Annotated in this window: 106 protein-coding genes, 1 tRNA gene and 1 riboswitch (2 of these 108 running past the window's edge); of the genes, 59 read left to right on the plus strand and 48 right to left on the minus strand. The window is 55.3% G+C overall.

Annotated features, from left to right (window positions below; all coding sequences use genetic code 11):
- From mdcA to J2Y91_RS04505, 7 genes are all read right to left on the minus strand, one after another.
- Positions 1–571, minus strand: the start of a protein-coding gene (gene mdcA, locus J2Y91_RS04475; RefSeq protein WP_048914625.1) for a malonate decarboxylase subunit alpha. Its footprint begins 1,082 nt before the window's first position; 571 of the gene's 1,653 nt are visible here — the first part of the coding sequence; its start codon is at positions 569–571; the stop codon falls past the left edge of the window.
- A gap of 246 nt (positions 572–817) precedes the next feature.
- Positions 818–2,521, minus strand: a complete 1,704-nt coding sequence (gene olsF, locus J2Y91_RS04480) for a bifunctional ornithine lipid synthase OlsF (protein ID WP_133622734.1) — start codon at positions 2,519–2,521, stop codon at positions 818–820.
- Between the two features lie 177 nt (positions 2,522–2,698).
- Positions 2,699–3,409 carry a proteasome-type protease gene (locus J2Y91_RS04485; protein WP_133625008.1) on the minus strand — a complete coding sequence of 237 codons (711 nt, stop codon included), beginning with the start codon at positions 3,407–3,409 and terminating at the stop codon, positions 2,699–2,701.
- An 18-nt stretch (positions 3,410–3,427) separates the two neighbouring features.
- On the minus strand, positions 3,428–4,228 hold the full coding sequence (locus tag J2Y91_RS04490; protein ID WP_253537409.1) for a transglutaminase family protein: 801 nt from the start codon (positions 4,226–4,228) through the stop codon (positions 3,428–3,430).
- Between the two features lies 1 nt (position 4,229).
- Positions 4,230–5,159 (minus strand): alpha-E domain-containing protein, encoded by a 930-nt coding sequence (locus J2Y91_RS04495; protein ID WP_048914621.1) that lies wholly within the window; start codon positions 5,157–5,159, stop codon positions 4,230–4,232.
- Positions 5,153–6,589, minus strand: coding sequence for a circularly permuted type 2 ATP-grasp protein (locus J2Y91_RS04500; RefSeq protein ID WP_133622732.1), 1,437 nt, complete (start codon positions 6,587–6,589; stop codon positions 5,153–5,155). Before J2Y91_RS04500 ends, J2Y91_RS04495 begins: the two co-directional genes overlap by 7 nt.
- Before the next feature lie 193 nt (positions 6,590–6,782).
- Positions 6,783–7,376, minus strand: a complete 594-nt coding sequence (locus tag J2Y91_RS04505) for a hypothetical protein (protein WP_133622731.1) — start codon at positions 7,374–7,376, stop codon at positions 6,783–6,785.
- Between the two features lie 401 nt (positions 7,377–7,777).
- Here J2Y91_RS04505 and J2Y91_RS04510 point away from each other — a divergent pair, with 401 nt between their 5' ends.
- Together J2Y91_RS04510 and J2Y91_RS04515 are read left to right on the plus strand one after the other, a co-directional pair.
- Positions 7,778–8,671, plus strand: coding sequence for a winged helix-turn-helix domain-containing protein (locus J2Y91_RS04510; RefSeq protein ID WP_133622730.1), 894 nt, complete (start codon positions 7,778–7,780; stop codon positions 8,669–8,671).
- Positions 8,646–9,110 carry a hypothetical protein gene (locus J2Y91_RS04515; protein WP_133622729.1) on the plus strand — a complete coding sequence of 155 codons (465 nt, stop codon included), beginning with the start codon at positions 8,646–8,648 and terminating at the stop codon, positions 9,108–9,110. The genes J2Y91_RS04510 and J2Y91_RS04515 overlap by 26 nt, the downstream gene beginning before the upstream one ends.
- Here J2Y91_RS04515 and J2Y91_RS04520 read toward each other — a convergent pair.
- Positions 9,097–10,089, minus strand: a complete 993-nt coding sequence (locus J2Y91_RS04520; RefSeq protein ID WP_133622728.1) for a lysozyme inhibitor LprI family protein — start codon at positions 10,087–10,089, stop codon at positions 9,097–9,099. The genes J2Y91_RS04515 and J2Y91_RS04520 overlap by 14 nt on opposite strands.
- Before the next feature lie 190 nt (positions 10,090–10,279).
- On the opposite strand from J2Y91_RS04520, the gene J2Y91_RS04525 reads away from it, so the two are divergent.
- The gene (locus J2Y91_RS04525) at positions 10,280–10,762 is read left to right on the plus strand and encodes a YlaC family protein (RefSeq protein WP_048914617.1); all 483 of its coding nucleotides are present in this window, start codon (positions 10,280–10,282) and stop codon (positions 10,760–10,762) included.
- Positions 10,763–10,812: 50 nt separating this feature from the next.
- Here J2Y91_RS04525 and J2Y91_RS04530 read toward each other — a convergent pair whose 3' ends face one another.
- Positions 10,813–12,219 carry an aminotransferase-like domain-containing protein gene (locus J2Y91_RS04530; protein WP_133622727.1) on the minus strand — a complete coding sequence of 469 codons (1,407 nt, stop codon included), beginning with the start codon at positions 12,217–12,219 and terminating at the stop codon, positions 10,813–10,815.
- Between the two features lie 52 nt (positions 12,220–12,271).
- The gene (locus J2Y91_RS04535) at positions 12,272–14,404 is read right to left on the minus strand and encodes a putative bifunctional diguanylate cyclase/phosphodiesterase (protein ID WP_133622726.1); all 2,133 of its coding nucleotides are present in this window, start codon (positions 14,402–14,404) and stop codon (positions 12,272–12,274) included.
- A 553-nt stretch (positions 14,405–14,957) separates the two neighbouring features.
- Here J2Y91_RS04535 and J2Y91_RS04540 point away from each other — a divergent pair.
- Genes J2Y91_RS04540 through J2Y91_RS04560 form a run of 5 tightly spaced genes read left to right on the plus strand, consistent with a single transcriptional unit; the run spans position 14,958 to position 20,216 of the window.
- Positions 14,958–15,524 carry a spore coat protein U domain-containing protein gene (locus J2Y91_RS04540; RefSeq protein ID WP_133622725.1) on the plus strand — a complete coding sequence of 189 codons (567 nt, stop codon included), beginning with the start codon at positions 14,958–14,960 and terminating at the stop codon, positions 15,522–15,524.
- 20 nt (positions 15,525–15,544) lie between these two features.
- Positions 15,545–16,072: a Csu type fimbrial protein gene (locus tag J2Y91_RS04545; RefSeq protein ID WP_133622724.1), complete on the plus strand. Its 528-nt coding sequence runs from the start codon at positions 15,545–15,547 to the stop codon at positions 16,070–16,072.
- Positions 16,073–16,095: 23 nt separating this feature from the next.
- Positions 16,096–16,815: a fimbrial biogenesis chaperone gene (locus tag J2Y91_RS04550; RefSeq protein ID WP_133622723.1), complete on the plus strand. Its 720-nt coding sequence runs from the start codon at positions 16,096–16,098 to the stop codon at positions 16,813–16,815.
- A 3-nt stretch (positions 16,816–16,818) separates the two neighbouring features.
- Complete coding sequence (locus tag J2Y91_RS04555; protein ID WP_133622722.1) at positions 16,819–19,239, plus strand: fimbria/pilus outer membrane usher protein; 2,421 nt, start codon at positions 16,819–16,821, stop codon at positions 19,237–19,239.
- Positions 19,236–20,216: a Csu type fimbrial protein gene (locus J2Y91_RS04560; RefSeq protein ID WP_133622721.1), complete on the plus strand. Its 981-nt coding sequence runs from the start codon at positions 19,236–19,238 to the stop codon at positions 20,214–20,216. Before J2Y91_RS04555 ends, J2Y91_RS04560 begins: the two co-directional genes overlap by 4 nt.
- Here the strand turns inward: J2Y91_RS04560 and J2Y91_RS04565 are convergent.
- Positions 20,213–21,106 (minus strand): SDR family oxidoreductase, encoded by an 894-nt coding sequence (locus J2Y91_RS04565; RefSeq protein ID WP_048914607.1) that lies wholly within the window; start codon positions 21,104–21,106, stop codon positions 20,213–20,215. The genes J2Y91_RS04560 and J2Y91_RS04565 overlap by 4 nt on opposite strands.
- Positions 21,107–21,445: 339 nt before the next feature.
- Here J2Y91_RS04565 and J2Y91_RS04570 point away from each other — a divergent pair, with 339 nt between their 5' ends.
- Positions 21,446–22,762, plus strand: a complete 1,317-nt coding sequence (locus J2Y91_RS04570; protein WP_048914606.1) for an MFS transporter — start codon at positions 21,446–21,448, stop codon at positions 22,760–22,762.
- A gap of 482 nt (positions 22,763–23,244) precedes the next feature.
- Here J2Y91_RS04570 and exbD read toward each other — a convergent pair whose 3' ends face one another.
- Complete coding sequence (gene exbD, locus J2Y91_RS04575; RefSeq protein ID WP_099753685.1) at positions 23,245–23,667, minus strand: TonB system transport protein ExbD; 423 nt, start codon at positions 23,665–23,667, stop codon at positions 23,245–23,247.
- A gap of 5 nt (positions 23,668–23,672) precedes the next feature.
- Complete coding sequence (gene exbB / locus J2Y91_RS04580) at positions 23,673–24,401, minus strand: tol-pal system-associated acyl-CoA thioesterase (protein ID WP_099753684.1); 729 nt, start codon at positions 24,399–24,401, stop codon at positions 23,673–23,675.
- Between the two features lie 248 nt (positions 24,402–24,649).
- Here exbB and metC point away from each other — a divergent pair, with 248 nt between their 5' ends.
- Together metC and J2Y91_RS04590 are read left to right on the plus strand one after the other, a co-directional pair.
- The gene (gene metC / locus J2Y91_RS04585) at positions 24,650–25,867 is read left to right on the plus strand and encodes a cystathionine beta-lyase (protein WP_133622719.1); all 1,218 of its coding nucleotides are present in this window, start codon (positions 24,650–24,652) and stop codon (positions 25,865–25,867) included.
- 217 nt (positions 25,868–26,084) lie between these two features.
- A complete protein-coding gene (locus J2Y91_RS04590; protein ID WP_048914602.1) occupies positions 26,085–26,741 on the plus strand; it encodes a DedA family protein in 657 nt (218 codons plus the stop codon).
- A gap of 15 nt (positions 26,742–26,756) precedes the next feature.
- Here the strand turns inward: J2Y91_RS04590 and J2Y91_RS04595 are convergent, their stop codons facing one another.
- On the minus strand, positions 26,757–27,650 hold the full coding sequence (locus J2Y91_RS04595; RefSeq protein ID WP_048914601.1) for an AraC family transcriptional regulator: 894 nt from the start codon (positions 27,648–27,650) through the stop codon (positions 26,757–26,759).
- Positions 27,651–27,824: 174 nt separating this feature from the next.
- On the opposite strand from J2Y91_RS04595, the gene yqhD reads away from it, so the two are divergent.
- Positions 27,825–28,982 carry an alcohol dehydrogenase gene (gene yqhD / locus J2Y91_RS04600; RefSeq protein ID WP_048914600.1) on the plus strand — a complete coding sequence of 386 codons (1,158 nt, stop codon included), beginning with the start codon at positions 27,825–27,827 and terminating at the stop codon, positions 28,980–28,982.
- Between the two features lie 86 nt (positions 28,983–29,068).
- A complete protein-coding gene (gene dkgA / locus J2Y91_RS04605) occupies positions 29,069–29,893 on the plus strand; it encodes a 2,5-didehydrogluconate reductase DkgA (RefSeq protein ID WP_133622717.1) in 825 nt (274 codons plus the stop codon).
- Between the two features lie 110 nt (positions 29,894–30,003).
- Here dkgA and ftsP read toward each other — a convergent pair whose 3' ends face one another.
- The 3 genes from ftsP to parC form a co-directional block, all read right to left on the minus strand.
- Complete coding sequence (gene ftsP / locus J2Y91_RS04610; RefSeq protein ID WP_048914598.1) at positions 30,004–31,419, minus strand: cell division protein FtsP; 1,416 nt, start codon at positions 31,417–31,419, stop codon at positions 30,004–30,006.
- Positions 31,420–31,558: 139 nt separating this feature from the next.
- Positions 31,559–32,296: a 1-acylglycerol-3-phosphate O-acyltransferase gene (locus J2Y91_RS04615; RefSeq protein WP_048914597.1), complete on the minus strand. Its 738-nt coding sequence runs from the start codon at positions 32,294–32,296 to the stop codon at positions 31,559–31,561.
- A 51-nt stretch (positions 32,297–32,347) separates the two neighbouring features.
- The gene (parC, locus tag J2Y91_RS04620; RefSeq protein ID WP_048914596.1) at positions 32,348–34,624 is read right to left on the minus strand and encodes a DNA topoisomerase IV subunit A; all 2,277 of its coding nucleotides are present in this window, start codon (positions 34,622–34,624) and stop codon (positions 32,348–32,350) included.
- 445 nt (positions 34,625–35,069) lie between these two features.
- On the opposite strand from parC, the gene J2Y91_RS04625 reads away from it, so the two are divergent.
- The 5 genes from J2Y91_RS04625 (at position 35,070) to J2Y91_RS04645 (ending at position 39,590) form a co-directional block, all read left to right on the plus strand.
- Positions 35,070–36,644 carry a BglG family transcription antiterminator gene (locus J2Y91_RS04625; protein ID WP_253539457.1) on the plus strand — a complete coding sequence of 525 codons (1,575 nt, stop codon included), beginning with the start codon at positions 35,070–35,072 and terminating at the stop codon, positions 36,642–36,644.
- A gap of 21 nt (positions 36,645–36,665) precedes the next feature.
- Complete coding sequence (locus tag J2Y91_RS04630) at positions 36,666–37,136, plus strand: PTS sugar transporter subunit IIA (RefSeq protein ID WP_048914594.1); 471 nt, start codon at positions 36,666–36,668, stop codon at positions 37,134–37,136.
- A gap of 18 nt (positions 37,137–37,154) precedes the next feature.
- Positions 37,155–37,469, plus strand: coding sequence for a PTS fructose transporter subunit IIB (locus J2Y91_RS04635; RefSeq protein ID WP_048914593.1), 315 nt, complete (start codon positions 37,155–37,157; stop codon positions 37,467–37,469).
- Between the two features lie 22 nt (positions 37,470–37,491).
- Positions 37,492–38,583 carry a PTS fructose transporter subunit IIC gene (locus tag J2Y91_RS04640; RefSeq protein ID WP_048914592.1) on the plus strand — a complete coding sequence of 364 codons (1,092 nt, stop codon included), beginning with the start codon at positions 37,492–37,494 and terminating at the stop codon, positions 38,581–38,583.
- 143 nt (positions 38,584–38,726) lie between these two features.
- Entirely contained in the window at positions 38,727–39,590 is an 864-nt protein-coding gene (locus tag J2Y91_RS04645; RefSeq protein ID WP_048914591.1) for a ketose-bisphosphate aldolase, read from the plus strand.
- A 43-nt stretch (positions 39,591–39,633) separates the two neighbouring features.
- Here the strand turns inward: J2Y91_RS04645 and J2Y91_RS04650 are convergent, their stop codons facing one another.
- The gene (locus J2Y91_RS04650) at positions 39,634–40,404 is read right to left on the minus strand and encodes a transporter substrate-binding domain-containing protein (protein WP_429240645.1); all 771 of its coding nucleotides are present in this window, start codon (positions 40,402–40,404) and stop codon (positions 39,634–39,636) included.
- 146 nt (positions 40,405–40,550) lie between these two features.
- On the opposite strand from J2Y91_RS04650, the gene J2Y91_RS04655 reads away from it, so the two are divergent.
- A complete protein-coding gene (locus J2Y91_RS04655) occupies positions 40,551–41,132 on the plus strand; it encodes an NAD(P)H-dependent oxidoreductase (RefSeq protein ID WP_187498162.1) in 582 nt (193 codons plus the stop codon).
- A gap of 37 nt (positions 41,133–41,169) precedes the next feature.
- Positions 41,170–41,478, plus strand: a complete 309-nt coding sequence (locus J2Y91_RS04660; RefSeq protein ID WP_048914589.1) for a putative quinol monooxygenase — start codon at positions 41,170–41,172, stop codon at positions 41,476–41,478.
- Positions 41,479–41,531: 53 nt separating this feature from the next.
- Here J2Y91_RS04660 and J2Y91_RS04665 read toward each other — a convergent pair whose 3' ends face one another.
- Entirely contained in the window at positions 41,532–42,434 is a 903-nt protein-coding gene (locus tag J2Y91_RS04665) for a LysR family transcriptional regulator (RefSeq protein ID WP_048914588.1), read from the minus strand.
- Positions 42,435–42,443: 9 nt separating this feature from the next.
- Here J2Y91_RS04665 and J2Y91_RS04670 point away from each other — a divergent pair, with 9 nt between their 5' ends.
- From J2Y91_RS04670 to J2Y91_RS04700, 7 genes are all read left to right on the plus strand, one after another.
- The gene (locus tag J2Y91_RS04670; RefSeq protein WP_187498163.1) at positions 42,444–42,617 is read left to right on the plus strand and encodes a hypothetical protein; all 174 of its coding nucleotides are present in this window, start codon (positions 42,444–42,446) and stop codon (positions 42,615–42,617) included.
- 37 nt (positions 42,618–42,654) lie between these two features.
- Positions 42,655–43,212, plus strand: a complete 558-nt coding sequence (locus tag J2Y91_RS04675; RefSeq protein WP_253537411.1) for a cytochrome b/b6 domain-containing protein — start codon at positions 42,655–42,657, stop codon at positions 43,210–43,212.
- 71 nt (positions 43,213–43,283) lie between these two features.
- A complete protein-coding gene (locus J2Y91_RS04680; protein WP_133622710.1) occupies positions 43,284–43,928 on the plus strand; it encodes a thermostable hemolysin in 645 nt (214 codons plus the stop codon).
- The gene (locus J2Y91_RS04685; protein ID WP_253537414.1) at positions 43,919–45,355 is read left to right on the plus strand and encodes an AMP-binding protein; all 1,437 of its coding nucleotides are present in this window, start codon (positions 43,919–43,921) and stop codon (positions 45,353–45,355) included. The genes J2Y91_RS04680 and J2Y91_RS04685 overlap by 10 nt, the downstream gene beginning before the upstream one ends.
- Positions 45,355–46,020, plus strand: coding sequence for an iron-containing redox enzyme family protein (locus J2Y91_RS04690; protein ID WP_253537418.1), 666 nt, complete (start codon positions 45,355–45,357; stop codon positions 46,018–46,020). The genes J2Y91_RS04685 and J2Y91_RS04690 overlap by 1 nt, the downstream gene beginning before the upstream one ends.
- On the plus strand, positions 46,007–46,813 hold the full coding sequence (locus J2Y91_RS04695) for an SDR family oxidoreductase (RefSeq protein ID WP_253537421.1): 807 nt from the start codon (positions 46,007–46,009) through the stop codon (positions 46,811–46,813). The genes J2Y91_RS04690 and J2Y91_RS04695 overlap by 14 nt, the downstream gene beginning before the upstream one ends.
- Positions 46,810–47,442 (plus strand): tetratricopeptide repeat protein, encoded by a 633-nt coding sequence (locus tag J2Y91_RS04700; protein ID WP_187497689.1) that lies wholly within the window; start codon positions 46,810–46,812, stop codon positions 47,440–47,442. The genes J2Y91_RS04695 and J2Y91_RS04700 overlap by 4 nt, the downstream gene beginning before the upstream one ends.
- A gap of 62 nt (positions 47,443–47,504) precedes the next feature.
- Here J2Y91_RS04700 and parE read toward each other — a convergent pair whose 3' ends face one another.
- Genes parE through nudF form a run of 5 tightly spaced genes read right to left on the minus strand, consistent with a single transcriptional unit; the run spans position 47,505 to position 51,960 of the window.
- Positions 47,505–49,400: a DNA topoisomerase IV subunit B gene (gene parE, locus J2Y91_RS04705; RefSeq protein WP_048914586.1), complete on the minus strand. Its 1,896-nt coding sequence runs from the start codon at positions 49,398–49,400 to the stop codon at positions 47,505–47,507.
- Between the two features lie 54 nt (positions 49,401–49,454).
- Positions 49,455–50,033: an esterase YqiA gene (gene yqiA / locus J2Y91_RS04710; RefSeq protein WP_133622705.1), complete on the minus strand. Its 579-nt coding sequence runs from the start codon at positions 50,031–50,033 to the stop codon at positions 49,455–49,457.
- 3 nt (positions 50,034–50,036) lie between these two features.
- On the minus strand, positions 50,037–50,864 hold the full coding sequence (cpdA, locus tag J2Y91_RS04715) for a 3',5'-cyclic-AMP phosphodiesterase (protein ID WP_048914584.1): 828 nt from the start codon (positions 50,862–50,864) through the stop codon (positions 50,037–50,039).
- A 38-nt stretch (positions 50,865–50,902) separates the two neighbouring features.
- Positions 50,903–51,325 carry a DUF1249 family protein gene (locus J2Y91_RS04720; protein ID WP_048914583.1) on the minus strand — a complete coding sequence of 141 codons (423 nt, stop codon included), beginning with the start codon at positions 51,323–51,325 and terminating at the stop codon, positions 50,903–50,905.
- Positions 51,325–51,960 carry an ADP-ribose diphosphatase gene (gene nudF / locus J2Y91_RS04725; protein WP_048914582.1) on the minus strand — a complete coding sequence of 212 codons (636 nt, stop codon included), beginning with the start codon at positions 51,958–51,960 and terminating at the stop codon, positions 51,325–51,327. Before nudF ends, J2Y91_RS04720 begins: the two co-directional genes overlap by 1 nt.
- A 210-nt stretch (positions 51,961–52,170) precedes the next feature.
- Here nudF and tolC point away from each other — a divergent pair, with 210 nt between their 5' ends.
- The 3 genes from tolC (at position 52,171) to J2Y91_RS04740 (ending at position 55,646) form a co-directional block, all read left to right on the plus strand.
- Positions 52,171–53,634, plus strand: coding sequence for an outer membrane channel protein TolC (tolC, locus tag J2Y91_RS04730; protein ID WP_187497687.1), 1,464 nt, complete (start codon positions 52,171–52,173; stop codon positions 53,632–53,634).
- Positions 53,635–53,813: 179 nt separating this feature from the next.
- A complete protein-coding gene (locus J2Y91_RS04735) occupies positions 53,814–54,479 on the plus strand; it encodes a DUF1190 family protein (RefSeq protein WP_048914580.1) in 666 nt (221 codons plus the stop codon).
- Positions 54,480–54,485: 6 nt separating this feature from the next.
- On the plus strand, positions 54,486–55,646 hold the full coding sequence (locus tag J2Y91_RS04740; protein ID WP_048914579.1) for a glutathionylspermidine synthase family protein: 1,161 nt from the start codon (positions 54,486–54,488) through the stop codon (positions 55,644–55,646).
- Between the two features lie 36 nt (positions 55,647–55,682).
- On the opposite strand, the gene ygiD is transcribed toward J2Y91_RS04740, so the two are convergent.
- The gene (gene ygiD, locus J2Y91_RS04745) at positions 55,683–56,468 is read right to left on the minus strand and encodes a 4,5-DOPA-extradiol-dioxygenase (protein WP_253537424.1); all 786 of its coding nucleotides are present in this window, start codon (positions 56,466–56,468) and stop codon (positions 55,683–55,685) included.
- 159 nt (positions 56,469–56,627) lie between these two features.
- The gene (gene ribB, locus J2Y91_RS04750) at positions 56,628–57,284 is read right to left on the minus strand and encodes a 3,4-dihydroxy-2-butanone-4-phosphate synthase (RefSeq protein WP_048914577.1); all 657 of its coding nucleotides are present in this window, start codon (positions 57,282–57,284) and stop codon (positions 56,628–56,630) included.
- Positions 57,285–57,391: 107 nt separating this feature from the next.
- Positions 57,392–57,541, minus strand: a riboswitch (FMN riboswitch).
- A 161-nt stretch (positions 57,542–57,702) separates the two neighbouring features.
- On the opposite strand from ribB, the gene ubiK reads away from it, so the two are divergent.
- Positions 57,703–58,035 carry a ubiquinone biosynthesis accessory factor UbiK gene (gene ubiK, locus J2Y91_RS04755; protein WP_133622701.1) on the plus strand — a complete coding sequence of 111 codons (333 nt, stop codon included), beginning with the start codon at positions 57,703–57,705 and terminating at the stop codon, positions 58,033–58,035.
- A gap of 39 nt (positions 58,036–58,074) precedes the next feature.
- Here the strand turns inward: ubiK and hldE are convergent, their stop codons facing one another.
- The 3 genes from hldE to J2Y91_RS04770 form a co-directional block, all read right to left on the minus strand.
- On the minus strand, positions 58,075–59,511 hold the full coding sequence (gene hldE, locus J2Y91_RS04760; RefSeq protein ID WP_048914575.1) for a bifunctional D-glycero-beta-D-manno-heptose-7-phosphate kinase/D-glycero-beta-D-manno-heptose 1-phosphate adenylyltransferase HldE: 1,437 nt from the start codon (positions 59,509–59,511) through the stop codon (positions 58,075–58,077).
- 95 nt (positions 59,512–59,606) lie between these two features.
- On the minus strand, positions 59,607–62,420 hold the full coding sequence (gene glnE, locus J2Y91_RS04765; RefSeq protein WP_253537427.1) for a bifunctional [glutamate--ammonia ligase]-adenylyl-L-tyrosine phosphorylase/[glutamate--ammonia-ligase] adenylyltransferase: 2,814 nt from the start codon (positions 62,418–62,420) through the stop codon (positions 59,607–59,609).
- A gap of 36 nt (positions 62,421–62,456) precedes the next feature.
- Positions 62,457–63,761 carry a CYTH domain-containing protein gene (locus tag J2Y91_RS04770; RefSeq protein WP_133622699.1) on the minus strand — a complete coding sequence of 435 codons (1,305 nt, stop codon included), beginning with the start codon at positions 63,759–63,761 and terminating at the stop codon, positions 62,457–62,459.
- A 243-nt stretch (positions 63,762–64,004) separates the two neighbouring features.
- Between J2Y91_RS04770 and J2Y91_RS04775 the strand changes: the two genes are divergently transcribed.
- Together J2Y91_RS04775 and J2Y91_RS04780 are read left to right on the plus strand one after the other, a co-directional pair.
- Positions 64,005–64,625: a TIGR04211 family SH3 domain-containing protein gene (locus J2Y91_RS04775; RefSeq protein ID WP_048914572.1), complete on the plus strand. Its 621-nt coding sequence runs from the start codon at positions 64,005–64,007 to the stop codon at positions 64,623–64,625.
- Between the two features lie 138 nt (positions 64,626–64,763).
- On the plus strand, positions 64,764–65,984 hold the full coding sequence (locus J2Y91_RS04780; protein WP_253537431.1) for a multifunctional CCA addition/repair protein: 1,221 nt from the start codon (positions 64,764–64,766) through the stop codon (positions 65,982–65,984).
- Between the two features lie 73 nt (positions 65,985–66,057).
- Here the strand turns inward: J2Y91_RS04780 and bacA are convergent, their stop codons facing one another.
- Together bacA and folB are read right to left on the minus strand one after the other, a co-directional pair.
- Complete coding sequence (gene bacA, locus J2Y91_RS04785) at positions 66,058–66,879, minus strand: undecaprenyl-diphosphate phosphatase (protein WP_253537435.1); 822 nt, start codon at positions 66,877–66,879, stop codon at positions 66,058–66,060.
- Positions 66,880–67,023: 144 nt separating this feature from the next.
- Positions 67,024–67,383 carry a bifunctional dihydroneopterin aldolase/7,8-dihydroneopterin epimerase gene (folB, locus tag J2Y91_RS04790; RefSeq protein ID WP_048914569.1) on the minus strand — a complete coding sequence of 120 codons (360 nt, stop codon included), beginning with the start codon at positions 67,381–67,383 and terminating at the stop codon, positions 67,024–67,026.
- A gap of 107 nt (positions 67,384–67,490) precedes the next feature.
- Here folB and plsY point away from each other — a divergent pair, with 107 nt between their 5' ends.
- Positions 67,491–68,093, plus strand: coding sequence for a glycerol-3-phosphate 1-O-acyltransferase PlsY (plsY, locus tag J2Y91_RS04795; RefSeq protein WP_048914568.1), 603 nt, complete (start codon positions 67,491–67,493; stop codon positions 68,091–68,093).
- A gap of 135 nt (positions 68,094–68,228) precedes the next feature.
- On the opposite strand, the gene tsaD is transcribed toward plsY, so the two are convergent.
- Positions 68,229–69,242 (minus strand): tRNA (adenosine(37)-N6)-threonylcarbamoyltransferase complex transferase subunit TsaD, encoded by a 1,014-nt coding sequence (tsaD, locus tag J2Y91_RS04800; protein ID WP_187497846.1) that lies wholly within the window; start codon positions 69,240–69,242, stop codon positions 68,229–68,231.
- Between the two features lie 303 nt (positions 69,243–69,545).
- On the opposite strand from tsaD, the gene rpsU reads away from it, so the two are divergent.
- The 3 genes from rpsU to rpoD all read left to right on the plus strand — a co-directional run bounded on the left by rpsU (position 69,546) and on the right by rpoD (position 73,839).
- Positions 69,546–69,761, plus strand: a complete 216-nt coding sequence (gene rpsU, locus J2Y91_RS04805; protein WP_001144069.1) for a 30S ribosomal protein S21 — start codon at positions 69,546–69,548, stop codon at positions 69,759–69,761.
- Between the two features lie 111 nt (positions 69,762–69,872).
- On the plus strand, positions 69,873–71,618 hold the full coding sequence (gene dnaG / locus J2Y91_RS04810; protein ID WP_133622696.1) for a DNA primase: 1,746 nt from the start codon (positions 69,873–69,875) through the stop codon (positions 71,616–71,618).
- Positions 71,619–71,997: 379 nt separating this feature from the next.
- Positions 71,998–73,839 carry an RNA polymerase sigma factor RpoD gene (gene rpoD / locus J2Y91_RS04815; protein ID WP_048914565.1) on the plus strand — a complete coding sequence of 614 codons (1,842 nt, stop codon included), beginning with the start codon at positions 71,998–72,000 and terminating at the stop codon, positions 73,837–73,839.
- Between the two features lie 72 nt (positions 73,840–73,911).
- Here rpoD and mug read toward each other — a convergent pair whose 3' ends face one another.
- From mug to J2Y91_RS04835, 4 genes are all read right to left on the minus strand, one after another.
- Positions 73,912–74,430, minus strand: coding sequence for a G/U mismatch-specific DNA glycosylase (gene mug, locus J2Y91_RS04820; protein ID WP_253537438.1), 519 nt, complete (start codon positions 74,428–74,430; stop codon positions 73,912–73,914).
- Positions 74,431–74,483: 53 nt separating this feature from the next.
- Positions 74,484–75,518 (minus strand): tartrate dehydrogenase, encoded by a 1,035-nt coding sequence (locus tag J2Y91_RS04825; protein WP_253537441.1) that lies wholly within the window; start codon positions 75,516–75,518, stop codon positions 74,484–74,486.
- A gap of 156 nt (positions 75,519–75,674) precedes the next feature.
- The gene (locus J2Y91_RS04830) at positions 75,675–77,219 is read right to left on the minus strand and encodes a methyl-accepting chemotaxis protein (RefSeq protein WP_253537444.1); all 1,545 of its coding nucleotides are present in this window, start codon (positions 77,217–77,219) and stop codon (positions 75,675–75,677) included.
- Between the two features lie 83 nt (positions 77,220–77,302).
- The gene (locus J2Y91_RS04835) at positions 77,303–78,238 is read right to left on the minus strand and encodes a LysR family transcriptional regulator (RefSeq protein WP_253537447.1); all 936 of its coding nucleotides are present in this window, start codon (positions 78,236–78,238) and stop codon (positions 77,303–77,305) included.
- 131 nt (positions 78,239–78,369) lie between these two features.
- Here J2Y91_RS04835 and J2Y91_RS04840 point away from each other — a divergent pair, with 131 nt between their 5' ends.
- Positions 78,370–78,759: a tautomerase family protein gene (locus J2Y91_RS04840; protein ID WP_048914560.1), complete on the plus strand. Its 390-nt coding sequence runs from the start codon at positions 78,370–78,372 to the stop codon at positions 78,757–78,759.
- A gap of 46 nt (positions 78,760–78,805) precedes the next feature.
- On the opposite strand, the gene J2Y91_RS04845 is transcribed toward J2Y91_RS04840, so the two are convergent.
- Positions 78,806–79,960, minus strand: coding sequence for a porin (locus tag J2Y91_RS04845; protein ID WP_253537450.1), 1,155 nt, complete (start codon positions 79,958–79,960; stop codon positions 78,806–78,808).
- Between the two features lie 203 nt (positions 79,961–80,163).
- Positions 80,164–81,306, minus strand: coding sequence for a porin (locus J2Y91_RS04850; RefSeq protein WP_253537453.1), 1,143 nt, complete (start codon positions 81,304–81,306; stop codon positions 80,164–80,166).
- A 599-nt stretch (positions 81,307–81,905) separates the two neighbouring features.
- On the opposite strand from J2Y91_RS04850, the gene opgB reads away from it, so the two are divergent.
- Positions 81,906–84,197 carry a phosphatidylglycerol--membrane-oligosaccharide glycerophosphotransferase gene (gene opgB, locus J2Y91_RS04855; RefSeq protein WP_253537456.1) on the plus strand — a complete coding sequence of 764 codons (2,292 nt, stop codon included), beginning with the start codon at positions 81,906–81,908 and terminating at the stop codon, positions 84,195–84,197.
- Between the two features lie 39 nt (positions 84,198–84,236).
- Here opgB and asnB read toward each other — a convergent pair whose 3' ends face one another.
- Positions 84,237–86,087 carry an asparagine synthase (glutamine-hydrolyzing) gene (asnB, locus tag J2Y91_RS04860; RefSeq protein ID WP_253537459.1) on the minus strand — a complete coding sequence of 617 codons (1,851 nt, stop codon included), beginning with the start codon at positions 86,085–86,087 and terminating at the stop codon, positions 84,237–84,239.
- 322 nt (positions 86,088–86,409) lie between these two features.
- On the opposite strand from asnB, the gene ampH reads away from it, so the two are divergent.
- Complete coding sequence (ampH, locus tag J2Y91_RS04865) at positions 86,410–87,585, plus strand: D-alanyl-D-alanine-carboxypeptidase/endopeptidase AmpH (protein WP_253537462.1); 1,176 nt, start codon at positions 86,410–86,412, stop codon at positions 87,583–87,585.
- Here ampH and J2Y91_RS04870 read toward each other — a convergent pair.
- The gene (locus J2Y91_RS04870) at positions 87,572–87,874 is read right to left on the minus strand and encodes a helix-turn-helix domain-containing protein (protein WP_099754702.1); all 303 of its coding nucleotides are present in this window, start codon (positions 87,872–87,874) and stop codon (positions 87,572–87,574) included. The genes ampH and J2Y91_RS04870 overlap by 14 nt on opposite strands.
- 119 nt (positions 87,875–87,993) lie before the next feature.
- Here J2Y91_RS04870 and J2Y91_RS04875 point away from each other — a divergent pair, with 119 nt between their 5' ends.
- Positions 87,994–88,251, plus strand: a complete 258-nt coding sequence (locus J2Y91_RS04875; RefSeq protein WP_048914552.1) for a helix-turn-helix transcriptional regulator — start codon at positions 87,994–87,996, stop codon at positions 88,249–88,251.
- A gap of 147 nt (positions 88,252–88,398) precedes the next feature.
- On the plus strand, positions 88,399–89,205 hold the full coding sequence (nlpA, locus tag J2Y91_RS04880; protein ID WP_253537465.1) for a lipoprotein NlpA: 807 nt from the start codon (positions 88,399–88,401) through the stop codon (positions 89,203–89,205).
- Positions 89,206–89,253: 48 nt separating this feature from the next.
- Here the strand turns inward: nlpA and J2Y91_RS04885 are convergent, their stop codons facing one another.
- Entirely contained in the window at positions 89,254–89,814 is a 561-nt protein-coding gene (locus J2Y91_RS04885; RefSeq protein WP_099754704.1) for a UPF0149 family protein, read from the minus strand.
- A gap of 173 nt (positions 89,815–89,987) precedes the next feature.
- Here J2Y91_RS04885 and J2Y91_RS04890 point away from each other — a divergent pair, with 173 nt between their 5' ends.
- Both J2Y91_RS04890 and J2Y91_RS04895 read left to right on the plus strand, forming a co-directional pair.
- A complete protein-coding gene (locus J2Y91_RS04890; protein ID WP_253537468.1) occupies positions 89,988–90,983 on the plus strand; it encodes a hypothetical protein in 996 nt (331 codons plus the stop codon).
- A gap of 778 nt (positions 90,984–91,761) precedes the next feature.
- On the plus strand, positions 91,762–92,097 hold the full coding sequence (locus tag J2Y91_RS04895; protein WP_253537486.1) for a SymE family type I addiction module toxin: 336 nt from the start codon (positions 91,762–91,764) through the stop codon (positions 92,095–92,097).
- A 41-nt stretch (positions 92,098–92,138) separates the two neighbouring features.
- On the opposite strand, the gene J2Y91_RS04900 is transcribed toward J2Y91_RS04895, so the two are convergent.
- Complete coding sequence (locus J2Y91_RS04900; protein ID WP_253537490.1) at positions 92,139–92,693, minus strand: hypothetical protein; 555 nt, start codon at positions 92,691–92,693, stop codon at positions 92,139–92,141.
- Positions 92,694–93,218 carry a hypothetical protein gene (locus J2Y91_RS04905; RefSeq protein WP_253537493.1) on the minus strand — a complete coding sequence of 175 codons (525 nt, stop codon included), beginning with the start codon at positions 93,216–93,218 and terminating at the stop codon, positions 92,694–92,696.
- Between the two features lie 188 nt (positions 93,219–93,406).
- On the opposite strand from J2Y91_RS04905, the gene J2Y91_RS04910 reads away from it, so the two are divergent.
- From J2Y91_RS04910 to J2Y91_RS04930, 5 genes are all read left to right on the plus strand, one after another.
- Positions 93,407–94,420: an HNH endonuclease domain-containing protein gene (locus J2Y91_RS04910; RefSeq protein WP_253537496.1), complete on the plus strand. Its 1,014-nt coding sequence runs from the start codon at positions 93,407–93,409 to the stop codon at positions 94,418–94,420.
- Positions 94,420–95,019 (plus strand): class I SAM-dependent methyltransferase, encoded by a 600-nt coding sequence (locus J2Y91_RS04915; protein WP_253537499.1) that lies wholly within the window; start codon positions 94,420–94,422, stop codon positions 95,017–95,019. The genes J2Y91_RS04910 and J2Y91_RS04915 overlap by 1 nt, the downstream gene beginning before the upstream one ends.
- Positions 95,020–95,110: 91 nt before the next feature.
- On the plus strand, positions 95,111–97,048 hold the full coding sequence (locus J2Y91_RS04920; RefSeq protein WP_253537502.1) for a DUF262 domain-containing protein: 1,938 nt from the start codon (positions 95,111–95,113) through the stop codon (positions 97,046–97,048).
- On the plus strand, positions 97,045–98,175 hold the full coding sequence (locus tag J2Y91_RS04925) for a DUF3696 domain-containing protein (RefSeq protein WP_253537504.1): 1,131 nt from the start codon (positions 97,045–97,047) through the stop codon (positions 98,173–98,175). Before J2Y91_RS04920 ends, J2Y91_RS04925 begins: the two co-directional genes overlap by 4 nt.
- Positions 98,172–99,059, plus strand: coding sequence for a hypothetical protein (locus J2Y91_RS04930; RefSeq protein ID WP_253537507.1), 888 nt, complete (start codon positions 98,172–98,174; stop codon positions 99,057–99,059). The genes J2Y91_RS04925 and J2Y91_RS04930 overlap by 4 nt, the downstream gene beginning before the upstream one ends.
- A gap of 48 nt (positions 99,060–99,107) precedes the next feature.
- On the opposite strand, the gene J2Y91_RS04935 is transcribed toward J2Y91_RS04930, so the two are convergent.
- Complete coding sequence (locus J2Y91_RS04935; RefSeq protein ID WP_253537510.1) at positions 99,108–100,181, minus strand: type II restriction enzyme NmeDI-related protein; 1,074 nt, start codon at positions 100,179–100,181, stop codon at positions 99,108–99,110.
- Positions 100,141–101,253 carry a DNA cytosine methyltransferase gene (locus J2Y91_RS04940; RefSeq protein ID WP_253537513.1) on the minus strand — a complete coding sequence of 371 codons (1,113 nt, stop codon included), beginning with the start codon at positions 101,251–101,253 and terminating at the stop codon, positions 100,141–100,143. The genes J2Y91_RS04935 and J2Y91_RS04940 overlap by 41 nt, the downstream gene beginning before the upstream one ends.
- 1,289 nt (positions 101,254–102,542) lie before the next feature.
- Here J2Y91_RS04940 and J2Y91_RS04945 point away from each other — a divergent pair.
- From J2Y91_RS04945 to J2Y91_RS04970, 6 genes are all read left to right on the plus strand, one after another.
- Positions 102,543–103,334: a class I fructose-bisphosphate aldolase gene (locus J2Y91_RS04945; protein WP_253537517.1), complete on the plus strand. Its 792-nt coding sequence runs from the start codon at positions 102,543–102,545 to the stop codon at positions 103,332–103,334.
- Between the two features lie 14 nt (positions 103,335–103,348).
- Positions 103,349–103,900 (plus strand): glycerol-3-phosphate responsive antiterminator, encoded by a 552-nt coding sequence (locus J2Y91_RS04950; protein ID WP_253537521.1) that lies wholly within the window; start codon positions 103,349–103,351, stop codon positions 103,898–103,900.
- 20 nt (positions 103,901–103,920) lie between these two features.
- On the plus strand, positions 103,921–105,459 hold the full coding sequence (locus J2Y91_RS04955) for an FGGY-family carbohydrate kinase (protein WP_253537523.1): 1,539 nt from the start codon (positions 103,921–103,923) through the stop codon (positions 105,457–105,459).
- Between the two features lie 10 nt (positions 105,460–105,469).
- Entirely contained in the window at positions 105,470–106,231 is a 762-nt protein-coding gene (locus J2Y91_RS04960; RefSeq protein WP_253537525.1) for an SDR family NAD(P)-dependent oxidoreductase, read from the plus strand.
- Positions 106,232–106,247: 16 nt separating this feature from the next.
- Positions 106,248–107,249 (plus strand): 2-hydroxyacid dehydrogenase, encoded by a 1,002-nt coding sequence (locus J2Y91_RS04965; RefSeq protein WP_253537527.1) that lies wholly within the window; start codon positions 106,248–106,250, stop codon positions 107,247–107,249.
- 83 nt (positions 107,250–107,332) lie between these two features.
- Complete coding sequence (locus tag J2Y91_RS04970; RefSeq protein WP_253537529.1) at positions 107,333–108,595, plus strand: PTS galactitol transporter subunit IIC; 1,263 nt, start codon at positions 107,333–107,335, stop codon at positions 108,593–108,595.
- Positions 108,596–108,678: 83 nt separating this feature from the next.
- On the opposite strand, the gene J2Y91_RS04975 is transcribed toward J2Y91_RS04970, so the two are convergent.
- On the minus strand, positions 108,679–109,011 hold the full coding sequence (locus J2Y91_RS04975) for a DUF1493 family protein (protein WP_253537531.1): 333 nt from the start codon (positions 109,009–109,011) through the stop codon (positions 108,679–108,681).
- A 211-nt stretch (positions 109,012–109,222) separates the two neighbouring features.
- On the opposite strand from J2Y91_RS04975, the gene J2Y91_RS04980 reads away from it, so the two are divergent.
- Positions 109,223–109,576 carry a DUF1294 domain-containing protein gene (locus tag J2Y91_RS04980; RefSeq protein ID WP_133622672.1) on the plus strand — a complete coding sequence of 118 codons (354 nt, stop codon included), beginning with the start codon at positions 109,223–109,225 and terminating at the stop codon, positions 109,574–109,576.
- Positions 109,577–109,710: 134 nt separating this feature from the next.
- Here J2Y91_RS04980 and J2Y91_RS04985 read toward each other — a convergent pair whose 3' ends face one another.
- Positions 109,711–110,067: a putative T6SS immunity periplasmic lipoprotein gene (locus tag J2Y91_RS04985; protein ID WP_253537533.1), complete on the minus strand. Its 357-nt coding sequence runs from the start codon at positions 110,065–110,067 to the stop codon at positions 109,711–109,713.
- A 144-nt stretch (positions 110,068–110,211) separates the two neighbouring features.
- Between J2Y91_RS04985 and J2Y91_RS04990 the strand changes: the two genes are divergently transcribed.
- Complete coding sequence (locus tag J2Y91_RS04990) at positions 110,212–112,251, plus strand: RNA/DNA-binding domain-containing protein (protein ID WP_253537535.1); 2,040 nt, start codon at positions 110,212–110,214, stop codon at positions 112,249–112,251.
- A 231-nt stretch (positions 112,252–112,482) separates the two neighbouring features.
- On the opposite strand, the gene J2Y91_RS04995 is transcribed toward J2Y91_RS04990, so the two are convergent.
- A tRNA-Leu gene (locus J2Y91_RS04995) sits at positions 112,483–112,567 on the minus strand.
- A 444-nt stretch (positions 112,568–113,011) separates the two neighbouring features.
- On the opposite strand from J2Y91_RS04995, the gene J2Y91_RS05000 reads away from it, so the two are divergent.
- Positions 113,012–113,524, plus strand: a complete 513-nt coding sequence (locus tag J2Y91_RS05000; protein ID WP_253537537.1) for a YjjA family protein — start codon at positions 113,012–113,014, stop codon at positions 113,522–113,524.
- 595 nt (positions 113,525–114,119) lie between these two features.
- Positions 114,120–114,278, plus strand: the 5' end (the start) of a protein-coding gene (locus tag J2Y91_RS05005) for a fimbrial protein (protein ID WP_253537539.1). 399 nt of this gene lie beyond the right edge of the window; only the first 159 of its 558 coding nucleotides appear in the window; it begins with the start codon at positions 114,120–114,122; its stop codon lies beyond the right edge, outside the window.

Consider the following 114,278-nt stretch of genomic DNA (forward strand, 5'->3'; position numbering starts at 1 on the left):
CCAGTTCGTTGACCTGGGCAATCACGATGCCGTCATGGAAGGCGGCGGCCTCGACCAGCGCCGGAGTGTCTTCGGTGCTCGGCCCGGTATACAAATTGCCCTTACGGTCAGCTTTGAATCCGGCGATCAGTGCCACGTTAGGCGCGAGATCGACATACAGCCGCGAGTAGAGTTCGATGTAGGTGTGGATCGCGCCGATCTCTAACAGGCCATCTTCCAGCAGCTGGGAAATGCGCAGGCTTTGCGTGCCGGAGAATGAGAAGTCGAGCTTGCGGGCAATACCTTTTTCAAAGATATCAAGATGTTCGCTGCGGCCCACGCTCGGCATAATCATATGCAGATCATGGATTTTCTGTGGGTTAACCTCGGCCAGTGAGCGGGAGAGAAAATCCGCCTGCTTCTGGTTATTACCCTCCAGCACCACGCGATCGCCGGGCGCGATAAGTTTTTCCAGCATCGGGATAAGATCGTCGGTGGGCAGGACTTTGTGATTCAGCCCGAGGCTGGCGATACGGCGCTGTTTTTCACGGCGGCGCGTATCCCAGACGCGGGGAGAGGGGGTGGATATCATGCGGTAACCTCCTGTGAGCGCACCCATTACGGGGTGCTTCAGTCTGGCTACGAGTCTGCGCCTGCGGAGGCTCTGCAACAATTACGCGCAAAGCCTGACCGTTAACCGATAAGTAACGTTCAAATAAAGATGATTTAATTCAGCAGGATAAGAAATTTGATTTCGGAGGAGTGTCACAGAAATGGGCATATTGCGGGACGGGTTGACCGTAAAAGAGGGTCAACCCCTACACGTTGAACCTTGCTGCTAACCCTGATGCACCGCGATATAGCGCTGGTAGCGGCTCTCTTTTAAGCGGGTGAGGTCCACCAGCACCAGCCCATCAATACAGTGGTTAAAGTCCGGGTCGCTGCCGAAGTCGATAAACTGAACCCCGCCGGTTTCACACAGCTCGGAATACTGCTTATACAGCGGCGGAATGCCAGTGCCGAGGTTGCTCAGCAGGCGCTTCAGGCGTTTGAGATCCTCAACATAATCATCACCGCTGAACTGCGCCAGCACGTCCGGCAATGATGCCGGGTACGGGCGGCGTGAGGTAGCCAGCGGCAGCGCAGGCGCGAAGTAGAGGCGATAGAATGCCACCAGCAGGTCGCGCGCTGCCAGCGGCAGACCGCCGGAAATTGACACCGGGCCAAACAGATAACGGTATTGCGGATATTTCGCCAGGTAAGCACCAATGCCCATCCACAGATAGTCGAGGCCGCGTTTGCCCCAGTAGGCCGGCTGAATAAAGCTGCGCCCCAGCTCGATCCCCTGCATCAGAACGGGGTTCATCTGGTGGTCATAATGAAACAGGCTGTGGCTGTAGATCCCCTCAAAGCCTTTGCGCTCGAACTGCTCGGCGGTCGGGATAAAGCGATAGGCCCCGACGATGTCCAGCGCCTCTGCATCCCACAGGATCAGGTGGTAATAATCGTCGTCGTAATCGTCAAGGTCGCGCCGCGTGCCGCTGCCCTCGCCCACCGCGCGAAAGGCAATTTCCCGCAGCCGCCCCAGCTCGCGCAGGATCGGGACATAATCTTCGCCGTGGCGGCGATAAAGGTAAATCATCTTGCCGTCCGGCAGCTGGCCGAGCACTTCACATCCGGCCAGCGCGCGTTTCAGCACCGCCCGATCTTCCGCACGCGCTATCGCCGCTTCGGTCTGGAACAGGGCAGACTTGCCCTGCGCAATACGGTAGAGATGACGCCGGAAGCGCGCCGCCAGCTCTTTCGCCGGGGTACGGCCATCGTGCCAGCTGGCGAAGGGAATGCGCTTGCCCACCTTGAGCTTTAACCGCGCACCGCGATTGACGAACATCTCGCGTACCAGCAGCAGCATCGACAGCGGCTGGTAAATTTTTGACGTAAGGTAGAAAAGCGCGCTGTTGCGGCCGCTGACGTGGATCGGCACGATCGGTGCGCGGTAGCGGGCGGCGATGCGCAGGAAGCCGTGGCTCCACTGGCTGTCTTTTACCCCCTTGCTGCCGAAGCGCGACACTTCACCCGCCGGGAAGAAGATCAGCACGCCCTGGCTTTCCAGCTGCTCCTGCATCTGTTCGACCTGCTGGCGGCTGGTGCGGTTGCCCATATTGTCCACCAGCACCATCAGGCTGCTGAGGGATGCGAGACAGTTCAGCAGACGGTTAGTGACGATTTTCACATCGCGCCGCACCTGCGACACCGCGTGCAGCAGCGCCAGGCCATCCAGGGTACCGAGCGGATGATTAGCGACGACCACCACCGGCCCATGACTGGGGATTTGCTCCAGGTCGCGCTCGCTCAGCTCGCAGCTGACGTCGAGGTATTCCAGCACCTGCTCCACCATGTCCAGCCCTTTCAGGTGGCGATTTCGCTGATTGAACTGCTGGAACTCTTTTTCACGCAGCAGGCGGCGCAGCAGGCTTTTCTGCCACGATGGCGTCTGATGGCCAGGGCTGAGGTCGTCTAAAACACTTTCAACAGTAAACACAGGCTTATCTCCGGGTGTTTTAGCCGCACACTAACCAGCCCGGATGACGATGATGTGTCAGTGAAATGACAGCTGCAATATTCTGTAAATTTACCGATGGCGCAAAGCAGGGAGGCGGTGGGAGATAACGGTAAAACGGGTTGGCCGATTGTAGGGGCTGGGCATGCCCAGCCCGGATTATTCGTCGAGCTGTAACGGCGGCAGCTGCGAAAAAACGCTGAGCAATCCGCTGCTCCACAGCTGGCGGATCTGAGAAAAATAGGGGTGCTTTTCGGTGATGTGGTACTGCTGCATGCTGCTGAAGCTGTCGGTGGGATAGACCATCACATCCAGCGGCAGGCCGACGGAGATATTACTCGCCAGCGTCGAATCCATCGAAATCAGCGCGCACTGCATCGCCTGGTCCAGCGCGGTGTCATAGCGCAGCACCCGGTCGATAATCGGCTTGCCGTATTTGCTTTCGCCTATCTGGAAATAGGGGGTATCGGTACTGGCTTCAATGAAGTTGCCCTGCGGATAGATCTGGAACAGCCGCGGCTCTTCACCCTTAATCTGCCCGCCGAGCATCAGCGTACCGCCAAACTCCTCGCCGTCACGCTTGATCACCGTACGCAGCGTGTCCCCGACCAGCAGTGCCACATCGTACATATTGGTGCAGCTCATCAGGTTAGGCTGTTTACCATCTTCACAGCCGCGCCGCAGCAGGCTCAGCGCGCTCTGGGTGGTGGCGAGGTTGCCCGCGCTTTGCAGCACCAGCGTGCGCTCGTCATCCTGCTGAAAAACATGGAGCTTACGGAACGAGGAGATATGATCCACGCCCGCGTTGGTCCGGGAGTCGGAAACGAAAATCATCCCTGACGATAAGCGCATTGCCACACAATAGGTCATAGTTTGCCCGATCAAAAATTACTGCTGCGAGAACACCAGTTGTACCGCAGCCACGGCCTGCATATCTTCACTGCCGCCGCCCAGGCGCATGCCGCGCACCGGACAGGCATCAAGATAATCCACACCGACAGCCAGCTTGAGATGCTGCCGGGTGCTGCGGGTATTATTGGTAATATCGAAACTGTGCCAGCTGCCGTCGAGCCACACTTCCACCCATGCATGGGTCGCCACATGTTCCACATTTTCAGTATACAGATAGCCGCTAACATAACGAGCGGGGATGTGCAGACTGCGACAGCAGGCTAAAAATACGTGACTGTGGTCCTGACAAACGCCACTTCCGGCGGCAAAAACTTTGGCGGCGGTATCGGTCACCAGCGTGCTGCCGGGCTGATACGGCATCTTCAGCAGCAGCTCGCCCATCAGGCGTTCGAGGCTGGCGAGCGGCGCTTCTTCACGGTAATAGCGGCGGGCGAAATCGCGGATAGCCATATCAGGCTGCGTCAGCGGCGTGATACGCAGGAACACCAGCGGCGACAGCACGCAGTCCGGATCCGGCGAGCTGTCCTCTTCATCAAGAATATCGACCACGCCGCGCGCGGCGATCTCTATCTCCTGATGCGGGCGGTCAAGCGTCAGTACGTGCATCACATTGCCCCAGGCATCGGTGATGCAGATCGCCTGCTCCGGCAGGAGGAGATCCCACGAGATAATGTGCTGATGGACAGAGTCCTGCGGCGTCAGGCGCAGATACTGCGTGCTCTGGCGCACCAGACTCTGGTAGCTGAAACAGGTTTTATGCTCAATATTCAGCTTCATGTTATTTCGCCTCCAGATAGGTTTGGTGAATGCTGTCGGCAATCGCCGCCAGCTCTGCCAGAAAACGTTGCAGCCAGGCGTGCAGCCCGTCCGTCATCAGAGATTCCCAGCTACTAAAGCGCAGCTGCGCATGCAGCACCGTGAGCAGGTAACGCGGACGATCTTCACCGCTGCTGCCGATCAGATTGAGCTGATTCGCGATCTCTTCGACGCAGGATCGCAGCGATCGCGGGCTCTCTTCGCGCAGGATCAACATCTCATTGACGTTATCCGCCGCCATCTGCTGTTTGTAGATAGTGTGATAAGCCTCGCGCGCCGAGACCGAGCGCAGCAGGGTATCCAGCCGGTAATACTCACGCACCGTGTCGTCATCTTCATCGGTCAGATGCTGGTAGACGTCGAGCAGCCTGGCGGTGCAGTCGGCGCGCTCCAGCAGCGTGCCGAGGCGAATAAAGCTCATCGCATCGCCGCGCATCAGGGTGCCGAACATGGCGCCACGGAACAGGTGTGAGCGCTCTTTCACCCAGTCGAAGAAGGCATCCGCCCCACCGTTGCTAACGCCGTTGCGCCGCAGCTTGCGCAGTTCGATCCAGCTGGAGTTGATGCTCTCCCACACTTCCGATGAGAGGCTGCCGCGCACCGCATGCGCGTTATTCCACGCCGCCTGCCAGCAGTTATAGATGCTGCCGGGATTGCGCTCGTCGAGGGCAAAAAAGTTGAACAGCTCCGGCATCGCCAGCCGATCGTTGACTGACCAGTACAGGTCACTGGTGTTGGTGAGGTTCAGCGGGACGCGCAGCTCATTGTTGTGGCTGCCGCGCACCGGCATCAGGGAGAGCCGATTGGTGACGTCGAGCACCCTGGCAATATTTTCCGCGCGCTCTAAATAGCGCGCCATCCAGTACAGGCCACTGGCCGTGCGGCTTAGCATGCGTCATCCTCCAGAACCCAGGTGTCCTTGGTCCCACCGCCCTGCGAGGAGTTAACCACCAGCGAGCCTTCGTTCAGCGCCACGCGGGTCAGCCCACCGGGCACCAGCCGAATATCGGCGCCGCTGAGGGCAAACGGACGCAGGTCAATATGGCGCGGGGCCAGCCCCTGTTCGACAAAGGTCGGGCAGGTAGAGAGCGCCAGCGTATTCTGTGCAATATAGTTCTGCGGTTTGGCTTTCAGCAGCGCGCGGAACTCCTCCAACTGCTGTTTACTGGCAACGGGGCCGATCAGCATACCGTAGCCGCCGGCACCGTGGACCTCTTTCACCACCAGCTGCTCAAGGTTTGCCAGCACCCACGACAGATCCTCCGGGCGGCGGCATTGCCAGGTCGGCACATTGTTGAGGATCGGATCTTCGTTAAGGTAGTAGCGGATCATCTCCGGCACGTAAGGGTAGATCGACTTGTCGTCCGCCACCCCGGTGCCGATAGCATTTGCCAGCACCACGTTGCCGGAACGGTACACCGACAGCAGGCCCGGCACGCCAAGCATTGAGTCCGGGCGGAACGCCAGCGGGTCGAGGAAGGCATCGTCGACGCGGCGATAAATCACATCGATTTTGCACGGCCCGGCGGTGGTACGCATCAGCACTGCGCCATCTTTAACAAACAGATCGGCGCTCTCAACCAGTTCCACCCCCATCTGCTGGGCAAGGAAGCTATGTTCAAAGTAGGCGCTGTTAAAGCGCCCGGGGGTTAAAACCACCACCACCGGGTCGTTAACCGGGGAACTTTCTCGCAGGGTTTGCAGCAGCAGCGACGGGTAGCGCTCAACCGGGGCAATACGCTGGTCGGCGAACAGCTCCGGGTAGAGGCGCATCATCATCTTGCGGTTCTCCAGCATGTAGGAGACGCCGGACGGGGTGCGCAGGTTATCTTCCAGCACGTAATATTCGCCGTCGTTGTTGCGCACCATATCGACGCCGATAATGTGGGCATACAGGTCGCGGTGCAGGTTGATGCCCTGCATGCAGGGCTGATACTGATCGTTGACCAGCACCTGCTCGGCGGGAATCAGGCCCGCTTTGAGGATATGCTGCTGGTGATAGATATCATGCAGAAAAGCGTTCAGGGCCTGCACGCGCTGGCGGATGCCTTTATCCAGCATCGCCCATTCACTGGCCGGAATAATGCGCGGAACGCTGTCGAAGGGGATCAGCCGTTCGGCTCCGCCGTCTTCACCATAAACGTTAAAGGTGATCCCAAGGCGGTGAAACAGCAGTTCCGCCTCTTCGCGCTTGCGCGCAATCGCCTGCTGGTCGGCCTGCTGTAGCCATTGCCAGTATTCCCGGTAGTGCCGACGATAGTGTCCATCGCTCAGCAACATTTCATCATAAAAGTGTGACGCTATTTCATAGCTTTGATTCATGATTTCCCTACCGCTGTCTGTGAACCTGTGATGAGATCTGCACAAAGTGTGCCAGAGTCAGGCGTGGCGTCCTGAGCCGCACGGCATGCGGATCGACAACAGGCGAAAGCTTTTCCTGGCAACTGGGGAAGCGAAACGCGGCGGCAGACTGCACCAATAAAGTGCAGCCCGCTGCGCTAAAGAAGAGGTGAAACTATTGTGCGGCCAGCGGGTGCCAGACTTCGGTCAGTGCGCCTACCCCACCGGTGATCGGGTCGGCTTGCGGCATCACCACGCGTTTTATTTCAAGCATAGACTGTTCCATTAAGGCCTGCTCGTCACGCAGCGTCCGCGGTACAACGCCTGGGGGATACGCCCCCACCGCGAGGAAATCATCGCTGGCGGCGATCTGCTGGTGCCCTACCCCGGCCGGGATCAACACCGCATCCCCGGCGTACACCGTGACCATTCTTCCGCTCTCGCCGCCAAACAGGATCTCGGCCCAGCCGCAGGTAATCCCCAGCAGTTCATGGGTGTTCGGGTGATAATGGGTGTAGGGGAAAACCGGCGCTTGCCAGCTGACCGGCCAGCCGTGCGCGGCAAACTCGGCTTTAAACCACGCGCTCATATCCTCGTCGGTTTCATCAGGAATGACCTGCGGATAAATGATCAGCGGCAAAGGATTATTGGGGACGCCCTGGGAAGGTTGCGACAGCATCAGATGTCGCGGGTTGGTGGATGCGCCCGCAGCAAAAGTTCCGGCAGCAAACGACATCAGCAACATCACACTGCGAGAGTCAGACAGCATAACAGGCTCCTGTGGCTTCAAAAACGGTGTTGAATGATTGTTAAATTAAGTGTGGCACCGTTTAGCCAGCTTGCAATGTTTCCTGCACGCGAGAGATCACATAACACATTAATTTAATTGGACATAAGCCAAATTCATGCTGTTGTCATACCCGCACAATAACTTTCACTTTTTTACCACTGCCTGTGATAAAATTAAATATTGCTCAGTGACACTATCACTATTAACAATCATCATCACTGGCAATTATTTTTTACAAACGCTCATTTACTGATATTTCCAGAAATATCGAATTATCAGTTAATATGGATTTTGCCCTCGCATAATAAAGATCCTGGCCATGATAATATCCAGGACGCTTTATCCGGCGGTCACATGGACAACTCTGATACAAGATCACTATGACTCCTTATTGTATTATCCATCACTGGTATGTCGACTTCTCGGTCGGGACGCTTACCCACAAAAATACGGGTGAGCAACGGCGTCTGGGCGAGTTTCAGGTCAGGCTCCTGCAGGTGCTGGCAGAGCACGCCGGAGAAATACTGTCACGCGATGAGCTGAATCAGCTGGTGTGGGAAAGGCGCGTTATTGGCAATAACAGTTTACCTAATGCGATTCATGCCCTGCGCGTGGCGCTGGAAGATGACGGTAAACAGCAAAAGATTATTAAAACCATTCCTAAAAAGGGCTACATCCTCGAAAAGGAATATTGTCAGTTCGTCCCGGTACCTGAACTGGATGACGTTGAAGAGAACCCCTTTTTCAACCGGCTACCCACGCAAAGCATCGCCCCTGAAGCCCCCGCCACCGACAGCCAGCTGCTGGACAACCCGCCAGCTGTGGTCACCAGCGATCGGGCATCCTTCTGGCGCTGGCTGGTACCGATGCAGGCGCTCGTGCTGCTGGTGATTCTGGCATGGATTGTCTGGCCGTACGTTACGCCACCGGCACAGCAGTTAAAGAGGAATGACGCGACGGTTTACAGCAACATTCGCTTGCAGGAGCTGGTGACCAGAGGGGAGCCTTCCGCCGGCATTGAGCTGAACAAGCAGCTTGGTCCCACCCTGTTTATGCTGAATCAACATCTGAAAAATCAGGATGTGACCATGGACGTGGTGTATGCCTTTGACGGCACGTCGCTAAATTACACGCTGACGCTTAAAAACGCCTGCGGGCAAAAACAGCTGGCGATGAAAGTACTGAACTGGCGTACCAACAGCAATGTGCTGAGCGCGCTGATCTACCGGGAAACTGAGAGAAAATTTAATGAAATGGCGAACTGCGTCAATTAGTTTACTGCTGGTCAGCGCAGCGCTACTGCTGGGCGCGCTGCTGATGAAGCCCCTGCAGGGCAGCAGCAGCGCTGAATTTGTGCCAGCGCTAAACCGGGAAGATGTGCAGCTGGGTTATTACGACCTGCTGTCGCGCCAGCGTGAGCTGTACGATCCGCACTTCGCGCAGCATGAGGGTAAAACCACTCTGATGCTCACCAGCCCGGATGACAGCCAGTTTATGATTAAGGTCAATTTGCAGCAGCTGGCCAGCGGTCCTGAGGGTATGACCTTCATTTATCAGCCCCTCTACTATGCTGATACGGGCGAAGCGCGGATCATCAAGAGTATTCTCGGCCCCGGTGGGCAAAACCGGGTGCAGTTTAACGACCTGCGCTTCAGCGACCGCCGCCTGATTGTCTTCCCATCAGGACAGATTTTAAACGTTACGGCAGGTTAAAGCGCGCCTGCCAGTTTGCCAGTGTATTAGGCAGCGTTTTTTTGTCCTGCTCGGTGGTGACATAGTGCTGGCTGACCTTGTTGCCCGCTTCAGGATCGACGCGTAGCGCCCAGATTTTCCCCTGCGGGGTGGTCATGATCATCGCCGCCTGACGGTCAGCCCGACCTTTCATCCACATCGTCACCACTCTGGCACCCAGATCGTCGAGGTCCTTTTCGTGATTAAAGGCGGTGGCGGTATCAACATACTTCTGATAATCCTTACCGACCAGCTGACGAAATTTCTCATCGGTCTGCTGGTCGGGCAGGATGCCAAGGCTCAGTAACGTGGCGGACGGGCGCGGATCGTGGTCACTTTTCACATAATCGCCATCGATGGTCATTCCTCCCGGCATCAGCAGCTTGCAGCTGTTCTTGCTGTCGCTGCGCACCTTGATTTTGCCATCGTGTAGGGGGATCAGCACAACGGTACAATCGCCGCCCCAGGCAATGCTATCGGTGAATCCTACCCCGGAATAGAGGCGCACATCGCCGCGTAACGCGCTCTCATAGACGCCCGCCTGAACGCTGGCATCCATGCGAAACTCCCAGCCGGAGAGTTTACCGATCAGCAATTTTCCACTATTGCCATGAGCGGCCGATGCGTTCCACCAGGTCCCCTGCCAGTCAAAATCCTGGCCGGTGCCGTGCAGAACCCCCAGCATATACAGGTAGGCTCCGCGCAGGCAGCCCTCGCTGCTGCAGGCATCAGGTGCATGGTGCATGGGGGCAATCAGTTGCTGCGCATGCTGCGGGTCCTGCTTCACCTGAGTGTAAAAATCCTCGTTATAAACACTGTCGAGCCACAACAGTTGCGGGCTGCTGCATACCGTCTGGTCGGCAGTTCCTTTTATACGCGTGCAGTCGTAGGCACTCGCGGGTACAGCCCAAACCATGGCGAGTGTGAAAAAGGTAAGGATAAAGATCTTTTTAAACATCATGTTATAACCCATTGTTCCATCATCCGTAGACCTGATGCTGCGGGGCCAGGATTCTACACGCAAATCAGCCAGCAGGCTACATTATAACCAGCCAACTGTTATAGCTTAATAGCAGTAAACTGTGTCTGCTGCTATGGGTTAAGAGATGTTTTAATTGCACTCTGCCAGGACTTTTACCCTGAGGTACATGATGGAAGAAGTAAAACAGATACTGCTGCGCGAGATCGACAGTTTGAACCGTGCAGAGCAGCGTGATAACAAGCCGCGCTTCAGCTTTCAGTTTTTGAAAAAGCATCCCGGCCTGTGGGCCTCAATGTATGGCTGCTACGTGCTGACCGTGGCGCTGATTTTTACCACCGATTTTCTCGGCTGGCCCGCCTTCTGGGGCGCGACCATTTTTATCCTGCTGATGAGCGGCCTGATGCTGATGGATGTGAATCCGAAGTACCGCTTTGAAGATATCGACGCGCTAGACCTGCGCGTCTGCTACAACGGTGAATGGTATTACGTGCGTACTCTGTCAGACCAGGCGGTGAGCGATATCCTGCACAGCGAAAACGTGCCGGATAAGGTGAAACAGGGGATTAATAAGCTGCTATCCCTGAAGGGTGAAGTCGACTTTTACGACGTATTCCACCTGACCTGGGGCCATCAAAGCGCGGCAGCGGTGTAAATGTACTGCTCCGAAGGGGCGTGGCATGCCGCGCCCGCGGATGGCTTTGCCTACAGCAGATCGGCGATCAGTTCGCCGAGGGTTTGGACTGCTGCTTCCTGCGCCCCATTCCACCAGGCCGTGTTGAAACGGAAATAGTTGGCGTACTGCTCGCTGGAGGAGAACATCTTCCCCGGCGCGATGCTTATCTTCTGCTGCAGCGCGCGATAATAGAGATCGGTGGTGTTGACCTGCTTCGGCAGCTCTATCCACAGAAAGTAGCCGCCGCGCGAATCATTAATCTGCGCCCCCGCCGGCAGATAGCGTTTCAGCGCCTGGCGCGCCAGGTTTTTGCGCTGTTCCAGTATCTGGCGCAGCCCGCGCAGATGGCGGTCATAGCTGTGGGTGCCAAGATAGGTGGCGAGCGCCTGCTGCATTGGGGCACTGGTGGAGAGCGTGCTCATCAGCTGTAAGCGCTGAATACGCTGCGCGTGCTGGCCAGCCGCCACCCAGCCAACGCGAAATCCAGCCACCAGATTCTTCGAAAACGACGAGCAGTGCAGCACGTTATTTTGTCGATCAAAGGCCTTGGCCGGCAGCGGCTTTTCACGCCCGCTATAGAGTTCGCTGTAGACATCATCCTCAATCAGCACCACGTTGTGCTGCGCCAGCAGTTCAACCAGCTGCTGTTTCTTCTCGCGGCTCAGCGTGCAGCCCACCGGGTTCTGCTGGCTGGTCATCATCCACAGCGCTTTGATCGGCCAGCGCTGAAGCGCGCGGCTCAGCTCATCCAGGTCGATCCCGCTTTGCGGATCGGTGGCAATTGCCACGCTTTTCAGCTTCAGGCGTTCTATAGCCTGCAGCGCACCGTAAAATGACGGGTTTTCAATCGCCACCCAGTCGCCCGGTTCGGTCACTGCCTGCAGGCTGAGATTGAGTGCTTCCATCGCGCCATTGGTGATGACGATCTCATCCGGCGAAACCTGTATCCCCTGCAGGGCATAGCGCTGCGCCAGCATTTTGCGCAGCGCTTCATTACCGGGCGGCAGGTTATGCAGGGCATCTACCGCTTTCATGCTGTGGGAGACGGTGGTCAATGCACGCATCAGCTGGCGCTGGGGAAACAGCTCAGGGTCGGGAAACGCGGAACCGAAGGGGATAATATCCGGGTCGCGGCAGGCTTGTAACACATCGAAAATAAAGGCGTTGATATCCACCGACTCGGCCAGCTGCACTTTCTGGTGGCTCATCGGCTGGCGCAGGAATTCAGCGCGTGGGGCAACATAATAGCCCGACTGCGGACGCGACTGGATGCGCCCCTGACTTTCCAACACCTGGTAAGCATGCATCACGGTCATCAGGCTCATGCCGCTGAGGTTCACCTGCTCACGCAGCGAGGGCAATTTTTCCCCGGGCAGCCAGATTTCCGTCTCGATTTGCTGGCTGATTTGCTCAACCAGCTGTTCATATTTTGCCACGACTGTTACAGGCCATTTTAAGCGAATGGGGAACTATTATACCCCATACTCGCTAAACGGCGTCAGAGAGCGGTGCCACTACGCTCAGCTTTGGGGCGTTGGCCACCGGTGCTTCGACCCCTTCGCGCTCGACAAAATGTTTGAGATCCGGCACTTGATCCGGCGGAACAGGGCGACCCAGCAGGTATCCTTGCAGAGTGTTACAGCCCAACCCGGTCAGGAACTGCTGCTGCTCGGCGGTTTCCACTCCTTCGGCAACCACTTTCAGATTCAGGGTCTGTGCCAGGGCAACAATGGCGGTGACGATGGTGGCATCTTCCGTCTGCGCCTGCAGCTCATTGACAAAGGCACGGTCAATTTTCAACTCGCTGGCCGGCAGGCGCTTCAGGTACAGCAGGCTGGAGTAGCCGGTGCCGAAGTCGTCAATTGAGGCTTTCACCCCCAGCTCGGTCAGCTCGGTCAGAATGCGCACGCTCTCATCCGGGTCGCGCATGGCGGTGGTTTCCGTGACTTCCAGCGTCAGCAATTCCGGTGGGATGCGGTGCGTTTCCAGCGCATTGACCACCGTTTCCACCAGCCCTGCCTGCTCGAACTGCAGGGCGGAGAGGTTGACGGCCACCGACCAGTCGGTATTACCCTGCAGATGCCACTCGCGCAGCTGGCGACAGGCTTCATTAATGACCCAGTTGCCCATGGTAACGATCAGCCCGGTTTTCTCTGCCAGCGGCAGGAAGACGTCTGGCGCCAGCAGGCCACGCCGTGGATGCTGCCAGCGCAGCAGCGCTTCAAAGCCAATAATCGGCCCGCGTGGCGCACAGAACTTCGGTTGATAGAACAGACGCAGTTCGTTGTTATCCTTTGCCAGCCACAGGTCATTGATCAGCTGTAGCTGGTTCTGTGCGATGATGTTCATCGACGGCTGGAAAAAGCTGTGACCGTTGCGTCCGTTGTTTTTGGTGTGATACATCGCGGCATCGGCGTTAAACATCAGTTCACGCTCATCTATGCCGTCGCCCGGAAACACTGCGATACCAATACTGAGCGATACCACCAGCTCGTAGCGGGAAATATCAAACGGCCGCTCCACGGCTTTCACCAACGCATCCGCCACGGTAGCGGCATCGTTGGGATCCTCAATTTCAATCAGCAGCACAAATTCGTCACCGCCGAGGCGCGCCAGGGTGTGATGCCCCTGCACGATCTCTTTCATGCGTTCGGTCACGGCGATTAACAGGCTGTCGCCAATATGGTGGCCAAAGGCGTCATTGACCGCTTTAAAGCCGTCGAGATCCATAAACATCAGGGCGAATTTGGAGTTCTCGCGTGAAGCTTTATTGATCGCCTGGTCGAGGCGATCCTCCAACAGAATGCGGTTTGGCAGGCGGGTCAGGTTGTCGTGCAGCGCCAGCTGCGCCAGTTCGCGGTTGGCTTCCGCCAGCGAAGACGCCAGCACCGAGGTGCGGGCCTGCAGGCGCGCATCCAGCATCGACACCAGCAGCGTAATGCCGAGAATAGCCAGCGTCACCACCACCACCAGGATCGCCAGCCAGCTGCTGTTCACGCCAAGATGGGTGGCATGACTGCTGGCCGGGAAGCTGGCCGCCGCCATGCCGGTGTAGTGCATCCCGGCGATAGCAATCCCCATAATTAATGCCGCGCCGCTGCGCATCAGCGCCAGTCTGCCGGTGCCCCGGCGCAGATGGAATGCCAGCCACAGCGCGGCGCCGGAGGCACCCAGTGCGATCGCTACCGATAGCCAGATCCAGCGCCAGTCCCAGACAATCCCGGGGTTTACCATCAGCGCCGCCATGCCGGTGTAGTGCATCGCTACCACGCCGCTGCCCATCACAATCGCCCCGCCGCACAGCCGGTACCACGGCAGCTCACCGTAGCAGACGATCCACAGCGCAAAAATCGATGCGGCCACGGCGATCACCATCGACAACACCGTCAGGCTGACGCTATAGCTCATCACCATCGGCAGGCTCATCGCCAGCATGCCGATAAAGTGCATTGACCAGATCCCTACGCCCATGGCGAAGCCGCCACCGAGCAGCCAGACCAGCGCCACCTTGCCCGTTGAAGTTGCCACGCGCCCCGCCATATCCAGCGCGGTATAGGAGGCGAGGAACGCAACAATAAAAGAGACGATAACCAGTAATTGATCGTACGAACTCATGAGCATATGACAATCCCGACTGCTGTAGCCATTTTTGACTTTGTGTGTAAGTTACCCGGGGCCATTAAATTAATGGCCAGGCTGATGCTTAATTTATCGGCATAAACGCCCGGGTCTTTAGTACTGCCCTGGAAAGAGAAAAACTGAAGAAGTGCGGTTAAGGGGTAATCTGATATATCCCTATAATTTATATCGTTTAGTAAAACTCCGCTCTGCTGCTGAGAACATAGCATTGAGGCCAGTCATTCACCTAGACTCTCTTAGGATTATTCTTGAAAATTTTACCAGCCCAGTACCCGCGCGGGCTGCCAGCGCCTCACTTTAAAGCGTCAGACACATAAATAATATTTTCCGTTTCGCTTCACAGGCTTTCTCAGCCTGATCTATAGTAAGAGAAACTTGTGTTAACTTATTCATTCAAATAACAGATTGTTCCTCGCGTTATATTTTACCCACTAAAGGGTTTTTATTATTTATCCCGTTGCGCTTAGCCCTGCTAACGTCAATATTCCACCAGGCGAAAAAGCACGTTCATCTCTCTAATCAGTAAGGAATGGTTATGAAAATGAAGCTTTTTCTGCTGGGCTGCAGCCTGAGCTTTGGCGTCGTCAGTTCGGGATTCGCCGCCACCACGACAGGGACTATCGCGGCCAGACTGGTATTAACCACCGGCTGCCTGGTGAACGGTCAATCCGCCACCTCCGCCGTCAACTTTGGTACCCTCGACTTTGGTAGCAGCGCGGCGACGTTTGATACGCTGAATGCCACCCTGGTCGGTTCACTGGGTAACGGCATCTTCGTTCGCTGCACCACCGGGCAAACCTACAACGTCCAGCTCACCAGCAGCAACGCCGCCCCCGCCACCGTTTACGGGACGGTCACGGCGCAGCCGCGCTATCTGGTCAGCGCCACCAATGCCACCCAGGGTGTCGCTTACACGCTGTACGGCACCACCTCTTACACCACGCCGATTGCTAACAACACCAACCTGACCAATACCGGCACTGCCGACCCGGTCAACGGGGACAACTATCCGATTTATGGTCGGATTGCTGGCGGTGGCTATAACGCCGCTATTCCGGCTGGTACCTACACGGACACGATTAACGTCGCAGTGAATTACTGATTGCGGCAGCAAGGGAAGAGATGGTGTGGAAGCTGGTTCAAGGACTGGCGGGCGACGCTCGTCCGCTCATTCTCGTGCTGCTGGTTTACAGCGGTTGCGCAGCGTCATTGCCCACGCAAACCTTCCAGGTTACCGCTTCGATCGTTAACGGCTGCGTGGTCTCCGGCACCAATACCGGCGTGTTTGGCACGCTCGATTTCGGTACGCAGCCCGGCGTGGGGAGCGCCACGGCGAATGCTGCCTACGTGCAGAGCTCAACCATTGCCCTGGCCTGCACGCCGGGAACCACGCTCAGTATGAGCATCGACGGCGGCAGTAATTACACCACCACCCGCAATCTGAAGGTGGCTAACAATAGCAACCTGGTGGCGTACAACCTCTACACCAACGCCAGCCATACCACGGCGATCCCGGTGAATCAGAACGTGGCACTGACTTACAGCAATGCTAACAACATTACGCTGCCAATCTACGGGCAGCTTCAGCTGAGCGGCGTCAACCGCGCCGGGACCTACAGCGATACGCTGACGGTCACGTTGAGCTGGTAACAGCAGGGAAAAAAGGAGAAGTGATGACCAAATTCGCGCTTACAGGGCCGCTGCTGGCACTGTTACTGGGTGTTGTGTCCCCTACTGCCAGCGCCGGGAATTCCGTGCTGATTTGGCCGATCGACCCGAAGATCGCGCCGCAGGAGAAAGCCAGCGAACTGTGGCTGGAGAACCGGGGCGAGAGCACCACGCTGATGCAGGTCAGGGTGTTCAGCTGGCAGCAGATCAATGGCCAGGAGCAGTACCAGACTCAGCAGCAGGTGCTGGCCAGCCCGCCGCTGGTGAGGATTGAGCCAGGCAAGCGCCAGATGGTGCGCCTGATTAAGCAGACGCCGCCAGCGGGTGGCAAAGAGGCCGCCTACCGCGTGCTGCTGGATGAGATCCCGACCCCGCAGCAGGCGGGCGATAATCAGGCCGGGCTAAATTTCCAGATGCGCTATTCGGTGCCGCTCTTTGTCTATGGCGACGGGCTGACGCCGGAGAGCGCGCGCCCGCAGCTGAGCTGGCGCCTGGTGAATCAGGGCGGCAAGCAGGCGCTGGAGATCACCAATCGTGGCAGCGGTCATGCCCGCCTCAGCAACGTCTCGCTCGGCGGTCGCAGCCTCTCCAGCAGCCTGTTCGGCTATGTGCTGGCCGATGCCAGCAACACATTCCCGCTCAGCGTGCCGGTTTCCGGCGGGGCTGAGCTGAGCGCCGAGCTGGAGCATAAACAGAGTTGGCGTAGTACCCGCTCAGCACCATAGTCGATGAGCAGATGCCGTCGGGTGCCGGGCCGGCACTGCACACTGGCCGTTACTGGCCTGTTAAGCTGCCTGTCACCGCTGACCGGCAGCGCGGAAACCTATAGCTCGCTGCCGCCCCCGCCGAGCGCCGCTGCCAGCCAGCAGCAGCAAAATTATATGCTGGGGCTGGTGGTCAATGGCGAGGAGAGAGACCAGGTGGTGCCGGTGCAGTTTCAAAACGGCCACTATCTGCTGCGCGCCGCCGACCTGCAGCGGGCGGGTATTCCGACTGCGCGCATCACCGCCTCGATTATCGATGTTTCCGCTATGGATCAGGTGCAGGCGGAGTACGATCGCCAGCGGCAACGCATTCTGCTGACGGTGCCGTCCGAATGGCTGCCAAAGCAGACCTTTGGGGGTGCCGCGCAAAACGGCCCGCGCTATCCCGGTCGCAGCAGCAACGGCCTGCTGTTTAACTACGATGTTTACGCCAGCCAGACCACCGACGGCGGTACCCGCATGTCTGCCTGGAATGAGCTGCGCCTGTTCGGGAATGCTGGCCAGTTCTCCAGCAACGGGGTATATCAGCAACAGCTTACGGGTGACAGCGGCTACCTGCAGGATGGCTATCTGCGCTACGACACCTGGTGGGCGAATCAGGATGAAGAGCGGGCACTGAGCTGGCGCGTGGGGGATTTAATCACCGATTCGCTGGCGTGGAGCAGCAGCGTGCGCCTCGGCGGTATTCAGATTGCGCGTGACTTCTCGGTACGCCCTGACCTGGTCACTTATCCCCTCCCCTCATTTTCCGGCCAGGCGGCGGTCCCCTCGACCGTTGATCTGTTCGTCAACGGCTATAAGACCAGCAGTAACTCGGTACAGCCCGGCCCTTACTCGCTGACTAATATGCCGTTTGTCAACGGTGCCGGTAATGCGGTGGTGGTGACCACCGATGCCCAGGGGCGGCGGGTCAGCACCACCCTGCCGTTTTACGTGGCCAGCGATCTACTGAAAAGCGGCCTGTCTGACTTTTCCTTTTCCGCCGGGGCGCTGCGCCAGAATTACGGGCTGAAGAACTTCGACTACGGTTCTGCCGCCGGCAGCGGCTCTTATCGCTACGGGATCGCCGACTGGCTGACGCTGGAGACCCATGCCGAGGCGGCGCAGTCGCTGGCGCTTGGCGGGGCGGGCGTGCAGCTCAAAATGGGAGCCTGGGGGGTGGTGAACGGTGCCGTCACCCAGAGCCAGATGCAGGGCGACAGCGGCCGTCAGTACAGCTGGGGCTACCAGTACAACACCAGCCGCTTCAGCGTGGGAATGCAGCAAACCCGCCGTACCACCGGCTTTGGTAACCTTGCGCTGTATGGCGACCGTGAGAGCGGGGTGGCAACGGCAGAGACCTATACGCTGAGCCGCAGCAGCGCGCAATACAATGCCAGCGTGGCGCTCGATCGCTACGGCAGCCTCGGCGCGGCGCTGATTGATATCACCAGCGGCAGCGGCGATCGCACCCGCCTGCTCAACCTCTCCTGGAGCAAAAACCTGTGGGGCAATACCAGCCTGTACCTTTCCGCCAGTCGCGACCAGCAGGAGGGGAACTGGTCCGGTGCCGTTTCGCTGATGATCCCGTTCAGCGATCTGAGCAATGCCAGCATCAGCATGGAGCGCGATCGGCAGGGCGGCACCGCTGAACGGCTCTCCGTTTCGCGCGCGATGCCGACCGATGGCGGGATCGCTTACGATGCCTCCTGGGCGAATCAGAGCAGCGGCGGCAGCTATCGTCAGGGCAATCTGCGCTGGCGTAATCAGCAGTTTGAAACCTCGGCGGGCTTCTATGGCGATGATAATTACAGCACGGAATTTGCCGATCTCTCCGGTTCGCTGGTGCTGATGGATAACAGCGTATTTGCCGCAAATCAGGTGACGGACTCCTTCGTGCTGGTGAAAACCGACTACCCGAACGTCAACGTGCGCTATGAAAACCAGCTGATGGGAAAAACGAATAGCGACGGCTACCTGCTGGTTCCGGCCATCAGCTCATACTACCCGGCGAAATACGATATCGACACGCTTGACCTGCCTGCTGACATGGCGGCCAGCAGCGTCGAGCAGCGCTTCTCGGTGAAGCGCCAGAGCGGTTATCTGCTGCACTTCCCAATTGAGCCGCTGCGCGCCGCCAGCGTGATCCTGCATGACAGCAACGGCGAGCCGCTGCCGGTCTCAACCGTTATCAGCCGCGAGGGTCAGCAGAGCGGGTACGTTGGCTGGGACGGCATCACCTGGATGGAGAATCTGTCTGAACATAACCCCCTCCGCGCCGAAACCCCGGACGGACGCCACTGCGATACCGAACTGACGGTGCCGGGCGGGCGGCCAAAATCCCTCACCACTTACGGCCCGCTCACCTGTGTGCTCTCCCCGTTACCGACAGGAAATACCCGATGAAAAAACTGTTGCTGCTGTGTAGTTTTATCCTGCTGATGGGCGGTTCGCTTCCAGCCCTGGCGGCCTGTACCACCGCGCCGGTCAGCGCGGCCTTTGGCGGTGTCAGCTCGTTTACCGTCAATACGACGGCCAGCACGGTTTCTGCGCCCGGCACCCTCAACTGCGGCACCGGGGTGCTGGCGCTGCTGTCATCGGACAGCGTCACCGTGCAGTTAGTCAGCGCCACCAGCTCCACTGGCAATCGGGGCACGCTGCGCCTGAGCGATACCATCCCGGTGCAGCTGTGTACCGACTCCGCCTGCGCCACGGAGTTGGGCATTGGTGGCACCATCGTTACCTATAGCCGCAGCCAGCTGCTGGGGCTGAGTATCGGCACCGGCAACCAGGTAGTGTTCAGCCTGCCGTTCTTCCTGCGCACCGTGCCCGGCGCCGTGGTGGCGGCCGGCACCTACACCGTGACGCTCAACGTGCAGGTGGTGTACAGCGTCTGCACCGGGGTAGGCATTGGTGGCCTTTGCCTGCTCGGTTCGCAAAACAGCGGCACCACGACCCTGCCGCTGACCGCGACCATCGCCATTGCCAACGACTGCACCACCATTACTTCGCCTGCGGTGAACTTCGGCAGCGCCCCGCTGGTCAGCAGCTTTACCGGCGTCAGCCAGTCGATCAACGTGATCTGCACCAAGGGCAGTACCTACAGCGTGGGGATGAACAACGGGATCCATGCGGTGGGAGCGCAGCGCTACATGGCCAGCGGGACGAACCTGCTGGCCTATGAGATTTATAAAGGGTCGGGCACTGCCAGCCGTTGGGGGGGAACCGTGACTGCAGAACGCATGCAGAGCACGGCGGCTAACAGCGTCAGCACCGACGGGCTGACCCGCACCTTTAACTATAATGCTCAGGTGCTGACCAGCCAGGCAACGCCGGTAGCGGGGAGCTACAGCGATACCATTACGGTGGACTTGTCGTTCTAACCCAGGTGATTACCACCGGTGACGCCGTGTACTTCAGCGGTCACGTAGCTTGACTCCTGCGACGCCAGATAAACGTACACCGGCGCCAGTTCTGCAGGCTGTCCGGCACGTTTCATCGGCGTCTGCTGGCCGAATTCCGGGATCTTATCCTGCGTCTGACCGCCCGCAATCTGCAGCGCCGTCCAGATTGGACCCGGTGCCACGCAGTTCACGCGGATGCCTTTCTCAGCAATCTGCTTCGCCAGGCCGCGGGTGTAAGCCAGGATAGCCGCTTTGGTCGACGCATAGTCGAGCAGGTGTGCGCTGGGCTGATAGGCCTGAATCGACGAAGTGGTGATAATGCTGCTACCCGCCGGCAGATGCGGGATCGCTGCCTGGGTGATCCAGTAGAGCGAAAACACGTTGGTCTCGTAGGTTTTACGGAACTGCTCGGTGGTCAGGTCAGCAATGTTTTCTACCGCCACCTGCTTACCGGCCACCAGCGCCAGAATGTCCAGGCCGCCTAAATGCTCGCGCGCATCTTCCACCAGCTTCTTGCTGAACGCTTCATTGCTGATATCACCCGGCAGCAGCACCGCTTTTTGCCCGGCCTGCTCAATCAGTTTTGCCACTTCTTCGGCATCGCGCTGCTCGTCAGGCAGGTAGGAGAGCGCCACGTCCGCGCCTTCGCGGGCATAGGCAATGGCTGCCGCGCGGCCAATGCCGGAGTCGGCACCGGTCACCAGCGCTTTACGCCCCTGCAAACGGCCGCTGCCGCGATAGCTTTTTTCGCCGCAGTCCGGCACCGGCCGCATCTCAGCCTGCACGCCGGGCGCAGGCTGGCGCTGCTTGGGGAAGTCTTCCGCTGGATATTGCGTGAGAGGATTCTGCATTTCGTATTGGTCTGCCATGGTTCCTCCGCTTGGCGATATATTCATTTCGTTTCGTTCGGGGTTAAGCGTAGTCCACGCTCATCGGCTGTCGACGAGGGAAACATTAATATCGAGTATCGAACTGATTTCAGAGGAAAAAATGGCAAAAGTTAAATGCAATAAAATATAACTAAATATGAACAGCCCCCCTCAGGCGAATAATATCGACGCAAATGATGTGCAAATTTTAGCCAAAACTACCACTGTTAATTATTGGTTACTAATGTGAACATTTTGTAAGCCAGTAACAGTGATCGCCGTCACATTAAAACCCGCCCCGGCAGGCTAAAAACGAGGAAAAAACCCACAGGAAGTAACATGAGCAACTCAATGACAGGGACATCGCGGCAGGGCGGTGCCAGAACTATCTTCAACGTTACCAGCGGTAACTTCCTCGAAATGTACGACTTTATGGTGTTTGGCTACTATGCTACCGCCATCGCAAAAACCTTTTTCCCCGGAGATGACCCGTTTGCCTCACTGATGCTGACGCTGATGACCTTTGGCGCCGGCTTCCTGATGCGGCCGCTGGGGGCGATTATCCTCGGCTCTTATATTGACCGCCACGGCCGCCGTAAAGGGCTGCTGCTGACGCTGGGACTGATGGCGATCGGTACGCTGACCATTGCGGTGGTGCCCGGCTATGCCACGCTGGGCATGGCGGCGCCGGTGCTGATCCTGCTGGGCCGACTGCTGCAGGGCTTCTCGGCCGGGGTCGAGCTTGGCGGGGTTTCCGTTTATCTCTCTGAGATCGCGCCCAAGGGCAAGAAAGGCTTCTACGTCAGCTGGCAGTCCGGTAGTCAGCAGATTGCGGTGATCTTCGCCGCGCTGCTCGGCCTGCTGCTCAATCATCTGCTGGCAAAAGAAGCCGTTACCGACTGGGGCTGGCGTATTCCATTTGTGATTGGCTGCCTGATCGTGCCGTTCCTGTTCTGGATCCGTCGCATGCTGGAAGAGACCGAAGCCTTCAGCCAGCGTAAACATCACCCGAGCATGGGGCAGATTGTCCGTTCGGTTGGCCGCAACTGGGCGCTGGTGCTGGCAGGCATGCTGATGGTGGTCACCACTACGGTGATGTTCTATATGATCACCGCGTTCACCCCGACCTTTGGCAAAACGGTGCTAATGATGAGCGATAAAGAGAGCTTCTTTGTCACCCTGTGCATTGGTATTTCCAACCTGTTCTGGCTGCCAGTGATGGGGGCGCTTTCTGACCGCTATGGCCGCCGTCCGCTGCTGCTGATCTTTACTATCCTGATGATTATCACCGCCTGGCCGGTGCTGCACTGGCTGGTCGGTTCACCGAGCTTTGCCCACCTGCTGGAAGCCGAGCTGTGGCTCTCATTCCTGTACGGCAGCTATAACGGCGCCATGGTGGTGTATCTGGCGGAGGTGATGCCGGCGGAGGTGCGTGCCACCGGTTTCTCGCTGGCCTATAGCCTGGCGACAGCGCTCTTCGGCGGTTTTACTCCGGCGGTGTGCAGCTATCTGATCCATGTGACGGGAGATAAAGCGATGCCGGGCGTCTGGCTGACGTTTGCGGCAGTGTGCGGATTAATTGGGACGTTGATTATCAAACGGCTGGTGAAGCAGTATCAGGCAAGGCGCCTGATGGAGCCGGCAATTCAGGTATAACGCGATTATGACAAGGGCCGATCACAATACGATCGGCCCCTGCGATCCGGGCATGTAGGGGGCGACCACTGAGGGATCCCCACAAAAAATCGTTCTGAATTTTATCGCTGGATGAGAGGTGGCAGGTTTCAGGAGGGAGGGCTGCTTTCCGCACCGGCATCAATACATCCCTGTAGCCTGGCTCACGGCCATCCCTGGCCGTGGGCCTGCTGCAATCAGCCCTCCCTCCTTGCACCCAAAGCCGCAGCGTCGCGGTTTAAACCCACAGCGAGCACGATGATAGTGGGGGATGAGCTTGGCCTGAGGTAAGCCGGACGTCACGCGGCAGGGATGCCGCGTGCCGAGGCCCGCAGGGAGCGTCTTTTGCCGTTCCGGCGTGCTCAGGCTGAGCTCAGACCGGTTTGCGGACGTTTAGCGATGGAAGTTATTTCTGGGGAGACCTCAGGGGGCGACCACCGTTTTGGTCGACCCATTACACGGGATTATTTCCCGGCAGTTTCCATACCCATCAAACCAATCTTCAGATATCCCGCCTGACGCAGTTTATCCATCACGCCCATCAGCGTTGCGTAATCGACGGACTTATCGGCCTGGAAGAAAATCGTGGTGTCTTTCTTACCTTCGGTCTGTTTGGTCAGTGCATCGACCAGCGTCTCTTCGGTTACCGCATCATTGCCAATAAACAGCTGCTTGTCGGCTTTGATAGACAGATAAACCGGCTTTTCCGGGCGCGGCTGTGGCGCACTGGTGGAGGCAGGCAGATTGACGCGCACGTCAACGGTGGCAAGCGGCGCGGCGACCATAAAGATAATCAGCAGCACCAGCATGACGTCGATAAACGGCGTCACGTTGATTTCATGCATTTCACCGTTGTTATCGAGATCTTCGTTTAATCGCATTGCCATAGTGCTTAACCTACCCGCAGTTTCTGTGCGGGCTGAACGCGCGGTGCGCTGGCGGCGAGGTCAAGGTCGCGGCTCTGCAGCAGCAGAACCTGGGCGGCCAGGTCACCGAGAGAAGCTTTGTAGCTGCCAATGGTGCGGGCAAAGACGTTATAGATAACCACTGCAGGGATAGCAGCAATCAGGCCCACCGCCGTCGCCAGCAGCGCTTCCGCAATACCCGGCGCAACCACGGCGAGGTTAGTGGTCTGCGTATGAGCGATGCCGATAAAGCTGTTCATAATGCCCCACACGGTACCAAACAGACCGACGAACGGTGCGATAGCCCCGATGGTGGCAAGGAAACCGTTACCGCGACCGGCATGACGGCTGATGGCCGCGACGCGGCGCTCAAGGCGGAAACCGGTACGCTCTTTAATACCGTTGTTGTCATCAGAGCCTGCAGACAGCTCCAGCTCGTTTTCCGCTTCTTTTACCAGTAGCGTGCTCAGGCTAAAGCCTTTAAAACCGGCACAGGTCTGGCTGGCCTCTTCCAGCGAACGCACGTTGGCCAGCGCCAGCTGCTCGCGCTTAAGGCGCTTGCGTGCCGCGCTGAGTTCGATACTTTTGCTGAAGAAAATGGCCCAGGTGACAACCGATGCCAACAGGAGGCCAATCATCACCGCTTTCACCACGATGTCTGCATGCTGGTACATGCCCCAGACGGAAAGGTCCATCTGCATCAAATCATTTGTCACGCTGTGTCTCCAACGTCTAATAGCCGATAGCGGAAAAATTCAGTGCGGATCATACCAAAACAGCCGGGAATTGATAGTAGTTCTCATTACTATTTACAACTTAATGGACATTTTTTGCACATTTTTTTATCTCCCGCGCTGCGCTGTCGCAGCGATAATGAATTTTTATCACTTATCCGCAGGCTGCATACCGCGCGGCAGGCTGGCGTGTTAACGTTGAAACAGGGCAAAAAATCATACGGGTATTTATGAGCAGCAAAAAAATTGAAACCGCGCTGATCGCGGCCGGACGCGCTAAACGCTACACGCAAGGCTCGGTTAATCCGATTATCCAGCGCGCATCATCGCTGGTGTTTGATAGCGTGGCCGATAAAAAACGCGCCACCGCCGGGCGTGCCGACGGCGAACTCTTTTACGGGCGTCGTGGCACCCTCACCCACTTCTCCCTGCAGGAGGCGCTGACCGAGCTGGAAGGCGGCGCGGGCTGTGTGCTCTATCCCTGTGGTGCAGCGGCGGTAGCCAACGCTATCCTCGCCTTTGTCTGCGCGGGGGATAACGTGCTGATGAGCGGCAGCGTGTACGAGCCGACTCAGGATTTTTGCACAAAAATCCTCAGTAAAATGAATGTCACGACCACCTGGTTCGATCACAGCGCGGGCAGCGAAATCGCCGAGCTGGTGCAGCCCAATACGCGCGTGGTGTTCCTCGAATCTCCGGCTTCGATCACCATGGAAGTGCAGGACGTTCCAGCCATTGTCGCGGCGATCCGCAGCAAAGCGCCGGATGCGATCATCATGATCGACAACACCTGGGGTGCCGGGATCCTGTTCCGCGCACTGGACTTCGGGGTGGACATCTCGATCCAGGCCGGAACCAAATATCTGATCGGCCATTCGGATGCGATGATCGGCACCGCCGTCGCCAACGCGCGCTGCTGGGCGCAGCTGCGCGAGAATTCCTACCTGATGGGCCAGATGGTCGATGCCGACACCGCCTATATGACCAGCCGCGGCCTGCGCACGTTGGCAGTGCGCCTGCGTCAGCATGAAGAGAGCAGCATTCGCGTCGCCAACTGGCTGGCCGAACGCCCGGAAGTGGCGGTGGTCAACCACCCGGCGCTGCCACAGTGCAAAGGACATCAGTTCTGGCAGCGTGATTTCAGCGGCAGCAGCGGTCTGTTCTCCTTTGTACTGAAGGCGAAGCTGAGCCGCGAGCAGCTGGCACACTACCTCGACAACTTCAGCCATTTCAGCATGGCCTACTCGTGGGGCGGCTATGAGTCGCTGATTCTGGCGAACCAGCCGGAAGAGCTGGCGGCGATCCGTCCCGCGGGCGGCATTGATTTCAGCGGCACGCTGGTGCGCCTGCATATCGGGCTGGAAAACGTCGACGATCTGATTGACGACCTTGCTGTCGGGTTTGCACGCTTAAGCCAGTCATGCCCTAAAGCTTCAACAAAGTGTTAATAGCCTCCCGGCTTCGCGCCTTTGATCAAGGTGTTGAAGCGAAATTGCAGCTACAATGGACAGCGAAATTTCAATAGCCAAAATAATTGGCGTGACGGCAAGGCGGCAAGTACGCGCATCCCCGGGAGCTTACAGAAGTCAGTCACCTGGGTGTTCGTACGCAGCTAATGCAGCTGTGGCGTCAAGTATCAAGGCTATGCAGGTTACGGGATAACTAATGGGTGTATTACACGAGATTGTTCAGGCGCTGTGGCATCAGGATTTCGCCGCGCTGGCCAATCCGGACGTGATTTGGATTGTGTACGGAATTATGTTTCTGACGCTGCTGCTGGAAAACGGCTTGCTGCCCGCGGCGTTTCTGCCCGGTGACAGCCTGCTGCTGCTGGCAGGGGCGATGATCGCCAAAGGGGCGATGGCATTTATCCCCACGCTGCTGATCCTGACTACCGCTGCCAGCCTCGGCTGCTGGTTGGGTTATCTGCAGGGGCGCTGGCTGGGCAACACCAAAATGGTTCAGGGCTGGCTTATGCACCTGCCCGCTCAGTATCACCAGCGGGCATGGAACCTGTTCAACCGCCACGGCCTGATGGCGCTGCTGGTCGGCCGCTTCCTGGCTTTTGTCCGTACCATATTGCCCACCCTTGCCGGGATTGCCGGATTAAAGAACACCCGTTTCCAGCTGTTCAACTGGCTGAGCGGTCTGCTGTGGGTGCTGATTCTGGTGGGATTCGGCTATGCCATTAGCCAGGTACCGTTTATTAAACGCCATGAAGACCAGGTGATGGCCTGCCTGATGGTGCTGCCGCTGGTGATGCTCTCCATCGGTCTTATTGGCAGTATTGCGCTGGTGATGCGCAGAAAAAAAGCCCGGTGAATCCGGGCTTTTTGCTTAACCGCTCTGGCGCATGCGCGTCATCTCTTCGCCCGGCGTCACGCCAAAATAGCGCTTAAACTCGCGGGAAAACTGCGATGCGCTCTCATAACCGACCTTCATCGCCGCCACGCTGGCCTTCATCCCTTCCTGTAACATCATCATGCGCGCCTGGTGCAGGCGGTAACTTTTCAGATACTGCAACGGCGAGGTGCTGGTCACCGCCTTGAAGTTGTGGTGGAACGCGGAGACGCTCATATTCGCCTCCGCCGCCAGCAGATCCACGCTCAGGCTGTCGGTGAAATGGTGCTCGATGCGCCGCAGCGCCCTGGCTATCTGGCTGAACTGCGTCTGGCGGCTCACCAGCGCCAGCAGCGCACCGCCGCACGGCCCCTGCAGGACGTGGTAGAGAATTTCGCGCACGATCTGCGGCCCGAGCACGCGGGCATCGCGCGGGTCTTTCATCACGTCCAGCAGGCGCTCGGTGGCGCACAGCATCTCTTCCGTCAGCAGCGCCGAGTGGATGCCGCGGGTTTGCGGCTCCGGGTGGAAACCGTCGTCATCGCCAATGTCGATCAGCAGATCCTGTAGCTTCAGCGCATCAACGCGCAGCGATAGCCCGGCCAGCGGCGCTTCCGGCGTGGCAAAGGTTTCGCATTCGAACGGCAGCGGCACGGTTAGCATCAGATATTTGGTGGCGTCATAGCTGAACACGCTGCTGCCAAGGTAGCCGGTTTTCTGCCCCTGAAACAGGATGACAATGGCAGGCTGGTACATCACCGGCTGGCGCGCCCAGTGCTGGTCGGCATAGATCAGGCTGATGCCCGGCACCGGGGCAACGCGGGTTTTATCCTGAGTAACCAGCCCAATAACCTGTTGCGCCAGTCGGGCGCAGATTGCCTTACGATCCATAGAGATTCCCGCTGCTGAAAAAACAGTGACGATATCATCGCCTGCCGCCTGCGAATTCTCCAGCCCTTTGGAGGATCAGGCAAGAAACAGGCAGAAATGTGCATTGAGCAAAGCAGCAGCACTGCTCACAATCAATCTCGGACTTTGCCGCCGCCACTCACCAGGATTATCGACATGAATAATTTTGTACTGCATACGCCGACCCGCATTCTGTTTGGCCAGGGCCAGATTGCCCATTTAGCCGCTGAGATCCCCGCTGACAGCAAAGTGCTGATCACCTTCGGCGGCGGCAGCGTGAAAAACAACGGCGTGATGGACCAGGTTTACAGCGCGCTGCAGGGTTTTGACGTGCAGGAGTTTGGCGGAATTGAGCCGAACCCGAGCTATGAAACGCTGATGCAGGCGGTGGAGGTAGTGAAGCGCGAGAAGATCACCTTCCTGCTGGCGGTCGGCGGCGGCTCGGTGCTGGACGGCACCAAGTTTATTGCCGCAGCAGCGTTCTACCCGCAGGACCCGTGGCATATTCTGCAAACCGGCGGAGCAGAGATTGAACAAGCGCTGCCGATTGGCTCAGTGCTGACCCTGCCCGCCACCGGTTCGGAGTCCAACCGCAGCGCGGTTATCACCCGCCGTGCGACCCACGACAAGCAGGCGTTTCGCAATAACCACGTCTTCCCGCGCTTTGCCGTGCTCGACCCGGTTTACACCTACAGCCTGCCGCCGCGCCAGATTGCTAACGGCGTGGTCGATGCCTTTGTGCATACCATTGAGCAGTATCTGACTTACCCGGTTGATGCCCGCGTGCAGGACCGCTTCGCCGAAGGCCTGCTGCTGACGCTGATTGAGGAAGGCCCGCGCGCGCTGGCCGAGCCGGAAAACTACGACGTGCGTGCCAACGTGATGTGGAGTGCCACCATGGCGCTTAACGGCCTGATTGGCGCCGGGGTGCCGCAGGACTGGGCCACCCATATGCTCGGCCATGAACTCACCGCGCTGCACGGGCTCGATCACGCTCAGACGCTGGCGATTGTACTGCCGTCGCTGATGAACGTTAAGCGCGATACCAAGCGCGAGAAGCTGCTGCAGTTCGCTGAACGCATCTGGGGAATCAACGAAGGCAGCGAGGACCGGCGTATCGATGGCGCGATTGCCGCCACCCGCAGCTTCTTCGAACAAATGGGCGTGCCGACGCGCTTTAGCGATTATCAGCTCGACGGCTCCTCAATCCCGGCGCTGCTGGCAAAACTGGAAGAGAAAGGCCTGACCGCGCTGGGCGAGCGCCAGGATATCACCCTCGACGTCAGCCGCCGTATCTACCAGGATGCCTCCTAATCGCCCGGCATTCGTCTGTGATTCAACTAGACTTGATCACATCTACCGCTGCTGAGCGGCGGTAACTTGCTGAAAAGGAGATTAACATGGCCGATCAACCGATGATTAAACTGCACGATGGCAACATGATGCCGCAGCTGGGGCTGGGCGTCTGGCAGGCCACGATTGACGACGCGCGCGCCGCCGCCGTGAAAGCGCTGGAAGTGGGCTACCGCTCCATAGATACCGCCGCCATCTACAAGAACGAAGAGGGCATTGGCCAGGCGCTGAAAGAGACCGACGTGGCACGCGAGGATATTTTTGTCACCACCAAACTGTGGAATGACGATCAGCTTAATGCCGAAAGCGCGATGGAAACCAGCCTGAAGAAACTGCAGCTGGACAGCGTCGATCTTTATCTGATGCATTGGCCCTGCCCGCAGAAAGATAACTACGTTGAAGCATGGAAAGCGATGATCAAGCTACAGCAGCAGGGGCTGACCAAAAGCATCGGCGTCTGTAACTTCCAGGAAGCGCATCTCAAGCGCCTGCTGGATGAAACTGGCGTCAGCCCGGTCGTCAATCAGGTGGAGCTGCACCCGATGCTGCAACAGCGCACGCTGCACGCGTGGAATGCCATGCACCAGATCCAGACCGAATCATGGAGCCCGCTGGCTCAGGGCGGTAAAGGGGTGTTCGATCAGGAGGTGATTAAGCACCTGGCGAAAAAATATGGCAAGACTCCGGCGCAGATCGTCATCCGCTGGCACCTCGATAGTGGCCTGGTGGTGATCCCGAAATCGGTCACGCCATCGCGTATTGAAGAGAACTTCAAGGTGTTTGATTTCCGTCTGGAAAAACCGGAAATTAGCGAAATTGCCAAATTAGATCGGGGCAATCGTCTGGGCCCGAACCCGGATGAATTGAATTAATTGACAGACCGCCAGAAGGGGCGACCGGAAAAAAGGGTCGCCCCCTACGCTTAAGTCCGGGGTCAACGTGTAGGGGCGGACCCTTTTTTTCGGTCCGCCCGCATCATTTATTACAACGTTGGATTCACCGCCAGCTGCCCCGCCGTCCCGCGATCCGCCATCTCCAGCGTCTGGCTGTAATAGGTGAACGGGAAATGCTCCGAGGTTGACTGCGGGAAGGAGACAAACAGCTCAACGCTGCCATCCACCCACACCGTATCTTTCCAGCCGCGATCTTCCGCCATTGGCTGCGCCCCGTTGACGTTTTTAATCAGGAACATCACGCCCTGAATATGGAACGCCTGCGGCGTGTCAGCATGGACAATCCAGCGTTCAAAGCTGCCCTGCTGCGCCTGCACGTCAGTGCGGTTCATATCCCACAGCGCGCCGTTGATACCCGGTACGGAATCGCCAAGGCGGAATTCACGGGTGCGGCTGACCGCGCCTTCAATCATCTGATCCGCCAGCAGGCGCATCGGTAAGTTATCGGTCACTAACGGCAGCAGCCCGGTGGGCCGCAGGTTGAGTATTTGCGTCGAGGTCAGAATGCTGGATGGCTCAAAGAACCCGCGCAGGCGATCCATGACGCCGGCGGCTTCCCCGGCGGTGATCGACACTTCATCCCCCTGCGACATATCCACCAGGATCTCCCGCCGCTCGCCCGGGGCCAGCGACAGCTGCTCAACCGCCACCGGCGCAGGCAGGAAGCCCTGATCGCTGGCAATCACGTTGAACGGGCGACCGTCGCTCATCCGCAGCTGATAGCGCCGGGCATTCGAAGCATTCAGCAGGCGCAGGCGCACCCAGCCGCGCGACACTTCCACATAAGCATTCTGAATACCGTTGACCAGCAGCGTATCGCCGATAAAGCCGCCGTTTTCCGGCGGGTCGTACTCCGGCGCACCAAAGTTGTCGAGACGTTTATCCTGAATAATCAGCGGGAAGTCATCGACGCCGTAGTGGTTCGGCACGGGTAAGGACTTACTCACTTCATCTTCAATCAGCCACATCCCGGCCAGCCCGTTATAGACGTGGGGTGCCATACGGTTCGGCGTGTTGGCGTGATACCAGCAGGTCGCGGCAGGCTGACGGATCGGCACCACCGGCGCCCAGTCAACGCCCGGCGACATCATGCGCGCCGCGCCGCCCATCAGGGCCCCCGGCACCTGCAGGCCGCTGACCGTCATGGCCACCGGCTCATTCAGGCGGTTGCTGTAGATCAGCTTCACGTCATCACCCGCCCAGACGCGCACCGTCGGGCCCAGGTACAGGCCGTTAACGCCCCATACCGGCACTTTGCTGTTGCCATCAAATGACCAGTGGCTGCGCTGCAGCGTCAGAAACAGCGGCTGCCCACGGCGGGATTCAATCAGCGGAGGAACAGGTAAGGGATTACCCGGCCCCGCTGCGCGGGCGCTGAAGGGTAAGGCAGAAGCGCACAGGGCAAGGCCCGATGCCTGAATAAATTGACGACGACTGAAGGACATACCCACTCCGTAAGCCAAAAAACCGACCACCGCAGTGGCCGTATTCCATTTTTTATCATTGTGCGCGGGCTGTGCTGCCGCGTCCTGTGCTGCCGTTTTTCGCGGTCAGCCTGGCCGCCAGTGCGGCCACTGCGTTAATTTATAGTTTACCTGCGGCTTCGCGCTCGGCCACTTCGGCATTTAATTCATCCAGCTTAGCCGCCATCAGCTCGCGACAGTGGGTCGCCAGCTTACGCACCGACTGGTCGGCAAAGGCTGCGGTATCCACCGGCGGCAGCATTTCGACAATCGCCAGGCCGTTTTTCAGGCGGTTGAGCTTAATTTTGCCGTGGGTGTTGGAGACCACGACCGGAATAATCGGTACGCCAGCCGCGACGGCCGCGTGGAAGGCACCGGTTTTAAACGGCAGCAGGCCGCGGCCGCGGCTGCGCGTCCCTTCGGGGAACATCCAGAATGAGATCTTCTTCTTCTTAAACTGCGCCACCAGCTCGCCGATGGTGCCGTGCGCTTTAGCGCGGTTATCACGGTCGATCAGCAGGTTACCGGTCAGCCAGTACAGCAGGCCGAAGAACGGCACCCACAGCAGGCTGGTTTTGCCCACGGTCACCGTGGTGGGCTGCACAATCGCGGCAGCGGTGATCATGTCGTAGTTATTCTGATGGTTACAGATATAAATTGCATTCGGATAGTTCTCTGCGCCCTGCGGCTTACGCAGCTCCACCTTCAGGCCAAAGACCGGCGCCAGACGGCCAAACAGGTGGCCAAAGGTTGCCACGTGGCGCGGGTTACGCGGGCTGAAGAGGCAGTAAATACAGCCAAAGACACACAGCAGAATCGAGTACACCACCACGATGATGGTACGTAAAATAGCAAGCATCAAAACCTCGTCGTCACTTAAAGGCAGCGGCCCGCATGCAGGCCGCCGTCGTTACTCTTCGCTGTCATCCACCGGAGCAGCGCGCACCGGCCCTTCGATTTCTACCTTGTCGATACGCTGCAGGCCGCGCGGCAACAGGGTGCCACGGCGGCCGCGTTCGGCGCGGAATTTCTGCAAATCGGCAGCTTTCAGCGTCAGCTTGCGCTTGCCCACGTACAGCGTGATGTCGCTTTGCGGCGTCAGCAGCAGCAGCCAGGCCAGTTTGTCTTCACCCGAAGCGGCCTGCGCCGCAGGGATTGAGATAATCTTGTTGCCCTTGCCCTTCGACAGCTGCGGCAGGTCGCCCACCGGGAACATCAGCATCCGTCCGGCAGTGGTGATCGCCAGCAGCAGATCGTCATTGCTGTGGATCGCCATCGGCGTCATCACTTTGGCATTTTCCGGCAGGCTCAGCAGCGCTTTACCGGCGCGGTTGCGCGAGACCAGATCGCTGAAGGTACAGACGAAGCCGTAACCGGCGTCGGAAGCCATCAGCAGTTTCTGATCGTCATTCTCCATCAGCACCTGCTCCACCACTGCGCCCGGCGGCGGGGTGAGTTTGCCGGTCAGCGGCTCACCCTGCCCGCGTGCCGAAGGCAGCGTGACCGGGTCGAGCGCGTAGCTGCGCCCGGTGGAGTCGATAAAGGCCACCGGCTGATTGCTCTTGCCGCGTGCGGCAGCGCGGAAGCTGTCACCGGCTTTGTAGCTCAGGCCGGTCGGGTCGATATCGTGCCCCTTGGCGCTGCGTACCCAGCCGCTCTGCGACAGCACAATCGTGACTGGCTCAGACGGCACCAGCTCATTTTCGCTGATCGCTTTCGCTTCTTCACGCTCGCGCAGCGGGGAACGACGATCGTCACCGTAGGCATCGCTGTCGGCCTGCAGCTCTTTCTTCAGCAGGGTATTCATTTTGCGCTCGGAGGCCAGCAGCGCTTCCAGATGGGCGCGCTCTTTCTCCAGCTCATCCTGCTCACCACGAATTTTCATCTCTTCCAGTTTGGCGAGATGGCGCAGTTTCAGTTCGAGGATCGCTTCGGCCTGGGTCTCTGAAATGTCGAAGCGCGACATCAGCACCGGCTTCGGCTCATCCTCGCTACGGATGATGTGGATGACTTCATCAATATTGAGGAAGGCCACCAGCAAACCGGCAAGGATATGCAGGCGCTTGAGCACTTTTTCCAGACGATAGTTGAGGCGGCGGCGCACCGTATCACGGCGGAACACCAGCCATTCGGAGAGGATCTCCAGCAGGTTTTTCACCGCCGGGCGGTTATCCAGGCCGATCATATTCAGGTTGATACGGTAGCTGCGCTCCAGATCGGTGGTGGCAAACAGGTGGTTCATCACCTGATCCATATCCACACGGTTAGAGCGCGGCACGATCACCAGCCGCGTCGGGTTCTCGTGATCGGATTCATCCCGCAGATCTTCCACCATCGGCAGCTTTTTATTGCGCATCTGCGTGGCAATCTGCTCCAGCACGCGCGCACCGGAAACCTGGTGCGGCAGCGCGGTGATCACCACGTCGCCATCCTCTTTTTTCCACACCGCGCGCATACGCACCGAGCCACGACCGCTCTGGTAGATTTTGCGGATTTCATTGCGCGGCGTGATGATTTCGGCCTCGGTCGGATAGTCCGGCCCCTGCACGATATCCAGCAGCTCATCAAGCGTGGTTTTCGGGTTATCGATAATCGTGATGGCGGCTTTCGCCACTTCGCGCAGGTTGTGCGGCGGAATATCCGTTGCCATGCCGACCGCGATGCCGGTGGTGCCGTTCAGCAGAATATTCGGCAGGCGCGCCGGCAGCATGGATGGCTCCTGCATGGTGCCATCGAAGTTCTGTACGAAGTTAACGGTACCCTGACCCAGTTCGCCCAGCAGCACTTCCGCATACTTCGACAGGCGCGATTCGGTGTAACGCATCGCGGCGAAGGATTTTGGATCGTCCGGTGCCCCCCAGTTGCCCTGGCCATCGACCAGCGGATAACGGTAGGAGAACGGCTGCGCCATCAGCACCATCGCTTCATAGCAGGCGCTGTCGCCGTGCGGATGGTATTTACCCAGCACGTCACCGACGGTACGTGCCGATTTTTTAAATTTGGCGCTGTTGCTCAGGCCCAGTTCGGACATGGCGTAAATAATGCGGCGCTGAACCGGTTTCAGGCCATCGCCGATATAAGGAAGCGCACGGTCCATGATGACGTACATGGAGTACTTCAGGTACGCATCTTCGGTAAAGGTGTGCAGGGGAAGGCGCTCTGCGCCATCCTGCGTCAGGTCACTCATTGTTCTCTTTTCCTCACTTCGCGGCGCGTTAAGGGCAAGGCGCCACACAGCGGTAAGTTTGGCGAGGATAGTACCTTATCTGGTGAGGGTCTGTCACAGGGATCAGCGGTTAAGCCGTGCTGTCAGCCACAAATTGTCGCTAACGAGCGAAAAATGTAATTTATGCCCGCTATAATCATTCATGAAAATAATATGAGAACGCGATCACATTTATTCAGAAATGGATTAATGTGATCTCCCTCCCAAATAATTACCTCTTGCGGGATCGTTTTAATTTTGTCCCGCCTGACGGACAACCTTTAGTATTGCCCCCTTTCCCCGCAGCGACTAAATTCATCATCATAAGTTGGCGCCAGATAAATTCAGTCCGGCACGGTGAATGAATAAAACATGAGAATCTATTAACAATAAGACACCGCCGAACGGGCAAAAAAAGGGTGATATGATGCAAATACTTAGCTCCCGACAAAACAAATTACTTAAGTACCTGCTGCAACATCAGGAGTATGTTCCGGTTAAAAATATCGCCCAGCTGCTGGCGGTATCGGAAAAGACGGTCCATCGCGATATCCAGTTTATCGAAGAGATGCTGGCCGAGTGGAATATCGCCAGCGATAAAAAAATTGGCAGCGGCATTATGCTGCTGGTCGACGATAGCCAGCGCCTGATGCTGCTGGAGCAGCTCATCACCCCGGAAGACGGCGGCGCTGAAGCGCTGGCAAACAATTCGCGCCGGGTGAAAATTGCTTCGCAGCTGCTGAGCGATACGCCGCGCGAAACCTCCATCAGTAAACTGTCCGAACGTTACTTCATCAGTAGCGCCTCGATCGTCAATGACCTGAAGATGATTGAGAGCTGGATTGCCCCGCTCGGCCTGACGCTGGTGCGCAGCCAGAGCGGAACGCATATTGAGGGCAGCGAAAATCATATCCGCCAGGCGATGGCCACGCTGATTAACGATGTGATGAACTATCAGGAGCCGGGCAGCGTCAATCATTCCCGCCTCGACCCCGGCAGCTATAAAGCCCTGACGCACTATTTCGGCGAGGAGGAGGTGCTGTATGTGCAGCAGATCCTGCAGCAGATGGAGCAGCAGCTGGGCTACCCGCTGGGTGAACCTTATTACATCAATCTGTTTACCCATATTTTAATTATGATGCACCGCATGTCTTTAGGTAACCCGCTTATTCTCAATGAAGAGAATATTAATCAGCAGCCGGATGAGGCTATTTTTAATATCGCGCAGCAGATGGTTAATCACATCGAACGGCGTATTGGTAATATCCTGCCACGCGATGAAGTGTGGTTTGTTTATCAATATATTATTTCCTCCGGCATTGTCATTGAGGAGAGTGAAAATAATCCGCCACTGTACTGCCAGCTATCCAACAGTGAATCACGCCGTTTAACGCTGGATTTAATCGCCACTTTTTCCAAGGTAATTAATATTGACCTGCGCGATGACCGCCTGTTGCACGAAGGATTACTGGTGCACATTAAGCCGCTGCTGAACCGCCTGAAATATCACATCCGCATTCGTAATCCGCTGCTGGAAGATATTAAACAGGAGCTGGCGGATATCTATCAGCTGACGGGCCACGCCATTCATCGCGTTTGCCAGCGCTTCCAGCTGGCTGACATTGCCGACGATGAAGTGGGCTATCTGACGGTGCATTTTCAGGCCGCGCTGGAGCGGCAAATTGCCCACAAGCGCATCCTGGTGGTGTGCTCCAGCGGCGTCGGCACCTCACACCTGTTGAAAAGCCGCATTCTGCGCGCTTTCCCCGACTGGACGATCGTTGGCGTGGTCTCCGCCAGCACCGTGACGCAGCACTGCCAGCAGCAGGATATTGAGCTGGTGATCTCTACCGTTCATCTGGCCGAGCTGCCGCTGCCGGTGGTGTATGTTTCGGCCTTTTTTAACGATGACGATATCAAGCGCGTCACCGAAAGAGTTATCGCCAGCAAACTGCTGCTGGCTTCCGATCGCATCAAGGCGTGTGAACACGCCTTTTCATAACGTTTTTAAAGAGGTTTGCCGATGGATATTAATAAGATTCTCAGCGCCCGGCGCGTCAAGTTAGACATGAACGCCCGCAGTAAAGATGAAGCGATCCGTGAACTGACCGACCTGCTGTATGCGGATGGCGCCCTGACCTCAAAAGAGGATTTTATTCACGACGTCTATTTACGTGAAGCAGAGGGCTCCACCGGCTTTGAAAATCATATCGCCATTCCACACGGCAAATCGCTGGCGGTGAAGCAGACCACCCTGGCTATCGGCCGCACCCGCGCCGATATTCCGTGGGAAACGCTCGACGGCAGCGAAGTGCGCTGCATTATTTTGTTCGCGGTACGCATGGAGGATCAAAACACCACGCATATTCGCCTGCTGTCTCAGGTGGCCTGCGCGCTGGCCGATGATGAGGTGATTGCCCAACTGTTACAGGAGCAGGATGCCGACAGCATTATCCAACTGTTCAGCCAGTACGCGGAAACAGACCTCTGTTAATAAGAAGCGAGGCACATCATGAAAATCGTTTGTGTTGCCGCCTGCACCGCAGGCATCGCGCATACCTACATCGCGCGTGAAAAACTGATTAAGGGCGCGAAAGCGCTCAACTTCGACATCCTGGTGGAGACCCAGGGCACCATCGGCACCGAGCATGCCCTGAGCGCAGCGGATATCGCCGCCGCTGACGTGGTGATCCTCGCGGTGGATATCAAAATCAACGGCGAAGAGCGTTTCAAAGGCAAGCCGGTGGTACGGGTCAAAACCGATATCGTGATCAAGTCCCCGGTGAAATTCCTGGAAAAAGTGGCCGGCTCGTTAGAGCGCGCCTGAACCGTCATTCGGGGAAATCACTATGCGTACGCAAACCAGCAACATAGGACAAGAGATAAAGGGGCATCTGCTGACCGGCATCTCGTGGATGATCCCGCTGATCGTCGCCGCCGGGATCTGTATTGCGCTTGGCCAGGTGATCGGCGGGCCGGACGTGGGGAAACACCCGGGGACTATCGCCTGGATGCTGAATCAAATTGGCGGCTGGGGGATGGGGCTGATCGTGCCGCTGATCGCGGCTGCCATTGCCTGGTCGATTGCCGACCGCCCCGGCTTTGCGCCGGGACTGATCGTCGGCTTTATCTGCGGACAGATCGGCACCGGGTTTATCGGCGGCATCCTCGGCGGATTCCTGGTCGGTTACACCGTGCTGCTGCTGCGGCGCACCATCAAACTGCCTGCTTCAATGCAGGGGCTGATGCCGGTGATGATCCTGCCGGTACTCAGCACCATTATCGCCGGGCTGCTGATGATGACCTTGATTGGCCAGCCGATCGCCTGGCTGCAGAAAGCGCTGTACCACCTGCTGGAGTCGATGCAGGGCGGTTCCCGCTTCCTGATGGGGGCTATCCTCGGCGCAATGGCCACCTTCGACTTCGGCGGGCCGGTAAACAAAACCATGTCGCTCTTCGCTGACGGCATGCTGGTCGACGGCATTTACGGGCCGGAAGCGGTGAAGTTTGTCGGCTCAATGATCCCGCCGTTTGGCATCACCCTCTCTTTCCTGCTGACGCGCAACAAGTACACCCGGGCAGAGAAAGAGGCGCTGAAGGCGGCGTTCCCGATGGGCATCTGCCTGATCACCGAAGGGGTGATCCCGATTGCCGCCCGCGACCTGTTCCGCGTGGTCGGCAGCTGCGTCGTTGCCTCGGCCATCGCTGGCGGGCTGATCATGGTCTGGGGCGTGGAGGCACCGGTACCGCACGGCGGAATGTTTGTGGTGCCGCTGTTCACCAAACCCGCGCTGTTCTGCCTGGCGCTGGGCATCGGCACGGTCATCTGCGGCGTGATGCTGTCGCTGCTGAAGAAGCCGGTGACGGCGGCGGATGAAGAGTTCGACGACGTGGACGACGCCAGCGTGCGCGACGAAGACATTAAATTTACCCTGGAATGAAGTGGGGCTGGAGCCTCTCTGCGGCTCCCGCTCTGCCCGTAAAGCGTCACCGTTAATTTTTTCCGTTCGCCCTGCATTCCGTCAGTGACCCGTCACTGGTGCAGGAAAGTCTTGCCTGAAATCTGACCCTGAGGAAATAGACCATGTTGATGTCAATGCACGAACTGTTAAAACCCACCCGTGAAAACCGCTTCGCCATTGGGGCGTTTAACGTCGCCGACAGCTGCTTTATCCGCGCGGTGGTTGAGCAGGCCGAAGCCAGCAACAGCCCGGCGATTATCTCCATCCACCCCAGCGAGCTGGAGTTCGTGACCGATGAGTTCTTTGGCTACGTGCGCGAGCGCACGCTGCGCAGCCGCATCCCGTTTGTGATCCATCTCGACCACGGCGCGTCGGTTGAGCACGTGCAGCGCGCCATTCGGTGCGGCTTTACCTCGGTGATGATCGACGGGTCGCTGCTGCCGTATGAAGAGAACGTGGCGCTGACGCAGGAGGTGGTAAAGCTGGCGCACGCGGTGGGGATCTCGGTGGAGGGCGAGCTGGGCACCATTGGCGATACCGGCACCTCGGTAGAGGGGGGCGTGAGTAAAGTGATCTACACCGATCCGGCACAGGCGGAGGATTTTGTCGCGCGCACCGGCGTCGATACGCTGGCGGTGGCCATTGGTACCGCGCACGGCATCTATCCGAAGGATCTCAAGCCGGAATTGCAGATGCATATTCTGCGCGATATCTCGCAGCGCGTGACGATCCCGCTGGTGCTGCACGGCGGCTCGGCGAACCCGGATGCGGAGATCGCCGAATCGGTGACGCTCGGCGTTGGCAAGATCAACATCTCCAGCGATATGAAGTATGCCTACTTTGCCAAAGCGCGTGAGATCTTAAGCCTTGAGGCGTGGTGGGATCCGAACGTGATCTATCCGCAGCCGATCCAGGCGGCAAAAGAGGTGATCGCCTACAAGATGTCGCTGTTTGGCTCGGCCGGGAAAGCGGATCTGTATCGTTAACCGGGAAGTGAATCCAGGGTCGGGCAAGCCCGACCCTGTCAGATTATTTGGCGGCTAACCACTGCCCGACAACCTGCTGATACTCACCGGTGGCTTTGCTGAGGTGTAGCCACTGGTCAACGTACATCTTCCAGCTGATATCATCACGCGGCAGCATCCACGCCTTCTCGCCGTACTGCAGCGGCTTATCCGGGTTGATCGCGCACAGCTGCGGAAAACGCTTCTGCTGGTACAGCGCTTCCGATGCATCGGTGATCATCACATCGGCTTTCTTATCTACCAGCTGCTGGAAAATCGTCACGTTGTCATGGAATAACGTCAGATTTGCCTGCGGCAGATACGCATGAACAAAGGCCTCATTGGTGCCGCCCGCCGGTTCGATCAGGCGCACCGACGCTTTGTTCATCTGCTCAACGGTGCGGTATTTCTTTTTATCGGTGCAGCGCACCAGCGGGATTTTGCCGTCGGTGTCCAGCGGGTTAGCAAACCACGCCGTCTGCTGGCGCTTCAGCGTCACCGATACGCCGCCCAGCGCCACGTCACACTGCTTGGCGATAAAATCGGGGGTCATGGTTTTCCAGCTGGTCGGCACCCACTTCACTTCCGCACCGAGGCTTTTCGCCAGCGACTGCGCCAGTGAGATATCAATGCCTTCGTAACTGCCGTCCGGGCGCAGGTAGGTGTAAGGCTTATAATCCCCGGTAGTACACACGGTTAAGGTCTTGCTTTGCATCACGCGGTCGAGGCGCGATTGGGCGCTGGCACTACCTGCCACTAGCATCAGGGCGATGACCACCCCGGATTTCATCATCATGCTTTTTCTCTCATTGTTGTTATCACTGTCGGTCCTGTTCCCTGCATTGTTGCTTAAAACGCAAGAGTATTGTGATTGATACCACATTTTTCCCGGCGCTGTCCTCCGGTAGACTCACAGAAATTGCACACAGCTGAGAGAAATTCATGAGCCAGATTTTAATTATTGATGCCGGTAAAGCCTTCGCCCACTCTAAAGGCGAGTTAAACCATACCCTGACCAACGTTGCCGCCAGCTTCCTGCGCGATGCCGGTCACCAGGTCGATGTCACCGTGGTCGACGACGGGTATGTGGTCGCGGACGAAATTGAAAAATACCTCGCCGCCGATACCCTCATTTACCAGATGCCGGGCTGGTGGATGGGCGAACCGTGGACGCTGAAAAAATACATCGACGAAGTGTTTACCGAAGGTCACGGCAAACTGTACGCCAGCGATGGCCGGACCCGCTCCGACGCGGCGAAAAAATATGGTTCAGGCGGCCTGCTGCAGGGTAAAAACTATATGCTCTCCCTCACCTGGAATGCACCGCTGCAGGCGTTTACCGACCCTGAGCAGTTCTTCGAGGGCGTCGGCGTCGACGGCCTGTATCTGCACTTCCACAAAGCCAACCAGTTCCTTGGCATGGACGGTCTGCCGACCTTTATCTGTAACGATGTGATCAAACAGCCGGATATTGCCGGGGATATCGCACGCTATCGGACTCATCTGAGCGAAATTTTTGCTTAACTGGTAGTTCGCCCATTCGAGTAAGAAGGAAAACAGTATGCTGACCGTGATTGCGGAAATTTGTATCAAGCCAGGCCGCCGTACTGCTGTTCTGCAGGCGATAGAGACGTTAACGCCAACCGTGCTGGCTGAAGAGGGCTGCGGCAGCTATCAGACGCTGATCGACCACAAAGCCCAGGTGCCGTGGAAGCAGCATTCGCCGGAGTCGATCTTTATGGTTGAGCACTGGGAGTCGCTGCGCCACCTTGAGCAGCACCAGCAGGCCGACCATATGGAACGCCACCGCACGGCGATTAAGCATGATGTGGTTGATGTGAAGATTTTCGTCTTAGAGCCGGCGTTTTAAACCCTCGCATCAGGTAGGGGCCAACCTTCTTTTTCGGTCGGCCCTTGAACATCCTATAACAGCGTTTTGCTGGCGAACTGTTCGCTGAGGTAGTCCAGAAAACAGCTGATGCGCGTCGACAGCGTGCTGTTGCGGTAGTAAACCGCATGGATGGGATGGCGCATCTCGTGCGTTTCAGCAACCAGCACCGGGATTAACCGGCCTTCAGCCAGATCCTCGCGGCTGAGGAAATCAGAAATACGCGTAATCCCCATGCCGTTAACCGCCAGCTGGCGCAGCGTTTCGCCACTGGAGGCAAACACCGTCGGTTTGATCTGCAAAAACACCCCTTCCGAACGCCACACCGGCCAGACGTTGTGCTGATCGAGATTGCTAAAGCCCAGCAGCTGATGATTCTCCACCATATCTGCCACGCTGTGCGGCGTACCGTGGCGGGCAAGATAGTCCGGGCTGGCCATCAGCCGCAGCTTACTGCTGCCGAGCGCGCGCGCGTGCATGGTGGAGTCGCGCAGGTCGCCGATGCGGATAGCGATATCGGTCTGCTGCTCCAGCAGGTCGATCACCACCTCATCAGTATTTAACTCCAGCTGGATCAGCGGGTAGCGGCGTGAAAACTCCGCCATCAGCGGCACAATCACATGCAGCATAAACGGCGTGGCGGCATTGACGCGCAGGCGCCCGGAAGGGATTTCTCGCCGCTGGGCGATCTGCTCTTCGGCGGTCTCTACCGAACGAATAATCTGGCGGGCGTGCTCCAGGAAGATCTGCCCTTCCTCAGTCAGCGCAATACGGCGGGTGGTGCGGTGCAGCAGCGTGGTCTGCAGCTTGCTCTCCAGGCGACTCAGCGCACGGCTGATGCCGGAGGTGGTCTGGTTTAGCTGGTCTGCAGCAGCGGTGATCGAACCGGTGTCGACCACCACCACCCACGCGCGTAACTCTTCAAGGGTGATTTTCACGAGAGGGCCTTGTGGTTAGAAGAGCGCACCCAACTGGATGCGAATGGCGCATCAATTCTAACAGAGGTTGATAAAAAAATTGCCATCCCGGCTGATACCCGGCAGCAGTTTTTTGCAGGAATAAATATCATCATGCATTTTTTCATTAAGGTTAATTTAATAATTCCCTGGCACAATCGCTAGCATCAGTCAGAAAAATAAAATTAACGGGAAAAATCTTATGAGCAAAGCAATCAGAATCTCGCTACCGCACGCAGATGCGCCATTTTTTCGCGGCCTGCATATTCTCGTTGCGCTGATGATCCTTGCGCAGATTATTAACTCTAATTTTACTGAGCGTGAAGCGCTGGATGAGAAAGGCCTGACGAGTATTATCACCTGGATGCATGTTATTTCCGGGTTCTCTCTTATTGTGTTGGGCGTCATCATGCTGGGCTGGATGTTAGCGCAGCGCGGTGCGCGCTATTATTTTTCCTGGTTACATTTTGATTTTAGCGACATTGCGCAAGATATCGCCACGCTGAAGCGCCTGCGTCTGCCTGAAGCCCATTCAGGAGGTATCGCTGCCACCATTCAGGGGCTGGGCGTGCTGTCACTGCTGGGCGTTGCCCTTTCCGGGGGGATCTGGTTTCTCTTGAATGCTGCGCAAAACCCGCTGGCGCATAGCGTGATGCACTGGCATAAAAATCTGACAACGTTTGTTGAAATCTATTTTTTCGCTCATGGAGCCATGGGATTACTTCATATTTTTCTCAACAGTAAGCTATTTCAACGCTGAAGTTAGAAAACAGCCTAATTCATCAGCTCTCAATGCAACTCAATTTATAAAAGAGAAAATGAGGTAATCCTGTGAAAATACACTCTCCCTACAGCCTGAAGTGGTGTAATGGCGGCCAGGAAATTAACGATACCAGTATTTTTATTCGCGAAAAATATCGTGAGACGTATAACGCCCAGTTAACAGAATGTATGCCCTGGCTACTGAGTCTGCATGACGCACAAGGGGAGCTTAACGCTGCCTGCGGTATCCGGCTGGCTGGCGCAGGGCCGCTCTATCTGGAGCAGTATCTCGACGCCCCTGTTGAAGTGCTGATGTCTGACCATTTCCCGCAGGAGATCGCGCGCAATACCCTCGTTGAAGTGGGGAATTTCGCCGCCAGCGACGGGGCATCCGCAAGGGTGATGTATGCCGCTGTCTGTCTGTTGCTTAATCGCTATCACTTCACACACATTGTTTTTACCGGGACCCATAAAATTCGCAATATCTTTTCACGCCTGCGCCTTAGCCCTGTGCTGTTAAGCGATGCTCACCCTGAACGCCTGCGCGGCAGCCGCGACAGGTGGGGTAGCTACTATCAGTATCAGCCACAGGTCATGGTGGGGGAGCTCGCTGGCGGCCAGTCAACGCTTAGCCAGAGCAGTCTGCTTTTTAGCCTGTTTGCCACGCTGCCAGACGCGCCATGGTCCTGTCCGGGGAGTACAGCATGCTTATAACGCTGCTTGAACAGTGGGCAGATCAGCGCCCCGAACAGCCCGCTCTGACCAACGAGAGCCGCAGCTGGAACTGGCGAGAGTACCGTGATGCCGTGTTCAGTATCGCGGCACAGCTTTCAGCCTTAAACATACGCCGCCTTGCACTGGCCGGTAATAACAGCGCTGAATGGGCCATCTTCGATCTTGCCTGCATTCATAGCGGGATTGTCTGCATACCCGTACCGCCTTTTTTTTCCAGTACCCAGCAGAGCTGGCTGCTCGAATCCTGCATGGCAGATGCCATCGTCGGGGGAGAACGGCGTTCAGGCTGGACCCGTGCGGCCTCCACTCTCGGTGAGCTGCAGATTCGCCGGGTTGAGGCGGCCACCGAGCTGCCTGCGGAAACGGCAAAAATCACTTACACCTCGGGAACTACCGGTGAACCAAAGGGGGTCTGTCTCAGTCTTGCAGGCATGAGCTGGAGTGCGCATACCCTCGCCATGCAAATGCGCCCTCTCTCCCTGCAGCGCCATATGGTGACGCTGCCTCTGTGCACGCTGCTCGAAAACCTGTGTGGCATCTATATTCCGCTCTGCTTAGGGGTTGAAACGATTGTCCTGCCTCCTGCAATGATCGGTTTTGAAGGATCCAGCCAGTTTAATCCTGCCAGCTTCGCGCAGGCGCTGACGCGCTGGCAGCCACAAAGCCTGGTTCTGGTGCCTGAGTTGATTCGCGTGCTTTATCAGTTACATCTGAAGCAGCCGGTCTGTACCGCCTCACTGCGTTTTGTTGCCGCAGGGGGCGCTAAGATTTCATCAGCCCTTCTCGAGCAGGCGCAACAGCTCGGGCTTCCTGTCTTTGAGGGCTATGGCCTGTCTGAATGTGGCTCTGTGGTGAGCCTTAACCTGCCTGGCAGCAATCAAACGGGCAGCGCGGGCAGGCTGCTTCCGGGCATCAGTGCAGCGCTTAACAATCGTGGAGAGCTGGTCATTGACAGCCCGGCAAACGCCCTCGGCTATCTCAACGGTTCGCTTCAGCATGGCGCTGTATGCAGCGGCGATATCGCTCATCTTGATGAGGCGGGATTTGTTCACATCACCGGACGCAAAAAAAACGTCCAAATTACCGCCTTTGGCCGTAATTTTTCACCGGAATGGATTGAGGCGGAAGCGATGGTTTGCCCTGCCGTGCGCCGGCTGGTGATCTTTGGTGAAGGATTGGCCACCAATGTTGCACTGGTCGATGCGATGCCGGGCATGGAGGAGGCCGCGCGCGCGCAGCTGCACCAGCTGTCGCAGCGGTTACCCGATTACGCCCAGCTGCATCACCTTTTGTTTACGCCGACGATCTCATCGCCGGCGGTATTAACCCCCAACGGTCGGCCACGGCGCGATGCCATCTGGCAATTATTCCATGAACAGATTCTCAGCTATAGCGAGGCGTCATAATGTCCTTCTACCAGACTCTTCAGGAGCAGACCCGTTCTGCGCGCGAAAAAATGCTCTCAACTCCGGTGATTGCCCACTGCAGCCAGGGCGCGGTCACCCGTGAAATGTATATCGCCTTCCTGACTCAGGCTTACTACCACGTTAGCCATACCGTACCGCTACTGATGTGCGCCGGAAGCCGGCTACCCGCCTCGCATGAGTGGGTGCGCGGTGCGCTGGCAGAATATATTGAGGAAGAGTATGGCCACCAGGAGTGGATACTCAATGATATCCAGCACTGCGGCGGCGATGTTGAACGCGTCAGAAACGGCCAGCCTGAAAAGGCCATCGAGCTGATGATCGCCTATCTTTATCACCGCATTGAGCGCGTGAACCCCATGAGTATATTTGGCATGGTTCAGGTGCTGGAGGGCACCAGCGTCGTGATTGCCACCCCCATCGCCGAGGCGCTGCAACAGTCGCTAGGGTTGGCGGAGGGTGCAACAACCTATTTGCGTTCCCACGGTGCGCTCGATATGGAGCACCTGAAATTCTTTGAATCACTGATGGATCGCGTGACCTCACCAGAAGACCAGCAGGCGATTATCCATACCGCACGTCGGGTCTATTCCCTGTATGGCGATATGCTGTCTCAACTGAGTGAACCGACTTATGAATCTGCATAATAAAAATATCGTGCTGACAGGCGCCAGCGGCGGTATTGGTCAGGCGCTGGCGATGAGCCTGGCACAAAAGGGGGCCCGGCTGTGGCTGGTTGGTCGCAATGCAGCGGCTCTGACTGAGCTTTGCGAGCGGCTTCCGCATCGGGCACACCACCGGGTGGTGGTGATGAACAGTTACAGCGACGAGGAAATTCAGAATCTGACGGAGACATTCTGGGGCAGTTCACGCCTGGATGTGCTGATCAATAATGCCGGCACCAGTTGCTTCGCTCTGTTTGACGAACAGTCGTACAGCGACATCCGCGAGCAGATCCGCGCCAATGTCGAACTCCCACTGTTACTGACCCGGGCGTTAGCCCGACAGTTTAATGCCGACGGTATCATCCTGAATGTGGGGTCTATCCTCGGTGAGATTGGCCATCCGGGCTATAGCGTTTACAGTGCCACCAAGGCGGCGCTTCATCGCTTTTCTGAAGCGCTGGGGCGAGAGCTTAGCTCGTCTGGCCTGTCCGTACTTTACGTCGCCCCGCGTGCCACCCGCACCGGGTTCAATTCCGCCTCTGCCAACGCCCTGAACCACTCGCTGAAAAATGGTGTGGATTCGCCGGAATTTGTTGCCAGCAAAATCGTATTTGCGCTGGAAAAACAGCGTAAGCGTCTGCGTCTCGGACTGGCAGAACGTCTGTTTGTTAAAATTAATGCTCTGTTTCCTTCGCTGGTCGACAGTGCGTTAGCTAAGAAAATGTCAGCCATTAATCACTTTGCCCGCCAGTCGGAAAAAGGAGCGGTAAAATGAAGGCGTTGAATATCTTTGTCGCGACTATCGCTATTTCACTGCCTGCGCTCTCTCAGGCAGCGGCCCCCCTCACTGAATTGCAGCAAGGCTGGTCCGTTTGCCAGTACCGCACGCTTGAAGATCAGAAAGTCGCCTGCTTTACGGCACTCAGTGAAAAAGCGCATCAGGCCTCCAGCGCCAGAAATGACCAACAGGCCGATCTGCTTATCTGGTCAGCTATCATTGACAGCAGCTGGGCGGGGGCCAAAGGCGGACTGGGAGCGCTCAGCCTGGTCAAACAGGCGCGCAGCAGTCTGGAAAAAGCCATCGCACTGGAGCCAGATGCACTTCAGGGATCGGCCTGGACCAGCCTGGGCGCACTTTACTATCAGGTGCCGGGCTGGCCAGTGGCTTTTGGGGATAATGATAAAGCCGATGAACTGCTGAAGAAGGCTCTGGCGATCAACCCTGATGGGATTGATTCCAATTACTTTTATGGCGATTTCCAACTCAAACAGGGTAATAAGGCGTTAGCCCGATCCTATCTGGAAAAAGCGCAACGGGCAGCGCCACGCCCGGGAAGAGAGATTGCGGATAGCGGTCGCCAAAGCGATATTCAGCGCGATCTGGCCAGGTTGGCCGGCGAATAATAAAAACTCAGCCCGAAGGGGGGTTCCCACTTCGGGCTGGCTGTTAATGCGGCTACGAAGCGTTAAACCTCGATTTCCGCCGTATCGCCTTTCTCCTGCAGCCAGTTGCGGCGATCTTCGGAGCGCTTTTTCGCCAGCAGCATATCCATCACTGCCAGGGTCTGCGCCACGTCCTCTTCGCTGATGGTCAGCTGCACCAGGCGGCGAGTATTGGGGTCGAGAGTGGTTTCACGCAGCTGCAGCGGGTTCATTTCGCCCAGCCCTTTAAAGCGCTGTACGTTAGGTTTGCCCTTCTTGCGCTTCAGCTGCTCCAGCACGCCCTCTTTCTCTTCCTCATCCAGCGCGTAATAGACCTCTTTGCCCAGGTCAATACGGTAGAGCGGCGGCATGGCAACATAGACGTGGCCGTTCTGCACCAGGGTACGGAAGTGACGCACGAACAGCGCGCACAGCAGGGTCGCAATGTGCAGACCGTCGGAGTCCGCATCCGCAAGGATACAGATCTTACCGTAGCGCAGCTGGCTGAGATCTTCGCTGTCGGGATCGATACCGATCGCCACCGAGATGTCGTGCACCTCCTGCGACGCCAGCACTTCATCCGAAGAGACTTCCCAGGTGTTCAGGATCTTACCCTTGAGCGGCATGATCGCCTGATACTCACGATCGCGCGCCTGCTTGGCCGATCCGCCCGCCGAGTCCCCTTCCACCAGGAACAGTTCGGTACGGCTGAGATCCTGCGCGGTACAGTCCGCCAGCTTGCCCGGCAGCGCCGGACCGCTGGTGAGCTTTTTACGCACCACTTTCTTGGCGGCACGCATGCGGCGCTGAGCGCTGGAAATAGCCAGCTCGGCCAGCATTTCTGCCGCCTGCACGTTCTGGTTCAGCCACAGGCTGAAGGCATCTTTCACCACGCCGGAAACAAAGGCGGCGCACTGGCGCGAAGAGAGGCGCTCTTTGGTCTGCCCGGCAAACTGCGGATCCTGCATTTTGACCGACAGCACGTAGGCGCAGCGATCCCAGATATCTTCCGCCGACAGCTTCACGCCGCGCGGCAGGATATTGCGGAACTCGCAGAACTCGCGCATCGCATCCAGCAGGCCCTGACGCAGACCGTTAACGTGCGTGCCGCCCTGCATGGTCGGGATCAGGTTAACGTAGCTTTCGGTGAGCAACTCACCGCCTTCCGGCAGCCACAGCAGCGCCCAGTCCACCGCTTCCACATCTCCGGCGTAAGCACCGACAAAGGCTTTTTCCGGCAGCGTTGGCAGGCCGTTAACCGCCTCCATCAGGTAGTCGGTCAGACCATCGGCGTAGCACCAGCTCTGTTCGGTATTGTTCAGCTTGTCTTTAAAGACAATTTCTACGCCCGGGCAGAGTACCGCTTTGGCTTTCAGCAAGTGGCTGAGGCGCGAAACCGAGAAGCGCGGGCTGTCGAAGAAGGATTCATCAGGCCAGAACTGCACGCGGGTGCCAGTGTTGCGTTTACCGACGGTGCCGGTTACCACCAGGTCCTGAACCTTATCGCCGTTCTCAAACGCCATTTCGTAGATTTCGCCATTACGGCGTACGGTCACTTCCACGCGTTTGGAGAGGGCGTTAACCACCGAGATCCCCACGCCGTGCAGGCCGCCGGAGAATTGGTAGTTTTTGTTGGAGAATTTGCCCCCGGCATGCAGGCGGCAGAAAATCAGCTCAACGGCCGGCACGCCCTCTTCAGGGTGGATATCCACCGGCATGCCGCGCCCGTCGTCGATAACTTCCAGCGACTGATCGGCGTGCAAAATCACTTCCACGCGCTTGGCGTGACCGGCCAGCGCTTCATCCACGCTGTTGTCGATCACTTCCTGACCTAAATGGTTAGGGCGCACGGTATCGGTGTACATGCCCGGGCGGCGACGCACGGGTTCAAGGCCGCTGAGAACCTCAATGGAATCAGCGTTATAGCTGGATTGAGTCATCGTTACAATCTGATTGATAATGGCTAAAAATGCGTGTCCAGACTCCGGCTTATCTCAGTCCCGGAAGCCCAGGAAATCGATCATTGCGGAGAAATGGCGTTCGAATCCGATAAAAGCATGGTTTCCGCCCTCTTCTACCGTTTGACGGCAGGCGCTGTAGTAGTCCAGAGCCTGGCGGTAGTCGAGCACTTCATCGCCCGTTTGTTGCAGCAGCCAGATCAAATCCGGCGACTCTAACGGGTCAATCTGCATCACTTTTAGATCGTAAATATGGCGAGACTCTAACACATATTGCTGGCCGGTGTATGGGTTCTCATTATTGCCAAGGTAATCCGCCAGCAGCTCAAACGGGCGTACCGCCGGGTTCACCACCACCGCAGGCAGCGCAAAGCATTGCGACAGCCAGGTGGCATAATAGCCGCCAAGAGAAGAGCCAATAATACCCAGCGGTTCGCCCGCCGACTTCATGACAAACTCCTCCAGCAGGGCCGCAGCCTCAGCGGGAAATGCCGGCAGTTGCGGCACATGCAGGGTAATATTTGGGTGGTGCTGTGCCAGCCACTGTTTAAAGATGGTCGCTTTTGCCGACTGCGGAGAGCTGTTGAAACCGTGCAGATAGAGCAGGGTTGCCATCGATCAGTATCCTTCTGAGTCGAGATCGGGGTTAAATTTGCGGGTCGCCAGACGCTGAACTTCGGTTTCCAGCCGTCCGTCATCATACAGATCCAGCCAGCGCCATCCCGGCGCTTCCGCATCAATGGTGAAGTTGGTGCAGTGGGGTTTAAACTGGACGCAGGTGGACGGGCTGGCCAACACGCGCCGTCCGTGCCAGTCGAGGTCAAGCTCCTGATGAATATGCCCACACAGCAAGGTTTTTGCCAGCGGGTAGCGCTGTAATACCGCATCCAGCATATGCGGATTGCGCAGGCTGTGCTGATCGAGCCAGGAGCAGCCGGAAGGCAGGGGATGATGGTGCAGCAGTACCAGCGTGTGGCGCTGGGGTTCAGCGGCCAGCGCGCGCTCCAGCCACTCCAGCTGGTAGTCACTTAACTCGCCGTGCGGGACGCCGAACACCTGGCTGTCCAGCAGCACGATTTGCCAGCGATCGCCCACCAGCACCTGCTTTTCATCGGCAATACTCGACTCCGCCAGCGTGCTGAACATCGCCGGCTGAAAGTCGTGATTGCCGGGCAGCCAGACGCAGGGAGCCGGCAGGCGAGCAATACCCTCAGCAAAATGCTGATAGGCTTCGACCGAGTGATCCTGCGCCAGGTCGCCAGTGGCGACAATCAGATCGTAATGACGCTGCCCGGCGGCGATCGCCTCCAGTACCGCGTCATAACTGGCCCAGGTGTTCACACCGAGTAACGTTTCGTGTTTACCTGCAAAAAGGTGGGTATCCGTTATCTGTAAAATCCTGACTCTGGACCCACTCGCCACAGGAAGTTTTAACAGGCTATCCAATCAAAGTCCTTAACTCGCTCTGAAATTGTCGCAGCGTTCTAAAAAACCGGGGCTGCCATTGCGCCATGGAACAAACAGTAACGCAGCCAGTCCGCAAGAAACTGGTTAATCTGATGCTTTTCATCACGCTGATGCAGCTTTTTATTTGGATAATCATAGCGTGCTTTAAAGCGGTAGATCTGCTGAGTGGAACACACTTCCGCCACCATCGCGTCATGATACAGGCGAACCGACATCGATGGCAGGCTCCAGTAACTGACGGCCGGTGCGGTCTGTTTTACCTCAACCAGCGTGGTGTAGCGCGTTGATTCCAGGATAGTTATCTGGTAACTGGCGCCATTAACCTGATACGTCACGGACTCCCCCGCCTGGTCCTCTTTGGGCAACAGGCGACGCAGTTGCGCAAAATTGGTTTCGCAAACGCGCATCATTTCTGGAAAGTCAGGGACATAACGTTTCATTATTCGGGGTTCCATTCATCACAAAGCTGTTTATGGTGCAGCTCCAGCCATTGCAAAGCAATGACAGCAGCGGCGTTATCTATTTTCCCCTGTTCCACCCACTGGTAAGCCTGAGTTCGGCTGACCACATGCACAAGAATATCCTCATTCTCTTCCTCCAGACCGTGGTTTCCCTGCGCCACGCTGGCATCCACTTCTCCCACAAACACCGCAAGGCGTTCTGAGGTTCCTCCCGCGCTGGAGAGGTAGTTAATTATGGGTTTAATGCGCCCGGGAGTCAGCCCGGCTTCTTCCAGCGCTTCGCGTCTGGCGACCTCTTCCGGCGTTTCACCCGGTTCCATCATCCCCGCCACCAGTTCAAGCACCCACGGCGTTGGGCTGGTGTCGTAAGCGGCGATACGGATCTGCTCGATTAACACCACTTCGTCGCGCAGCGGATCATAGGGTAGCAGCACTGCGGCATGACCGCGCTCCAAAATTTCTCGTGATACTTCACCACTCATCCCGCCATTAAACAAGCGGTGACGAAAGCGGTAGCGCTCCAGCGAAAAAAAACCACGATAGAGGGTCTCTCGTGCAATAATTTCTACATCGTTTTTGGTGAAAGTCACCGGGTATTTGTTACTTGTTGCCATAACAACAGCTCCTGTGAAATGGTGGCCAAAACGTAAAATGCAATCGTAATCCGCCTGATGTCTGGTTCTTAATGAAATATTTAAGTAAATTAAGGCAGGATGGCACTTTCAGCCAACTTACCTTCTCGGAACTCTCTGCTATCATCGGCGATAATTTTTGGCTTACGTCAGCGCTACCATAGCAATTTTGCTGCACTACAAGGAATGCAAATGAACAAACTGCTCCCTTTACTCATCGGTCTGAGCCTGGGCGGCTTCAGTGTTGCCAGCCAGGCTGAGAACCTGCTGCAGGTGTATCAGCAGGCTCGTTTATCCAATCCTGACCTTCGTAGCTCAGCAGCCGATCGTGATGCGGCATTTGAGAAGATTAATGAAGCACGTAGCCCGCTGTTACCTCAGCTGGGACTGGGTGCCGACTACAGCTACAACAACGGCTACCGCGACGCGCGCGATTCGAACAGCACCTCGAAAAGCACCTCACTGCAGCTGACTCAGACCATTTTTGATATGTCAAAATGGCGCGCGCTGACCCTGCAGGAAAAAACCGCCGGGATTCAGGATGTCACTTATCAGACCGCGCAGCAAACGCTGATCCTCAACACCGCGACAGCGTATTTCAACGTGCTGAATGCGATTGATACCCTCTCCTACACCGAAGCGCAGAAACAGTCGATCTACCGTGAACTGGATCAGACCACTCAGCGCTTTAACGTGGGCCTGGTCGCCATCACCGACGTGCAGAATGCGCGCTCACAGTACGACACCGTGCTGGCCAACGAAGTGACGGCGCGTAACGATCTTGATAACGCGGTTGAAACGCTGCGCCAGGTGACCGGGAATTACTACCCGAGCCTCGCCTCGCTTAACGTTGATAACTTCAAAACCGAGAAGCCACAGCCGGTTAACGCGCTGCTGAAAGAGGCCGAGAGCCGCAACCTCAGCCTGCTCTCTGCCCGTCTGTCGCAAGACCTGGCGCGTGAGCAGATCCGCTCTGCGGAAACTGGCCATATGCCAACCGTAGACCTGACCGCGTCAACCGGTTTGTCGAACAACCGTTACAGCGGCGACCGCGCCACCAATAACGACAACATCAGCGGTAGCAACCAGGTTGGCTTAAGCTTCAACCTGCCGCTGTACAGCGGCGGCTCGGTGTCGTCACAGGTGAAGCAGGCGCAGTATGCGTTTGTGGCAGCCAGCGAGCAGCTGGAAGGCGCGCACCGCTCCGCCGTGCAGACCGTCCGCTCCTCGTTTAACAACGTGAATGCCTCCATCAGCAGCATCGAAGCGTACAAGCAGGCCGTGGTTTCTGCCCAGAGCTCGCTGGATGCAATGGAAGCGGGTTACTCCGTAGGTACCCGTACCATCGTTGACGTGCTGGATGCGACCACCACGCTGTATGACGCAAAGCAGAAGCTGGCTAACGCCCGCTACAGCTATATGATCAACCAGCTGAACATCAAATCTGCGCTCGGTACGCTGAACGAGCAGGATCTGGCGACGCTGAATAATCATCTGGGCAAGGATATCAATACCTCACCGGAAGCTGTGGCACCAGAAAATCCACAGCAGGTTGCCCGCGTCGACGGCAATGAAAGCGCCCCGGCCGCGCGCCAGGCAGCAGCCACCAGCCGCCCGGCAGCAAACCGCAGCAGCGGCAATCCTTTCAGTCAGTAATCTCCCCGCGGGGCAGCCAACGCTGCCCCGTTTTATTTCGATCCCACCTGTCTTAACCTCTCCTTCACAATCAAACGTATAGCTAAGTAAAGATCCCCGGTCTGTCACGCCTCATCGCTTCATTTTTCACCGCTATTCCCCTATCCTATGCACTACCTTTGGGCACAGGACGAAAAGTGATGAAACGGACTAAACAGATTAATCATGCCTCCTTTCGCAAAAGCTGGAGCGCACGCCATTTAACGCCGGTGGCGCTGGCGGTTACCGCCGTATTTATGCTGGCCGGTTGTGAGCAGTCAGACGAGACCGTCTCGACTTATATGAACGCCGATGACTGTTCGAGCGCCAACCCGGGCAAGAGCGAGCAGTGCACCACGGCCTATAACAAAGCTAAAGAAGAGGCGGTGAAAACCGCACCGAAATATGCCACCCGCGAAGACTGCGTGGCGGAATTCGGTGAAGGCCAGTGTCAGCAGGCTCCGGCTCAGGCTGGCGTGGGCACCACCAATGCTGAATCTCAGTCCAGCGGCAGCTTCTGGATGCCGCTGATGGCCGGTTACATGATGGGCCGCATGATGGGCGGCGGTATGGGCCAGCAGCAGCCGCTGTTCTCCTCTAAAAACCCAGCCAGCCCGGCCAACGGCAAATTCGTTGATGCCAGCGGCAAAAGCTACGGCGCAGCTACCCCTGGCCGTACCATGACGGTGCCTAAATCCGCCATGGCACCAAAACCTGCCACTACCAGCACCGTAATGCGCGGCGGCTTTGGTGAAAGCGTTGCCAAGCAGACCAGCATGTCACGCAGCAGCGCGGCTTCCGGCTCCAGCCGCAGCTTTGGGGGCTAATCGCTGATGAAGCGTATTGCCATCACTGAACGCCCAGGCTGGCGGGAAAAGGCCACGGAGTTTGGTTTTCGTTTTCACACCATGCACGGCGAGCCGTACTGGTGTGAAGATGCCTATTACCAGTTCACCTTAGAGCAGATTGAAACGCTGGAAGATGTCACCAGCGAGCTGCATCAGATGTGCCTGCAGGCGGTGGAGATGGTGGTCGGCAGCGACGAGCTGCTGGAGAAGTTTCGCATCCCCAAACACACCTGGGATTTCGTGCGCGAGTCGTGGAAAAGCGGCCAGCCGTCGCTCTACTCCCGCCTCGATCTCGCCTGGGATGGTGTGACGCCGCCTAAGCTGCTGGAAAACAACGCGGATACGCCAACTTCGCTGTATGAAGCGGCCTTTTTCCAGTGGCTGTGGCTGGAAGATCAGCTGAACGCCGGCCAGCTGCCGGTCGGCAGCGACCAGTTTAACAGCCTGCAGGAGAAGCTGATCGAGCGCTTCGCCGAGCTGCACCAGCAGCACGGATTCAGCTGGCTGCACTTCGCCTGCTGCCGCGATACCGATGAAGATCGCGGCACGGTGCAGTATCTGCAGGATTGCGCTACCGAAGCGGGCCTGCCGAGCGAATTCCTCTATATGGATGAGATTGGCCTCGGCGAGAAAGGGCAGTTCACCGATCAGCATGACCAGGTGATCGCCAATCTGTTCAAACTCTACCCGTGGGAATTTATGCTGCGCGAGGTGTTCTCCACCAAGCTGGCCGATGCGGGCGTGCGCTGGCTGGAGCCGGGTTGGAAGAGCATTATTTCTAATAAAGCGCTGCTGCCGCTGCTGTGGAAGATGTTCCCGGATCACCCCAATCTGTTACCCGCCTACTTTGCCGAAGACAACGTGCCGCACATGGATAAATACGTGGTGAAGCCGCTGTTCTCCCGTGAAGGCGCGAATATTCGCATTGTGGAAAACGGTCAGGAGATTGCCCGCGTTGACGGTCCGTACGGTGAGGAAGGAATGATCGTACAGCAGTTCCATCCGCTGCCGAAGTTTGGCGATAGCTATACGCTGATTGGTTCATGGCTGATCAACGATCAGCCAGCAGGAATTGGTCTGCGCGAGGATCGCGACTTGATCACCCAGGATCTGTCACGATTTTATCCGCACGCGTTTATCGAGTAATCGCGTAAACGGGCGAGGCATGCCTCGCCCCTTCAATCATCCCACCTGCACCGACAACATACTTAACGACCCCATCACAATCCCGTCCACCGGGATCGCTATCGCCTCGCCCGCGGCGCGTGCGCCCAGCACATACAGCAACGGCAGATAGTGCTCCGGCGTCGGGTTCGACAAGGCGGCGCCTTCATGCTGCATAAAGTTCACCAGCGGATGCTGCGCTGACTCTCCTTCCCAGCTCAGATTATCGCGCACGTACTGATTGAACGATTCCGCCCAGGGATAGGCTGCGGCATCGCCGCCCCAGCGCACCATGCGCAGGTTGTGCACCACGTTACCGCTGGCCACGATCATGATGCCCTGTTCGCGCAGCGCCGCCAGCTTGCGACCCAGCTCAAAGTGGTAAGCAGGCGGCCTGGTGCCGTCAACGCTCAGCTGCACGACCGGAATATCGGCATCGGGATACATCTTGATCAGCACGCCCCAGGAGCCGTGGTCAAAACCCCACTCGCGGTCGAGTTCTACCGCTACCGGAGCCAGCGCATCGGCAACCTGCTGTGCCAGCGCGGGCGAGCCCGGTGCCGGATAGTGGGTATCGAACAGCGCCTGCGGGAAACCGCCGAAGTCATGGATAGTGCGCGGTTTCTCCATCGCGGTGACTGCGGTGCCACGCGTGTACCAGTGTGCGGAAACCGCAATAATCGCTTTCGGGCGCGGCAGCGTTTTACCCAGCTCACGCCAGGTTTCAGTGTAGATATTCTCTTCCAGCACGTTCATCGGGCTGCCGTGTCCAAGGAAAAGCGCGGGCATACGTGAGTGGCTCATGTTAAAACTCCAGGCAATATTGTGCTCAATGACGCCTACATTACGCGCTTTATTTCACGGATGAACCTGGATAAGCCTGACGGAGATATTCAGAAAATTTGAAGGGGAAAAACGGGAAGGAGAAGATTAGCAGGGCCGGATAAACCGGCCCTGAAGGGCTTAACTGGCCTGACGCGTCTCGTGACTGCGGCGGTAAGCCACCAGGTCTTCGATGGTCACAACCGGCATGTCGTGCTGCTTAGCAAACACGATAGCTTCAGGGGCATGCGCCATTGAGCCATCGTCGTTAGTCAGCTCACACAGCACGCCCGCAGGCTTAAAGCCGGCCAGCGTCACCAGGTCAATGGTCGCTTCGGTGTGGCCGCCACGGGTCAGCACGCCGCCAGCACGGCCGCGCAGCGGGAATACATGGCCAGGGCGATTCAGATCGCTCGGCTTAGTATCATCGGCAATCGCGGTGCGGATGGTAGTCAGGCGGTCAGTAGCTGAAACGCCGGTGGTGACGCCTTTGGCGGCTTCGATAGTCACGGTAAAACCCGTACCGTAAGCGCTGGTGTTGTCCTGCACCATCATCGGCAGCTCAAGCTCCTGCAGACGCTGTTCGGTCAGACACAGGCAAACAATACCGCTGCCGTGACGGATGGTCAGCGCCATCTGCTCAACGGTCATGGTTTCCGCGGCGAAGATCATATCGCCTTCGTTCTCACGATCTTCATCGTCTAAAACCATCACACCGCGGCCAGCGCGCAGCGCTTCGATAGCACGGGTTACACGCTGTTCAGGCGTGCCAAATTCAGAAAGTAGCGACTGATTCATGGTAAAAAAACCTTAATTAATTTATGGGTTACCAGAACCAGGGCGTGCTTAGGAGTGTCATGCAGTGACAAAAAATAACGCGAGGCAGGCAAAAGCCCGACAAGATTCGTTACTCTCTCCCATCCGGACTCTAACCGTCGGCCCCGGAATCACACCGGGTCTGCTGTCCTTCAGAATTGCTCCTGAAGCGCTCGCGGGCTTTCAGCGTCAGCTGATTTACCGCCGGTGGGGAATTTCGCCCCGCCCTGAGAATAAGCAAAAACATCATAACGCTGAAAAAGTAGCAGAGCAACGAACAAAAACATCAAATAGATTGTCAGCAGATGACTAAGGCATTTCCTGTTTATTCATTTCAGGTTTAACCTTTTAGCGTCAGGGATTACACTAAGGTAAAACCCGCTGCTACCAGGAAGCCGCTATGATCGACGCAAAAAAAATTGAACAACTGGCCCGTCAGGTCCATGACTCCATGCCGAAAGGGATCCGCGAGCTGGGTGATGATGTGGAGAAGAAAATTCGCCAGACATTACAGGCGCAGTTAACCCGTCTGGACGTGGTGAATCGCGAAGAGTTTGATGTGCAGACTCAGGTGCTGCTGCGCACGCGTGAGAAACTGGCCGCGCTGGAACAACGCCTGGCCGAGCTGGAAGCGAAAGTGGCACAGCCTGCTACAGCTGCAACGCCAGCGGTTTCTGCAACACCAGCGACCTCTGCAACAGCGGCCACCAGCGAGCCGAAAGCGCCAAACTGAGTGAGTTAAGCGGCTGCCCGCAAGGGCAGCCGACAGCCATCAGCTTTTACCGGTGCCTGAAATAATTGTCTTGATGATATTACTGGTTGAAATACCGTCTTCGAAGTTCAGCACCCGCACGTCACCGCCGTTAGCCCATACTTCTTTACTGCCCGCGATATCTTCCGGCTTATAGTCCCCGCCTTTCACCAGCAGGTCCGGCAGCACTTCAGCAATCACCCGCTGTGGCGTGTCCTCTTCAAAACCGATGACCCAGTCCACGGCTTCCAGCGCACCCAGCACGATCATACGATTGACCAGCGGGTTTACGGGGCGCGTTTCGCCCTTCAGGCGACGGGTTGAAGCATCGCTGTTGACCGCCACAATCAGGCGATCCCCCAGCTTACGCGCATTGGCAAGATAGGAGACGTGCCCCGCGTGCAGAATGTCGAACACGCCGTTGGTCATCACCACTTTCTCGCCGCGCTGGCGCGCCTTGGCGACTTCAGCAATCAGCTGTGCTTCATCCATCACGCCAAAGCCGGATTCAGGGCGCGCATGAATGGCGTTCTCCAGCTCAACCGGGGAAACCGTCGAGGTCCCCAATTTACCGACCACCACGCCCGCCGCGGCATTCGCCAGGAAGCAGCTCTCTTCCAGCGTATTGCCTGCCGCCAGCGCAGCCGCCAGTACGCCAATCACCGTATCACCGGCACCGGTAACGTCGAACACTTCCTGCGCCTGGGTTGGCATATGGAACGGCTCTTTGCCCGGCTGCAGCAGCGTCATACCGTGCTCGGAACGCGTGACCAGCAGCGCCGACAGGCCGTGCTGCTGCATCAGTGCCGTACCGCGCTCGACGATATCCGCTTCGCTTTTACATTTGCCCACCACCGCTTCGAACTCGGAGAGGTTTGGCGTCAGCAGCGTTGCACCGTGATAACGTGAGAAATCAGTCCCTTTCGGGTCGACCAGCACCGGTACGCCCGCTTCGCGTGCCAGCGCGATCATGGTTTCAACGCTGGCCAGCGCGCCTTTGGCGTAGTCAGACAGCACCAGCGCACCAATTTTCGGCAGCGCCTCACGGATGCGCTCGTGCATTGGCTCCGGATTAACCCCGTCAAAGCCCTCTTCAAAATCGAGGCGGATCAGCTGCTGGCTGCGTGACAGCACGCGCAGTTTGGTGATGGTTGGATGCGTCGGCACCGCCACAAAATCACACCGCACGTTCACCCCGGCCAGGGTCGCGCTCAGCGCCTGCGCGGCTTCATCAATCCCGGTCAGGCCCACCAGACGCGAACCGGCACCGAGAGAAGCGATATTCATCGCCACGTTGGCCGCGCCTCCCGGGCGCTCCTCCACATGGTCCACTTTGACCACCGGCACCGGGGCCTCTGGGGAGATGCGACTGGTTGGGCCGTGCCAGTAGCGATCCAGCATCACATCGCCAACCACCAGAACACCCGCGCGCGAAAAATCGGGCAGTGTAATTTTCATTCCAGACACTCCAGACTGCAGTTTAAACAGGAAAAATTATGCGCGCGATGATAGCACAACTTGCTGCTGACCATCATCACGCGCCGAACACCCACTCAGGCTCCCAGCCACTTCTGCCAGCTGGCATTGACCTGGGCCTTTTCCGCGCTGAATGCGCTCTCCTCTACGTGCCCCGGCAGCTCCTGCAAAGCGAGATGGTGCAGCGCATCGCGCAGCGAAACGTAGGCCTGGGTCAGCGCTTGCGCCTCGGCCTGCGCCATCTTGTCGCCATTTGCCAACAGTTCGAGGATGCGCACGTTATCGGACCAGCGCGTCAGCGTCGGATCCTGGGCGGCGTAGCGTAAGACCAGGTATTGCGTAATGAATTCAATATCGGTGATACCGCCCTCATCCGCTTTCAGATCCCAGCGCCCTTTATGCTTGTGCCCAAGGTGCGCGCGCATCTTCTCGCGCATTTCCCGCACTTCGGTTTTCAGCGCGTCAGGCTCGCGCGGCAGCGAAAGAATGCCACGGCGGATCTGGTCAAAGCGCTGACTCAGCGCCCCGTCACCAAACACAATGCGCGCCCGCACCAGTGCCTGATGCTCCCAGGTCCAGGCTTCATTGCGTTGGTAATCATCGAAGGCATCGAAGGTACTGACCAGCATCCCCGCCGCACCGGACGGGCGCAGGCGCGCATCGACTTCATACAAAATGCCGGAGGAGGTGCGGGTGCTGAACAGATGCATCACGCGCTGCGCCAGGCGCAGGTAAAACTGGCGCCCGTCGATGCTGCGCTCACCCAGCGTCACGGCATCCACCGGGCAGTCGTGCAGGAATACCAGATCGAGATCGGAACTGTAGCCCAGCTCCCAGCCGCCCAGCTTGCCATAGCCGACCACGGCAAAGCCCCGCTCGCTGTCGCTGGTCAGGTGCGACGGGCGACCGTAGCGCTGCACCATCATATTCCATGCCTGCTGTACCACCGCTTCGATCATCGCTTCGGCCAGCCAGGTCAGATGGTCGCTGACCTTCATGACCGGCAGGGTTTTGGCGATATCGGCGGCGGCAATGCGCAGATGCTGCGCCTGTTTAAACTGGCGTAGCGCCTCCAGCTGCTGCTCTTCGTCCTCTTCCGGGATGCGCAGCAGATACTGGCGCAGCTCGTCGCGGTAGGCATCGGTGGCGGTCGGCTGGTACAGCGTGGCCGGGTCGAGCAGCTCATCAAGCAGCAGCGGGTGGCGCGCCAGCTGGCTGGCAACCATCGGTGAGGCGGCGCACAGGCGGATCAGATGTTTCAGCGCGCCGTCGAATTCGGTCAGCAGTTCGAGATAGGTCGAGCGGGTGACCACGCCTAGCAGCAGCGGGGTCAGGCGGCTGAGCGTAACCGGGGCATCATCGCGCGGCACCACTTCACTCAGCAGGCGCGGCATCAGCTGATCCAGCGCCTGGCGGCCGCGTGGACCAATGGTGCGTTTATCCACATCCAGGCGGAATTCGGTGATGGTGCGCCACAGCAGCTGGCGGGCGGCGCTGTCGAGATGCGGCACCAGCGGTGCCAGCTCGGCTTCTTCCAGCTGATCCTGCCACAGCACGCCGTATTCACCCGCGTCGCGACTGTCGCCGCTCTCTGAGCTATCGTCGCCGATCAGATCGTTAAAGATGGTGCGCACCTGCGCCATATGGATATCAAGCTGGTCATGCAATGCCTGCCAGTCGCTGAAATCCATCGCCCAGGCAAGGCGGGCGCGGTCCAACTCAGCCACCGGCAGCGTCTGCGTCTGTTCGTCGTTGATGCTCTGCAACAGATTCTCCAGGCGACGCAGGAACAGATAGGCATCGCGCAGCTGGCTAACCTGCCCTTGCGGCAGCAGATGCAGCTCGCCAATCGCGTGCAGCGTCGGCAATAAGGAGCGCATTTGCAGCGATCGTTCGCGACCGCCGCGTATCAGCTGGAAGACCTGCACGATAAATTCGGTTTCGCGGATACCGCCAGCGCCCAGCTTAATGTTATCGGTCAGCCCGCGCCGCCGTACTTCACGCGCGATCATGCTTTTCATATTGCGCAGCGACTGGATCACGCTGAAATCAATGTAGCGGCGAAAGACAAACGGGCGCAGCGTCTGGCGCAGCTCTTCGCTCCAGCGGTCGTCGCTGTCGCCCATCAGGCGCGCTTTCACCATCGCGTAGCGTTCCCAGTCGCGCCCCTGCTCCTGGTAATAATCTTCCAGCGCGGCAAAGCTCAGCACCAGCGGGCCGCTGTCGCCAAACGGGCGCAGGCGCATATCCACACGGTAAACAAAGCCATCCACGGTGGGCTGATCCAGCACCTTAATCAGGCGCTGCCCAAGGCGGGTGAAGAACTGCGCATTATCCAGCTCGCGGCGGCCCCCCTGGGTGGTGCCGTTTTCCGGCCAGGTGAAGATCAGGTCAATATCAGAGGAGAAATTAAGCTCGCCACCGCCCAGCTTGCCCATACCGAGGATCAGCAGCGGCTGCGGCTCCCCGGCGGCATTCACCGGCGTGCCGAAATCGCGGCAGCAGGCGTGCCACAGCCAGTCGCGCGCAGCGACTATCAGCGTCTCCGCCAGCTCGCTCAGCTGGCGCAGGCTCTGCTCTGTACTGCTGGTCGCCAGCGTCTGCATCCAGGCGATACGCGTCAGCATATGGCGGCGGAACAGGCGCAGCTCGCGCATCAGCGCATTTTCATCCTGCGCCGCGGCCAGCTGCGCCTGTAACCACTGCGGATAGTGTTGCCATTCATCCGGCTGCGGCTGCTGCTGCTGGATCTGCTGCCACCAGTCGGGGCATTTTGCCAGGTTATCGCTGATAAAATCGCTAAATGCCAGAACCGCCTTTTGCTGTTCACTGGCCCCGCTGAAAATGGGATCGAGCAGTGCGATCTGCCCGGTCAGTAACGATGGCAACATAATCACTCCCTTATAAAAAGCCGCACGCCAAAGGTTTTACACGCTGCCGTTCTTCCAGAACGCCGCCTGTTTCAGCGCCTGCTGGCGATGACTGTCCAGCCACACTTCCTGCTGGCTGACAATCGCCTGCTGCAGCTGCTGCCAGCTTTGCAGCCAGCTGTTGACCACATCAGGTTGATAGGCACCGGCCAGCAGATGAACGGCCAGCAGCTGACGATGCAGGCGCGTCAGTTTGTCCTGATACTCGCCCGAATGGTTGACGTGAGCGAAGGTCTCTTTCAGGTCGGCGGCAATGCGCCCGAGCATGATATCGCTGAAGCGTTTAAATGAGCCCTGCAGCTTGGCATCCGCCTTTTGATCGACAAACGCACGCCAGCCTTCGGTGACAATCCAGTTAGTAAGCGCTAACTGGGTCTCCAGCCAGACCGGACTGAAACAGAGCTTTTCAGCGCTGACATTCTCTTCCAGCAGCGCCTCTTCCAGCATGGTTAGTTTTTGGCGCAGATCGCTGCTGGCCTTGCGCGGAACCAGCGCGCCGTACAGAGAGAACACCTGACGCAGCGTCTCCAGCGCATCCTTGATCTGCGGCAGTGCGCCGCTGACGCCGCGCAGCCACAGCTCTTCGTGATACTGCCACTGGCTGAGAGCCAGCAGGAACCCGCTGCGCATCCCCTCTTCTACCGTTGCTTTCGGCTTGACCTTCAGCAGCGGAACCGGGCGCAGCGGGCGCGGTGGATTGCCCTGCGCCAGCGCATAGCCGCGTGCGGCTTTGCTCAGGCTGCCGAGGCGCAGGCCCTCCAGCGTGGCCAGCTCGGCGGCGAAGGCCAGCAGATCGTCACGCTGGCCACTTTTCAGCTCCAGCTCGATTTCTCTCAGCGGCTCGCTTAACGCACCGGCACTGACTTCCCCGCAGTCGTAAGCCACTTCAATCTCGCTTTGCAGGTAAGTAACCACCCACTTTTCGCGCACGAAATGGGTACTGAACAGCGCGTTGAGACGCTGTTGCAGCGCGGCCACGTCGGTGCCTGCAGGCCAGACGTCGGCAGGCAGCAGGGCGATATCGAGCTCAGGCTGGCCGAGGGCCACATTGTATTCCGGCCGCTGATGCAGCCCGCCCACCGTCTGCCCGGCGGTTTTTAGCGTCATCTCGTAGCTGTCGCCAAAGCCGCGGATGCGCAGGCCCATATCCCAGCGGCGCAGCTGGCTGTCGTCGGTTTCAAAGTAGATGTTGGTGAGCTTCTGCCCCGCGCTGTGCTGGTGAGGCCAGTTCGCCAGTTTATCGGCAATTTTTGATGCAGCTTCTGCCGCGGCGATGAACTTTAATTCGATTTCGATGGTCATATTGTCTTATTTACGTCGTTAACGGCACGGTAAACGGTTAAGGTAACTGATTATGCCTGCTTTATGACAGGTAGCTTAACCCGAAGAGTAATGCACAAGCGACAGGGCTGTCTCTGCTTTATTACGCTTTCGCGTGCCCGCTCTCACGCTCTTTGAGACCAGGATAGTTCTCATTCAGCTTTCTGCGAGGCCGCTCCAGACTGTGCCTTTACTTTTTTCCAGCACTTACGAATAAGAGTTCGAATGAATAAAACTCACCTTATTGGACTGACTTTACTCACTTTTAGCGTTGCAACATCGGTTCATGCTGAAGAAAAACGCTACATTTCCGACGAGCTTTCCACCTGGGTCCGCAGCGGTCCTGGCAATGATTATCGCCTGATCGGCACCCTGAACGCCGGCGAAGAAGTCACCCTGCTGCAGTCAAACGACAATAGCAAATATGGGCAAATCCGCGACAGCCAGGGGCGCACCACCTGGATCCCGCTGGCACAGCTGAGCGAGCAGCCAAGCCTGCGTTCGCGCGTGCCGCAGCTGGAGCAGCAGGTCAAAGACCTGACGGCCAAACTGGCCAATATCGACGGTAGCTGGAACGAACGCACCGCCGAGATGCAGAAAAAAGTCGCCGGCAGCGATGGGGCGATCAACAGCCTGAAAGAAGAGAATCAGCAGCTGAAAAACCAGCTGGTGGTGGCGAAAAAGAAAGTGGATGCCGCCAACGTACAGCTTGACGATAAACAGCGCACCATCATTATGCAGTGGTTTATGTACGGCGGCGGCGTAGCCGGTGTCGGCCTGCTGCTTGGCCTGCTGTTGCCGCATATGATCCCGCGCAGGAAGAAAAGCGACCGCTGGATGAATTAATCCAAACGATGACAAATCAGGGTATCTGCGGATGCCCTTTTTGTCGTGCCTGCGATTTATCATTTGTGCAACATGGATGTTATAGTGTTCCGATTAATGATCGGTTAATTCCGATTATCCGCTTTGTGGAGACCCGCAGTGAAAACATACCTTGTCGGCGGCGCCGTGCGCGATGGACTGCTGAATTTGCCGCTGAAAGACAAAGACTGGGTGGTGGTGGGAGCCTCTCCCCAGCAGATGCTGGATGCTGGCTACGAGCAGGTTGGCCGCGATTTCCCGGTATTTCTGCACCCTTCCAGCCACGAAGAGTATGCGCTGGCGCGCACCGAGCGTAAGTCCGGCAGCGGTTATACCGGCTTCGTCTGCTATGCCGCGCCCGACGTCACGCTGGAACAGGATCTGGCCCGACGCGATCTGACCATCAACGCCATTGCCCAGGACGCTGACGGCAACTTTTACGACCCTTATCGCGGGCGTGAAGACCTTAAGCTGCGCCTGCTGCGCCATGTTTCGGCCGCATTCAACGAAGATCCGCTGCGCGTACTGCGCGTGGCGCGCTTTGCGGCACGTTTTGCCCACCTCAATTTCCGCGTCGCTGACGAAACCATGGCGCTGATGCGCGCCATGGCGGCAAGCGGCGAGCTGGCGCATCTGACGGCGGAACGCGTATGGAAAGAGACGGAGAGCGCCCTGCTCACCCGCAACCCGCAGGTCTATTTCCAGGTACTGCGCGACTGCGGTGCGCTGGCGGTGCTGTTCCCCGAGCTGGATAATCTGTATGGCGTGCCGGCCCCGGCCAAATGGCACCCGGAGATTGACACCGGGGTGCATGCGCTGATGACGCTGGCGATGGCCGCCCAGCTCAGCCCGGAGCTGGATATTCGCTTCGCCACGCTGTTTCACGACGTCGGCAAGGGCCTGACGCCGCCGGAGAAGTGGCCCAGCCACCACGGGCACGGCCCGGCTGGCGTGCCGCTGGTTGCCGCGCTGTGCGAGCGCCTGCGCGTGCCGAATGCCGTGCGCGACCTTGCCCTGCTGGTTACCGAATTTCACGATCTGGTGCACACCGTACAGAATCAGTCAGCCGCTACGCTGATTGCCCTGTTTGACCGCGTGGATGCCTGGCGTAAGCCGCAGCGCGTTGAGCAGATTGCTATCACCAGCGAAGCCGATGCGCGTGGGCGCACCGGTTTTGAAAGCAATCCTTATCCGCAGGGCGACTACCTGCGCACCGCCTGGCGGGTGGCACAAAGCGTGTCGACCAAAGAGGTGGTTGAGGCCGGATTCAAGGGCAGCGAAGTCAGAAAAGAGCTAACGCGGCGGCGAGTGGCCGCGCTGGAAGAGTGGAAGTCGTCATAACATCGTAACGGGCCAACCGAAACAAACGACCCCAGGGCCGATCGAAACAAAAGATCGGCCCCTACGGGTAGTTTTACAGAACGAACACCGCGTAAACCGCTGCCGCGATAATAAAGCGGTAGATAGCAAACGGGATAAACGAGATACGTTTGATGATGTGCAGGAAGGTCTTGATCGCGATCAGCGCGACAATAAAGGCGGTGACAAAACCGACGGCGAACATCGGGAAGTCGGCCAGGGTCAGGAAGCCCATGCTCTTATAGAGATCCAGCGCGGTAGCGCCCATCATCATCGGCACGGCCAGCAGGAAAGAGAACTCAGAAGCCGCATAGCGGCTCACGCCCATCAGCATCCCGCCGGAAATGGTCGCACCGGAACGTGAGAAGCCCGGCCACAGCGCCAGACACTGGAAACAGCCAATCACGAATGCCTGGCGATAGGTAATATCATCCACGCCCACCGCTTTTGGCTGCTTCGGCTTCAGCAGCTCCGCCGCGATCAGCAGCACGCCACCGACCACCAGCGCATACATCACGTTAATCGGGTTAAACAGCGTTTTGATCTGGTCGTGCAGCAGCAGACCAATGACTACCGCCGGCACCATACCCAACAGAATATGAATCAGCGTTAATTTGCCGGTACCGGTACCTTCATGCGGCTCTTTGCCGAAGTGAATACCGATCAGGCCAAACAGACGGCGCCAGAACATCACCACCACGGCCAGAATTGAACCAAGCTGGATAACCACTTCGAAAGTCTCTGCTTTATCGCCTTCAAAACCTAACAGATGACCGACAATGATCATGTGCCCGGTGGAGGAAACAGGAAGGAACTCCGTCAACCCTTCAACAATGCCGAGTATTGCTGCCACCCATAGCTGATGAATATCTGCCATCAAATTCTACCTCTAACCAAGTTAAAACCATTAAAAAGGCGGTCGCTTTGCGCTACCGCCAAATTGTGCCCGGACTGAATTAGGGCAACCTTAAGACAGACCATAATGTGGTTTGGTTTCATTGTCATGGCAATGAGATTGCGTTTATTTCGGATTAGTCCCGCGTTCGATGATCACCCCGACCTCACGCGCCTGAGCGACGGCTCCCGGTTTGCTGACCTTAATCCGCACCCACGGCGAGGCGAATCGAGCCAGCAACAGCGTGGCAATCTCCTCCGCAACGCGCTCAACCAGCGCGAATTTGCCGTTGGCAACGTGATCGATAATCGCCTGTGAGACGTCGGCATAGCTCAGGCAGTCATTGACGTCATCGCTGGCCGCGGCTTTGCGGTTGTCCCACGCCATTTCGACATCGAACACCAGCTTCTGCTGAATCGTCTGTTCCCAGTCGTAAACGCCAATGGTAGTGATGACGGACAGGTGATCTATAAATACAATATCCATGATACGGCTCTCTGTTTTTACGGTTGCCGGATATCATCCCCGGCGGTTTATGCGTATTATCCACGGATGCAGACTTTAAGACGACCCCAACAAGACGGAATAGAGTTATGAGTGTATTCGCGCTTGGTATGATCATTTTCGCGTATCTGTGTGGCTCCATCTCCAGCGCGATTCTGGTTTGCCGGCTGTTTGGATTACCGGACCCTCGCCACCACGGTTCGCGCAACCCCGGCACCACTAACGTATTGCGCATCGGCGGTAAAGGTGCGGCAGCCATGGTGCTGGTGTTTGATGTGCTTAAAGGCATGCTGCCGGTCTGGCTGGCGTATCACTTCGGCGTCACCCCGCTCTACCTCGGTCTGACCGCCATTGCGGCCTGTCTTGGCCATATCTACCCGGTATTCTTTAAGTTCAAAGGCGGTAAAGGCGTCGCCACTGCCTTTGGTGCTATCGCGCCTATCGGCTGGGATTTAACGGGATTGATGACCGGGACCTGGCTGCTGACGGTGCTGCTAAGCGGCTACTCTTCGCTGGGGGCGATTATCAGCGCGCTGATCGCGCCGTTCTACGTCTGGTGGTTTAAACCGCAGTTTACCTTCCCGGTCGCCATGCTCTCCTGCCTGATCCTGCTGCGTCATCACGACAATATTCAGCGCCTGTGGCGCGGGCAGGAAACCAAGATCTGGAAGAAGAAGAGAAAGGATCCGTAAAGATACGGGCGAGGCATGCTTCACCCCTGCCTAATCACGGTGAATTCGCATCGGTAAGTGGGTTACTTAACCCCGACAAAAACGCGCTGAATGTGCTGATGGGCCAGGCATGCCTGACCCACAACAGGCGAGCAGTTAAATAGCAGGTAACTCTGCCAACGGCCAGCGCGGGCGCACCGTGACGCTCAGCTCCGCATGCGCACCACCTTTCATCCGCACCATCCCTGCATAGGCGATCATCGCGCCGTTATCGGTACAAAATTCCGGGCGCGCATAAAACACTTCGCCGCCCCGCTTCTGCATCATCTCTGCCAGCTTACTGCGCAGCGTGCGGTTAGCGCTGACGCCCCCGGCAATCACCAGGCGCTTAAAACCACTCTGGTCGAGTGCACGGCGGCATTTAATTGCCAGCGTATCGACGACGGCATCTTCAAAAGCGCGCGCGATGTCAGCGCGAGTCTGTTCGCTGCTGTCATTATCGCGAATGGTATTTGCCGCGAAGGTTTTCAGGCCGGAGAAGCTGAAATCCAGCCCCGGGCGATCGGTCATCGGGCGCGGGAAGACAAAGCGCTTTTCCACCCCCTGCTGCGCCATTTTCGACAGCATCGGGCCGCCGGGATAGTCCAGCCCCAGCAGCTTGGCGGTTTTATCAAAGGCTTCGCCTGCCGCATCATCTATGGATTCGCCCAGCAGGGTGTATTCACCGATGCCCGTGACGCTGATCAGCTGCGTATGGCCGCCGGAAACCAGCAGCGCGACAAACGGAAACTCGGGCGGGTTATCTTCCAGCATCGGAGCCAGCAGGTGCCCTTCCATATGGTGCACGGCAATCGCCGGGACATCCCAGGCAAACGCCAGCGAGCGACCAATGGTGGCGCCAACCAGCAGCGCACCGACCAGGCCCGGGCCGGCAGTGTAGGCCACCGCATCGATATCCTGCGCCTGCAGCCCGGCTTCTTTCAGCGCGGCCTGGATCAGCGGCACCGTTTTACGCACGTGATCGCGCGAAGCCAGTTCGGGGACCACACCACCGTAGTCGGCGTGGAGCTTTACCTGGCTATAAAGTTGATTAGCGAGCAAACCGGCCGCATCGTCATAAATGGCAATACCGGTTTCATCGCAGGATGTTTCAATTCCGAGAACACGCATGGCTTTTTCACCTCATTCTTGCGGCGCGCAGTGTAGCATGACGGCGCTTTGCCGGGCGGCAATTTTAGCGACTCAACGGTTATGCCTTGACCAATAAGGCGTTTTTTTTCCCACCAGGGACGCTGGTTTCGTGTATAATCAGCCCCCTGAAAAAAACCGGCAGCCGCACAGGCGCATCTGTTGGTTACATTAAGCTATGGTGCTTTACAACGCAGCCTGTGTTGGAGTAAAATTCCGCACCATTTTGAAATGAGCTGGCACCGATGTCAGCAGCAAAACCGAATTTATCGAGGTGAGAGTTACATGCCGGTAATTAAAGTACGTGAAAACGAGCCATTCGACGTAGCACTGCGTCGCTTCAAGCGTTCTTGTGAGAAAGCAGGCGTTCTGGCTGAAGTTCGTCGTCGTGAGTTTTATGAAAAACCTACTACCGAACGTAAGCGCGCTAAAGCGTCTGCAGTAAAACGCCACGCGAAGAAACTGGCTCGCGAAAACGCACGCCGCACTCGTCTGTACTAGTAGCCTGAGGGTTCGCCCTCTCGTTATACAGACCAGTTAGTAGTTATCAGGCCGTGCTTCCGAAAGGAATGCGCGGCTTGTTGTCGTTTATGAGCTGATCAACCGGGGCTTATGGCAGGAAGAATTCCACGCGTATTTATCAATGACTTACTCGCACGCACGGACATCGTGGATCTTATTGATGCCCGGGTGAAGCTGAAAAAGCAGGGTAAAAACTATCACGCGTGCTGCCCTTTCCATAATGAGAAAACCCCCTCCTTCACGGTAAACGGCGAGAAACAGTTTTATCACTGTTTCGGCTGCGGTGCACACGGCAACGCCGTCGACTTCCTGATGAATTACGATCGTCTGGAATTTGTCGAAAGCATCGAAGAACTGGCGACCCTGTATGGTCTGGAAGTGCCGTATGAAAGCGGTAACGGTCCCAGCCAGCTTGAGCGTCACCAGCGTCAAAGTCTTTATCAGTTAATGACCGGTCTGCGCGATTTCTATCAGCAGGCGCTGGCTCAAAGCCAGTCGGCAGGCGCGCGTGAATATCTGGCGCAGCGCGGGCTAAGCGAAGAGGTCATTAAACATTTTTCTATCGGTTTCGCCCCTGCGGGCTGGGACAACGCGCTTAAACGCTTTGGCCGTAATCCTGATGACCGCCAGTCGCTGATCGACGCCGGTATGCTGGTCACCAACGATCAGGGCCGCAGCTACGATCGCTTCCGTGAGCGCGTGATGTTTCCTATCCACGATAAGCGTGGGCGGGTGATTGGCTTTGGTGGCCGGGTACTCGGCGACGGGATGCCGAAATATCTCAACTCGCCGGAAACCGATATTTTCCATAAAGGCCGCCAGCTATACGGCCTGTATGAAGCACAAAAAAATTATCCTGAACCGCCTAAGCTGTTGGTGGTTGAAGGGTACATGGACGTGGTGGCGCTGGCGCAGTTTGGCGTGGATTACGCCGTGGCCTCGCTGGGGACCTCCACCACAGCTGAACATATTCAGCTGCTGTTCCGCGCCACCAACACCGTGATTTGCTGTTACGACGGTGACCGTGCAGGCCGCGAGGCAGCCTGGCGTGCGCTGGAAACCGCATTACCTTACATGAATGACGGTCGTCAGCTACGCTTTATGTTCCTGCCTGACGGCGAAGACCCGGATACGCTGGTGCGTAAAGAGGGTAAAGAGGCGTTTGAAGCGCGGATGGAGCAGGCAATGCCGCTCTCCGGGTTTCTGTTCGATACGCTGATGCCGCAGGTCGATTTGCGCTCGCCGGATGGCCGCGCGCAGCTCAGCACCCTGGCCCTGCCGCTGATTAGCCAGGTGCCGGGCGAGACGCTGCGCATCTACCTGCGTCAGGAGCTGGGCAACAAGCTGGGGATCCTTGACGATAGCCAGTTGGAGAAGCTGCTGCCGAAGCAAGCGGAAAATGCGAAACCGCCCGCGCAGCCCCAGCTAAAACGCACAACCATGCGTATACTTATTGGGCTGCTGATCCAGAACCCGCAGCTGGCGATGATGGTGCCCTCGCTTGATGGGCTGGAGCAGTCGGATTTACCCGGTTTTCCGCTGTTCGTTGAGTTAGTGAGCACTTGCGTTGCTCAACCTGGCCTGACGACCGGACAGCTACTAGAGTTATACCGCGGCACAAAATTTAGCCAGAGCCTTGAAACCCTGGCAACATGGAACCACATGATAGTAGATGACGAAGTGGACACCATGTTTAAGGATGCGCTGGGCAGTATGTACGATGACGCACTGGAGCGTCGGCTGGAAGAGCTGATTGCCCGTGACCGCACGCACGTACTGAGCGCAGAAGAGCGCCGCGAGTTCTGGACGCTAAGCCAGGCTCTGAAGAAACAGTAATCGCAGCAGGCTTAACCAGGCGCTGCGGGCTGACCGGAAAAGAGGGTCAGCCCCTACATCACAGAAGATTTTAGGGTTCGCCCCAAAGTCACACAGAATTTAGAGGCGTTATCGGCGCAGTCAGTTTGCACACCGCCTGCGCGCAGCACCCGGAGCGTACTGAAGTACGTGAGGAGTGCGAGCACAGCCGGGGTTCAAAATGGCAAGTGAGATAGCCTCGACAAAGATATCAGCGGCTTAAGTGCCGAATTCGAGTCAGGCAGCCCCTGACAGCCGCCATGACGGGCAGCGGCAATAATCTAAACGCCCTCACTGTTATTGTTGGCATCTTAGCCGACCCGACACCAATCTAATTTAACAGAAGTGTGGATACCGTCTTATGGAGCAAAACCCGCAGTCACAGCTGAAGCTACTTGTCACCCGTGGTAAGGAGCAAGGCTATCTGACCTATGCCGAGGTCAATGACCATCTGCCGGAAGATATCGTCGACTCCGATCAGATTGAAGACATCATCCAGATGATTAACGACATGGGCATCCAGGTAGTGGAAGAAGCGCCTGATGCCGATGATCTGATGCTGAATGAAAACAACAACGATACGGACGAAGATGCTGCTGAAGCGGCTGCTCAGGTGCTATCCAGCGTAGAGTCCGAAATCGGGCGTACTACCGACCCGGTGCGCATGTACATGCGTGAAATGGGTACCGTTGAACTGTTGACTCGCGAAGGCGAAATCGACATCGCGAAGCGCATCGAAGACGGTATCAACCAGGTACAGTGCTCGGTTGCTGAATATCCTGAAGCCATTACCTACCTGCTTGAGCAGTACGATCGCGTTGAAGCGGGCGAAGCGCGCCTGTCAGACCTGATCACCGGTTTTGTTGATCCCAACGCGCAGGAAGATATCGCACCGACGGCGACCCATGTCGGTTCCGAGCTGTCTGAAGCTGAGCGTGACGACAACGAAGAAGAAGACGAAGAAGATGACGACAGCTCGGACGATGACAACAGCATCGACCCGGAGCTGGCGCGTGAAAAATTCAACGATCTGCGCGTACAGTACGAGAAAACCCGTACCGTTATCAAAGCGAAAAGCCGCAGCCACGCTGATGCCATCGCTGAGATCCAGAATCTTTCCGACGTCTTTAAGCAGTTCCGCCTGGTGCCGAAGCAGTTCGACTTCCTGGTAAACAGCATGCGCGTGATGATGGACCGCGTACGTACTCAGGAACGCCTGATTATGAAGCTGTGCGTTGAACTGTGCAAAATGCCGAAGAAGAACTTCATTACTCTGTTCACCGGCAATGAAACCAGCGAAACCTGGTTCAAAGCGGCACTGGCAATGAACAAGCCGTGGTCTGAAAAGCTGAACGACGTGTCAGAAGATGTGCATCGTGGCCTGCAGAAACTGCAGCAGATTGAGCAAGAAACCGGCCTGACCATTGAGCAGGTGAAGGATATCAACCGCCGCATGTCTATCGGTGAAGCGAAAGCGCGCCGTGCGAAGAAAGAGATGGTTGAAGCAAACTTACGTCTGGTTATCTCTATCGCTAAGAAATACACCAACCGCGGTCTGCAGTTCCTTGATCTGATTCAGGAAGGCAACATCGGCCTGATGAAAGCGGTGGATAAGTTTGAATACCGCCGTGGTTATAAGTTCTCGACGTATGCTACCTGGTGGATCCGTCAGGCGATCACCCGTTCTATCGCCGACCAGGCGCGTACCATCCGTATTCCGGTGCATATGATTGAGACGATCAACAAGCTCAACCGTATTTCGCGCCAGATGCTGCAGGAGATGGGCCGCGAGCCAACGCCGGAAGAGCTGGCTGAGCGCATGCTGATGCCGGAAGATAAAATCCGCAAGGTGCTGAAAATTGCCAAAGAGCCGATCTCGATGGAGACGCCAATTGGTGATGATGAAGATTCACATCTGGGTGATTTTATCGAAGACACCACGCTGGAGCTGCCGCTGGACTCTGCCACCTCTGAGAGCCTGCGTTCTGCTACCCACGACGTGCTGGCTGGCCTGACTGCGCGTGAAGCGAAAGTGCTGCGTATGCGTTTCGGTATCGATATGAACACCGACCACACGCTGGAAGAAGTTGGCAAGCAGTTTGACGTGACGCGTGAGCGTATCCGTCAGATTGAAGCGAAGGCGCTGCGTAAACTGCGCCATCCAAGCCGCTCTGAAGTGCTGCGCAGCTTCCTCGACGATTAACCGACGGTCTGCGTCACAAGATGGCTCCTCACTGAGGGGCCATTTTTTTGCCGACACTTTGGGCCGGATAGCTTAACGTCCCTGCTCACGCAATGCCTGATCGAGTGCCGCATAGGCCGCCGTCATCTCCTGCTGCGAGGCACGATTCAGGCCGCTGGGATTCGGCAGTACCCAGATTTCGGTGCCAGCAATCGTCAGAGGCTGCCTGCCCCACTCCACCTTGCTGCGGCGAAATGCCTGCTGATAAGCCTGCTTGCCGAGCACCGCCAGCGCCGCGGGCTGATAGCGCTCAATCTTATCCACCAGCGCCTGGCCGCCCTCACGCAGCTCGCTGCCCGCCAGTTCACTGGCCAGCACCGTTGGCCGTTCCACCAGCATGGTAATACCGCAACCGGTCTCCAGCAGCTGCTGTTCCTGCTCGGGCTTGAGCTGGCTGCGGGTAAAGCCCGCCTGGAAAATGGTTTTCCAGAAGCGGTTACCCGGATGCGCAAAATGAAAACCCGTGTGGGCGGAGGATTTTCCTGGGTTAATGCCGCAGAACAGCACTCTCAGTCGGGGCTGGATAATATCGCTGATGCCGTGTGCTTCCATGAATCACTCTCTCCCTGCTAGCGGGCTGCCACGCGTGCGGCAGCCATCGTGATTTAAATCGCGGCAATGACTGCTGCGCTGATCTCTTCGGTGCTCAGCCCGTGATTTATTTTCTGCTGCGCGGTGACGGTTTCAACGGCGTGCAGGATCGCACGTGCTGCCTGTTGCTCGCCCAGATGTTCCAGCATCATCGCCGCAGACCAGATAGCGGCAATCGGGTTAGCGATGCCCTGCCCGGCAATATCCGGCGCGGAGCCGTGCACCGGTTCAAACATCGAAGGCACAGCGGGGTCGGGATTGAGGTTGGCAGAAGCCGCATAGCCCAGCCCGCCCTGAATGGCCGCGCCGAGATCGGTGAGGATGTCGCCAAACAGGTTGGAGGCGACGATCACGTCGAGCGTTTCCGGGTTCATCACCATTCGTGCTGCAATCGCATCAATATGATAGCGGTTAACCGTGACATCAGGATAGTCGCGCGCCACCTCCTCGGTGACTTCATCCCACATCACCATGGTGTATTTCTGCGCGTTGGATTTGGTGACGGAGGCCAGCCGCTTGCTGCGCTTTTGCGCCATCTCAAAGCCAAAGCGCAGAATGCGCTCAACGCCGCGACGGGTGAAAATTGACGTTTCTACCGCCACTTCCGCCGGGGTTCCCTGGTGAATACGCCCACCCGCGCCGCTGTACTCGCCTTCAGTGTTTTCACGAATGCAGAGGATATCAAACTCGCTTTTGCGCAGCGGGCCTTCCACTCCCGCCAGCAGGCGGTGCGGCCGTACGTTGGCAAACAGGTCAAACTGCTTGCGGATGGGCAACAGCAGGCCGTGCAGCGAGACGTTATCCGGCACTTTTTCCGGCCAGCCAACCGCACCCAGCAGCACCGCATCAAATTTCTTCAGCGTATCGATACCGTCTTTCGGCATCATCTCACCGTGCTCAAGATAGTATTCGCACGACCACGGGAACCACTCGCCGCCAAGGGCGAAATCAAATTTGGCCGCGCTGTGGACCAGCACATGCCAGGCAGCGTTAATCACATCCACGCCGATTCCGTCCCCGGGGATCACCGCCACTTGATAGCTTTTCATGATGCTCCTTAGATGATTAATATAACCAGCAAGATAACATCTTCGCCCAGGTGACGCGTTTGTGCTGCTTTTTTTGGGGTATCTGGCGGCAGAAGCTGCCGAACAGGCACGCTGTACGCATCAGCCATCGCGGGCCGTGCAAGGCCCGCGTTCAGATTAGCGGAACACGCTGACTGCCTCTACCAGACGGCTGGCCTGGTTTTTCATACGCTGCGCCGCCTGCGCGCCTTCGCTGACCAGCGCGCTGTTATCGTGCGTCAGGCGGTCGAGCGCTTCTACCGCCTGCCCGACCTCGCCCAGCCCGGCGCTCTGCTCGGCCGTTGCCACGCTGATCTGCTGCAGCAGTTCGGTGACGTTCTGCACCTTATCGACAATATCGCCGATCGCCTTGCCCGCTTCATGCACCTGCCCGGCACCGGACTCCACCTTGAGATTACTGGCGGCAATCAGTTGGCGGATCTCACTGGCTGCACCGGCGCTGCGCTGCGCCAGGCTGCGCACTTCTCCGGCGACCACGGCGAAGCCTTTGCCCTGTTCGCCGGCACGCGCGGCTTCCACCGCCGCATTCAGCGCCAGGATATTGGTCTGGAAAGCGATGCTGTCGATCAGGCCGGTAATGGTGGCAATCTGGCGCGAGCTGGCGGCGATCTCATCCATCGTCACCACCACGTTCTGCATCACCTCACCGCCCTTCACCGCCGCGTTGCTGGCGGTATGCGAGAACTGATTGGCCTGCTCGGTACTCTCGCCGTTGCGCTGCACCGTGCTGGTCATTTGGTTCATGGTGCTGGCCGTCTGCTGCACGCTGGCTGCGGTCTGTTCGGTATGGCTGTTGATCTTGTCGTTACCGCGCGCCAGCTCGTCGCTGGCGCGATGCACGTCGAGTACCTGATCGCTGACGTCTTTAATCAGCCAGCGGAACATCAGGCCCAGCTGCCCCACCGCCCGCAGCGTCATACCGATCTCATCAACCCGGTTGAGGTGCTCAACCTGCGGATTAGCGCCGCTGGCCACGTCCAGCGCCTGGCGACAGACGGCAGCCATCGGGCGGGCAATCTGGCTTTGCAGCCAGGCATCCACTCCCAGCGCGATCAGCACCGAAAAGGCGCTAAAACCGGCCAGCGCCGCGCCCTGCAGCCCGGCGACTGCCGCCGCCGCCACCAGCGGTAGCCACAGCGCCAGCACCGCGCTATGAATGCGCCAGCGCAGTGACAGCGTTTTCAACAGGGAGAGCGGGCGCAGCCAGCCCGTGCGCAGCAGCAGGCCGCGATGCAAACGCCAGCCCTTGAGCCGCCCCTGATTCATCTTCTGATACAGCTGCTCGGCGCCACGCACCTCTTCGGCGCCGGGCTTAACCCGCACCGACATATGGCCGAGTATTTCGCCATGGCGGATCACCGGCACCACGTTGGCGCGCACCCAGTAATGGTCGCCATTTTTACGGCGGTTTTTCACCAGCCCGGTCCACGGCAGCCCCTGTTTCAGGGTGCTCCACATATCGGCAAAGGCGGCTTTTGGCATATCGGGGTGGCGTACCAGATTATGAGGCTGACCGTCGATTTCACTGCGATCGTAGCCGCTCACCGCAATAAACGCGCTGTTAGCGTAGGTGATGTAGCTGTCGGCATCGGTGGTGGTCATCAGAGTGGTATCGTCGTCGAGCAGATGCTCCTGCTGGGTTACGTGCTGATGGGTTTGCATATAACGACCTTGTTATGATGGTTTGGATCCTGCAGCAACTTGCCTGCTCTATGCTAAACCATCGGCAGAAAGTGGCGAAAACTTTAACCATTCTCACCAGATTTATGCGCAAACGCCTCACGCAGCCAGTGAATAAAAGCGCTGACGGCACGCGGCACCTGAGCCGACCACGGGCGCACCACGTACAGCGTCTCGGCAAAGGCGCCCACCGCCTGCCACTGCGGCAGCAGCTGCACTAACGAGCCATCCTTTAGCGCCGCTTGCGCGCTGAAGTCCGGCAGCAGCGCAATGCCCAGCCCTTCCAGCGCCGCATCGCGAATCGATTCACTGTTGTTGGTGGCAAACGGCCCGCTGACGTTCACGGCTGTCTGTTCGCCCCCGGCCAGCGGCTGAAAACGCCAGCGCGGCGCCTCCACGCCGCGCGGATAGTAGAGGCAGAGGTGTTCACTCAGGGCATGCGGGCTGGCGGGATGACCGAAACGTGCCAGATAGGCCGGAGAAGCCACCACCACGGCGCGCGTCGGGCACAGCGGCAGCGCGACGTGGGTTTCCGGTAAGGTGGTGCTGTGACGAATAGCCAGGTCAAATCCTTCGCTGGCCAGCGACACCAGGCGGTCAGAAACTTCCAGCTGCACGCGCACCTGCGGATGCTCGCGCAGGAAAGCGGTGATATGCGGCACCAGCTGCTGGCGGGCAAACGCCACCGGTGCAGTCACGCGCACCATCCCGCGCAGCGGTCCGGCAGAGTCGCGCACGCTGAAAAAACTTTGGGCAATCTGTGCAAAGGGCGCGCGCAGGTCATCCACCAGCTTTTCCCCGGCGCTGGTCAGGCGCAGGCTGCGCGTGGTGCGCGTCACCAGCGGTACTCCTGCCAGCTGCTCCAGCTCCTTGATCTTCTGCGACATCGCCGCCTTACTGACCTCCAGCCGGTCTGCGGCGGCGGTAAAACTGCCCTGCTCGGCCAGCACCGTCAGCCAGTGCAGATGCGTCCACAGCGCATCCGTCTTAAGCTCTTTCATTTTCATTGTTCACTATAGTAAATAATCATTTCAAGCATAGCGCTTTTTCCCGCCGCGCATCAGGGTTAAATTGCCCCCGTTGACAGGCGATACTGCCTGCATCACTAAACAATGACCAAGTCGGGGTATCTATGCCGTTACTGCAATTCGATGTCATTCAGGGCCGTTCAGAGTCCGAGCTAAAAACCCTGCTGGATGCGGCCCACCGTGCAGTCCTGACGGCGTTTAACGTGCCAGCGCGCGACCGCTATCAGATTGTTCACGAGAATAAAGGCTACCAGATGGTGTTCGAGGATACCGGCCTGGATCTGCCGCGTACCGATAATCTGGTGATGGTGAGGGTGTTTACCAGCCCGCGCAGCAGCGAGCAGAAGCAGCTCTTTATGGCCGAACTGTGCCGCGAACTGGAAGAGAGCTGTGGGATCCTGCCAACTGATGTGATGATGACCTTTATCACCAACGATAAAGGCGACTGGAGCTTCGGCAATGGCGTGGCGCAGTATCTGACCGGCGAGCTGTAAGCAGTAGCAGAAACTCCCCGGCTGGCCGCCGGGGAGTGCATAACGATTAGAAATCGTAACGCAGACGCACCAGGTTCATATCACCCAGGTTGTCGGTGCTGGAAGTAAACACGTGTTCGTAGTCAACACGGAAGCCGTAATCCAGCTTGAAGGTCACACCCAGGCCGTTATCGATACGCTGGTAATCACGCCCCGACACGTACTGCAGGCGGTCGCCCATAAAGTACGGCATCACCGACTTCAGACCGTATTGACCCACCGGCACGGTATAACCGGCCAGATACTCCACGCCCCATGCATCACCGGCGAAGTAGTTGTGAACATCGGCTTTTTTGGTGGTCAGGAAGTTGTCGTACCAGCCGCCGCCCACGGTGAAGGTCCAGTTATCCGGCGTCCAGCTCAGCGCGGTACCGAAAATATTCTGGTCGTAAGATTTGTCATCGCCGTTGTTGCGGTTACGCATATCTGCGCGGGTGTAGTTCCACGCGGTGCCCCAGGTCAGATCCTTCGCGATGTGGTAATCCACGCCCAGCGATCCGCCGCCCTGACGCTTGTAGCCGAGGCTATTGCCATTGACCAGGTAGTCATTGTCGGCAAACAGGTAGGAGGCATACACATCGGCGTCGCCGAAGGTATTTTTGTACTTCAGCATCTTGCGTGAACGATAAGAGCCGTCGTAGTCGCCGTTAATCCCGTTACCCGGTGCCTGGGCCAGCATGTCGTAGTCCCAGATATCGGTTTTCGCGCCGACCACATCGTAATAAACGCTGTTCTGCTGGCCGAAGGTCAGCGTACCCCAGGTTTTGCTTTTCAGGCCGGTGTAAAGCATACGGCGGGTGGTGTTGTGCGCGCCCGGGGCGTAGTGGTTATCCCAGTCGAACACCGCCGGGATATTGACGCCCAGTTCGTAGTAGCTGATCCAGCTGATATCATCAAACAGATAATAATCAGCGGCAAAGCGGAAACGCGAACCGCCGTCAAAACCATTACGACGGTAGGCGTTGCTGCCATCGTTGCCGGTCAGGTTGTTGAACTGTGGACGAATACTGCCGCCCACGGTGAAGTTCAGACGGCTCAGCGGGTCGCCCGCCTGGGGATCTTGTTTAAGCAGGGTAATCTCAGCATTAGCAGCAAAAGAAGCGCTGCCAACAATCAGCCCCAGACCAATGGCCTGAGTTAAAATACGCATTTTAGTTAACATTATGTAGCCCTGTGTAATATTGCCAAATATAACGGCGAGATATTAGCCCGAAATATGTGACATTTAGTTCATCTGCATGACGATTTTGTGCGGTTTTGCGCACGAAGAGATTAAGCAAATATTTCATTATGTTTTTTTATTCACACAAATTATCAAATTGTGCGGTATTTATTGACCGTGCCTAAACAAAAGCCAAATAGTTTTCAGAAGTCATAGCGCAGGCGAAACAAATTTAAATCACCAATGTGGTCATTGCTGGAGCGAAACACATGCTGATAGTCAAAACGGAACCCTTTGTATAAAAAGAACTCCACGCCCAGACCATTCTCACGCTGGTAGCGCTCACGATGCTGCCCGGCGCGCAGCTGGGCACCAAAGTAGATCGGCATGATGCTTTTCAGCCCGTAGCGATTTACCGCAAAGTCCCGCCCGATGAAATAGCTCAGCCCCCAGGCGCGGGTGGCAAAGTAGCGCCGCAGCGGTCGGCCGGCCAGAGGGGTAAAGTTACGGAACCAGCCGCCGGTCGCCGCCACCGTCCAGTGCCCTGGCTTCCAGGAGAACCCGGTACCCAGGATCTGCTGATCAAAGCGCTTGCGCTGCTGCTGTGCATCACTCATGGAAGCGCGGGTGCGGTTCCACGCCAGCCCCCACGACAGCCGGGGTGTTAAATGGTCGTCAATTCCCAGTGACTGACCATCATGCCGCTTGTACCTTGCGCCTCGGCTGTAGTACGGATTGACCGGGAAAAGATAGCTGGCGTAGAGATCGACGGGGCCGAAATGTTGCAGGTAGTTGAGCGATCGGCGGGCGTGCCAGGAACCATCGGCATTTGCCTCCATCCCGTTCTCCACCGGCTCGGTGTGCATATCGTTGCCCCAGATATCGGTTTTAGCGGTCACCACCTGGTAATAGATACTGTCGCGGTGGCCCCAGGTGAGTTCGCCCCAGCGCTGACTGCGTACCCCGGCAAACAGCTGTCGATTACTGGTGTTGCGCGCCCCTTCAGCATAGTGGCCGTGCCAGCCGATCAGCTCAGCGCTATTCACCCCTGTTTCCGCGTAGCCCACCAGGCTGAAGTCGTTATCCAGCTGATAGCGCAGATGGAAACGCAGGCGCGAGCCGCCATCAAACAGGTTGCGCTGATAAGAACCGCGATCTTTACCGCCCATCACATCATAGATACTCATACGGATATCGCCGCCGACGCGTAAATTGAAGCGGCTTAGCAAGCTGCCCCCCTGCGGATCGGCCCTGAGCAGGGTGATCTCAGCCCGGCATGAGGTGGAAAAAAGTAGCAGCAGCAGCGCGGAACGACACAGGTGAAGCGTGCAAGCGAGTTTCATCATTACCCTCCCTGAGTAGACCACTCCCCCGGCGGGGAGCAGTTTTCACGAAATGCGCAATCATAAAAACGCCTGATTCTTAGCCGGGTTTTATCCCTAAATGTGAACACCCCCGTTTCTGCATAGCGAGATTGCAAAAATTTGGCGCAATTAACATTTTTGCAACATCGTTACGGCTTTTTGTGGTTTTTAAATGAAAAAGATGCTGACTCGCCATTTATGTGAGCTAAATCCTAATTTTGAGATTATTCCCTCCTGCACTCACTCATTAATTATGTTTAAGATACTTCGCGCCAAATGCGGGCTATTCGACTGTCTGGTCATGGCTGAATGAGGGTGGCTTCGCCTGTAGCAATGAAAAGCAGTGTCAAATAGCCTTATCGCCCGCAAACAGCAGATTGAAAAAAGTCATCATTGCGTCACGCAAAGTTAAACGAAAGGTAAACGGCGGGGTTGCAGGCGTGGGCACTATCACATTTTCCTGTCCCCCCGGTTGGTTGCCAGAGATAATTCGCTGCGTTAAATTAATCCGTTGAACTTAATATTTTCTTTTCGCAGGCACCTGACAGGGATTGCGTCACATACAGGGTAAAATTGATCCGATGGTTTCAGAATGGTTATCACTCCTATTTTTTATCGCTTCTGTATCACTTTACACATGGAAGGCAGGACGCCATAAGCTTTGGTTCTCGGCGGTGCTGGTACTGCTGGGCGTCTACATTGTGCTGAATGCTTCCCTGCTGGCGAGTAATTATTTCACCGGTGAAGGCATTAACGATGCGGTTATTTATACCATCACCAGCAGCCTGAGCGGCGCCGGGGTGCAGAAGTATATTCTGCCAGCAGTGGGGCTGATAATAACGTTATTACTGCTATTCCTGTTATTATCCTGGGTATTACAACTGCGTAAAAACCATAATTACAGCAAATTATATAGCCTGCTGGCATTGGTGCTTGCCGTACTCTCGATCAAAACCACCCCGGCTTATCAGCAGGTCACCAATTTAATTAAGTCACAAATGACCAAAGGCGACTCGGATTTTTACAGTCATTATCAGGTGCCGGGAAAAAGCTTACGCGGCGATCGCCCTAATCTGGTGTATATCTACGCCGAAAGCCTGGAACGCACCTATTTTGATGAGCATGCGTTTCCAAAACTGGCACCTGAACTGAACGAAATTAAAAATAACTCGCTGGACTTCAGCAATACTGAACAGCTGCCCGGCACTGAATACACCATTGCCGGTATGGTGGCCTCACAGTGCGGCATCCCGCTGTTTGCGCCGTTTGACGGCAACGCTTCCAGCTCGCTGTCGACCTTCTACCCGCAGAATGTCTGCCTTGGCGATATCCTGAAATCTTCCGGTTATCAGAACTATTTCTATCAGGGTGCCAGCCTGAGCTTCGCGGGCAAGGATCTGTTCCTCTCCTCGCACGGCTTTGACCATATGTACGGTTTTAAAGAGCTGGCTGGCGTGGTGAAAGACCCGAAATACCGCAACGACTGGGGCTGGTATGACGATACCGTGCTGGAGGTGGTGTTTGACAAATATCTGGAGCTGGCGCAGAAAAACCAGCCGTTCTCGCTGTTTGCCCTGACCGTGGATACCCATCATCCGGATGGCTTTATCTCCCGCAGCTGCCAGCGCAAGTCTTATCCGTTTGACGGCAAAGAGGATAAATCCTTCGCGGCGGTTGCCTGCGGCCAGGAGCATATTGCCAGACTGATTGAAAAAATCCGCGCCACGCCGTATTTCAAAAACACCATTATCGTGGTCAGCTCCGACCATCTGGCGATGAACAACACCGCCTACAAATATCTTAACCAGCACGATCGCCGCGATCTGTTCTTTATGCTGCGCGGCGATGACGTCAGCAGCAAAGTGATTTCGCTGAAGCGAAACACGCTGGACAACGGCGCCACGGTGCTGGATGCGATGGGCGGCGATAACTTTATCGGCCTGGGGCGCAGCAGCCTCTCCTCCACCTCCCTTTCCGCCACCTATCTCAATATCAAAGAGAAGATCAACGAGTGGAAGCCGGACGTGATTTCGCTGTGGAACTTCCCGAAAGCGATCTCCGACTACAAAATTGATAGCGAGAAAAATACCTTCAGCTTCTCTGGCGCCCACTTCAAGCTGCCGCTGTTACTGTCAGTGATGCCAAATAAGATTGAACCGAAGCTGGATGCTTACCTGGCGACCCCGCTGAAGCAGCAGCTGGCAAGATTCGCCCCCGACGAGAAGTTTGTCTGGATCGATCGCTGCTACAAAATAGGCAGCGTATGGGATGACAAGCTGATAATGAACAACGGCCTGTGCGTGGCAAACGGTACGCTGAATGCGCACCCGACCATTATTCAGGTTAAACCGGGCAACACGCTGGGGAAAATCACCTTTAGCAAAGGTGAGCAGAGTGACGATCGCTATCAGCGCAGCCTGACGCGCCTGAAGATAGCCGACGCCGACCTGAAATACGCCTCGGACAGCATTCAGTTCAATCTGCCTGGCCTGCCGCAGCAGGTGCAGAAAGTGTCCGGCCTCTCTTATGCTGAAAACTGGGGGCGCTGGTCGGATGCCAACCTGCTGCCGGATGTCACCATCCAGTATCTGGAGCCTCTGCCAGCTAAATTTGCGCTGACGATGAGCGCCCGCGCCTTTGGCAATAACAGCCTGCGCCCGGTGCAGGTCAGAGTCGGTGACTGGCAGCAGCAGGTGACCTTCGGCGCGCAGGACACCACGATGACGCTGCAGGTGGATAACCCGTCACGGGCGCGCAGCATCGTCATCACGCCGCCGGAGCCGATTGAAACCAGTGAAGGTACGGTAGATGGTTTTGCGGCACGTAAGCTGGGGATAGGGCTGGTCAGCCTGAAGGTTACGGCTCAACCCTGAGATTGAGGTGGCCCCGGCATGCGCGGGGCCACCCTGACTTTATAGTGCCAGCTCAACCTGGTAGTTTTCCATCCACCGATTCAGGCCTACCACCATCTCCAGCCCGACGCGAATATCCATTGAGCTGCTGCTTCCCATCGGCAGCGCTAACTTATCATTGACCTGTTTATCATCCAGCAATGCCCGCACGGGCGCATCCTTATCCGCCATAATCGCGGACGTCAGCTCGCGCAGTGCCTGCTCGTAAGCCGGGTCCTGCGTGGAGGGATAAGGGCTTTTCACCCGTTTAACGATCGACTCGGGCAGCAGATCCTGACCCGCGGCACGCAGGATACTCTTCTCGCGACCGTCAAAACACTTCATCTCCCACGGAATATTGAACACATACTCCACCAGCCGGTGGTCGCAGAAAGGCACCCTGACCTCCAGCCCCACCGCCATACTCATGCGGTCTTTACGATCGAGCAGGCTGCGCACAAAGCGCGTCAGGCTCATATAGCTGATTTGTCGCATACGCTGATTGGTCGGGCTTTCACCGGGCAGCCGTGGCGTCTCGCGCTGTGCCTGGGTGAAGCTGTCATGCAGGAACTCATCAATATGCAGCCGCTGCAATAAACTGGCGTCCAGCAGCGTTGTGCCATCAAAGTACTTACCGGAACCCTGTGCCAGCCACGGGAAAATCTGGCCCTGCACCGCCTCGGCATCATGGAACCAGCGGTAGCCACCAAACACCTCATCCGCTGACTCCCCGGACAGCGCGACGGTGGAGTGATGGCGGATCGCCTCGAACAGCAGGTAGAGTGACGGCCACATATCCCCCCAGACTACCGGCGGCAGATCCAGCGCGCGGATAATCTTGTCGCGCAGTTTGCAGTCGGCCATGCTGCGGCTATCAAGCACAATTTCACCGTGCTGTGAGCCGATCATCGCCACCAGATCGCGTACGAAGGGCGCATCGGGCGTGCCGCGCAGCTCGTCCTTAACGAAATCAATGCCGTGTGAACGAAAATCCACTGAGAACGAGCGAATATTCTCTTTCCCCTGTGACAGCAGCTTTTTTGAGGCCAGCGCGGTGATGACCGAGGAGTCCAGCCCGCCGGAGAGCAGGCTACACAGCGGAACATCGGCGACAATCTGCCGCCCGACGATATCATCCAGCAGCTCGCGCGTATGGGCAATTGTCTGCTCTAGCGTATCGGTATGCTCCAGCGCCTCAAGCTGCCAGTAGCGGTGATATTGTTTTCCGCGTCTGGAAAAGTGAATCATCTCACCCGGCAGCACTTCATATATTCCCTTAAATATCGCCTGCCCGGGCGTTTTTACCAGCTTCAGTAATTCACGCAGGCCGTCCGCATCCACTCTTGCCTTAACCAGCGGATTAGCCAGCAGGGCTTTGGGTTCTGAACCAAAAATAACCCCATCATCAGTAGGAAAATAATAGAGCGGCTTCACCCCCATGCGATCGCGTACCAGCAGCAGACTCTGGCGGCGAATATCCCAGATAGCAAAGGCAAATATGCCATTGAGCCGTTGGGCAAAATCATTGCCCCACTGCAGCCAGGCACGCAGCACCACCTCAGTATCGCTGCGGCTTAAAAAGCGCTGGCCTGCGGCTTCCAGCTCTGCGCGTAGCTCCTTGAAATTGTAGACTTCTCCGCTGTAGGTAATCACTGCCTCGAGGTTGCCGCGATTGCCGGCCATCATCGGCTGGCCACCGCCGGCCAGATCGATAACCGACAGCCGCCGGTGCCCTAACCCTACCGGCCCGTCAATCCATAGCCCGCCTGCATCAGGGCCGCGCAGCGCCATGGTATCGGTCATGTTTTGCAGTACATCGCGCTGCTGCTGCATTTGGCGACTAAATGACAACCATCCTGTTATTCCACACATGATAAGCTCCTTTTAATGGCACAATAATTTGCCTGTTAATATGTAGCGAAAAAAAATCAAATAGTCCTGCCGGAGCAACTTAATTAGTAAAAGCATGAAGTAAAAAGGCAACAAAACATTAAAAATATATCGAAGTATATTTAATGACAAAAATGGCTTATTCGATTTCAATTACAATTATGGACCTCTGGCGAATTAATTATTTTTTTGATAAAAAAATGAACAGGCATGACACTTTTTTTTACTCAGGAAAGGCTTGCAGTTAGAACCAGAAAATCTACTATGAAGCGGTCAATCATTCACTTACAGGGATGCACGCCCGTTGAAATCTTCGCTCTATGCTTTTCTGCTGCTTCCCGCCCTGGCTCTGCCACTGCTGAGCCAGGCGCGAACCACGCCGGACCCGCTGCTGGCTTCGCAGACCGTCGAACGCTACGCCGATAATATCTTCTACAACACCAAGGCCAGCGGTATGGCGATGGTGGCGATTGATGCCAACCAGCGGGTGTTCGTCAGCCGCGGCTCCGTGCGCCCCGGCAGCAGCCAGCGGCCACAAAAAGATTCGCTGATCCGCATCGCCTCGCTCAGCAAGCTGATGAGCAGCGAGCTGATGGTTAAACTGGCCGAAGAGGGGCGCTTACAGCTCAATGACCCGCTCAGCAAATACGCCCCGCCCGGCAGCCACGTCCCGAGCTACAACGGCCAGCCTATCCGCCTGATCAACCTGGCCACCCATACGGCCGCCCTGCCGCGTGAACAGCCCGGCGGCAAAGCAAACCGTGCGGTATTTACCTGGCCAACTTACAGCCAGCGCTGGGCCTGGCTGCGCAGCGCGCAGCTAAAATATGCGCCGGGCGAACGCGCCGCCTATTCGAACCTGGGCTTTGACCTGCTGGGCGATGCGCTGGCGCGCGCGGGCGGCAAGCCTTATCCCGCACTGCTGCAGGAGAAGATCACCCGGCCGCTGGGAATGAAAGACACCACTTTTACCCCTTCCCCGGACCAGTGCGCACGCCTGATGATCCCGGCGAAAAGCCCAAGCCCTTGCAACAACTCGCTGGCGGCGATTGGCAGCGGGGGCGTATACTCGACCCCTGACGATATGGGCCGCTGGATGCAGCAGTTCCTCTCCTCCGACGTTCACACCCGCAGCCCGCAGGCTGACCGACTGCAGACCATGATCTACCAGCGCGCGCAGTTGACCAAAGTCGACGGCATGGACGTGCCGGGCCGCGCCGACGCGCTCGGCATGGGCTGGGTCTACATGGGTCCGCGTGACGGCCGACCGGGCATTATTGAAAAAACCGGCGGCGGCGGCGGTTTCATCACCTATATGGCGATGGTGCCGCAGTACAGCGTGGGCGTCTTTATCGTGGTAGCCCGTTCAGCAGAGACCCGCTTTACGCCAATGAGCGACGGGGTCAACAACCTGCTGACCGAGCTGATAGGTAACAGTTCTGGCAGCGCACAGCTTGCCGCCAGCATTATGGCGCAGTGATATCCTCATCCTCTGCGCGATCCGTTGCCACCGACCGTTGGCGACGGATCAGATTTTCTCTTGGCAGCAGGCGCCCCCGCCTGTCGTAGTACCGCGTTGGCCAGATGTCCGCCGGATGCTTGCCTAACGCACCCGCAATAATAAACTCCCCCTTCGGCCAGGGCCGTTTCAACGCATTGCCCAGCGTTCCCGAACTCAGCCCAACCTGTCGCGACAGCTGCGCCAGGGAGATCCCCTTTTTCTTAAATGCCGCAATGATATCGGCCGGATGCATATCTTTTCTTTTCATCGCTCCCTCTGCTGCTGGCTAAACTCCTGAGCCTGTAAAATTAACACTAAGTATAACTTAGTACAATTTGCATAAGCAGCTAAGAGAATCCTGTTACTTGTTAACGCATCAGGATCGCCATGCTGTCACACCGTTTAAAAGAAGCTCGCCTGCGTAAAGGGATCTCTCAGCAAAAACTCGGGGTATTGGCCGGGATTGATGAAGCGACCTCCAGCGCGCGTATGAACCAGTACGAACGCGGCATTCATGTGCCGGACTTCGAGCTGGTGTGCCGCCTTGCGTCGATATTGAACGTGCCTTCCTGCTATTTCTACACCGTTGAAGATGAGCTGGCCGAGCTGGTGCGCCAGTGGTATTTACAACAGCACCCAGAGTAACGCCTGCGCTCTGCCTGCCGCGATAACCCCTCTTACTCCTCCTGCTTATATCATGTGCTTTTTTAGCCTGGACTGCGCCGTTGACTCAGCGGTGGATTCACGGATAGTGGTTAGCTTTCTACCTCTTTGTATTTAAGGACAAATAACGTGAAACTGCCTGTACTCACCGCCGCGGCACTGATGCTGGGCATGCTGCTGAGCGGCTGCGATCAAAAAAGCGCCGACGCGCACCATATTAAGGTCGGCGTGATTAACGGTGCCGAGCAGGACGTGGCCGAAGTGGCAAAAAAAGTGGCGAAGGAGAAGTACGGGCTGGATGTGGAACTGGTTGGCTTCAGCGGCTCGCTGCTGCCTAACGACCCGACCGCGCATGGCGACCTCGATGCCAACGTCTTCCAGCACCGTCCGTTCCTCGAGCAGGACAACAAAGCCAAAGGCACCACGCTGGTCGCGGTCGGTAACACCTTCGTCTTCCCGATGGCGGGCTACTCGAAAAAGATTAAGCAGGTCAGCGAATTAAAACAGGGCGACACCATCGCCATCCCTAACGACCCGACCAACCTGGGCCGCGCCCTGCTGCTGCTGCAAAAAGAGCAGCTGATTACCCTGAAGGCGGGCACCGGCCTGCTGCCGACCAGCGCCGATATCACCCGCAACCCGCTGCAGCTGAAGATTATGGAGATTGAGGGCGCGCAGCTGCCGCGCGTACTGGATGATGCCCAGGTCGCCGTGGCGATTATCAGCACCACCTACCTGCAGCAGACCGGGCTGAATCCGGTGCGCGACAACGTGTTTATCGAAGATAAGCAGTCGCCTTACGTCAATATTATCGTGGCGCGGGAAGACAACAAGGATGCGCAGAACGTGCAGGATTTTGTGAAGTCGTATGAGTCGCCAGAAGTGGCAAAAGCGGCGGAAGGGATCTTTAACGGCGGCGCGGTGCCGGGCTGGTAACAGTAGAAAAGGCTGGAGAATGCGCGGGCATTTTCCAGCCTGAGTTTTTTAGTGCAGAACCTTCGGGCTGAACAGGCTGAGTGCCGCCGGGCGGATCGCCTCGATACTTTGCTCATGCTCTTCCGGGGTCATGCTTTCCAGCTTGTCGAAGTTCTCTTCGCTGCCGTGCAGGGCGATAGCCGCCAGCGCGGGCTTCAGCGCTTCCGACAGGGTTGGCCAGTTGTTGCCCAGCGCCACGCCCTTCATATAGCCGTAGCACCACTCCTCAACCACCACAAACTCGGTGCCTTCCATCTCGTTGAGGCCAAACAGCGGTTCGAACTGCTCCGGGTACTCGCTCAGGCGGTCAGCAATATCATTCATATGCTGCGCGATCAGCTCCATAAACTGCTCGAACTCCTCTTCCGATTCCCACTCCGGGTCGTTCTCTTCGCCGCCCCAGATCGCCGGCAGCCACACCTGCGGCTCCACCAGCGTTGGGCCGGAGAGGATAGCGGTGAACATACCGTCGAGTTCAGAGGCATCCAGCACCGAATCGTCATTACCGTACTTGGTTAAGATTTCGTCCAGGAACTCGAGTTCCTCTTCGGTTAAGGGTCCTTGTTGCATGCTGTACCTCCACGGCGTGTTAAATTGCGTCTGCGAGTATTCTGGGTGCCGCGCACCAAAAAAGCTACCACAGCCTGTAGTTTAGTTTTACTCGTCGAGTAATACGTGATGACATTTCACAGATTAATCAGCGAGAAGCTAGCGGACAATTTTCACCACAGGAGTTAACCACCATGGGGTTCAGGCAGCGAGCGGCAATGATTTTTAAAGGGATAGCGGGTGCCATCAGGAAAGAGCCGTCACTGAGCGCACTGTGCCTTTTTGGCCTGCTGAATATCTGGTTAGTCGGCGTGCAGCTGCCGGGCAAAGGCATCATCCTGCTGCTGAGCCTGGCGGTGCTGCTGCTGTTTCTGTTCTGGCGCGATGACTGGCGCTGGCTGGACCGGTTCCGGCGCGGCTGGCTCTGCTTCTCCCTGCACTCCCTTGAGGAGAATGCGCACACGCTGGCAACCTGGGCACTGCTGGCGTTCTTCCTCTCGATATTTACCGTGAACGGCGGCTGGATATGGCCGGGGCGCTATCTGCTGGTCGGCTTTGTCGCGCTGGGGATGCTGTCCGCCCTGCTGCTGCTGATCGCCTTAATGCGCAACGAGAACCAGACGTTAAAAAAGGCGGGATATATTCTAGGTGCCGCCGTACCGGTGATTTACGCTATTACCAGCAGCTACGCGGCCAGCGATTTTTATATGATGAGCGGCATTAAGCTAGATGACTCCCCGGTGCTGAATCTGTGGGTCAAGGCGCTCTACTTTTCAGTGTGGTTCTCGCTGCTTATTTACCCCGCCGCCAGTATCTCCTTTCTGGTAGTGATGAAAGGCAGCAGGCCGAGAATGATGCTGACCCTCACCACCTTCTTTTTTATTATCGTGCTGTCGATGCAGGGGCTGGTGCAGTGGTTCGGCAAGATCATGGTGGAAACGATGGATTATGCGATTAACCGCGAATGGCAGAGCAGCTATTACTGCGCCGGTGAAGCGTGGCGCAGCGACCACGAGCGCTATTTCGCCATCGACGATGAGAACTGGGCGCTCTACTACTCCGGCCGTGACGGCAGCTGGGGCTTTGAGCGCCTGCACTGCACGGCAGGCAGCGATGGGCAGCCCGATGCACAGCGCCGCCCCATGGAAGGCCCGCACCCCGTGCCGCAGTGGTTTAAAGATGTGCGCTGAGGGCTGACTGTATCCGTCACGTTGTAGGGGCCGATCCTCTATTTCGATCGGCCCTATATTACCGCCCTGCATGAATCCTGTAGGGGCCGATCCTCTTTTCCGATCGGCCCTGTATTACCGCCCTGCATGAACCCTGTAGGGGCCGATCCTTTTTTCCGATCGGCCCTGTATTACCGCCCTGCATGAACCCTGTAGGGGCCGATCCTCTTTTTCGATCGGCCCTATATTACCGCCTGCATAAATCCTGTAGGGGCCGATCCTTTTTTCCGATCGGCCCTATATTACCGACCGGCATGAATCCTGTAGGGGCCGATCCTTTTTTCCGATCGGCCCTATATTACCGTCCTGCATGAATCCTGTAGGGGCCGATCCTTTTTTCCGATCGGCCCTATATTACCGCCCTGCATGAACCCTGTAGGGGCCGATCCTCTTTTCCGATCGGCCCTATATTACCGCCCGGCATGAATCCTGTAGGGGCCGATCCTTTTTTCCGATCGGCCCTATATTACCGCCTGCATGAATCCTGTAGGGGCCGATCCTCTTTTTCGATCGGCCCTCACTATCAATGAAATTAATTTTTCACATTTATTTTCGGCGAGGGTTATTTCACGGTTTACATTTATTTTTTCGAGCCGCTTTGCATTTTCCAACACGGCTTTTATTTTTCGCTGTTTTCCTTTATCCCGCTGGATATAATTACAGGGTATTAAGTCGCGGCGTAAATGTGCTCGAACACAATTACGCCGCTAGCCACAACAACTAGCATGAGGTAGTTATTATGGATGAGCAGGATTGTAATGCAGAAATCATTGAACCAGAAGCCGCAGCGCCGGAATTACATCATTGCCGCGTGGGTTATGTGAGAAACCCTCCAAAATACTGGGATGTGCCCTTACTGCGCATCAGCGGTCAGTGGCTGGCTGATGCGGGCTTCCCACGGGGCACACCGGTGGAGATGCGCGTCGTGAACGGCTGCATAATGATCACCGTACGCGAGCAGTATGAATCACGCCTGCAAAAGGGGATCCGCATCGTGCGCAGGCTCCCGGAATCCAAGCAGCACCGGGTGGAGAAGTACGTGGCGCGACTGGCGGGAAGAAAGATTAAAGAGTAGCAGCAGTCAGCGATCCCGGCCTGATGGCCGGGATTTGGCAACTACCACAGTGATTTATTACCCCTGTTCTTGCCGTTCGCCTTACTGCGTGCGTCAGCTTTCACCTCTTCAGCCAGTGCTTCACTGGTCCACAGGCAGTCTGCTCCCTGCGGCCCGACATCCAGCAGCGCCAGACGAGTTTGCTCATAATCTTGCGGGTCAAGCAGACCATCGCCGGACTTATTTAAAGGGGGAACGCAGCTGGTACCCGTTCCCTGCTGAAAGGGATAGTTATGCTGATTTTTATCCAATATCGCCAGCACCGCTAGCGTATCTTCCGCGTTTGGCAGCAGCGCGTCGTACAGCGCCTTACCGAGCTGAATGGCATGCGGCCTGTCCATCACAGGAGCCAGTTGCGCAGCCAGAGCAATCCAGTCTGCTCTACCTGCGGAGATATTGGCGAGCGTTGTATTCCAGTCGGCGTCAGGAATTTTCTGGGAAAATTCAGCTGGCCAAAAATATTTGATATCGCGCTGAATATCATCTGGAGTGACCGCGGCAGCTGAGAATGCGGGGATTGCGATTAGCGTTAGCCACCATTTCACTGGGATAATCATTTAATCCACCATCCTGAATGGACCTGCCTGCCCAACCGTCCTGATAAGTTGCGCCAGACATTGTTTCGACGTAGCCGTATTGAGTTTATATAGAGCCTGCACCGCTTTGACAAAGTATTCGTTCTTTTGCGGAACCGTTTCAACATAAAGCGGCATTGAACACACAGACCGAACGCTGACAGGCGGCACGCTGTCATTAAGCACTTCCATTACTCCACCAACATTTTTTGGGATAGCCTGTGCAAGCGCGGTAGCAAGATCCTCAGCGAACCCGGCATCGGTAGCGGCGGCAATCAGTGGGATTATCTTTAACCATTCGGCATCCCCGCTGGATATCCCTGCAATAATATATTCCCAATCACTTTTCACCGCGGCGTGCGCATTCTCTCTGGCTAATGCCTGAAGGTAAGTCTTCGCGCCATTATGCTGGATATCGTCTAACACACTTGTCGGTGTTAGCGCAGCGAATGCCGCAATGGAATTGAACGAAATAGCGCTTAGTGTAAAGAGCATAAACTTATTCATCTCACATCCTGTGTTGATGGCTGGCCAATACATGCCCTGCATTAATGACCCGTTCGTTTTTATCACTCATCCTGAGATTTTGCGAGCCGTCCCGCATTTCTGGTTTACATCGCCGCCATTTTGCTATGTGATCACGTTACTCGTTTAGCCCACTTATCGGGCGCTAACCGTAGCGGGATCCATAACCTATGCGCTTCTATCAGGCCGACCCGACGCTGGCGAACTACTGGCGCGGAGTGATCCTGTTTGGCAAGAACGTTGCCTCCTATAAGTTCGCCCTCGCCCATGCGCTGTATGACCTGCAGCAGCATCAGGACGACCTGATCCCGCTGGAAACATTAGCCGCACCGTTTGCCCGCCACCTCTGCACGCACCTGCGCCATGCGCCTAAACAGATCACGGTGAGTCGAAGCCAGTTTCTCGATGCCTGCATGCAGTTCAACAACGAGGAGATCGGCGAAGCGCAGCTGATTGAGCAGACGGTACGCCGTGGCTTTGCCAACGTGATTGACGCTTTCCATAACGTGAACAGCGCCGAGATCGATAAACGCTTCTTTATCGACGAGCGCAAAACTGCCAAAGGGATTCGCCTGACCGATAACTTCTACCAGCTGACACAGACCGCGCAGTTTAACAACCTGGTGCAGGAGACGGATGCCCGCTGGCGACTGGTGGAACAGGCGTGGGCGATGGGCGTATCGCGCAACCTGATCGCGCTGGAATACGATCAACAGGAGCAGCTGCTGTTCAGCCGTCAGCAGCAGCGACGCATCAACATCACCAGCTGCCGCGACAGCCTGAACGGCTACCAGAAGGGGCGCTGCTTCTACTGCTATCGCGACATCAGCCTGCAGGCGGGCGATGACAACCTCGCCGACGTCGACCACTTTATTCCCTGGTCGCTGCACGCCACGCACGCCAACCTCAACGGCGTCTGGAACCTGGTGCTGGCCTGCCAGTCATGCAATCGCGGCCACGAAGGCAAGTTTGCCCGCATCCCGTCGCTGCCGCTGCTGGAGCGTTTACATCACCGTAATGAATACTTTATTAACAGCCACCTGCCGCTGCGAGAAACGCTGATCCAGCAAACCGGCAGCAGCAGCCAGCAGCGCCACAACTTTCTGCAGCAGCGCTGGCAGAGCGCGCTCAATGCGCTGCTGCACACCTGGCAGCCCGCCGCACAAGGGGACAGTATTTTCTGATGAACAGTGACTATTACCAGCTGCACGCACAGCGCTTTTTCAGCGAGACGGTGGATGTCGATATGTCCGAACTGTATCGCCCGTTCGTCGCCCACCTCAAGCCGGGCGCGCGGATACTCGACGCCGGCTGTGGCTCCGGGCGCGATGCCAAAGCGTTTCGCGAGATGGGCTATGACGTGGAAGCGTTCGATGCCTCCGCCGAACTGGTCGAACTGGCGCGCCAGCATACGGGATTACCGGTTAAGCAGATGCGCTTCGAGGACGTCACTGAAGTGGAGCGCTACGACGGCATCTGGTGCTGTGCTTCCCTGCTGCACGTGCCGCTGGCGGAACTGCCGGGGGTGATGACGCAGCTGGCAAAGGCGCTAAAGCCTGGCGGGGTCTGGTATCTGTCGTTTAAGTACGGCAGCGGGGAGAGGGAGAAGGATGGGCGGAGGTTTACGGATATGGATGATAGTGGAATTCGAATCCTGCTAAATTTATTGGATTGCATTCATTTGGTTCACAACTGGTTTACAAATGATCATCGGCCAGTATATAAACAAAGATGGTCAAACTTTATACTATCCAAGAAGGGGTTGGATTTTAGAAAGACCTAAAAATCATACTTGACACATCATTATTTACTCCGTTAATAGTTGCAGTTATGCTAAGGTTTAACAAACTAAATTCAACCATCGGATGGAAACCATGAACTTTAATGATCTACTGAATGATATAGAAAATCTTTTGGTTGGGGTTGAATTGGAATCAATAAATCCATCAACTCCATCGGTAGTTCTTATTGGTATTGATCGAGCCAGCGGTAAATACCTCCTAAAAACCAAAGAGAAAGAATTCGAAAGAAAAATAACCGAGCTTGAAATTATTTTTTATGACCTTAATAAAAAAGGGTTTTGCAATGTAGAACAAACATTGTATGGAAGTAGCAGTAGCCGAAACCATCCCGAAACCATCTTGGCAAACTTACCATATATTCAACATTTTAAATACGAAAGAAAAAAACACTTATTATTTAGAAAGAAAAGAACTCATACTGCAGGAACATTAAATGAAGTGTCTTCTGAAGAATTTCTTAAAATACGAGAAAAAATTGATTGCTTCCATAAGCTTTCAATATCATCCATTAAAAATGAACAAAATGAAATTATTTCATCTCTTAATAAAAATCTGAGTCCAATCATAAAGACTAGCTTGGGTAACTCAAAATATCAGTCCATTGAGTCTGCGCTAAATAAATTGGGCATATTGCAATTAACCCTTGAAAACTCCATAGTAAGTTTAGACTTCGATGAAGAAACAAAAAATATTAACAATACATTAATGAATGAAAAAAAGTTTAACTCCATTGAAGCAGAAATAGAATCTCCAAGTTATACTGGAGTCGATGATGGAAACATCGAAGAGTCACCATTTCCTCCTAAAGAAAAAGCAGTCTCATTAATTGAAAGAAGTATGAGAATTAGACAATTAACACCTGTCCTCTCACTTATTTATGATCGGGTTCATTTCAAAGAAATTGAACTCCAACCTGACTTTCAACGTAAAGATAGAATTTGGAAAACAGATAAAAAATCAAAACTCATTGAATCTATTTTAATGGGATTACCTTTGCCTGTTTTCTATTTTGCAGAAAAGCCAAATAAAGATTGGATAGTTGTAGATGGCTTACAACGTGTTACAACAATTTATGACTTTATGGCAGGAAAGTTCTCATTGAAAGGTTTGGAGGTTTTAGGAGAACAATATGATAATAAATACTTTAATGATTTATCTAGAGTTGAGCAGCGCGATATAAAAGAGTATTCTATAACAGCTCACTTGCTTGATACATCAACTGATAAAAACAATATGATTGTTGAATTATTCCATAGAATAAATACCTATGGAGTAAAATTGAGTGATCAAGAAATAAGGTCCGCATTAAACCAAGGTACTAGTGTTACTTTTTTACGCTATTTGTCATCTATGGATGTGTTCAAGAAATCTACCCATGGAAAAGTCAAACCTGATAGACAAAAAGACATGGAGCTATGCCTTTCAGCAATATCATTCATGATTAATGGATATGAAAACTTCGGACAAAAATCGTACGATAGCTTTCTTTCCCAAGGAATGAGTTGTTTAAATGACCATCAACTTACCTTAGATAACCTCGAAGAAATTGATATTGGTAATTCTAATATCAAAGAAAATGCTAGTGATGAAATATTCTTAATTCTTTCAAGAAAATTTGAACGAGCATTAACGCTCTCTCACAAAATATTTGGCGACATTTGCTTCATTAAAGAAACCAAATCTAAGAAGACAGCTCCTGTCAGTAAACAACTTTTTGAATTACTCATTACTTATTTTTCAGAATTAACTACAGAACAAGAAATTACATTATTAGAAAAAAGAAATAAATTTATAGATGAATTATATTTGGCAATTGAAAAAAATGATGCAACTTACGCAAAATGGGATTCAGAGTTATATAGCCAACAAAACAGAGGTTTTATGTATTCTATTTCAACTTCAACCGGAAAAAAAGTTACTGTTAAGTATAGGTTTGAAGCATTCAGAGAGATATTAAAAAGAAGTACTGGTATAAACGTTCAACTATCGGCGATCGGTGAAACTAAATGAATAAAATAAACTCCATCAACCTGATCAACTTTAAAGCATATAAGAACCAAACCTTTGACTTTGAAGGACTTACTGTATTTTGCGGAAGCAACTCGGTTGGAAAAAGCACGGCAATTCAGGCTCTTGGGATATTACTACAATCTAACTGTGGAAGAAATGTCAATATTAATGGCGAACTTGTGAATGTAGGCGACATTGATGATATACACAATTTCTTCAATCGAAGCGAAGAAACATTAAAAATAACCTTAAACACTGATAAGTTCACAGCATCTTGGGGGTATGAAAACATAGATCAAAAGGAATACCTTGCTCGGAAAAACATGCTTCCTCGAATTAATCATACTAATAATAATGAAAAAATTAGTGATGAAAGTAATGAAGCTGGCTCAAATATAATTTATCAGTATCTTCACGCAGAACGATTTGGGCCGAGAAATAACTTACCAATGGCTGAACATAATCATAATTATGATTGGTTGGGTACGAAAGGTGAATTTACTATTGAAGTACTTGAAAGTTTAATATCAGAAAAAAGACTTGAATTAGAAAATGAAGATATCAGGAAGCATCCTTCTACTGGGAAAAGTCATAGTGTATATTCTAACATCGAGGCATGGATGGAAGAAATTACGCCAGGCTATAAAATGAATCCCAAGAAAATCAAAGAGGCAAGGCTTTCTTACAACACAGTATTACCACCCCATGGCTATGAGACTAAACCTATAAATGTTGGTTTTGGGTACAGCTACGCATTAAGTGTAGTAACAGCATTATTAATTTCGAAACGAGGAGATGTTGTTATCATTGAAAATCCTGAGGCACACTTGCACCCAAAAGGGCAAAGTTATTTAGGAAGACTAATCGCACTATCATCAATGTCCGGACTACAAATAATCATTGAGACTCATAGCGAACATATAATTAATGGCATCAGATTAATGATCAGATCTGGAAGTGTTATAGCTAACAATGTCATTTTTTATAATATCTATAATAATAATTTAGAATCGAAAGTAGTGAAGATAAAATTGAATCAGCAAGCACAATTTTCATCTTGGCCAGAAAACTTTTTTGACCAGCAAGCAATAGATATGGACATGTTAATTTCTGGAGGGGTAATATGATTTTAAATGTCTTTTACTCCCATTTTAGTTTAAGGAAATCACATGCCTGCTCATATAGAGAGCTTGAATCTTTTTTTAAAGAACTTAGTGATTTTCAAAAGCTTTTTCCTTACAAAGATATTGAGCACAGTATTGCAACAGACTTTCTAAAGTATAGATACTATGGGACATCAATTGAACAACAAATTGAAAATTTCTGTTTTCAGGACAAGCAAGTTATGGCAGCTTTTAAAAGCAGATTTTTTCAAGAATGGTTTCCGCAAGCACTATTTAACAAGACTACTAATGAGCTTTTAGAGAGTTCAAAAGATGATATTGATACTCTAGTCGATAAATGTTACATCGGATACATTCCACATTTAGAACATATCGAAAAAGCAAACAACGTTCATACTAAGGAAGACATTGATAATAGGTTTGATTTTTTGCTTTCAAAATATCCAATGGACAGTAACTCTTGGTATTTAAGAGCCAAATCTCGTTTTGAAAATTTAATATTCCATGATAAATGTATAAACACTATAGATAACTGTGAGGAAAATATTTGCGATTTTTCCAAGTCATTAACCAAGTGTTTAATTGCATTAAATAAATGTAGCCCCACTCAACACAGGAATGTATCAACGAACCTAAAAGAAATAGGAGCTATTGCTGGATTCAAGTGTACGGAAGAAGGTAAATCCGACCCAAAATTCAAATACTCATTTTCTTATAGTAGTGATAATTCTTCTTCACAGATCAACTGTGTCTATCATCTTAAACCATCGAAACACAACAACAGTGGCGACTCAAAACATTATCATTTAAGAATATATTTTGGCTTTTATGCTATAAAGGAAAATAGCTATAACATTGCAGTTGCAAGTATTGGTCCACATTTGTGAGACTTCAAAATGGAATCTGAGAAAATCAAATCAGATTCCAGTTAATAATTACTCAACACATTCTTCCATAAAACAATCCAAAAAAGTATCAGTTATACCTTGTGGATTCCTTCTCTCACATAGCGAATAAAGCTCATCAACAGCAGAATAAGGAAAGAACTTAGTTTTCATCTTCCTAAAATGCGGGTAATTTGCAAATTCCATTACCTTGTTTCTTACTTCATCAGGAGCAACAATAACCCACCTGATATCTTGTAGAAGTGGAGCGTAATCATGGAATTTCAGCATTCTAGTTAAGCCGCTTTTTATGCCAGTACTATGCTCAATTTCCATAACGGCCGGCATAAGCCTTCCGTTTCTAAACCATATGCAATCAATAAGTCTCGCTGCTTCAACTGCATCTTCATAAGCGCTAAGTACTTTTTCTTCGTTTAATCTCTCAATGACACCATCAATTTGTGCAATTGTACCGCTACCATATTTTATATGGCGATCATTCGCAGCAACCCATGTTCGATAGTTAAGACAATTACCAATTTTTGCTAATGCAATTTGAATCTGAGCATGACGCCTTTTTTCTTCAATACTCATTCCCACTTGTGGTGAAATGGTATCTAAATCAATACCTTGATGAACAACATCTAAGTTAATCTCAGATATAACAATATCAGTATCATGCTTCGCCATAACCCCATTTTCATGTGGTTTGTCTGGCATGTAGATTAAGTGCTTATGTCCTGGACGAACAGCCTTTTTGCTGTTCATGCTTTCTAAACGTCCTGGCTTACAAAAGTAAAACTCGGGCGTATGAGCTAACAATGCTTCTAAAACAGACCGTGTGTTATAGCTAGCACCAAAGACCCTATCAACATTAACAGGAATGTCGCTCTTTATAGAATTAGCTAAACGCCAAATCATCTGCGATGAAATGCTTTCCTTCTTACTGTCAGCTAAGGCTTGCCCCTTGCTGGGGTCAAACCTTTTAAACTCAATAGGGCCTTCAGGTTGAATAATATTTGTTACATAAATACGACCTGCATTCCTGTCATTCACATAATTGTAGGTTGTATCTCGTGGAAGTTTAGCTATTGCATGCACTAAGTTCGATGCTGTCAGTCTCATTTGACACGCCTAAATGATTTAAAATTGATTTTGCAATACCATACGCTGCTAAATAAGGCACACCATTACCTACTGTTTTAAACATGTTAGATAAAGTCATGTCCTGTGGCAATTCGAAATTAGCTGGTAATGACTGGATAGCCAGAGCTTCTGCAACGGTTATACGCCGAGGCTTGTAAGGATGTAAATGCACCTCATTATTACCGTACGCTGCAGTTGGGGAATAACGCCAGCGATGCAATCTTTTGTATGACTTGCGACTATCGTCACCTTCCCGGACGGCTAAAAATCTCGCCAACCCTGCTCTGGCAGTAAAAACATGTTTAGCATTAGGGTGAAGATCTACTTTATTTATCTCAAACCAATGGCTAACTGTTAGTTCAACAGGTATGCCTTCTGGAGTTGATAATTCAGAATCGACTCCAAACTCATCAGTTTCTGGCCAAGGAAAACTGAATGCATCCCGCCCAAGATACTTTCTCTCCGACCAATGAAACTCTGAACTCAAGGATTTATCTTTGAAACCGAGTAATATTATTCTGTCTCGATCTTGTGGCGCACCATATTCGATTGAGTTGATTAATCTCTCATGGAGGATATAGCCCTTAGAACTTAATTCGACTTTAATTTTTTCAAAAAAAGCTCGATGTTTAGCAGTCCGGTATAGACCTTTGACATTTTCGAAAAGGAAGAAGTCAGGTAACATTTCACAAATTAAGTCAACATAGGTCTGCGACAAACGACCATTTTCACCATCATGCCCTTTATTTTTCCCTGCTACAGAAAAATCAGGACAAGGTGGTCCTCCGATAAATCCGACCAGCTGATTTTCAGCACGTAAGGTATTCATATCATTATGTAAAGATGAATGATCCACATTTTCGATGCTGCAAGGTGCATAGCCAAACCGTGGTTCTTTATGTTTGAGCACTTTTCTTGAATGCTTGTACGCTTCCATAAATGGAAGATGGAATTCATTTACATACACCACTTCATATCCAGAGTTTTCAAACCCAAGATCTAAGAATCCTGAGCCTGAAAAGAAGGAGAAAATCGCTGGCTTTGTGGTCATTGTTTATCCGTTTGAATGTTGAAAAAAGCATGCACTACTATATAAAAAAACAGGTTTCAAGGCAAAAGCATGATTGAACTATTCTTCTCGGCTCTGACTTACTCGTCTCAATTTTCTTATAGCTGTCCGACTAAGAATGACATTCACGAACCAGATGTATATGATTGATTAATATGGTTTTATTATATTTTAGCCATCAACATTTTATCATTCTTAACCTAGTTACGGTGCTGTTCTTGCACCTCAACTGTGAGACCCACATACAATCCATATCTCCAAGATTACCAAGCCACGGGGGCTACTAAGTGACAAAAGCAAACATCAATCCGACAATGCTTAGCTGGACGCGCGAGCGCTTAAGCGTTGGTATGGGGCAGTTTGCGCAAGTGGCTTGGCCTGTGAGGAGCGTCTGCACAGAGGGGAGAAGGTAAGTTTGATGGGCTGTATGGCCTATCCCGATTACCAGTCAGCAACTTTTTCGCCATCAACCTTAGAAATAACCTTTCAAAACTTAGTTTGCCATCACAGCTTTGCCAAACTTCCAACCTTATTTAGTGCCAGTATTTTTATCTTTTGACCCTATAAGACAATAATATTCGCTATCCTGACCCCTCCTAACCTACCATGCCCCCACAAAGTTAAGTGCTATTATTATTCCCACAAATACCATAAAAAGATAAAATATTAGCACCATGGCAAAAAAAACAGCAAATCTACTTCCTGTCACAGCCCGGCTGCTTACCGATTTTGGTGAGAGGCTCAAGCTGGGACACCTGAGCCGTAAACTGACAGCCAAACAACTTCCGGAACGGACAGGTTTAAGGCCACTAACGCTGCGTTCGCTTCATGCAGGGGCACTGAGCCGTGTGAGGTTAGTATTACCCGATACTTTCGTCTGAACCTGGCAGAGGCTGATGAAATCATTCATAACTTTATTGACATCGTGAGTCAGTGGAGGACCATTGCCAATGGTTTACAACTCCCTCAGCGGGAACAGGAATATATGGCGGAAGCATTCAGGCTTGCGGTGAATTAGCCACTTACCAAGTCGTGATGAACGTCTCATTTTATCTGTCCCGACTGGACAGGGCGAACGGCCACATGCTAGTTGTTAACCGCACGGAAGAGTGAATTTATATTGTAAATATAAATGCCTCTTTCCAGGATAAATAATTCAAGAGTAATGGTTTGGCCCCCCGAACCATTATCATCAGGGTACGTGAAGAGTAAGCCCTCAGAGATTCGTTTCTCTGAGGGCTTTTTTTGTTTTTCTACTCAGGAGGAATTCAATGTCTAAACAACGTCGTCTGTCGAGAATTTTTGCAAAAGATGGCAAATCGGTCACGCTGGCGCTGGATGGTTATCACTTTTCAACGAAAACAGCGGGTATTGATAATACACTCAGTCAGCTGCCAGATTTGGTCGCGCAGGGTCTCGACTGTGCGCTGGTCACTTACGGCATGCTGAAAAACTTCGGTGAGGCATTAAGCCACGTTCCTGTGGTATTACGCGTCGATAGCACGGTGAGTATTTTTGATAATAGCGTGCCCGATACCGTTGCGGTGTTCTCCATTGAAGATGCGCTGAAAGTCGCGGCGGAGGGCGTGGTGTGCATGACCTTCCCCGGCGCCTTCAACGAGGAGAAAACCCACCTTATGGCGATGCAGCTGGCGCAGGCGGCCGACCGCTGGAATATGCCGCTGATTGTTGAATCCCTCCCTTACGGCTATGCCGTGACCAGCGACGACTCGAACAACCCGAAGATCATTGCGGCGGCGGCCAGAGCCGCGGTGGAGCTGGGCGCAGACGTGATCAAAACCCGCTTTAGCGGTACTGACGACGACCGGCTGATCGTCGAGGCGGCAGGCGCACCGGTGCTGGCGCTCGGCGGGCCTAAAACCGGTATCGACGGCTACTTTCAATTTGTACAGCACTGCATGCAGGCTGGCGCAAAAGGGGTGGCGGTGGGCCGCAATATCACGCAGGACCCACAGCCAGCAAAAGTGGTAGCAGGTCTGAATGCCATCATCCATCACAATGCCACGGCGGAAGATGCTTACGGCCTCTACATGGCTCATTAACATCGGAAATCACTATGCAGTTAAATAACACCATTATTCCCTCAGTCAGAAAGTATAAGCACCTGGAAAAGGCGCTCGCCTGCCCGTCGGAGTATCTGCTGTTGTCGGAGGCCAATATCGGCAACCTGCAGTCGCTGATTGGCAAATGTCATCAGGGCGGTAAAAAAGTGCTGGTCCATCTTGAACTGCTCGGCGGATTTAAACCGGACCAGGCAGGGATCGCCCTGCTAAAAAATTATTACCGGGTTGATGGTGTTATCTCATCCAATCTTTCCGCGCTGCGCTATGCCAAAAAAGAGGGGCTGCTGACCATCTTTCGCGTGTTGCTTATTGATTCGCGCTCGCTCGACCACTCCATCGATATCGTTAAGCACAACCCGCTGGATGCGATTGAAATTTTACCGGCTGAATACGCCTGTCAGTGCCTGGAATTAATCAGCCGCAATTTAAACGGCTGTGAGGTGGTATTTATCGCCGGGGGCTTCGTAAAGCGCAAAACCCTTGTAGAGAAAATATTCCATGCCGGATTTAAAGGGATCACCACCAGCGAACCTGGCTTATGGTAACCAATCAGGAGTCCACGCTAATGAATGATGAATTCGTCATGGGCATTGATAATGGCGGCACCTTCACCAAGGCCGCCATTTACGACCGCCGCGGTAAGGTTATCGCCAGCGCCGCACAGTCCACCCGCATGCTGACCCCGCAAGAGCATCACACCGAACGCGATATGGATGAACTCTGGGCCGCCAATCTTGCCGTTATCCGGCAAGCGCTTGAGCAGTCCGGCATTGCCGCCAGCCAGATCAAAGGCATTGCCGTGACCGGCCACGGCAACGGGCTGTATCTGGTCGATAAAAGCGGTCATCCGCTGCGTAACGGCATTATCTCCACCGACAGCCGGGCAAAAGAGTATGTGGAGAGATGGCAAAACTCGCCGGAATTTATCTCCCACGTTCTGCCCAAAACCATGCAGTCGGTCTGGGCCGGGCAGCCCGTCGCCCTGCTGGCCTGGCTGCAGGACCACGAGCCGGAAACGCTGCAAAAAACCCACGCGATTTTTATGGTAAAGGACCTGGTCCGCTTCTGGCTGACCGGGGAAGCCTGCGTGGAGCTGACCGATATCTCCGGCACCAGCCTGATTAACGTGCGCGAGCGCCGCTACGACGACGAACTGCTGGCGTGGTGGGGCCTTACTGAGCTGCGCGACAGGTTACCACCGATTAAGCTCTCCACCGACTGCTGCGGCACCCTCAGCGCGGAGAGCGCCCGCCAGACCGGGCTGCAGGCGGGAACGCCGGTTGCCGGGGGCGTGTTCGATATCTCTGCCTCTGCTATCGCCTGCGGCATCAACAGCGTGGATAAGCTGGCGATCGTCACCGGCACCTGGAGCATCAACGAGTACGTCACCGATCGACCGGTGATCGACAAAGATCTGTTTATGACCTCCATCTACCCGATCGACGGTAAATGGCTGATCACCGAGGCCAGCCCCACCTCGGCCAGTAATCTGGAGTGGTTCATCAATAACTTTATGGAGGGCGAGCGGGAAAAAGCGGCCTCGGAGGGTTCATCCGTTTACGACCTGTGCAGCGCGCTGGTCTCCTCCACTACGCCGCAAGAAAGCCACCTGCTGTTCTTTCCCTTTGTCTTTGGCTCCAACACCATCCCGGATGCCTCCGCCGGCTTTATCGGCGTCAGCAGCTTCCATAAAAAGGCTCATTTCCTGCGAGCGATCTATGAGGGCGTGGCGTTTAGCCACCTCTATCACACCGAGCGTTTACGCCATATCAACCCGCAGTTAAGCCGCACGATTCGCATTGCGGGCGGGGTTACTAACTCCCCTGCCTGGCTGCAGCTGTTCGCCGATATCTTTCAGGCGCGGCTGGAAATCGTCGATGTCAAAGAGCACGGCACGCTGGGCACGGCGATGACGGCAGCGGTGATGATCGGCTGGTTTGACGACGTCTTTAGCGCCTCTCACGCGATGGTCCACGTCTCGCGCACCGTGCTGCCCAACCCGGACAATCAGCAGGTCTATCAGGACAAATATCAGCTGTACAAAAATCTGCTGTCAGAGATGCAGTCCCCGTGGCGGCGCTGCAGCCACTTCATCACCGATTAATGAGGCAAGCATGGATCTGAACTTAAAAAACCGTAGCGCCATCGTCACCGGGGGTGCCAGCGGGCTGGGGAAAGAGCTGGTGCTGTCGCTGGCAAACGAAGGGGTCAACATCTGCTTCAGCTACTTAACGCATGAGGAGAGCGCGCAGCAGCTGGTTGCCAGCGTGAAAAACGCCACCGGCGTCAACATTATCGCGGTGAAAACCGATCTGGCGGATGAGCAAAGCCGGGAAGCGCTGTTCGCAACCTGCGTTGCAAGGCTGGGTAGCGCGGACATCCTGATCAATAACGCGGCGATCTGGCTGAGCGGCTACGTCACTGAATTATCCCAGCAGGAGTGGGACCGGGTGATGAACATCAATCTGAAAGCGGTGTTTCACCTCAGCCAGCTGTTTGTTAATCACTGCCTGCAGCGGGACCAGGCGGGCAGCATTCTGAACATTACCTCGCAGGCGGCCTTTCACGGCTCCACCACCGGGCATGCGCACTACGCGGCCAGTAAAGCGGGCCTGGTGGCGTTCGCCATTTCGCTGGCGCGCGAGGTCGCCCGGCAGAAAATCAACGTCAATAACCTCGCCGTCGGGATGATGGATACCGCGATGGTTCGTGACCAGCTCGAACGGGATCCTGACTATTACCTGAAGCGCATTCCGCTGGGCCGGGTGGCCCAGCCCGAAGAGATCGCCGACATCGGCGTGTTTATGGTCTCCCCTAAAACCCGCTATATGACCGGGGCCACGGTCGATGTCACTGGCGGGATGTTGATGCGTTAACCCATGGAGAACAGTTATGAAATGTCTGGCGATTGCCGATCTTTTTATCAATAAAGCGATGATGGAATCCGGCCTTAAGGCGCTCAGGGATGAAGGCATCGAGGTTGAAGTGCGCGAGTGGACGCATCCCTCCGTCGAGAAATTACAGCAGGATAATCTGCGGGTTGAGCAGCAGGGTGCCGAAGCCGTGGCGTTACCCGCAGAGCTGCTGCTGGCAGCGGAGGACGCCGACATCCTGATCGTTCAGTTCGCCCCGGTGAACACCGCCGTCCTCAACCAGCTGCCACAGCTGAAGATTATCGGCGTGCTGCGCGGCGGCGTGGAAAACGTCAATCAGGACGCTGCGCAGGTGCGCGGCATTGAGGTGATAAATACGCCGGGGCGCAATGCGCGCAGCGTGGCGGAGTTCACCGTGGGCATGATCCTCGCGGAGATGCGCAATATTGCCCGTTCGCACGCTGCGCTGCGCGCTAAAATCTGGCGCGGGGAGAGCCCTAACCATCGGGCGATCCCGGAGATTGGCGGTAAGGTGGTCGGCCTTGTCGGGCTGGGCAATATCGCCCGGAGGGTCGCCGGTTACCTTAGTGCGTTTGGTACGGAGATTATCTTTTACGATAAGTACGTTAGCGGACACGATCGCTATGAAAAAGTCGATTCGCTGGATGAGCTGGTCAAACGCGCTGATGTTATCTCGCTGCACGCCCGGCTGACGCCGGAAACCGCGCAGATGATTAACGCGCATCATTTTTCCCTGATGAAAAGCAGCGCGATAATCGTCAATACCGCCCGCTCCGGGTTAATCAATGAGGGCGACTTAATTGCGGCCTTACAAGCCGGGAAAATTATGGGTGCCGCGCTGGATACCTTTGATGACGAACCGCTGCCGGATAACAGCCCCTTTTACACGCTGAATAACGTAACGATTACGCCACATATTGCCGGTAGCACTATGGATGCCTTCAGCAACTCGCCCAAACTATTTTCTGAGGCGCTGCTGGCCAGGCTTAATAAAAAATAACCCTCACGCTGTACTCAATCCACATAGCCAACCGGGCGCGGAATATTCCGTGCCCGTATCTTCCGCACGCTGAAGGAATGATTATGGATATTATCAACAGCATTATCAGTCTGGGGGCATCCGTCATGATGCCCGTAATATTCTTTATTATTGCGCTTTGCTTTGGGGTCACCCTCGGCACGGCATTTAAAGCCGGGATGCTGGTGGGGATCGGGTTTGAAGGGGTCGGACTGGTGATTGGCCTGCTGCTGACCCATCTCGGCCCCGCTTCGCAGGCGATGGTTGAACGCATTGGCCTGCACCTGACGGTGGTCGATACCGGCTGGCCCACGGCCTCAACCATCGGCTGGGGCTCGCCGCTGATGCTGCCGGTGGTGGTCGGTTTTATTATCATCAACCTGGCGATGCTGCTGCTGAAAATCACCAAAACGGTGAATATCGATATCTTCAACTACTGGATATTCCTGCTTGTGGGTTCAGTGGTGTATGCCGGAACCGGTAATTACTGGCTTGCTGTCGGGATGACCTTCGGCATATTTATTCTGACGCTGCTGGCGGCAGATTTCACCGCGCCCTACCTGCAGAAAAATTATCACCTCAAGGGGATCTCATTCCCCCATCTTACCTGTATATGCTACGTGCCCTTTGCCATGGTCTGTAATTACCTTATTGATAAGACCCCGCTGATCAGAAAAATAAACTTCGACCCGGAAACCATTAACAAAAAGTTTGGCGTTTTTGGTGAACCGCTGACGTTAGGCTTTGTGCTGGGGTTACTGCTGGCGCTGTTGGCCGGATATGGTGCGTCGGCGGCGGTTGCGCTGGCGATTAAGGTCGCGGCGGCCATGCTGCTGCTGCCAAAAATGATCGAGATCCTGGTGCAGGGGTTGATGATCGTGCGTGATGCGGCGGAAGCAAAGCTGAAGGCGAAATTCCCCGGTCGGGATTTCTACATCGGCATGGATACGGCGTTACTGATTGGCGAACCTTCGGTGCTGGCAACCGGGCTGCTGCTTATCCCTGTGACGGTGGTGCTGTCCGTCATTCTGCCGGGCAACCGCGTGCTGCCGTTCGTTGACCTGGCGTCACTGATGTTCCTGCTGGCGATGGTCACGCCCTTCTGTAAACGCAATATGTTCCGCATGTTTATTACCGGCACGCTGATCGTCACCTGCATTTTGTACGTCGGCAGCGACATTTCCCCGGAGTACACGCAGGCGGCGCGAAACGCCAATATCCCGATCCCGGAGGGGATGTCTGAGGTAACCAATATGGTCGGGGGAGCCACCACTCCCGTCGGCTGGCTGGCAGTGAAGTTCGCGGAGCTGTTTGGCACTGCGCATTAGCGGTGAAGGATTGTGGCGGGCGGAGTGAACGTGACTGAGTTGATACGGTTGCAGGGGCAACCGTATCAACCCGGTGCCATTGATTAGTCGTACAGCCACTTCCCTGCCTTAGCCGATTCAATCAGCATCCCAAGAGTGAAGTCGGGTACAGGAGTGACTGGAAATTTCTTGAAGGGATTCCACGAAAAAGGCTCATCAGGATAGTAAGTTTCAATCATGTAACTCCTCTGTTGAACCTGGAATTCTCTAAAGAACTCGTCCATTAAATCTTCGGCTTCACCAACATCTAAGCGCATATCCGTGTCTAAATCAGTTGCGGGTGTGAGCAGCCGTTGCTTCTTTTCGTTGTTAAATAAATAAACACCGTTGTAGCGCCTTGCCAGTGCGATAACCCGCTGCTCAATATCATCGTCCATGCTTTATCGTTCCTCCCTTTTAGTGAGGGAATGGCAGCTGCACCCCCTCAATGAACCTAAAATCATAGCGATCAAATTATCAGCATTCTGGAGTTTAAAAGCGATCTCATGCCTTGGATATCGCTCCTTCCCATCTCTTGCTTTCTCGCGAATCCTGCGCAAAATCAGCTACAATCGTCCCTCTTTCTCAACAGTGGCCACCGTAAATCCCATGACCCTCAATACCTTCTGTTACCTGCTTCTGGCCTTAGCGGCGGTCGCCAGTGCGCTGCTGCCGCACCCGCTGGTGATGTGGTTGCTGCTCGCCAGCGTGCTGACGTTTGTCATCTACGGCGGGGATAAAATGGCGGCGCGCAAAAGCTGGCGCAGAGTGCCGGAGTCGACGTTGCTGGTGCTGGGACTGGCGGGGGGATGGCCGGGTGCGGTGCTTGGTCAGCAGCTGTTTCGCCATAAAACGCAGAAGCAGCCGTTTAAGCGTTACTTCTTTATTACTGTTCTGCTGAACATCGGGATGATGGTCGCGCTTTACTGGTTTTATCCGAACGTCATCAGCCTGGTGATGTGATTGAGGAAAGCTGAATGTCAGGCACAAAAAACCACCTCGCGGTGGCCAGTTTTAGTTGACCACTCCACTGGTCACTATGGAGTACCAATAAACTGGTGACTTAAAGAAGTAAAATCTGGGGGCGTTCTGCCCCCTCATTCTTTGGGATAAGAAAATTCAGCAGTGACTAAATGAGACTCTGACTTATCAGATTGGACGTCATACGCGAAGTTATAACGCTCTCCATTTGTAAACTTAAATCCAAACACAGGGAGACACTCACCTTTCGGTACATAAACAGGCTTGTCATCGAAAATCTTGTGAAGAGAATCGCTATTGTCGCTATTGATTTGAATAGCAGTAATCCGCTCCTGTGGCTCCAGTGGTGACACCACACAAACTTGATTATCTTTGATATACGTCGTGGTCGATTTTCGTTCTACCATTCGATCACCCGACCCAGGGCATCCCGTTAAGAGAAATACGACACCCAGCAGCATTATGTTTTTCATGTTTAACGCCCTTTCCCTGTTACGATTTTCTGTAGCGATTCAGTTTTCATCCAAATCTGTCCCGTTACACTGTATCGACGGTGACAAAGAGCAGACGAAGAAACTATGGTAAATTAATCTTTTTTTGAGGCCTGAGGAATGGGTATGTTTCTGAAAATACAGGATATTATTGATCTGAAGACTCTCATTGAATCCGAGCAGGTTGAGTTTAAGTTAGCTGGTGGTAAAGACGGCAAAGGTGAGTTACCAAAGGATTTCTGGCCGACCTATTCTGCTATGGCCAATGGAAGAGGTGGTTGGGTCATCCTGGGCGTCAAAGAACAGGATGGCGAATTCACGCCTGTAGGCGTAACTGACCCCCAAAAGATCAAAACTGATTTGTTCAATCAGCTGAACGATCGTGATCGTGTCAGCGCTAATGTTCTCCAGTCCGAAAAAGACGTACAGCTGGTGAACTTACAGGGCAGAGAGGTGTTAGCAATTCACATCTCTCCCGCGATAAGAAAACAAAAACCTGTCCACTTAAAAAAATCACCTTTTGGTAACACCTATCAGCGTCTACATGAAGGGGATCGCATTTGTGATGATATGACGGTTAAGCGCATGCTTGCTGAGCAGATCCACGACAGTCGTGACAATGAAGTCCTCTCCGAGCATTATGGTTTTGACGAAGATATTGATCTCGATAGCTTGAAAGTTTACCGCAACCTGCTTTCGTCAAATAATCCACAGCATCCCTATCTCGCCTGTGAACCCTTTGAGTTACTCAAGATGGTCGGTGGCTGGCGTAAAGACCGTGAAACGGGAAAGCAGGGCATCACACTTGCTGGAATTTTAATGTTTGGTAAGTGGGATGCTATTACTGCTGCCTTACCCAACTATATGTTGGATTATCAGGAGCGCCCGGAAGCCAGAACTGAACTTCGCTGGGTCGACAGGATAACCCCTGACGGTACCTGGTCAGGTAACTTATTTGATTTTTATCGTAAAGTTTATCAAAAGCTTGTTTCCGATCTTAAAGTCCCCTTTACTCTCGAGGAAGGTCAGCGTAAAACCGATACGCCTATCCACATCGCATTACGCGAAGCGTTAGTTAATACGCTGGTACACGCTGATTTTTCAGATCGGGTTTCCATCTTGATTGTTAAACGACCTGATATGTTTGGTTTTCGGAACCCAGGACTTATGCGCCTACCCCTGGAAGATGTGGTCACGGGAGGCACAAGCGACTGCCGTAATCGCCTTCTGCATCAGATGTTTCTGCTCATAGGACTGGGTGAGAAAGCCGGTTCAGGTATGCCCAAGATTTTCAGTGGCTGGAAGTCGGCTAACTGGCGAACGCCAAAGCTGTGGGAAAAACCTATCCCTGCACAGACCTTACTCGAGCTTTCTACTGCGAGCCTTATTCCACAGCACATTCTTGATGCGTTATACCGGCAATTTGGTGAAAGATTCGGGCTGCTCGATGACTTTGAACAGGTCATTATCGCAACGGCCGCCATTGAAGGCTGGGTGAATCATGAGCGCGCCTGCCAGCTGACAACTAAGCATCCACGGGAAGTTACGCTGACGTTACCACGACTGGAAAGTAAAGGCTTCCTCACTGCAGGCGGTGAGCAGAAGAGTAAACACTACACGCTGCCGGGTGTTTCGGTAATGACACCAGATGAAGTTTTCTCTCAGGGAGCAGTTAATATGCTAAGCAGCTCCACATATTACGGAGAGGGCTCCACACTTAACGAGCAGAGCTCCACATATAGTGAGGGAGGCTTGACACATAACGACATCACGCCAGAGAGCGTAGCGAAGACCAAGAGTGATATGGAGGATAGTCATCAATGCGTTGTAAGGGATGAACATGGACGCATATTAAACCGCTTTATCGACTTACCCTACATTGACTCCGTAGATCATTTGACGCAACCCTTTCGAGATATTCTGTTCACGCACGCTGCCGTACCCCGTGAAAAATTGCGTCTAGGAGACAAGGATCTGATGAAAATTGTAATCCTGACTGTGTGCCAAGGGCATTTTATTTCAGTATCTGCGCTGGGGGAAATCCTGAAACGTAACCCCAACGCACTGCGCCAGCAGTACCTGAAGCAATTGGTGGAGTGTGGTCAGCTTAAACTGGCATTTCCTCAGTATAAAAATCATTCTAAGCAAGGATACAGTACGGTTTAAGGGAGCGTTGCCATTCAACGATGGCAATGCATCAGGTTCTGTTTCATTTAATGACACCCATTACTCAAAACCGTATACCGCTTAAAATCGAACTTTCGGTATAGAAATCAGTATCCCGCAGCATGCGATATACCAACAGATACCATGCGAACAAAAAAAGAACAGATATTAAGATATCCAATTGATTTAAGGCAAAAAAAAGCCACCCTCAGGTGACTTAGTTTTTGCATATGGTGCCGAAGGCCGGAATCGAACCGGCACATCTCTCGATGGTTGATTTTGAATCAACTGCGTCTACCGATTTCGCCACTTCGGCACTGAAGGGTATGCGGAAAACGTTGTGGATTATACCGTTACCCCCTGTATACGCAACCCCATTCCGCACGTGCCGGGTGTGAGTGCTGAAAAAACACGCGCTGGGGTCAGAGAATAACGGGCCGGGCATGCCCGGCCCCTACGAAAACGGGGGGTGACAGGTGGGAGGATGGTCGAGCATAAAAACGGTCGGCAGCAGCAAAAACGGTGGGTGACAGGTGTGAGAATGGCTGACCAAAAACGGAAAACGGTGGGTGATGGGGGTATAACGGGCCGACCTTAAAAGCGGTCGGCCCCTACAAAAACAGGGCGTAGGGGGAGGTGGCGGCATGAGTTACGGAACATTCCTAAAGGAACTCAGCGCGGATAACAGGGTCCGAAAGGGAAGCTATCGTTGCAGCGCCACGGAGGGCTGCGCGCCACATCACATTGTATAGGTCACCTCATGAAAGCAGCTTCTCAGTTTGTTCTGGCACTCTCCCTCTCCACCGCCCTGTTCACCGCTGCGGCGGGGGCTGCCAGCTGGCAGGATCAGCTTAACTCGGCCGCCAGCGCGCTGGGGCAGAACGCCAACAGCAATTCCGCCTCTTCTACTACCACCACCCAGAGCGGCACCTCGCTGGGCGCGCTCACCGGGCTGCTGAACGGCGGCAGCCAGTCGCTCAGCTCCGGCACCATGACCAATGCGGCGGGCGTGCTGCAGTACTGCGTGCAGAACAACATCGTGGATAACAATGTCTCCTCGGTGAAGGATAAGCTGCTCGGCAAGCTGGGCCTTGCGGATAGCCAGAAGCAGCAGGAAACCACCGACTACAAACAGGGGCTAATGGGCCTGTTGAATACCAGCAACAACCAGCAGGTTGACCTGAAGTCGCTGGGCGATACCGCCATCGGCAAGAAGGTGAAAACCAAAGCCTGCGATCTGGTTCTCAAACAGGGTAAACAGTTTATCTCGTAACCTCTCTCTCAGGCGGTGAGGCTGTCCCCTCCCCGCCTCTCTCTGCAGTACCAGGCAAATAACCCGAGCCACATAATGCCACTTTTTAGCCCTGTAATTTACAGGGATATCTCTCATCGTAAGCCGTCGCTAAAATATTCCTCGAGGGCGTCTCCGCAAGCACTTATTACCCCATCTGGCATCGGTATGAATTGTAATTCAGCAGATTTAAAACCCCCTCACCAGCCCATACGACCCGAAACATCTTAAAAAAAACGGGTAAAACACCTCAGTCTAACTTTAAACAATCGGATAACTCACAACTTAGGATTATTCTAACCTCTTCGCGAGATATACCTTAGAAAAAGACCCCGATCTTAAATTTTGATGGCGTATATCACTGAGCTAGTGCGCAACTCTTTTAGGATTTTCTTTATTTTGATAGCATCCTTTCCAGTTCGGTTAAGCACTTTCACTCATTACTGATTTACAAGGGATGGGCGAAACATCACTTAAGCGAACAATACGGATAGCACCTGACAAGGATCGAATTATAGATTGATCGTGAGGTTGTGACTCTTTATTTCTCAGGATTTTAATATAAACAGGATGAATTATGAAAATGACTAAAGTAGTTATGGCTGCTGCTTTCACTGCTGCTCTGAGCTCTGGGGCTGCTTTTGCCGCTGATACCACCACAGGGCAGATCAAATTCGAAGGTGAACTGGTTAATACCGCCTGTGGTCTTTCTGCAAACTCCAGTCCAGTGAACGTT

The sequence above is a fragment of the Erwinia aphidicola genome (genome assembly GCF_024169515.1).
Classification (GTDB): Bacteria; Pseudomonadota; Gammaproteobacteria; order Enterobacterales; family Enterobacteriaceae; genus Erwinia; species Erwinia aphidicola.

What these genes read in the sequence shown, in the direction of transcription:
- J2Y91_RS04685 (WP_253537414.1), top strand. Translation starts at nt 43,919, where the DNA reads ATGCTTATAACGCTGCTTGAACAGTGGGCAGATCAGCGCCCCGAACAG.
- J2Y91_RS04950 (WP_253537521.1), top strand. Translation starts at nt 103,349, where the DNA reads ATGCAGTTAAATAACACCATTATTCCCTCAGTCAGAAAGTATAAGCAC.
- J2Y91_RS05000 (WP_253537537.1), top strand. Translation starts at nt 113,012, where the DNA reads ATGAAAGCAGCTTCTCAGTTTGTTCTGGCACTCTCCCTCTCCACCGCC.
- J2Y91_RS04905 (WP_253537493.1), bottom strand. Translation starts at nt 93,218, where the DNA reads ATGAATAAGTTTATGCTCTTTACACTAAGCGCTATTTCGTTCAATTCC.
- folB (WP_048914569.1), bottom strand. Translation starts at nt 67,383, where the DNA reads ATGGATATTGTATTTATAGATCACCTGTCCGTCATCACTACCATTGGC.
- J2Y91_RS04850 (WP_253537453.1), bottom strand. Translation starts at nt 81,306, where the DNA reads ATGATGAAACTCGCTTGCACGCTTCACCTGTGTCGTTCCGCGCTGCTG.
- opgB (WP_253537456.1), top strand. Translation starts at nt 81,906, where the DNA reads ATGGTTTCAGAATGGTTATCACTCCTATTTTTTATCGCTTCTGTATCA.
- yqiA (WP_133622705.1), bottom strand. Translation starts at nt 50,033, where the DNA reads ATGGCAACCCTGCTCTATCTGCACGGTTTCAACAGCTCTCCGCAGTCG.
- J2Y91_RS04975 (WP_253537531.1), bottom strand. Translation starts at nt 109,011, where the DNA reads ATGGACGATGATATTGAGCAGCGGGTTATCGCACTGGCAAGGCGCTAC.
- J2Y91_RS04840 (WP_048914560.1), top strand. Translation starts at nt 78,370, where the DNA reads ATGCCGTTACTGCAATTCGATGTCATTCAGGGCCGTTCAGAGTCCGAG.
- J2Y91_RS04870 (WP_099754702.1), bottom strand. Translation starts at nt 87,874, where the DNA reads ATGAAAAGAAAAGATATGCATCCGGCCGATATCATTGCGGCATTTAAG.
- J2Y91_RS04525 (WP_048914617.1), top strand. Translation starts at nt 10,280, where the DNA reads ATGGAAGAAGTAAAACAGATACTGCTGCGCGAGATCGACAGTTTGAAC.
- J2Y91_RS04825 (WP_253537441.1), bottom strand. Translation starts at nt 75,518, where the DNA reads ATGAAAAGCTATCAAGTGGCGGTGATCCCCGGGGACGGAATCGGCGTG.
- J2Y91_RS04560 (WP_133622721.1), top strand. Translation starts at nt 19,236, where the DNA reads ATGAAAAAACTGTTGCTGCTGTGTAGTTTTATCCTGCTGATGGGCGGT.
- J2Y91_RS04615 (WP_048914597.1), bottom strand. Translation starts at nt 32,296, where the DNA reads ATGCTTGCTATTTTACGTACCATCATCGTGGTGGTGTACTCGATTCTG.
- J2Y91_RS04990 (WP_253537535.1), top strand. Translation starts at nt 110,212, where the DNA reads ATGTTTCTGAAAATACAGGATATTATTGATCTGAAGACTCTCATTGAA.
- J2Y91_RS04695 (WP_253537421.1), top strand. Translation starts at nt 46,007, where the DNA reads ATGAATCTGCATAATAAAAATATCGTGCTGACAGGCGCCAGCGGCGGT.
- J2Y91_RS04660 (WP_048914589.1), top strand. Translation starts at nt 41,170, where the DNA reads ATGCTGACCGTGATTGCGGAAATTTGTATCAAGCCAGGCCGCCGTACT.
- plsY (WP_048914568.1), top strand. Translation starts at nt 67,491, where the DNA reads ATGAGTGTATTCGCGCTTGGTATGATCATTTTCGCGTATCTGTGTGGC.
- J2Y91_RS04900 (WP_253537490.1), bottom strand. Translation starts at nt 92,693, where the DNA reads ATGATTATCCCAGTGAAATGGTGGCTAACGCTAATCGCAATCCCCGCA.
- J2Y91_RS04515 (WP_133622729.1), top strand. Translation starts at nt 8,646, where the DNA reads ATGAAATGGCGAACTGCGTCAATTAGTTTACTGCTGGTCAGCGCAGCG.
- dkgA (WP_133622717.1), top strand. Translation starts at nt 29,069, where the DNA reads ATGGCCGATCAACCGATGATTAAACTGCACGATGGCAACATGATGCCG.
- J2Y91_RS04655 (WP_187498162.1), top strand. Translation starts at nt 40,551, where the DNA reads ATGAGCCAGATTTTAATTATTGATGCCGGTAAAGCCTTCGCCCACTCT.
- nudF (WP_048914582.1), bottom strand. Translation starts at nt 51,960, where the DNA reads ATGGCAACAAGTAACAAATACCCGGTGACTTTCACCAAAAACGATGTA.
- J2Y91_RS04720 (WP_048914583.1), bottom strand. Translation starts at nt 51,325, where the DNA reads ATGAAACGTTATGTCCCTGACTTTCCAGAAATGATGCGCGTTTGCGAA.
- J2Y91_RS04830 (WP_253537444.1), bottom strand. Translation starts at nt 77,219, where the DNA reads ATGCAAACCCATCAGCACGTAACCCAGCAGGAGCATCTGCTCGACGAC.
- ftsP (WP_048914598.1), bottom strand. Translation starts at nt 31,419, where the DNA reads ATGTCCTTCAGTCGTCGTCAATTTATTCAGGCATCGGGCCTTGCCCTG.
- J2Y91_RS04490 (WP_253537409.1), bottom strand. Translation starts at nt 4,228, where the DNA reads ATGAAGCTGAATATTGAGCATAAAACCTGTTTCAGCTACCAGAGTCTG.
- J2Y91_RS04740 (WP_048914579.1), top strand. Translation starts at nt 54,486, where the DNA reads ATGAAGCGTATTGCCATCACTGAACGCCCAGGCTGGCGGGAAAAGGCC.
- dnaG (WP_133622696.1), top strand. Translation starts at nt 69,873, where the DNA reads ATGGCAGGAAGAATTCCACGCGTATTTATCAATGACTTACTCGCACGC.
- metC (WP_133622719.1), top strand. Translation starts at nt 24,650, where the DNA reads ATGAGCAGCAAAAAAATTGAAACCGCGCTGATCGCGGCCGGACGCGCT.
- J2Y91_RS04700 (WP_187497689.1), top strand. Translation starts at nt 46,810, where the DNA reads ATGAAGGCGTTGAATATCTTTGTCGCGACTATCGCTATTTCACTGCCT.
- J2Y91_RS04885 (WP_099754704.1), bottom strand. Translation starts at nt 89,814, where the DNA reads ATGCAACAAGGACCCTTAACCGAAGAGGAACTCGAGTTCCTGGACGAA.
- J2Y91_RS04555 (WP_133622722.1), top strand. Translation starts at nt 16,819, where the DNA reads ATGAGCAGATGCCGTCGGGTGCCGGGCCGGCACTGCACACTGGCCGTT.
- ubiK (WP_133622701.1), top strand. Translation starts at nt 57,703, where the DNA reads ATGATCGACGCAAAAAAAATTGAACAACTGGCCCGTCAGGTCCATGAC.
- asnB (WP_253537459.1), bottom strand. Translation starts at nt 86,087, where the DNA reads ATGTGTGGAATAACAGGATGGTTGTCATTTAGTCGCCAAATGCAGCAG.
- tolC (WP_187497687.1), top strand. Translation starts at nt 52,171, where the DNA reads ATGAACAAACTGCTCCCTTTACTCATCGGTCTGAGCCTGGGCGGCTTC.
- J2Y91_RS04925 (WP_253537504.1), top strand. Translation starts at nt 97,045, where the DNA reads ATGAATAAAATAAACTCCATCAACCTGATCAACTTTAAAGCATATAAG.
- J2Y91_RS04930 (WP_253537507.1), top strand. Translation starts at nt 98,172, where the DNA reads ATGATTTTAAATGTCTTTTACTCCCATTTTAGTTTAAGGAAATCACAT.
- J2Y91_RS04935 (WP_253537510.1), bottom strand. Translation starts at nt 100,181, where the DNA reads ATGAGACTGACAGCATCGAACTTAGTGCATGCAATAGCTAAACTTCCA.
- J2Y91_RS04985 (WP_253537533.1), bottom strand. Translation starts at nt 110,067, where the DNA reads ATGAAAAACATAATGCTGCTGGGTGTCGTATTTCTCTTAACGGGATGC.
- J2Y91_RS04875 (WP_048914552.1), top strand. Translation starts at nt 87,994, where the DNA reads ATGCTGTCACACCGTTTAAAAGAAGCTCGCCTGCGTAAAGGGATCTCT.
- ygiD (WP_253537424.1), bottom strand. Translation starts at nt 56,468, where the DNA reads ATGAGCCACTCACGTATGCCCGCGCTTTTCCTTGGACACGGCAGCCCG.
- J2Y91_RS04945 (WP_253537517.1), top strand. Translation starts at nt 102,543, where the DNA reads ATGTCTAAACAACGTCGTCTGTCGAGAATTTTTGCAAAAGATGGCAAA.
- J2Y91_RS04845 (WP_253537450.1), bottom strand. Translation starts at nt 79,960, where the DNA reads ATGTTAACTAAAATGCGTATTTTAACTCAGGCCATTGGTCTGGGGCTG.
- yqhD (WP_048914600.1), top strand. Translation starts at nt 27,825, where the DNA reads ATGAATAATTTTGTACTGCATACGCCGACCCGCATTCTGTTTGGCCAG.
- J2Y91_RS04940 (WP_253537513.1), bottom strand. Translation starts at nt 101,253, where the DNA reads ATGACCACAAAGCCAGCGATTTTCTCCTTCTTTTCAGGCTCAGGATTC.
- J2Y91_RS04505 (WP_133622731.1), bottom strand. Translation starts at nt 7,376, where the DNA reads ATGCTGTCTGACTCTCGCAGTGTGATGTTGCTGATGTCGTTTGCTGCC.
- hldE (WP_048914575.1), bottom strand. Translation starts at nt 59,511, where the DNA reads ATGAAAATTACACTGCCCGATTTTTCGCGCGCGGGTGTTCTGGTGGTT.
- J2Y91_RS04545 (WP_133622724.1), top strand. Translation starts at nt 15,545, where the DNA reads ATGGTGTGGAAGCTGGTTCAAGGACTGGCGGGCGACGCTCGTCCGCTC.
- J2Y91_RS04915 (WP_253537499.1), top strand. Translation starts at nt 94,420, where the DNA reads ATGAACAGTGACTATTACCAGCTGCACGCACAGCGCTTTTTCAGCGAG.
- J2Y91_RS04645 (WP_048914591.1), top strand. Translation starts at nt 38,727, where the DNA reads ATGTTGATGTCAATGCACGAACTGTTAAAACCCACCCGTGAAAACCGC.
- J2Y91_RS04540 (WP_133622725.1), top strand. Translation starts at nt 14,958, where the DNA reads ATGAAAATGAAGCTTTTTCTGCTGGGCTGCAGCCTGAGCTTTGGCGTC.
- J2Y91_RS04835 (WP_253537447.1), bottom strand. Translation starts at nt 78,238, where the DNA reads ATGAAAGAGCTTAAGACGGATGCGCTGTGGACGCATCTGCACTGGCTG.
- J2Y91_RS04635 (WP_048914593.1), top strand. Translation starts at nt 37,155, where the DNA reads ATGAAAATCGTTTGTGTTGCCGCCTGCACCGCAGGCATCGCGCATACC.
- J2Y91_RS04965 (WP_253537527.1), top strand. Translation starts at nt 106,248, where the DNA reads ATGAAATGTCTGGCGATTGCCGATCTTTTTATCAATAAAGCGATGATG.
- tsaD (WP_187497846.1), bottom strand. Translation starts at nt 69,242, where the DNA reads ATGCGTGTTCTCGGAATTGAAACATCCTGCGATGAAACCGGTATTGCC.
- J2Y91_RS04595 (WP_048914601.1), bottom strand. Translation starts at nt 27,650, where the DNA reads ATGGATCGTAAGGCAATCTGCGCCCGACTGGCGCAACAGGTTATTGGG.
- J2Y91_RS04980 (WP_133622672.1), top strand. Translation starts at nt 109,223, where the DNA reads ATGACCCTCAATACCTTCTGTTACCTGCTTCTGGCCTTAGCGGCGGTC.
- J2Y91_RS04920 (WP_253537502.1), top strand. Translation starts at nt 95,111, where the DNA reads ATGAACTTTAATGATCTACTGAATGATATAGAAAATCTTTTGGTTGGG.
- J2Y91_RS04550 (WP_133622723.1), top strand. Translation starts at nt 16,096, where the DNA reads ATGACCAAATTCGCGCTTACAGGGCCGCTGCTGGCACTGTTACTGGGT.
- J2Y91_RS04565 (WP_048914607.1), bottom strand. Translation starts at nt 21,106, where the DNA reads ATGGCAGACCAATACGAAATGCAGAATCCTCTCACGCAATATCCAGCG.
- J2Y91_RS04890 (WP_253537468.1), top strand. Translation starts at nt 89,988, where the DNA reads ATGGGGTTCAGGCAGCGAGCGGCAATGATTTTTAAAGGGATAGCGGGT.
- glnE (WP_253537427.1), bottom strand. Translation starts at nt 62,420, where the DNA reads ATGTTGCCATCGTTACTGACCGGGCAGATCGCACTGCTCGATCCCATT.
- J2Y91_RS04970 (WP_253537529.1), top strand. Translation starts at nt 107,333, where the DNA reads ATGGATATTATCAACAGCATTATCAGTCTGGGGGCATCCGTCATGATG.
- J2Y91_RS04510 (WP_133622730.1), top strand. Translation starts at nt 7,778, where the DNA reads ATGACTCCTTATTGTATTATCCATCACTGGTATGTCGACTTCTCGGTC.
- J2Y91_RS04630 (WP_048914594.1), top strand. Translation starts at nt 36,666, where the DNA reads ATGGATATTAATAAGATTCTCAGCGCCCGGCGCGTCAAGTTAGACATG.
- J2Y91_RS04675 (WP_253537411.1), top strand. Translation starts at nt 42,655, where the DNA reads ATGAGCAAAGCAATCAGAATCTCGCTACCGCACGCAGATGCGCCATTT.
- J2Y91_RS04570 (WP_048914606.1), top strand. Translation starts at nt 21,446, where the DNA reads ATGAGCAACTCAATGACAGGGACATCGCGGCAGGGCGGTGCCAGAACT.
- J2Y91_RS04910 (WP_253537496.1), top strand. Translation starts at nt 93,407, where the DNA reads ATGCGCTTCTATCAGGCCGACCCGACGCTGGCGAACTACTGGCGCGGA.
- J2Y91_RS04895 (WP_253537486.1), top strand. Translation starts at nt 91,762, where the DNA reads ATGGATGAGCAGGATTGTAATGCAGAAATCATTGAACCAGAAGCCGCA.
- rpoD (WP_048914565.1), top strand. Translation starts at nt 71,998, where the DNA reads ATGGAGCAAAACCCGCAGTCACAGCTGAAGCTACTTGTCACCCGTGGT.
- J2Y91_RS04535 (WP_133622726.1), bottom strand. Translation starts at nt 14,404, where the DNA reads ATGCTCATGAGTTCGTACGATCAATTACTGGTTATCGTCTCTTTTATT.
- ribB (WP_048914577.1), bottom strand. Translation starts at nt 57,284, where the DNA reads ATGAATCAGTCGCTACTTTCTGAATTTGGCACGCCTGAACAGCGTGTA.
- J2Y91_RS04495 (WP_048914621.1), bottom strand. Translation starts at nt 5,159, where the DNA reads ATGCTAAGCCGCACGGCCAGTGGCCTGTACTGGATGGCGCGCTATTTA.
- J2Y91_RS04520 (WP_133622728.1), bottom strand. Translation starts at nt 10,089, where the DNA reads ATGATGTTTAAAAAGATCTTTATCCTTACCTTTTTCACACTCGCCATG.
- bacA (WP_253537435.1), bottom strand. Translation starts at nt 66,879, where the DNA reads ATGGCAGATATTCATCAGCTATGGGTGGCAGCAATACTCGGCATTGTT.
- J2Y91_RS04485 (WP_133625008.1), bottom strand. Translation starts at nt 3,409, where the DNA reads ATGACCTATTGTGTGGCAATGCGCTTATCGTCAGGGATGATTTTCGTT.
- J2Y91_RS04690 (WP_253537418.1), top strand. Translation starts at nt 45,355, where the DNA reads ATGTCCTTCTACCAGACTCTTCAGGAGCAGACCCGTTCTGCGCGCGAA.
- J2Y91_RS04955 (WP_253537523.1), top strand. Translation starts at nt 103,921, where the DNA reads ATGAATGATGAATTCGTCATGGGCATTGATAATGGCGGCACCTTCACC.
- J2Y91_RS04640 (WP_048914592.1), top strand. Translation starts at nt 37,492, where the DNA reads ATGCGTACGCAAACCAGCAACATAGGACAAGAGATAAAGGGGCATCTG.
- J2Y91_RS04650 (WP_429240645.1), bottom strand. Translation starts at nt 40,404, where the DNA reads ATGATGATGAAATCCGGGGTGGTCATCGCCCTGATGCTAGTGGCAGGT.
- J2Y91_RS04590 (WP_048914602.1), top strand. Translation starts at nt 26,085, where the DNA reads ATGGGTGTATTACACGAGATTGTTCAGGCGCTGTGGCATCAGGATTTC.
- rpsU (WP_001144069.1), top strand. Translation starts at nt 69,546, where the DNA reads ATGCCGGTAATTAAAGTACGTGAAAACGAGCCATTCGACGTAGCACTG.
- J2Y91_RS04625 (WP_253539457.1), top strand. Translation starts at nt 35,070, where the DNA reads ATGCAAATACTTAGCTCCCGACAAAACAAATTACTTAAGTACCTGCTG.
- J2Y91_RS04960 (WP_253537525.1), top strand. Translation starts at nt 105,470, where the DNA reads ATGGATCTGAACTTAAAAAACCGTAGCGCCATCGTCACCGGGGGTGCC.
- J2Y91_RS04500 (WP_133622732.1), bottom strand. Translation starts at nt 6,589, where the DNA reads ATGAATCAAAGCTATGAAATAGCGTCACACTTTTATGATGAAATGTTG.
- J2Y91_RS04770 (WP_133622699.1), bottom strand. Translation starts at nt 63,761, where the DNA reads ATGACCATCGAAATCGAATTAAAGTTCATCGCCGCGGCAGAAGCTGCA.
- parC (WP_048914596.1), bottom strand. Translation starts at nt 34,624, where the DNA reads ATGAGTGACCTGACGCAGGATGGCGCAGAGCGCCTTCCCCTGCACACC.
- exbD (WP_099753685.1), bottom strand. Translation starts at nt 23,667, where the DNA reads ATGGCAATGCGATTAAACGAAGATCTCGATAACAACGGTGAAATGCAT.
- parE (WP_048914586.1), bottom strand. Translation starts at nt 49,400, where the DNA reads ATGACTCAATCCAGCTATAACGCTGATTCCATTGAGGTTCTCAGCGGC.
- J2Y91_RS04775 (WP_048914572.1), top strand. Translation starts at nt 64,005, where the DNA reads ATGAATAAAACTCACCTTATTGGACTGACTTTACTCACTTTTAGCGTT.
- J2Y91_RS04735 (WP_048914580.1), top strand. Translation starts at nt 53,814, where the DNA reads ATGAAACGGACTAAACAGATTAATCATGCCTCCTTTCGCAAAAGCTGG.
- mug (WP_253537438.1), bottom strand. Translation starts at nt 74,430, where the DNA reads ATGGAAGCACACGGCATCAGCGATATTATCCAGCCCCGACTGAGAGTG.